Below are 111,298 nucleotides of genomic sequence, written 5' to 3'. Positions count from 1 at the left end.
GCGGTCGAAGAACAGCGGGTCGACCTCCTCGAGGTCCACGAAGCTCTCCACCTCGAGCGACCTCGACCGGCCCGGCGCGATCTCGTCGAGTTCCTCCTGCTCGACCAGCACGTACTCGTCGTCGCCGACCTCCCGGCCGCGGACGATGTCGTCGTAGGACACCTCGTCACCGGTCCGCTCGTTCACCCGCCGGTAGCGGATGCGGTCCTGAGTCCCGCGCTGGAACTGCGTGAAGTGCACGGCATGGTCCTCGACCGCTTTGTACATCCGCACCGGGACGTTCACCAGCCCGAACGACAGCGCACCCTGCCACACCGGACGCATCGGCGCTCCTTCCTCCCTGATGCCCGGCGGGTACCCAATCCGGGCGCGCGGCACACCGCGCCGGTGTGAGCGAAGGGGTTACGGGGTAGCTTTTGCTCCGATGCGCATAAAACCTCGCGGAAGCCAGTTCTTCCAGCTGCTCGCGGACGCGGCCGCGAACCTCGTCACCGCCACCGCGCTCCTGCGGGACCTCACCGAGGCGTCGCCGCCCGACCGGGAGGCGATCGCGGCCCGGCTGCACGAGGTCGAACACGCCGGCGACGACCTGACGCACACCATCATGGTCGAGCTGAACAGCACGTTCGTCACGCCGTTCGACCGCGAGGACATCCAGGCGCTGGCCGCCCGGATCGACGACGTGCTGGACTTTGTGGACACTGCCGCCGACCTCGCGGTCCTGTACCGGCTGGAGAAGTTCCCGCCGGGCACCGACGGGATGCTGCGCGTGCTGTGCCGCGCGGCGGAGCTGACCGCGGAATCCATGCCGGGGCTCTCCAAGGTCGGCGAGCTGTCGCCGTACTGGATCGAGATCAACGCGCTGGAGAACGAGGCGGACCACACCTACCGGCGGATGCTCGCCGACCTCTTCCAGCCGGGAGCCGACGCGCTCGAGGTGCTCAAGGCGAAGGAGGTCGTCGAGCAGTTCGAGCTGGCGGCCGACGGCTTCGAGCACGTCGCGGACGTGGTGCAGACCATCGCGGTCAAGGAGTCCTGAGTGGACAGCACCGCCGCGCTGGTCGCCGTCGTGGTGCTGACGGTCTTCTTCGACTACACCAACGGTTTCCACGACGCGGCCAACGCGATCGCCAGCGCGGTCTCGACCAGGGCGCTCCCGCTGCGCACCGCGCTCGTGCTGGCCGCGGTGATGAACCTGGCCGGAGCGCTGCTGTCGACCGGGATCGCCGCCACCGTCGCGAAGGGGATCATCGACGTCCCGCCCGGCCCGGGCGCGCTGACCGTGGTGCTCGCCGCGCTGGTCGGCGCGATCGCGTGGAACCTCGTGACCTGGTATTTCGGGCTGCCGTCCTCGTCGTCGCATTCGCTGATCGGCGGGATGGTCGGGGCCGCGCTGGCCGCGGCGAGCACCGTGCACTGGACCGGCATCGTGGAGAAAGTGCTGGTGCCGATGGTCGCGTCGCCGCTGCTCGGGCTGGTGCTCGGCTACGCGGCGATGGTGGCGGTGCTCTGGCTGCTGCGCCGGGCGAACCCGCACCGCAGCGGCCGGGTGTTCCGGCGGATGCAGATCGTGTCGGCCTCGGCGCTCGCGCTCGGACACGGGTTGCAGGACGCGCAAAAGGGCATGGGCGTGCTCGTCCTGGCGCTGATCGCGGCGGGCAAACAGGACACGTTCGCGGTGCCCTTGTGGGTGACGCTGGTGTGCGCCGGCGCGCTGTCGCTCGGCACCTGCTCGGGCGGCATGCGCATCATGCGGACGCTCGGCCGCCGCGTCTTCCCGCTCGACCCGCCGCACGGGTTCGTGGCGGAATCGGTCGGGGCTTCGGTGCTGTACCTGACCGCGTTCGCGGTGAAGGCGCCGATTTCGACCACGCACGTGATCACCGCGGCAGTGATGGGCGTCGGCGCGACGCGGCGGCTTTCGGCGGTGCGGTGGGGGATCGCGCGCGACATCGTGCTCGGCTGGGTGCTGACGTTCCCGGCGGCGGCGGGGGTCGCCGCGCTGATGTTCTGGCTGCTGTCCGCGTTCAACTGATCACGGGGGCACCAGGGCGAGGACTTCCTCATCGCTGGTGGGGCTGAAGTCCGCATAGAACTCGCCGACCGCGCGGAATTCCTCCGGCTCCCGCAGGCAGACCACCTCGTCCGCCTCGCGGGAGAGCTTGTCCAGCGCGGGCGGCGCGCCGACGGGAGCGGCGAAGACCAGCCGCAGCGGTGCGTGCGCCCGGAGGGCCCGCAGCGCGGCGATCGCGGTCCCGCCGGTGGCCACGCCGTCGTCGACCACCACGACGTCGTGCCCCGCCGGCGAGCGCGGGGCGCGGCTGCCCAGGTAGCGGCGGACTTGGTCGCGGGCCTCGGTACGGGCGTGGTCGACCTGGCGGGCGATGTCCTCCGGCGTGAGCCCGAGCGCCCGGAGCCCGGCGCGGTCGAAGAACGGCGGCCCGTCCGCCGCGACGGCGCCGAGGCCGAGTTCCGGTCGTCCCGGTGCGCTGATTTTGCGGGTGACGAGCAGTTCCAGCGGCGCGTCCAGTTCCTCGGCGACGGGCGCGGCGACCGGAAGCCCGCCGCGGGCGAGCCCGAAGACCACCGGGTCCGTCCATTCCCGGCAGGCCAGGGCGGCGGCGAGCCGGGCGCCCGCGTCCGCGCGGTCCCGGAACGGTCTCACCGGCGGCCCTTCTTCGCAGCGCGCCGGAGCGTTTGCCGGACAGCGGCCAGACCAGCGGCTACGCGGGCCGCGGGCCGATTTCGCTTCTGCGCGGTGCGGCGCAGCAGCTCCCCGGCACCGAGTACGGCGGCGGTCAGCCCGGCGGCGACCGCACCGTGATGGCGGCTCAGCACGGGCTGGACGTCTCGCGTCTTCGCCTGCTGGTCGAACTCCCCGTGCGCGCCGTAGTCGAACCCGCGCGGGCCGTCCGCGGGCTCCCACAGGTTCGCGGGCTGGCTCGGCCGTTGCGGCTGACCGGTTTGCTGCGCGCCGAAGCCGGTGCGGGCGAGGTACCGGTCGAGCAGGCCGGGCGCGACGGCGTTGGCCAGCAGCGTCGCGGCGGTGCTCGTGCCGACCCAGTACTCGCGGCGGCGCGGGTGATCGGCCGCGTGCAGCACCGCGCGGGCGGCGAGTTCGGGCTGGTAGATCGGCGGGACCGGCTGGGCGTGTTCGGGCAGCCGCGACAGCAGCCAGGTGAACTGCGGCGTGTTGACCGCGGGCAGTTGCACCATGGTCGTCCGGATTCCGCTGTGCTCGTGGAGAAGTTCGCAGCGCAGCGCCTCATTGAAGCCCTGAATGGCGTGCTTGGCCCCGCAATATGCGCTCTGCAGCGGGATCCCGCGATACGCGAGCGCCGAGCCGACCTGGACGATCGTGCCCGCGTCCCGCGGTTTCATCCGCGCGAGAGCGGCCATCGTGCCGTGCACGAAACCGAGATAGGTCACCTCGGTGACCCGGCGGTATTCGTCCGGTTTGACGTCGGCGAAGCGGGCGAACACCGAGCTGAACGCGACGTTGACCCAGACGTCGATCGGCCCGAACTCCTCCTCGGCGCGGGTGGCGGCGGCGTCGACCTGGGCGAAATCGGCGACGTCCGTCGGCAGTTCCAGCGGCGTGCCCCCGGCTTTCCGGACGTCCTCCGCCGCGGCGGCGAGCCCCTTCTCGCCCCGGGCCAGCAATGCGACCTTCGCGCCGCGGCTGCCATACGCTCGGGCGACGGCCCGGCCCACTCCGGCGCTGGCCCCGGTCACGACTACGACGGGCGGCATGGAAATCCTTTCCCCGGACCGGGAGTCCGGCGGCTCGGCGGACGCAGACACTCCTGGCGGGCGACGTGCCCGCACACCGCGATCGCCCCCAGCGCGAAGCCGAGCAGCGCGAGCGGCACCTCCGGCGGAAAGACGATCCCGCAGACGACCAGGGCGGCCGCGACCGCGGTCAGCGCCCAGCACGCCACCGGCCAAGCCCGGCGCAGCGGCCACGCCGCCTGCCCGAAGGCGCGCCGCATCCACAGCGCGTCGGTGGCGAGCAGCTCGCGTTCCATCGAACGCAGCGCCCGGTGGGGATCCGGCTGCCGGTGCGCGGCCATCGCCTGCTCCCTTCCGCCTGACCGACGGCTTACCCGTTCCCGGCCAGGCCAAACCGGAACGGCGGAGGCGTCCGGTTTGCCCCGGAAGACGCCGGGTAACCGGACGCTTTCGCCGGAGCACGTCGGAGGGAGCACGAGATGAGCAGGCTGCTGGTGGACCCGGAGAGCGCGACCGTCCCCTGTGGACAGTGCGGGCGCGAGGCGGTGCACGTGGGCAGGCTGGTGCAGGAGGACGGGACGCCGGTCAGCCACGCGGTGGTGTGCACGGTGTGCCGGGCCCATCGTCCGGGACCGGGGCTGGGGGAGACGCGACGTCCGCGGCTGGCCGTGCTTTCGCGGCCCGCCGACGGCTCGCCCTAGGCCGCCGCGTTCGGCAGAAGTCCGTGAAGGGCTCCTTACGGGAATCAGATTCCGGCAAGGAGCCCTTCACGTCCGCTCAGTCGATGCCGAGCACGGACTCGGCAGTGGTCCAGTTGGCGAGCATCGCGTGCTGCGCGTCGGCGAGGGTGGCTTTCCCGGCGCAGACCGCCTTCTTCACCGCGTTCTCGACGGAATCCTTGCTGTAGGAGTTCTGGTCGCCGTCGTGCGGCTCGGGCCAGAGGTTCTTCGGGTCCTTCGGCGCGCCGCCCAGTTCGAGCGGCAGGAAGTGGTCCTCCTCGTACGAGCTGAGCGAGGTGTCGGAGTAGCCGTAGTCGATGATGCCCTGCTTCTTGAGCTTGTTGGTGTAGGTCGTCGGCGGGCGGATGGTCGCGGTCCAGCCGGGGACGCAGATCGTGTCGCCGATGGTGTCCTGGGTGACGTCCGGGTTGGTCGCGCCGGGCGTGCAGGCCGGGTCGGGCAGCGGAAGATAGGACTGCGAGCAGGCTGCGGCGAGAGCGTGCGGAACGGCGGCGTGCGCGGCGGGCGCGACCAAAGCGAGCGAACCGGCCAGAATGACGGCAGGCGCGGCGAAACGGGCAAGTCGGGACATCGGAAATCTCCTCCCTGGAGCACGGTCGCGCCAGCGTCCGCCGATTCCGGGCAAGCGCACTACCTACCTTCGAAGGAATGCGTGAAGAATTAACCGGGTGCTCAACTTGCCGGACGGCAAAATGCGCAAGGTGGACGTGCGTTCTGGGCGTCTGAGGGGATGATCCGAAAACGCGGCGCAAGCCGGGCGAACGGGCCGGGGATGCTTGATCCGCCAGCATTCGGGCTTTCGGGGCGAGTCCGGACGGGCGGCTCCGGATGGCTGGAAAGGTTCTTCGGAACTGTTTCCGGTCGGTTTTTATGCGCCTTCCGGGCGAATCGGGGAAAAAATGCTGCAATCGATTTCCGCTGCGCCGTTCGGCTGAAGGTCGCGGCGTCCCGTATCCGTCGCCGGGTCTGGTGCGACCTTTTTCGTGAACCTCGCCGGAATTGATCTTTTCGGGCGGAATTCCCGGGAGTGAACGATGAGCGAACCGGAAGGGCCGCGGTCCGGGGCCGGACGCGCAGAGGGCGCGGAAAGCGGCCCGGCGGGCGAAAACGCGCCCGCCGAACCGGAAGCGGGGTACGAGATTCCGATCGGGATGCCGGTCCCGGCCGCCGAGATGGAACGGCTGAAGGCGGCCGCCGAGCGGCACCGCGATCGGGAGGAGGAGGCCGACGCCCCGGCACGGGCCGGCGACGAGGCCGCGGAGGAAGAGGGTGATCACCGTGATGCCTGAAGCACAGGTGCTCGAAGGCCAGGCAGGGGAAACGGCCGGGGGCGCGTCGCGGGAAATGGCGGATCTGACGGTCGGCGAACTGCTCGCCGAACCGTTGTCCCCGGAACGGTCGCCGTTGTTCGCGCAACGGTTCCCGGTTCCGGTCGAGGAGTACGACCGGCTGAAGACCGGCGCGCGCGAGCACGGCGCGGAGGCGCTGGCCCCGGGGGACGCGCTCGACGCGCAGCTGGACGAGGAAGCGGCGGCGGAACTGTCGGAGGAGAACCCGCCGGAGGACGAGATCGTCGAGGGGCTCGCGCCGGCGGCGTCGGCGAGTTTCGAGGGGATTTCGCAGACCGCGTTCCGGCCGCCGGACTGCACGGTCGCGGTCGGCCCGAAGCAGGTCATGGCCGCGGTCAACGTGGACCTGGTCGGCTACGACAAGACCGGGCTGCAACAGTTCCGGTGGGCCAATTTCACCGCGATGTTCAACCCGGTGCTGCCCGCCGGGGCGCAGCTGTTCGACCCGAAACTGGCCTACGACCACTACAGCGGCCGCTGGATCGTCTGCATCGCCGCCCGGCGCGCGAACCCGCAGGGATCGTGGATCATGCTCGGCGTCTCGCAGACGGCCGACCCCGCGGGCGCGTACTGGATCTGGAGCACCGACGCGACCGCGAACGGGGCCACCGCCACCGGCAACTGGTCGGACTACCCGATGCTGGGCTTCGACAGCCAGGCGATTTACGTGTCCACCAACCAATTCGCCTTCGGCGGCGGGTTCGCCTACGCGAAACTGCGGATCTTCAACAAGGCGGAGCTGTACGGCGGCGGGTCCGGCGGCGGCCACACGATCCGCTGGTGGGACTTCTGGGGCCTGAAGAACCCGGACGGGAGCGCTGCGTTCTCCGTCCAGCCGGCCTGCCATTTCCAAGGCGTGGGCGGGAATCCGCGCGCTTACCTGGTGAACTCGCTGTTCCCGTCGGGGTCGAGCCTGACTCTGTGGACGCTGTCGAACCCGCTGGGCCTGTGGTCGGGCGGCGCGCCGACGCTGGCCGCGACCGCCGTACCGTGCCGGAGCTACAACCTGCCGCCCGGCGCGGTGCAAAAGGACGGCGGGACAACGAGAATCGCCACGAACGACACCCGGCTGCTCAACGCGGTCTTCCAGGCGGCGGGCCGGACCCAGCGGTTGTGGACGACGCACACGTCCGCGTACAGCTGGCGGGGCGACACCGAAGCCCGGTCAGTGGTGCAGTGGTACGAGATCGACGTGCCCAGCCACGCGATCACGCAACAGGGCGCCTTCGGCGCGCCGGGCAGGCACTATTTCTTCCCGGTGATCCAGACCGACATTTCCCGCAACGCCCACGTGGCGTTCGGCCGGTCCGCCGCCGACGAGTACGGCCACTTCCGCCAGACCGGCCGCCTCGCCACCGATCCGCCGGGCACGTTGCAGGGCAGCGCTTCGGTGATCGCCGGGCAGAGCGCCTACACCGGCGGCAGATGGGGCGACTACTTCGGCATCGGCCGGGACCCGTCGGATTCCCGGACCGTGTGGAGCTACGGCGAATACGCCGGCGCGGGCAACACCTGGCGGACCCGTCTCAACGCGGCGAAGTACTGAGAGCAGGGAGGGTGTCATGAACACTGCACAGAAGTTCCGGATCGCGGCGGAGGCCGCGCTCGCGGTGCTCAGCGCGGTCGCGTTGGTGCTGACGCTCACGGTCCCGGACTGGATCGAACGCACGACCGGCGCGTCCCCGGACGGCGGAGGCGGGGAAACCGAGTGGCTGCTGACGGCGGTCGCCTGCGTGGCGACGGTGCTGTTCGCCGGCTTGGCCACGTGGGAGTGGCGGCGGTTGCGGACGGCGTGACCGGCACGAGCGGGCACCGGACTTCACGGCGGTGCCCGCTCTTTGCCGGGCTTTTCGGCGGAACGCCGGACGGGAATTCCGGGCCGCCCTAGGCTGATCCGGTGACTGCCTTCGAACCGTCGCCCGAGGTCCGCCGACCCGACCTTCCGATGTATCTGGTGGAAAACCCATACCTTCGGGCGCGCCCCGGTTCGCGGAACACCTTCGGCGGCAGGCCGATCCTGCCCGAGGACGAGGACTGGCCGGAGTGCTATTGCGGCGAGCGGATGACGTTGTTCTTCCAGCTGGACGTCCCGCCGGACATCCCGCGGTTCGGCGGCGACCACCTGCTCGTGTTCCAGTGGCCGGTGCACAACGACGCGGCCTGTCTGCCCGGAGAGCCGGAGCAGCTTCCGGAGCGCTACTGGGAAAATCCGCACGTGCTGGATCACCCCGGTGCGTTCTCCGGAGTACGAGATGGAAACCGTGTGGAGGCCTGTCCCGCGCGAAGGGTTCACCGAACGGAGCACCGGCCGGATGGAGTTCAAAGTCGGCGGGCTGCCGTGCTGGCTTCAGGATCCGCAACGGCACGTCTGCGCGTGCGGTGCCGAGATGGCGTTCTTGTGCGAGATTCCGGAGTGCACCGAATTCGCGAGGCGCCCGGCCGAGCGGACCAGCGCCACGATTCCTATGGAGAGTCCTATGTGCTGCTTCTCGGCAACGCGGTGCACCTGCTCGCGTGCCCGGAACACTGTCATCCCGCAGCGGTCTGGCCGGTGCCGCAGAACTGACCCTCATTCCTCGTAGGTGATCGAGTACCGAGCCGCCACCGGGTTGATCTTCACCGGGTCCACCGCGCCGTCCGTCAGCACCGCCGGACCGGCCTCGAAGAGATCCTCCAGATAGTGCTCCCACCCGCCCGGCGAGGAGATCTGCAGCAGCCGCGGCGCGGGATCCGAAACCGCCCGCAGCGCATGCGGAACCCCGTGCGGCAGCAGCACGAACATCCCCTTCGCCGCCACGTGGGTCTCGTCCGCGAAGTCGATGCCCAGTTCGCCTTCGAGCACGTAAATGCATTCGTCGGCCTCGTGGTGGACGTGGCGCGGGATGTCGCGCGCCAGCGTCACCTCCAGCAGCGAGAACCGGGTCTCGGTGTCGCCGGTCATCGCCTTCACCGCGAACGCGGGCGGCAGCGGCACCCGGCCCGGGCGTGCCTCGCCGGGCTGCAGCAGCAGGAAACGGTCCTTCGTCATGGGGTATCCTCGCAGACGAATCGGAAGCGGAGTCCGTTTCCAGATTAACCGGAGGAGGGCGTCGGTTGTCAACGGAGCGCAAGCCGAGGGCGGACGCGGAACGCAACCGGGCACGGGTCCTGGAGGCGGCCCGTGTGCTGCTCGCCGAGCAGGACGACGTCCAGTTGCCGGAGATCGCGCGGGTGGCCGGGGTGGGTGTCGGGACGGTGTACCGGAACTTCCCGGACCGGCGGGCGCTCGTGGAAGCGTTGGCGGAGCAGCGGTTCGCCGAGATCGCGGAGTACGCGCGGAAGCGGTGCGTCGACGGGAAATCCGGCGTCAAGCGCTATCTGCGGCACGTCGGCGAGGTGCTGTCGGGGGACCGGGCGCTGTCGGCCGCCATCGAGACGGCGCGCGGATCGGCGGGGAGCGAACCGCGTGGCGACGCCTTGGCCGAACTGGAAACGGTGGTGGCGCAGGCGATCGCGGCCGACCAGGCGGCGGGGGTGCTCCGCGCGGATTGCACGGTCGGCGACGTGTATCTGCTGGTCGGCTGTCTGTCGTCGGTGGTCCGCACGGGGAGCGGGGACTGGCGGCGGTTTCTGGAACTGGCGTTGGAAGGGCTGCTGCCCCGGGACTAGTCGTCCAAGCGCACCAGGTAAGAGTTCAGTTCGCCGATGTCGTGCATCGAGATCAGCACGGCGGTCATCTTCCGCACGCCGGGTTCGCGGACGATCAGCCCGTCTGGAACGGCGAAGTAGCTGCCGCCCGCGCATTCGCCGGTGCCTTCCCAGCGGCGCATGATCCGGTCCACCTCGTCGAGGGTGAACATCGTCGCGCTCCACCGGGAACCGTCGGGGTAGTGGACCTCGACGTCGACATTGTCCACCTCGTCCGGTTCCTCGCCGCCGCCGACGAGAAACTTCGCGTCGAAGGCCGAGGTCCGGACGACGTAGCACGGGGAGTCCCACCCGGCGGAGAGAACTTCGGTCGCCACGGAGGGAAAGCCTAACGGGCCGCCCCGGAAACCAGTCCGGAACGGCCCGTCGGCATCGAAATCAGGCGAGGTCCTCCAGCGGGACCTCGGGGTCGGCCAGCCGCGCTGGGTCCACCGCTTTGCCGGAGCGGATGAGCGCCTTGATCGGGTCCGTGACGTCCCAGACGTTGACGTTCATCCCGGCCAGGACGCGGTTCTCCTTGAGCCAGAAGGCGATGAACTCGCGCCCGGGCACGTCGCCGCGGAACACGACGCGGTCGTGGCCCTCGATGGTGCCCAGGTATTCCATGCCGAGGTCGTACTGGTCGGTGAAGAAGTACGGCAGCTCGTCGTACGACTCCTCCTTGCCGAGCATCCCCGCCGCGGCCACGGCGGGCTGGTTGAGCGCGTTCGCCCAGTGCTCGACGCGCAGGTGCTTGCCGAGGAACGGGTGGTAGGCGTTCGCGACGTCGCCCGCGGCGAAGATGTCCGGGTCGCTCGTGCGCAGGCTCGCGTCGGTGACCACGCCGTTGTCGACGTCGAGGCCGGCCGCCTCGGCCAGTTCGACGTTCGGCTTCGCGCCGATCCCGGCCAGGACGGCGTCCGCGTCGAGGACGCTGCCGTCGCCGAGGCGGATCCGCTTGCCCTGGCCGCCGTTGGTGATGTGCTCGACCTGGACGCCGAGCCGCAGGTCGACGCCGTGCGCGCGGTGCAGGTCGGCGAACACCGGGGCGACGTCGCGGCCGAGCGCGGTGATCAGCGGCAGTTCGAGCGCCTCGACCACGGTGACCTCCACCCCGGCCTGGCGCGCGGCGGCGGTCGCTTCGAGGCCGATCCAGCCGCCGCCGACGACCACCAGCTTCGAGGCGGTGCCGAACAGCTCCTTGAGCCGGTCGGCGTCCTCGATCCGGCGCAGGTAGTGGATCCCCGCGGTGTCCGGCAGCTCGCGCGGGCTCGCGCCGGTGGCCAGCAGGAGCTTGTCGTAGCCGAGGCTGGTGCCGTCGTCGAGCGCGACCTGCTTCCGGTCCCGGTCGATCGCCGTCGCCTTGACGCCCTGGCGCAGGTCGACCTTCTTCTCGGCGTACCACGCGGCGTCGTGCACCTGGAAGCTCTCGGCCTCCGCGTTGCCCGCGAGGTAGTCCTTCGACAGCGGCGGACGCTCGTAGGGCAGGTGCCGCTCGTCGCCGACGATGGTGATCTTCCCGTCGAATCCCTTGTCGCGCAACGCTTCCGCGGCCTTCGCTCCGGCCAGCCCGGCTCCGATGATGACGAACGACGAGGTCACTGACGAACTCCTTCGATGCGGGGACGACGGGAGTACTTATATCACTAGCGAAGTTTGGTCTTATTCGGCTGCCCGGTCAAGTTCCCCTGATCAGAGGTACCCAATTGAGACAGCACCTACCCGGAAGGGTGTTACTTCGCCGCTCAGTAGCTGCCGCCGCCGTACCCGCCCGCCGGGGCGGAGCTGGTCGTGGTGATCGCGGTGCCGTCGGAGGCGACCATCCACCAGAGCCCGCCGTTGAGGTTCAGGCCCTGGCCGTTGGTCTGCCCGGCGGACTTGTCGCCGATGTACCGGTACAGCGGGTGGCCGCCGAGCGTTTCCTGCTTGGATCCGTCTGGTCGGGTGATGGCACCGATGCTGCCCTGGGCCGGCCCGGTGAGCGGAGTGCCCGCGGCGACCGGGGGCCAGTAGCTCGCGCAGCTCGCGGCGCAGGCGGACTGGCCGTTGTGGTCCGCGGCGAACAGGTAGATCGTGTCGCCTTTGCTGTCGGTCAAATGCGTCGGCGCGGCGGGTGGTGCGGCGGTTGTCCCGCCGCTGTTGCCGCCGCCGCATGCCGCGGCGAACAGGCCTGCCGCGGCCAATGCGGTCAGCAGTCCGAAAGTTCTTGGGGTTGTGCCAGTCATCCCAGCCTCCAGTGGTGCGTGGGTGTCGCCCTTTCTCCGACACGCGGCTGGCTCCAGAACGGTTCAGCCGGGATTTATCGAGCGTCACAGCGTCTGGACGGGAGAGGCCTCGGTGCGTACGGTATGGCAAGCCTAACCTTAGTGACTCTCCGAGGAGGACCCATGCCAGAGCGTGCGCTCGACCGGGCCGTCCCGTTCGTGCTCGGCCTGTTCCGGATCGTCGTCGGGCTGCTGTTCGCGGCCCACGGCGCGGCGGCGCTATTCGGCGTCTTCGGCGGCGGCCCGAAAGGCGGAACCGTCGCGGCAGGCGCGTGGCCGTCCTGGTACGCGGCGGTGATCCAACTCGGCTGCGGCCTCCTGGTCGCGTTCGGCCTCGGCACCCGGATCGCGGCACTGCTCGCGTCCGGCTCGATGGCGTACGCCTACTTCGTCGTCCACCAGCCGGACGGCTTGCTGCCGCTGCAGAACCACGGGGAGCCCGCGGCGATGTTCTGCTGGGCGTTCCTGTTGCTGGCCTTCACCGGGCCGGGGGCGCTGGCGGTGGACGCGTTGTTCCGGAAGCGGCCGGACGACGCGCGGGGTGTGGTGAGTGGGGAATCGCGGGGTGCGCTGAGTGCGGTGCAGGTCAGTCCTGGCGGGGGCGAGTAGCCGGATTCGGGAGGCGGTCAGACGATGCTCGCCGCGCGTGACCATTGCGCGGCGAGCCAGGGCCGGGAAAAGACGTCCGGGGCGCTCCGCGGGGATTGGCCGCATCGCGTCGGGGGTTCGCGAAACCGTTGCTGTGTCGGCGATCGCGGCGTGGTGCTGGCCGTCGATCGATGAAGACTCCGCGCAGCGTCCCGGGCGCGGTCCAGGTCAACTCCGGCACGGGCGACCAGCCGGAGTTGGGAAATGCCGTCCGGGACGATCCGCGGAGTCTTCATCGCGTCGGGAGTTCGCGAAACCCCTTGCGGTGTCGGCAATCCCTGCGTGGTGCGGTCGTCCGTCGACGGAGGCTCGGCGGCGGGGCGTCTGGTCTGGAGGGTCAGACGATGCTCGCCGCACGCGACCACTGCGCAGCCAGTCGCGCAGCGTCCTCGGCGCGGTGCAGGTCAACCCCAGCACGGGCGACCAGCCGGAGTCGGGAGATGCCGTCCGGGACGCTTGGCGGGCGGAAGCAGCCGACGACGATATCCCGTTCGTACAGCTGATTCGCGGCAGCCACGGCCTGTTCCGGAGAGTCCGCGGGAATCGACTGCACCGCACCCGGCGCGCGCGAAACCCCTGCGGCGGCGGCGATCGTGGCGGCGGCGCGGTGCAGATCCTCGACCCGTGAAGGCTCGGCCGCGATGATCCGGCACGCTTCCGCCGCGCTCGCTGCCGCGGCGGGGGCGAGGCCGGTGTCGAAGATGAACGTCCGCGCTGTGTTGACCAGATGTTCGCGCAGCAGCGGTGATCCCAAAACCGCACCGCCCTGTGCGCCCAGGGCTTTCGACAGCGTGGCGGTGACCGCGACGTGCGGTGCGCCTGCGAGACCGGCTGCGTACACCGCGCCCCGGCCGTTGCCTGCGACACCGATGCCATGTGCTTCGTCGACCACCAGGAAAGCGTCGTGTTCAGCGCACAATGCCGCCGCGCGCACGAGGTCCGTGGCATCGCCGAGCACCGAATAGATCGACTCGACCACCACGATCGCCCGTTCCTGCGATCGGTCCCGCAGCAGGCGCGCGAGGGCGTCCAGGTCGTTGTGCGGGCAGATCGCGACGGGGGAGCGGGACAGCCGCGCGCCGTCGATCAGCGAGGCGTGGATGTGCGCGTCGGTGATCAGCAGCGTGTCCGGCGAGCCGAGTGCGGTGATCACACCGATGTTTGCCGTGTAGCCACTGGAAAAACCGAGCGCGGCCGGTTGCCCCGTGAGGCTGGCCAGTTCGCGTTCCAGTTCCGTGTGACACGGTGTGGTGCCGGTGACGACTCGGGACGCGCCGGCGCCGACGCCGTACTTCTCGACGGCTTGGACGGCGGCCGAGCGCAGTCGCGGATCGGTGCTGAGGCTCAGGTAATCGTTCGACGCGAGGTCCAATGTGGACTTTCGCGGATGCCGCCGATCGTCGGTCCGCCGGACGAGACCGGCGACGTGCCGGTCCCGTTCGGCGGCGGTGAGCCAGTCGTGCATCGACACCATGGCGGTCACGCGTTGGGTGCGGCGGCGGTGCCCGCCCCGCGTTCCCGGAGCGCCGGGGTCGCGTGCGCGGCCTGCTGCTGCTCGCCCGCGCCGAGGACCTCGAAGCCGGCGTCGGCGATCATCTCCAGGTCGGCCTTCGCGGCCTGGCCTTCGCTGGTGAGGTAGTCGCCGAGGAACAGCGAGTTGACCACGTGCAGCGCGAGCGGCTGCAGCGACCGCAGGTGCATCTCGCGGCCGCCGGCCATCCGGACTTCCGTTGCCGGGCAAGCGAACCGGGCCAGCGCGAGGATGCGCAGCGCGCGCAGCGGGCTCAGTTCCCACGTCCCGGCGAGCGGCGTGCCCTCGAACGGCATCAGGAAGTTGACCGGGATCGAATCGCTGCCGATGTCGCGCAGCGCGAAGATCGCGTCGATCAGTTCGTCGTCGGTCTCGCCCATGCCGACGATCAGGCCGGAACACGCGGAAAGCCCCGCGGACTTGGCCTTTTCGACGGTGTCGACGCGGTCGTCGTACCCGTGCGTCGTGCAGATCTCGGAGTACCGCGACTCGCTCGTGTTCAGGTTGTGGTTGTACGCGTCGACCCCGGCGTCGCGCAGCTTCTCGGCCTGCCCCTCCTTGAGCAGCCCGAGGCAGGCGCACACCTCCACGTCGGAATGCGCGGACTTCACCGCCTCGACCGCCTGGGCGACCCGGTCGACGTCGCGGTCGCTCGGCCCGCGCCCGCTCGCCACCAGGCACACCCGCGACGCGCCGCCCTGGATGCCCGCGCCGGCCTGGCGCGCCGTTTCCTCGGCGGACAGCCACGAGTACTTGAGGATCTGCGCGGACGACCCGAGCCGCTGCGAGCAGTACCCGCAGTCCTCGGGGCACAGGCCCGATTTCAGGTTGACGAGGTAGTTGACCTTGACCCGGTTGCCGAAGTGCGCGCGCCGCAGCCGCCCGGCCGCCGCGACCAGGCCGAGCACGTCCTCGTCCGGCGCTTCCAGCACCGCGCGGGCGTCAGTTCGGTCGAGTACGCCGCCGGCCAGCTGCCGGTCGGCCAGGTCGTCGAAGGTTTTGAACACCTATCAAATCCTAGGCGGCCGATCGGCCGGAAGCAAGCGGCGGGCAGAATGAGAGGGGTGAAGGTGACGCGAGACCAGATCGTCGACCGGGCGTACGAGCTGCTGCGGGAAGCGGGGCTGAGCAGCTTGTCGATGCGCCGGGTGGCCCTCGACCTGGGGGTCCAGCCGGGCGCGCTGTACTACCACGTCGCCAACAAACAGGAGCTGCTCGCCGTCGTCGCCGCGCGGATCCTGAAGGGGCTGCCCGAGGTGGCGAAGGACCCGCGCGAGGCGGCCGGGGACTTCCGCTCGGCGCTGCTGCAGGTGCGCGACGGGGCCGAGGTGGTGTCGTTCGTGCAGGCGTACCGGCCGGATCTGCTGGTGCCCACGCACGCGTTGCGCCGCCTGTTCACCGGGAAGTACGACGAGCGGCGCGCGGAGTGGGCGGCGCGCACCGTTGTCCACTATGTACTCGGGTTCGTCGCGGAGGAACAGAACCACGCCGAGCTGGTGCGGGCCGGGATCGTCGAGGAGGATCCGTCGCACAGCGGGGATTCGGACGAGGCGTTCGGGTTCGGCATCGACGCTATCCTCAGTGGACTGTCGTGAGTGTTCGCGCCGGTGAGAACCGGCGTAGACACTCACGACCCGTCTTCGTCTTCTTCGGCGGCTTCGAGGATGTGGCACAGCGGGTCGCGGATGACCAGCGGCGTGCCTTCGGCGACGCGGCCGGTCACGCGCAGCACCTGGCCGGGTTCGAGGTCGGGGTGCGCTTGGCTGAATTCCAGGACGACCGTCGCGGTGTCGTCGGTGAGCCGTGCGGTGAGCACCGGCCCTCGGGCGTCCTCTTCGGATAGTGCGAGTTCCTGGATCCGCCCGTCGACGCTCACGTCCGAGCCGGGACGCAGTTCCGCGAGAGCGCTGGGCGTCAGCTCTTTCTTCGCGCTGGTGCCGATCCGGGTCAGCAGCCGTTCGACCGCCGCGGTGGCGCGTTCTTCGGGCAGGTGCGGCATGAGCGTGCGGCTCCGGGTCTGCACGTCGTAGGGCACGATCGTCGCCGCGGCCTGCGGGATGCGGCTGACGACGCGGGCGATCCGGTCGGCGGTGCGGTCGTGCAGCAGCCGTCCGAGCAGGGGCGCGTAGCTCCGTCGCGGCAGGAGGACGGTGACGCTGGTCCGTTCGGCGTCCGTGATCGCGTTCTGCACCAGCGTGTACGCGGCGCGGGCGATCCGCCGGTCGGGTACGTCGATCAGCCGCAGCCCGGTTTTCATGCCGAGCTCTTCCCAGCGGGCGCGCAGGCGTTCGGCGGCTTGCGCGTCGATCACGAAGTGCACCGCGGTCACCTTGTCCGGCCGCAGGCTGTTGCCGTACCGGAGCGCTTCGAGGACGGCCAGATCGATCGTGTTGACCAGCACGAAAACCTGGTGGCGTGCGTAGCGCGTCGGGTTGGCGCGGGTGGCGGTGATGCGTTCGAGCACGGCGGCCTCGGCGCGGTACTCGCGGTTGAGCCGGATGAGGACGAACACGAGAACCGGGAACACCACGACGACCAGCCACGCGCCTTCGGTGAACTTGGCGATGGCGAAAATGCCGACGACCACAGTGGACAGGATCCCGGCGGCGAGGTTGACCGAGAGCTTGAACCGCCAGCCCTGCTCCCGTAGCCGCAGATGGTGCTTGGTCATGCCGTATCCGGCCATCGCGAAGCCGGTGAACACGCCGATCGCGTAGAACGGCACCAGCGCGGTCACTGTGCCGCCGGAGAAGAACAGCAGGGCGACGGCGAGCACGGTAAGCACGAGGATGCCGTTGGAGAACACCAGCCGGTGGCCGCGCGTCGTCAGCTGGCGGGGCAGGAAACGGTCGCTGGCCACGAAACTGGCGAGGAACGGGAAGCCGTTGAAGCTGGTGTTGGCCCCGGTGTAGAGGATGAGTGCGGTCGCGGCCTGGATCGCCGCGAACATCGCCTGCCCGAACCAGCCGTCGCCGAACACCGCGCGGGCTTCCTGGGAGACCACCGACGGGTACCCGCTGGCGTAGGGCGTCGCGTGCGTGAAGAAGGCGAGCAGGGAGACGCCGCCGACCAGGACGCCGAGGATGACGGCCATCGTGACCAGGACCTTGCGGGCATTGAGGCCGCGCGGGCTGCGGAAGGCCGACACCGTGTTGGAGATGGCTTCCACGCCGGTCAGCGAAGAACCGCCGTTGGCGAAAGCGCGCAGCAGCACCAAAACAGTCGCGCCGGCGACGAGCCCGTCCCCGTGCTGGACCGGAACCGCACCGGGCAGATGGGCCGCGTCGTAGGAAGGCAGCCCGACCGTCATCGCCTTGCCGAGGCCGACCACGATCATCACCAGCATCAACGCGGTGAAGAGGTACGTGGGAACGGCGAACGGACGACCGGCTTCACGCAGGCCGCGCAGGTTGGCGTAACAGAGCAGGACGACGATCGCGACGGTGATCTCCAGGCTGTACGGCCCTAGCGCGGGGATCGCGGAGACGACGGCGACGGTGCCTGCCGAGGTTTGCACGGCGACGGTCACGATGTAGTCGATCAGCAACGCGGCCGCGGCGACCTGCGCGACGCGCGGCCCGAAGTTCTCCCGCGCGACGACGTACGATCCGCCCGCGCGCGTGTAGGCCATCACGACCTGCCGGTACGACGCGGCGACGAGCACCAGGATGACCAGGATCACGCCGGTGATCGGCAGCACCAGGCTGAACGCGGCGAGACCGGCGTAGGGGAGCAGTTCGACCAGGATCTGCTCGGTGCCGTACGCCGACGACGAGATCGCGTCCGGGGAAAGCACGCCCAACGCGGTCGTGTTGGAAAGGCGTTCGTGCGTCAATTGCGCGTTGATGAGCGGTTTGCCGAGAAACAGCCGCTTCACCGCGTACCCGAACGCGCCCGGTTCCAGGCGGTGCTGAGGTTCTTCCGTTTCTGTCACGGGCTCAGCATGCACGCGCGGACGGTCTCGTACGCGCTGTGCGGCGAGATCAATCCCATTCTGAAATGCGTTAAGAAACGGCTTCTTCCCTTGCGTCAGGAGGGTATTAAAACGGGATTCGGCGGCGTTAGGATTTCGTCAAGAGGGTGGTTTTTCCTGCCGGGCCGGGTGCGTCGCTACGCTGGTCCGGTACCCGGCATTCACGGAGGAGCGCGCCCGTTGTCGCAGTCGTCAGGCCTGGTGTCGCGGATGGAACGGCACCAGGTCGTCATCTACCTCGGCGCGCTCGCCGTCGGCGCACTGGCCGGCTGGCTGGCCCCGTCCGCCGGGCCGGGACTGGAACCGGCGATCAACCCGGTGCTGGCGGCGCTGCTGTACGTCACATTTCTTCAGGTGCCCGCCGCCGAACTGGGCCGTTCCCTGCGTGACGGCCGGTTCCTCGGCGCCGCGCTGGCGGCGAACTTCGTCGTAGTGCCGCTGGTCGTCGCGGCGATGTCCGCCTTCTTCCCGGCTGGACAAGCGCTTCGGCTGGGCATGCTGCTCGTACTGCTGGCCCCGTGCGTGGACTACGTGATCGTCTTCAGCGGTCTTGCCGGCGGCAGCAGTCGCCGCCTGCTCGCGGCGACGCCGTTGCTGCTGCTGGCGCAGATGATCCTGCTGCCCGGATTCCTTTTTCTCTTCCTCGGCGCGGACTTGGCGCGGGTGGTGCGAGCCGGGCCGTTTCTCGAAGCGTTTCTTGTGCTGATCGCGATCCCGCTGGCGCTGGCCTGGCTTACCCAAGCCTGGGCGGCCCGGCACGCGACCGGCCGCCGGTTCGCCGACGCGGCCGGATCCGCCATGGTGCCGTTGATGGCTGCGACGCTGGCGACGGTGGTCGCGTCGCAAACCCCGAAGCTCCACGGCGGACTCGGCCCGGTCGCGTCGGTGGTGCCGTTCTACGTGGTTTTCCTGGCGGTGATGGCCTTCGCCGGATTGGGCGTCGCGCGGCTGTTCCGGTTGGACGTTCCTGGCGGGCGCGCGATCGTTTTCACCGGGGCCACGCGGAATTCGCTGGTGGTGCTTCCGCTGGCGCTGGCGTTGCCGGACGAGTTCGCGGTCGCGGCGGTCGTGGTGGTGACGCAGACGCTGGTCGAAGTGGTCGGCATGGTCTGTTACGTCCGCCTAGTGCCCCGTTTGCTGCCGTAGCCGGGGATAGAGGCGCGCCGGTTCGCCGCGGTCCAGTTGAGCGCGCAGGCGGGCGGCGCCGTCCGGGAGGAACGGGCTGAGTTCCGTTGCCAGTTCCCGGCAAGTGCTTACGACGGTCCCCAATGCCTCTTCCAGTTCGGTGCCGTGCAACGTCCAGGGCCGGGTCTGTTCGACGTACCGGTTCGCGTCGGTGATCACCTCGACCAACGCCCCGGTGGCTGCGCGGAAGTCGAAGTCGGCGAGTGCCGCGTCGATCCGGTCGGCGAGCGTGTGCACGGTCCTTAGTGGACTCGACGGGGCGATCCGGTCGGTGCGGCGGGCCAGGCTGAGCACGCGGTGCACGAGATTGCCGAGGCCATTGGCGAGTTCGTCGTCGGCGCGCGCGATCAGCCGTGCTTCGGTGAAGTCGGTGTCGCCGAGCGGGGCGACCTCGCGCAGCAGCCACCAGCGGACGGCGTCCGCGCCGTACTGGTCGATCAGGTCCGTCGGACGGACGGTGTTGCCCGCGCTCTTGGAGATCTTCGCGCCGTCGAGGGCCAGGTAGTCGTGCACGAAGATGGTGTCCGGCAGCCGTTCACCCGCGGAGAGCAGCAGCGCGGGCCAGTACACGGCGTGGAACCGCAGGATGCCTTTGCCGATCACGTGCACGCGTTCGGCTGCTTCGGCCCAGCGCGCCGGGTCGGCGGTGAGATAGTTGGCGAGCGCGTCCCACCAGACGTAAATCACCTGGTCCGGGTCGCCGGGCACCGGGATGCCCCAGCCGTCCGAGCGCGCGGCGGGCCGGGACACGCTGAGGTCGGACAACCCGGAGCGCACGAATCCCAGCACCTCGCGGAGCCGGGCGGCGGGCTCGATCCGGAGGCGGCCGGATTCCAGCAGGTCCCGAATTTCTTCGGAATAGCGGAAAAGCCGGAAGAACCAGTTCTGTTCGGTGACGATTTCCGGCGGGGTTTCGTGTTCCAGGCAGCGTTCGTCGTCCGCGTAGAACTGTTCGCAGCCCACGCAGTAGCGGCCGGTGTAGTCGCGAAGGTAGAAGTCGCCGCGTTGGGCGCTGGCTTGCCACAGGCACCGGACGCCGTCGAGGTGGCGGAGATCGGTGCTGGTGCGGAGGAAATCGTCGACGGCGAGCCCGAGTGGTTCCTGTAGCGCGGCGAATCGCGCGGCGCCTTGGTTCACGAACTCCTGCACCGGCACGCCTGCCGCTTTTGCCGCGGTGACGTTCTTGAGCGCGTTGTCGTCGGTGCCGGTGAGCAGGTGGACCTTGGCGCCGCGCAATCGCCGGTGCCGGGCAAGGACGTCGGCTTGCACGAGTTCGAGCGCGTGCCCCAAATGCGGTTCCGCGTTGACATAAGGGATCGCGGTGGTGATCAAGTCGGTCATGGACATCCCTCTCCGCCCTCGGACGACGGCGGAGAGACCCCGGCGACGGCCGGGGCTGGTCGTGTCAGCGCACGAGAACGGGCCCCAGGTCGGGGCTCGGCATGCGTGCGATGGTCATGCCTTCCATGATGGCCGGGCGCGCCGCTTCGGGGCCACTGGTTTTCAGCGTCCGGTCGTGCCGTCGATCAGCTCGCGCAGGATGTCGGCGTGCCCGGCGTGCCGTCCGGTTTCCTCGATCATGTGCGTCAGCGCCCAGCGGACGCTCGGGCCGTCGCGACCCGGCAGCGCCGCGGCGAGATCCGGGCAGCTGTCGAGAACTTCGTTGGCGAGCTTGACCGCTTCGCGATAGCGGGCGACGACCTCGGCGACGTTGTCCTTGGTGCGAAAGGTCGATGGCCAGCTCTTGACGGTTTCGCCGAGAAACAGCGACCGCTCCACGAAGGTCAGATGGTTGAGCAGGCCGGCCAGATTCGTCCCGGACGGCACCATGGCGGTGTGGGCTTCAGGTTCTGGCGCGCCGTCGACCTTGGCGGCGACGGAGGTGCGGAGATAGTCGAGAAATCCGCGCAGGACTTCGGTTTCGCTGCTTCCGGTGCGGGGCGGCGGGGTGTCGCGACGGCGGGCCACAGTGGTCTCCTCAGGGGTTCAGGCGGATCAGCAGGACGTGGTCGACGACCTCGGCGACCTGGCCGTTCGGTCCGGTCGCGAGGCGGGTGGGGGAGTCGGCTCGCTCGACGGCCCACCGCGCCGGGTCGAGGGCGAGGTCTTCGGCGATCTCGGCCGGGTTGGGGAAATGCGCGTCCGGGTCCTGGTTCCACGACCACGGCGCGATCGAGCCGTGGTCCACGACCAGCAACCAGCCGCCCGGCCGCAGTGCGTGCGCGGCGGTGCGCAGGACCGCCGACCGGTCCAGTTCGAAGGGGGTCTGCAGGTAGTGCGCCGTCACGAGGTCGAATTCGCCTGCCGGGAAGCTGACCCGCAGGTCGTGCCGCACCGCGGTGATCCTCGGGCCGGAGAGGCGGTTGACGGCGACGGCGGAGATGTCGGTGGCGGTCACGGTCCAGCCGCGGTCGGCGAGCCAGCGGGCGTCGCCGCCGTTGCCGCAGCCCAGGTCGAGCGCGGCGCCAGGAGGAAGGCCGGAGACGGTTTCCACGAGCCGGGCGTTCGGCTTCGAGTCCGCGGGCGGCCGGGCGGCGTGCACTTCGTCCCAGAACAGGGTCGCGTCGGTGGTCATCGGTCGGCTCCTCGGGTCGGGTGCGTCCAGCGTCGCCGCAGCCGGGCCCGGAGCGCACGCGATCTTGCCGGAACGGCAACTCCCCGCGTGGGGAGGGCAGGTGAGATGTGGACCGGCCCGCGGCCGGACTCGAGCCTGAGCAGGGTTTATCCGCTGTGGCACCGGGGCGGGGTTTCCCGCGACCACGTGCTCGGCTGCCGCGTCCCGCCCAGCAGGACGAGCACGTCCGGGCTCACGCCCGCGCGCACCCGGGACGCGAGCTCCGGCGACGTCTGCCCCAGTGCGGAGTAGACCGCGCGCACCAGGAACCTCGCCGCGAGCGGGGAACGCCTGGTGCGCAACGAGATCTCCATCAGGAGGGCCTCGCGGTCGCACGTGCGCCCGCGGCTCGCCGCGACGACGCCCAGCCGGGTTTGCTCGGCCAGCGGAAGGCAGCGCAGCAGGCTGTCGACGACGCAGTCGACCGCGAACCGGTTCCGTTCCGTGCGGGGCAGGCGAGGCCCGGGCAGAATTTCCTTCCGCACCACCATGGACCATCAACTCCTGGCCGCAGAGTAGCCGATCTGAAGCGCGCGGTGCCGTTCCTGTTCCGTGCGACGGAAAACGATCCGTCCGGGGCGGCACGAGTCCCTTGTGGACGGTGTCAGCCGGGTGAGCCGGACAAAACGGCGAGCAGGTCGAGGGACTCGCGGATGCGCGCCGGGACATCGTCGCGGCCGGGTCCGGCCGGGACCGACAGGTGCAGCGTCGCGTGGCTCGTGCCCGCCGCGCCGGGCGCGACCTGGAGCCAGCCGCCGTCCCATTCGAGCCGCAGCCGGTCACGGCGCCCGGCCAGGGGCGCGGCGACCGGCTCCGGCAGCCATTCGTCCTGGTGCGCGGCATCGGACGCGACGGCGTACACCCGTTCCGCGGGCGCGGGCATCCTTCGCTGCGCTTCGAACTCGCTCATGATCTTGGCTACCCGTCGCGCGGCGGCGCGAAACGGGGGAGTCCACAGTGGATGCTCACGGACGGTGCGCTGCCCGGTTCAGCCCGCGGCGCGCAGGATGGCGTCGAGTTCGGCGGGCGTGCCCAGCGTCCGGATTTCGGGCGGCGCGAGGCAGCCGATCCGGTGGTCGTCGTCGCGGACCGCGGCCGCGAACTCGGCGACGCGGGACGCGGGCGGCGCGACCGTGGGCCCGGCCAGGTAGCGGATGACGATGAGGTCCTCGCCGGAATGCGTTTCCACGGCGGCGGCCCAGCCGTGGATCTCGTCCCACAGCAGGGCGACGTCGCGGCCGGGGTAGGCGGGCAGGTGGCCGTCGAGCGCGACGTAGGCCGACACCGGGGTGTCGTGGTCGACGGTGCAGGACTCGAGGCCGATGCCCAGTGCGGCGGTGACGTCGGCGAGGTAGTTCCACAAGCGCACCGAAGCGGGGTGCGACGGGCCGGTCTGGGCGGTGTGCAGCGGCAGGGACACGGGGACAACGCCTTTCTCGCGCGAAGGACTGGCACGGACCAGGGGTGGCCTGCTCCGCGCCACGGGCCGCATCCGGCGGCGCGGCGGGGTTTTCCGGCTAGCGGCCGGAACGCGCCCTTGCGGGCGGTCCGGACGTGATTCCCGGTGAAGGGGCACGGGAAACCTGCGGAACGCGGGGAATCGGCCCGCGTGCTCGGCAGGACATCGGACTCACCTCCGCCGCTCGACAGGGGACGCTCTTTTCTTCTAGCATGTCATTGAAACGATGACAACTGCCAAGTCGTCGAGAGGATGACGCGATGGCGGAGGTGGACCCCGGCCTGCTGATCCAGGGCGTCCGCGACGCGGTGCTGGCCGCCCGGGACGGCGGAGCGGCGGCCGACCGGTCGATGGCCGCGCTTTCCGCGCTGCGGGCGCTGCGCGATCAGCTCGGCGCATGGGAACCGGAACTGATCGCGGCCGCGCGCGCGGCGGGCGCGAGCTGGGCGGCGCTGGCCCCGGCGCTGGGCGTGGCGAGCAGGCAGGCGGCCGAACGCCGGTACCTGCGGCTGCGGCCGTCGGCGACCGGAGAGGCCACCGGCGAAGCCCGTGTCGACGCCGAACGCGGCCGCCGCGCGGGAGACCGGGCAGTCGCGGACTGGGCCCGGCGCAACGCCGCGGTGCTGCGCCGGCTGGCCGCGGAGGCGAGTGCCGCGCCCGGCTTGGACCCCGCCGGACAGGCAAGCGCCGACCGGCTCAGCGTCGCGCTGGGCGACGACGACGTCACTAATCTGCTGCCGCCGCTGGCCGACGTGCGCGCGCATCTCGAACCGCGGCACGCGGCGCTGGCGGATCGCGTCGGGGAGATCGGCGAACACGCGAACCGGCTGCGCGAGAACGCGGCCGGGCAGCGGCGCGGTCGTGCGCGATGAGGGGGAGTGGTGTTCGGGTTGCGCTGAGCGCCGGTTCGCGTGGTCGGCGGGTGCTGTCTCCTCGCGCGAGGAGCGGGAGCCGTGTCCGGGTCGCGACGTTGCGCATCCGGTCCCGTGAACGGCGGCGGCCGATGGTGCCTCGGCGCGCGGTGAACGAGTGTGGGGTTCAGGCTGCGGGGTTGCGGAGTAGATCGCGCGGGCAGCGGCCGATGGTGGCTCGACGCGCGGTGAGCGGGCGTGGTGTTCGAGGCGTTCGGTGGCGGGCCGGTCCGCGCGGGCGGCGGCCAACAGCACATCCATGCGCATTCAGCCGCGAAAGGTCTCCCGCCGGAGGATCGGCGCGAACCGCCCGGACCGTGGCCTGCCGTCTCCCCGGGACGGGCAAGCCAGCACCCGAACAGCCCCGTCCGCGAAGCGCGAAAACCGCGCGCAATGAGCCGAACGTCTCTTCCCGGGGGCCCCGCGCTGCCGACGTTCCCGGGATCCGAGATCATTTCCCGCGGCGGCATTCGTGCGAGCCGCCGTCCGTAAGGCATGCTATTCGCGGTTGAGCAGCCAGCCGCGTACTTTTCCTGCCCGGACGCAGGCGTTCCGGGCTTCCTGAGGAGGGAAAGAGCGATGAGTGAGCTGACCGACCCGGTGATCGACCCGCCGGGTTCGCTGTCGATCGAACGGGCCGACCGCTCGCCCGCGGCGGTGCTGGCCCTGAACGGGGACCTGGACCTCGGGACCGCCCCGAAATTGACGGCCGCGGTCGCCGAGACCCTCACCGGGAAGCCCCCGGTGCTGGTACTGGACCTGACAGGGGTCGATTTCCTCGCCTCGGCGGGACTGACCGTCCTGCTGGCCGCGTGCCGGGAGGCGCCGGAGGGGACACAGGTGCGGATCGTCGCGTCCGGCCGGGCGACGTTGCGGCCGATCCAGCTCACCGGGCTGGAGCAGAGTCTCCCGCTGTACCGCACGCTCGACGAGGCGCTGGCCGCGGAGTGATCAGTGCGCCCCCGCAGTGCGCTGGAGCACCACGAGTGCGACGTCGTCCTGCGGGGGCCGCGATCCCACCATCGCGGCCATGATCCGGGCGCAGGCCAGTTCCGGGTCCTCCGGCCGGACCAGTTCGGCGAGCTGGTCCATGCCGGTGTCGACGAGCCGGTCGCGGCGCTCCACGAGACCGTCGGTGTAGAACGCGGCGACGGCTCCCGGCGGCAGTTCCACCGTGGTGGTGCGCCGTTCGACGGTGGCCCCGACGGTCAGGCCGACCGGCGGGTCCGGCGGGGCGGGCACGAGTCGCGCCGGTTCGCCCGGCACCGCCACGACCGGCGGCAGGTGCCCGGCGAGCGACAGCGCCATGCTGCCGTGGCCGGGCCGGAGGATGCCGTACGCGACCGTCGCCATCACTCCGTGTTCGAAGTGGTTCGCTTTGCGGTCGAGCTTGGCGAGGACGGTCGCGGGATCGTCGCAGTCGAGCGCGTAGGCCCGCAGCGCGCTGCGGAGCCGTCCCATGATGACCGCGGCTTCGAGGCCGTGCCCGGACACGTCGCCCATCACGATGCCGGTCTGGTCCCCGGGAAGCCGGAACACGTCGTACCAGTCGCCGCCGAGCCCGGCCTCCGCGCCCGGCACGTAGCGCGCGGCCAGGCGCAGGCCCTTGACGACCGGAAGCACGCCCGGCAGGAGGCTGCGCTGCAGCGCGATGGTCGCGGCCTGGTTCTGGTGCATGATCTCCGCCTGCAGCACGGCGGCCAGCCGGTCGGCCAGCAGCCGGAGGGTTTCGATGTCGGTGGTGGTGAACCGGCGGTCCCGGACGGCTCCGATGTGCAGCACGCCGACCAGTTCGGTCCCGGCCAGCATCGGGACGCCGAGCATGGTGTGCAGGCCGCGCTCGGCCAGCAGCGCGTTCAGCACCGTGGTCCGGTCGACCTGGTCGATGACGACCGGCTCCCGGCGCGCGGCGACGGCACCGGCGAACCCCGCGCCGACCGGCACCTGGACTCCCTGGTAGATCTCCTCCTCGAGTCCGGCGGCCGCGACGGCGACCAGGCGCTGCCACCGGGCATCGTGCCGCAGCACGGTGGCGGTGTCGACGTCGAGGACGGCGCAAGCCCGGGTGAGGATCTTGGTGAGCTCCTCGCCGAGCGCGGCGTTGCTCGCCCCGGGGCCGAGGATTTCGGCGAGGCGAGTCCGCGATTCGGGCTCCGGCGCGTGAGACGGCATGCAGCGACAGTAGCCGAACCGGCCACGGGGTCCAGAGATGCGCGCCAGCAGGTGTGAAGTCTGCCCCGTCCGGGTACGCCCGTTTGGGCACCGGCGAAGTCGAGCGCGAGAAAGGGACTTCCCCACGTGATGTCAAGCGGCTGCGGCGAGGGGCGGCGAAACGCTGCGGCGTTTTCCGGCGCGAGCCCGTACTCCGTCGCGCAGTCGGCGGGAGAGTGGTTGTGTTGTTCTGGCCGGACGAGGGACCGGCGGTGACCGGCCCGGACTCCGGGGAGGGCGACGCACCCTGGGCGCTGGACCTGCGGGGCACCGGGGTCGCGACGCTGCCGAGCCTGCGCGCCTGGGCGGGCAAGTCGCTGGGGCATCTGTCCCCGGACCATCTCGCGGACGTCCTGATGGTGGTCGAGGAACTCGCGTCGAACGCCTACGAGCACACCTCGGGCCCGTCGTATGCGCGGCTGACCGTGCTGTCGCGGCCCTGCGTCGTGGTGATCGAAGTGGCCGACCCCGAGCCCGGCCGCCCGGAGGTCCGCCCGCCGGACTTCGACCGGGCGCGCGGCCGGGGGATGCTGCTCGTCGACCGGCTCGCCGACGACTGGGGAGTGCACGAGCATTCCGGCGGCAAGACGGTCTGGGCCCGGCTCGGCTGCGGGGTGCCGGCGCGGGAAGCCTGCGAATCGTCCCGCTGAGGTTCACCGGCCCTGCTGCGGGTCGGAGTCGTCGTGCTCGTCGCCGGACGTGCCCTGTTCGCCGCGGATGGTCTCGCGTTCTTCTTCCGGGGTGTCGCCGTAGACGTCGTCGGATTCGCGCGGTTCGGTCATGGTTTCGCTCCTTCCGTTCCCGGTTCGGGTACCCGGTGGCGGCCCCGGCAACCCGGTTGCCCGCGGGGGCATCGGGTACCCGGCGGGCGAGCGGAAGGAGGCGCGGGATGGCCGAAGGGGACATTCACACCAGTCGCGAGGGCGGGCTGTGGAAGAACCGGATCGAGGGGATCCGGCGGGTGGCGAACACCGCGGCGCGCCGTGCGGACGCGGTGTCGGTGGGCCGGGAAATGGCGCGGGCGCGCGGGGTCGGCCATTACGTCCACGGCGAGCCCAAGGCCAACGGCGACGGGGAGATCGTCGAGCAGCGCTGCTACCGGCACGCGCCCGGGTGACCGGCGGTTTTCGGGGCGGTGCGGCGGAAATCGCGGTTTGGCCAGACCGGACGGGGGTATCCCGGCGGCCCGACCGAGATGGAGGACCGCCATGACGACGTCTGTGCGCACTGAAACGGAGGCCCGGCCGCTGGGCAGAGTATTCCGGCTGCCGGGGGTCTACCGTCCGCAAGAGGACACTGCCTTGCTTTCGAGCGTGTTGACGGCGGATACGCGCATCGGGTGCGGAATGCGGTGCGCGGACGTGGGAACCGGCAGCGGTGCACTGGCCATCGCCTTGGCCCGGACCGGAGCCGCGGTCGTCGCGGCGGACATCTCCATGCGGGCCTTGGCTTCCGCGTGGATGAACACCGTGCTGCGCGCGCTCCCGATCGGACTGCTCCGCGGCGGGCTTGAGGAAACCGTCGAAGCCGGACCGTACGACGTCGTGGTCGCCAATCCTCCGTACGTGCCTTCCCCGACGCCGACCGTCCGCTCGACTCGCGCGTGGGACGCGGGGCCGGACGGTCGCGCGATGCTCGACCCGTTGTGCGCTGCCGCTCCTTCGCTGCTGACCCGTACTGGTGCGCTGTACCTGGTGCAGTCGACGATGTCCGGTGTGGACAAAACCCGGTTCGCGCTGGCTGCCGGAGGGTTGCGCAGCGAGGTGCTGGCGCGTGCGGAAGTGCCGTTCGGACCGGTGGTCTCCGGACGCCTTGAGTTCTTGATCGAACGCGGTTTCATGCGGCCCGGCGACCGCACGGAGGAACTGGTGGTGCTCCGTGCCGCGCGATGAACGCCGGGTCCGGGTGGTGCCGGGCGGGCCGGTCCTGGTGGAGGGGCCGGTCGAGGTGTCCACTCCGGACGGGGACACGGCGCGGTCGGACCGGTTCGTCGTCGCGGTGTGCGCTTGCCGGCGCAGCAAGAGGTTTCCGTGGTGCGACGCGAGTCATCGCAAGCGGGTCCGCGGCACTGGCTGACCCCTGCGGCGGCCTGGTCGCGGGTGCGCGACCAGGCCGTTGCTCTCAGGGCAGCGGCTGGCGCAGCGAGGACAGCCCGTCCTGCCAGCAGCCGAGCAGGTGCTGGTCGAGTTGTGCTTCCAGGAACCCGGTCGCCTGGATCCCGAACACGACGTCCGCCGCCAGTTCCGGTTCCGCGGCGAGCAATCCGCCCACGACGTCGTGCCGCATGACCTGTTCGTGCACCGCGTCGGCCTCGATGTGTTCGGTGTAGAAGAACCGGCAGGCTTCGGGCGCGCCGAGGCGGCGCAGGATCCGGTCCATCCGCTGCGCGCCCGGGGCGGTGGTGATCTCCGCGGCGGCGAAGTGCCCGACCAGCGCCCCGCGCGACGCCCGGTGCAGGCCGAACATCGACATCATGTTGACCAGCGCGAGCATCGGCCCCGGAACGTGCTCCAGCAGCGCCAGGTACCCGTCGGGCAGGTCCGCCGCCGCGAGCAGGTCCGCGAACAGCTTCGCGTGCACCCGGTCGGCGCGGCCGCCGCCGAATTCGTCGAACTCCACCGCCACCAGCCCGGCCTTCGCCGGACCGGACAGCCGCGGGATGACCCACGCGTGCGGATCGGCTTCCTTGAGGTGGTAGATCGACCGGTGCGCGAACAGTTCCTTGACGTGCCACCATTCGCCCTCGGCCAGCAGGAAACCGACCGCTCCGTCGGCGTCGCGTTCGGTCAGCAGCTCGTCGAGTTCGGCGTCCACGCCGGAGCCGCCGGGAACCGCGTCGCGCAACGCGGAACGGAACGTGTTCTCCAGCTCTGCCCGGATTTTCAGCAGCGCGGTGTCCCACTCGCGGTCCGTGTCGACGCCGGGCAGCCCACGGTAGTGCAGTTCGTAGCAGAGATGCAGGGCGAGGTGGAGATCGTCGCCGAACGGGTCGGCGTCGCGGCGGTCGACCGCGGTCTGGACGGCCGGATCCCGCAGGATTTCCAGCAGTGCCGCGGAGACCGGTCCGCGCGCGGTCGGCAGTGCGGTGAGGGAGGTGGTCATTGTCCCCGGGTACCCGTCTGGAGCGAGGTCACGCGTGGGACGGTGCGCGCGGCGAGCATCGCGACGACTCCGTCCGGCCCGGCTTTCCGTTGCGCGGCCGAGCCGGTGCCGTCCCGCAGCACGGCTTGGACGAGCCGGTGGGCGAGGTCGTGGTCTCCGGCCGCTCGGAGGGCGGGTCCGGCATGGCGGAGCAGATCGGCGACGGCTTCGGCGGCGGGCAGCGGTCTCTCGCGGACCGGGTCGACGAGGGCGCCGGTGAGCCCGTGCCGCGTCGCCGCCCACACCGCCGCCGAACCGATCTGCGGGTCGAGCGGGGCTGCTTCGATGCCGCGTTCCAGGTCAGCGAGTGCGGTGGCGACCAGTCCCCGCGAGAGGACTGCCTGAACGAGCGCGCTGTCGACGGTCAGCGGCACGTCAGCGACCCGCAGCTCCACTGTCGGATAGCGCGGCGAAGGCCAGGCGAGCCAGAATGTCTGCTCGCGATCCACCAGCGCCCCGCACTCCACGAGCGAGTCGACGAGTCGCGAATGCTCGGCGTGGGACCTCGCGTGCGGGGTGAGGCCGGAGCCGGGAAAACGGGTCTGCAGCGCCATTCTCCAGCTGTGGAGCCCGGTGTCCCGGCCGCGGTCGAACGGTGAGTTGGCCGACAGCGCGAGCAGCGTCGGCAGCCATCGCGCGAGGTGATTCACGACCGCTACCGCGGTGTCCGGATCCGGGACTCCGACGTGCACGTGGCAGCCGCAGGCTTCGTAATCGGCGGCCAGATCGCCGTAGTGCGCGTCGATCCGCGCGTACCGGTCCGGCGGCAGCGGCTCGGCGGGGGAGCGGAGGGGGCCGACCGGGCTTCCGGTGGCCAGGATCGCGCAGCCGGCGTCGGTTGCAGCTCGGGACAACGCCAGCCGGCCGCGGCACAGCTGGTCGCGAAGCTGCGCCGCGGTCGTGCAGACGCCGGTGGCGTGTTCTACCTGGGTCGCGCGCAGTTCACGGTGGACGGCCGCACCGTCCGCGAGCCGCCCGACTTTCCCGAGAACCTCGTCCGCGACGGGCATCGGACGGCCGTCGTCCGGCGCGGCGAGCAGGAATTCCTCCTCGACGCCGAGTGTCGGTACGTCCATCGGCACCTCCCCGGGCCGGAGTACCCGCGCGGCGGCCCGGCAATCCTTTCGGGAGATTCCGGTCGAGACGAGATCAGGCGTGGAAGCGGGTGGTCTCGGCGAGCGGGGCGCGCCCGACGGCGAACCGGTTGACCGGCGCGGCGCGGTGGGCGTACCCGAAGGAGATCCCGAACAGCAGCTTCCCGCGGTCGAGGCCGAGCGTTTCCCGGACCGTGTCCGCGTAGAAGCTCAGCAATCCTTGCGGGCAGCTGGAAACTCCGTGCGCCTGCATGGCCAGCAGCAAGGTCTGTCCGTACATCCCGACGTCCGCCGCGAGCCGGGCTTCGGCGGTGTTCGGGGCGAACAGCAGCGCGACGTGCGGGGCACCGTAGAAGCGCAGGCTTTCGGCGTCGTAGGAGGCGCGCGCGTCGTGGTCGTCGAAACCGATCCGCAGCGCGCCATACAACGCGCCACCCGCCGCGGCTCGGCGCTTCTGGTGCACGGCTTCGTAAATGGCTTCGCTGTACGGAAAATCGACCGACCGGCGGCCCTCCTGGTGTGCGGCGACCAGCGCGTCGGCGAGTTCGTCCCGCTTGGCTCCGCTGACGACCTCGACCTGCCACGGCTGCGCATTGGAATTGGACGGTGCCGCGGCGGCGAGGTCGAAGATCTCGCGGAGGGTGCGGTCCGGAACGGGGTCGGGCCGGAACGACCGGGTCGCGCGCCGCCCGCGGATCAGGGTCGCGGCGGCGTCGGCGAGTTCGGTCATCGGGAGTGCCTCCTTAGGTAAACGTTCTCGTATACCTAAGCACGGTAGCAGGCTGCGGCGGCTTAAGTAAACGTTTCTGTACACTTGGCCGCATGGTCGAGGAGAAGGCCCGCCGGGCCGGTCGCGGCGGACGCGAACGCGTGCTGGCGGCCGCCGCGGACCTGTTCGCCCGCCAGGGCATCACCGGCACGACGATGGAGCAGGTCGCCGCCGCGGCCCCGGTGTCGAAGCGGACGCTGTACCTGCATTTCCCGGTCAAGGACGATCTGGTCGTCGCCTACTTGCGCGACCTCGTCCGCTCCGGCGACACCCTGCACGACGTGCTGACCCGAGCGGATCTCCCTGCGCGGCAACGGCTCCTGGCGATGTTCGACCTGCCGGACGCCGAACCGGTGCGCGGCTGCCTGTTCGTGGACGCGGCGGCGGAGTACCCGGACCCGGCCAGCGCGGTGCACGCGTACGCGCGGGAGCAGAAACTGCTGATGCTCCGGCTGGTCACCGACCTGGTTTCGGAGCTGGGGGCCGCCGATCCCGCCGCGCTCGCCGAGCAACTGGTGACACTGGCCGACGGAGCCGCGAGCCGAGCGATGGTTCTCGGCGATCCAGGCTACGGCCGTCATGCGCGTGCGGCGGCGGAGGTGTTGCTGGAGCGCGCGGTCGGCTGACCACCGGTGGCGGCCGAGGCGGACGGGAACAGCCGAGGGGAGTTGCGGCGGCGCGGCCGGGGGCGGTGTGGTGTCGCGGTGGTCGCGGGGCGTGGCGTGCGGATCGCGTGGACCGGGCGGCGCGGTGAGCGGACTCGCGGTGACCCGGGGCGGTGCGGAGCGGGCGGTATCGCGGTGCCCGTGCTGGTATGGCGAGCGAATCTCGGTCATCGAGGCGGTGCGGCGAGTGAAATCGCACCCGCCGCGAGCGGTGAAGAGCGGGCAAGGGCGGAGCCTGGGGTTGCGGCCGCCCTTGCCCGAACCGGCCGGGAGGGTCTGGCCCGGCCGGTTCGTCCCCCTTGGCCTCGGTCCCACCCTCCCGGCGGACGCGACGCACCGTGGAGGACGCTGCCGGGAAGGTATGGAACGGGTCTGGAGCGCCGCTGGAATCCGCAGGTCAGCGCGGTGCGGGGCGGTCGGTGAGCGGGACTTCGCGGACGAAGCACGCGGCCGTCAGGGAGAGCAGCGCGACGACGAGCGTCGCACCGGCGACCGCGTGCAGGCCGTCGGCGACCGCGGTCGGTGTGGTGGCTCGGGTCAGCGCGCCGACGTACAGCGAGCCGAACAGGGCCGCGCCGATGCCGCTGCCGAGCGTCCGGGTCAGGGAGCCCAGGCCGAGCGCCGCGCCGAGGTCTCGGGGTTCGACGCTCAGCCGGATGATCAGGATCGTGTTCTGGATCAGGCAGCCGAGCCCGGCCCCGAGCGGCAGTCCGGTCAGCGACGCGAGCAGCGGATCGGTGTCCGGTCCCAGGAAGCACACCCCGGCCATCCCGACGGCGACGCAGGCGCTGCCGATGATCGGCAGGATCCGGAAACGGCCGGTGCGGCGGAGATATCTCGAACTCGCGTTCATCACCACGACCATCCCGGCGGTCATCGGGATCAGCAGCAGCCCGCTGAGCGACGGCGGCACGTCGTGCGCGTTCTGGAAGTACAGCGGGAGAAAAGTGACTGTCGCGACCATGGTGACGTTGAAGGCGAAGCCGAGCACCTGCGCGAGCGCGAAATTGCGGGTGCGGAACATCCGGAACGGGACGAGCGGCTCGGGGCAGCGGCTTTCCACCAACACGAACGCGGTCAGCGCGGCGATCGCGGCCGCGCACAGGCCGAGGATCGTCGGCGAGTTCCAGGCGTAGCGGGTGCCGACCCAGCTGGTCGCCAGGGTGAGGCAGACGACCGCGGCGACCAGCAGAACCGTTCCGCCGTAATCGATGCGTGCTTTCCCGCTTTTCGCCGGCAGCTGGACCCCGACGACTGTCCCGATGAGACACAACAGTCCGAACGGGACGTTGACGTAGAAGATCCAGCGCCAGCTGAGCGCGTCGGTGAGGAATCCGCCGGCCAGCGGGCCGCCGACGAGGGAGAGGCCCAGGAGCAGGCCGGTCCAGCTGGAGATCCGCGTGGATTCCTTGGGCGGCACCAGAACCTGGACCATCGCCATCGCCCCGACGAGCAGCCCGCCGGCCCCGATGCCTTGCAGCGCACGGAAACCGATCAGCGCGCCCATCGTCGGGGCCAGCCCGCACAGCATGGATCCGGCCAGGAAGACGGCCACCGAAAGCAGGAACATCGCCTTGCGGTCGAACTGGTCGCTGAGCTTGCCCCACACCTGGGTCGACGCGGCGATCGCCAGCGCGTAGGCGGTGATGATCCAGGTCATCGACCCTGGTCCGCCGAGGTCCGCGGCGATGCTCGGCAGCGCGGTGGCGACGATGTAGCTGTCGAGCATGCCCAGCGCCATGCCGGACAACGCCCCGGCGATGCCGATCTTGACGCGCCGGGTGAACGGGCTCGTTTCTTCCGGCACGGCGGTTTTCGGCATGGCTGGACGTCCTTCCCCCGGGTGCTGTGCTCCCAAGGTAGCCATAAAAGTGCCCACTGGGCAACTTTGTCCGGTGGGCACTCGACCGTCCGGGCTAGGCGAGCTTCAGCAGCAGCTCGCTCAGCTCGACCGGCATCGTCACCATGCAGTCGTGTCCGGTCGGCAGCTCCCACACCTGCGCGGGCGTCCCGTTCGGCTGGATCGCGGGGACCGGGCGGCGGATGATGCCCTCCGGGGTCGTGCCGACGCAGTGGATGTGCGTGCGCGGGATCGCTCGCGCGGCCGGATTGTCGAGCCGCACCGGTTGCTGCAGGCAGCGGACCGGCTGGTCGGAGAGCATTCCGCGCACCCAGGCGACGTCGTCCGGGTCGGTGACTCCGAACAGCCCGAACGGCGCGGGCCGCTCCGGCAGCGGCGGGACGCGCCAGCCGTCGCCGTGCTGCTGGGCGAGTTCGATCAGGCGCTGGCTCACCGGCTGGACGTCGACCGCGGTTTCGCCGTCCTCGGGCACCATCGCGTCGAGGTAGACCAGCTCAGCGACCCGGTCCGGCATCTCGTTCGCGGCCGACGAGATGACCAGCCCGGCATAGCTGTGCCCGACCAGGACCACGTCCTCTTCGCCGCGGAGCAGGTCCACGATGTCCTGGACGTGGGTGTCGAGCCCGATTTCGGGGCTGAGCAGGTGCTTCTTGTCGCCGTATCCGGTCAGCGAGGGCGCGAGCACCCGGTGCCCGGCCGCTTCCAGGAGCGGGACGACCCGGTCCCAGGCGCGGCCGCTGTGCCACGCGCCGTGCACCAGCACAAACGTAGTCATAGTCAGGATTCCTCGGTTTTGCGGTTACCGGAAGTAACCCGGTACTGTTCGAGAACCATCGTGATCGTCCGCGGCGCGACGGGCAATAAGGCACTAATTAGTGCCCCGGTTCTCCGGAGGTAACCATGGCCGACGAGGTGTGCCGGACCCGAGTGGTCCTGGAGATCGTGGGCGACAAGTGGGCGCTGCTGATCGTCCGCATGCTGCGCGACGGGCCGAAGCGGTTCACTGAACTCAAAAGGGAAATCGAGGGGATCAGCCAGCGGATGCTCACCGTGACGCTGCGGGATCTGGAGCGCGACGGGATTCTCACCCGGACTGTCCACAATGTCATGCCGCCGCACGTTTCCTACGAGCTGACGGTCATGGGCCGGACGCTCCGCGAAGCGACCGCGCCATTGCTGGAATGGAGCGTCGAGCATTTGGCGAAGATCGAAAAAGCCCGTGCGGACTACGACGCTCGCTGAACGGAATGCGCCAGTTCGCTGAACCGGCGCAGCAGCGGATCGCTCGACCGGCGCGTCGGCCACAGCAGGCGCAGGGCCACGCGGGGCGCGTTCCGCAGCGGGAGGTGCGCGACGCGCGCGTGGGTGTGCGCTTCCGCGGCCGAGGTGGTGGTCGATCCGACAGCGCGGCCGGACGCGATGATCGTGAGCCATTCGTCGTAGCTGCCGCACTGGATCACCTGCGCGGGCCGGTTTTCCGGCGGCCAGTCGAGCGGGCTGGTCGCGCCGCTGACCGTGTTCACGACCACCGGATGCGCGGCCAGCTCGGTCCAGTCCAGCTCCGTGCGCGCCGCCAGTTCCGAACTCGCGGCGACCGCGGCGAGCCGATCCTCCTCGAACAACAAGGTTCCGCTGATCCCGGACGCGTCGATCTCGCCGCGCACCAGCGCCGCGTCGACGTCGCCGGAATGCAGGGCGGCCACGATGTCGTCGCGGCGCAGGAGGGTGGCGGTCGCGCAGGTCGCGGTTTCGAAGGCGGTCAGCAGATCGCTCGCCCACGGATCCGGCAGCGCCCACTGGAACCCGATCCGCAGCCCGGCGTTCCCGCCCGCCGCGGCTAGCGCGGTGTCGAGATCGCGCAGCACGACGCGCAGCCGCCCGAGCAACTCGCCGCCGGCCTCGGTCGGTTCGACGCCGTGCGGCGTGCGCTCCAGCAGACGCGTGCCGACCGACTCCTCGAGCTGCTGGATCGTGCGCGTGAGCGCCGGCTGGGTGATCAGCAGTTCGCGGCTCGCGGCCGTGAACGTGCCGCACGTCGCGACCGTCACGAACGCGCGCAGATGCCGCAGTTCGACCTCCATGCCGGGCAGCCTACCCAGCTATGCCCGCCGTGCATGGCGCCGTTGTGACAGGCATTTCCCTGCCAGGTTCCGGATTTCTAGCGTGGGAAGCATGGACCAGGAGATGACGGCCTTCCCCGGCTGGATCGCGCGCGACTCCGCCGGAGCGACGCTCGACCGCCTCGACCCGGCGATGCTGGACGACCTCGACACCACCGTTCGCGTGCGCTGCTCGAGCATCAACTACAAGGACGCGCTCGCGCTGCACGGCCGCCCCGGCGTCGTCCGGCGGCACCCGCTCGTCGTCGGGATCGACCTGACCGGCGAGGTGCTCGCGTCGCGGCATCCGCGCTGGCAGGCGGGCGACGTGGTCACGCTCAACGGCGCTGGCCTCGGCGAAGACCTGCACGGCGGGCTGGCTGGCCTCGCCGCGGTCAACGGCGACGACCTCGTCCGCGTCCCCGCGCAGCTCGGCCCGCTCCGCGCGGCGGCGATCGGCACCGCCGGATTCACCGCCGCGCTGAGCCTGCTCGCGCTGGAACGCCACGGCCTGGCCCCGGAAACCGGCCCGATCCTGGTCACCGGCGCGGGCGGCGGCGTCGGCTCGATCGCGATAGCGCTGCTCGCGGCTGCTCGGTACGAGGTCATCGCCGCCACTGGCCGTCCCGCTGAGCTGTCCTCGCAACTCACCGCACTGGGTGCCGCGCAGGTCCTCGACCGCGCCGAACTCGCCGCTTCTGGCAAGCCGTTGGGCAAACAACGCTGGGCAGGCGTGCTCGACGCGGTCGGCGGCTCCGTCCTCGCGGGTGCGCTTGCCGGGCTGCAACACTCCGGGGTCGCGACGACCTGCGGACTCGCCGGAGGCGCCGAGTACCCCGGCAATGTCCTGCCGTTCATCCTGCGCGGCGTCTCCCTGCTCGGGATCGACTCGGTCCGCACGCCTCCGCTCCGTCGCGAGGCCGCCTGGCAGCGCTTGGCGCAGTTGCTCGATCCGGCGCTCGTGGACTCCGTGACGCGGGTCGTCCCGCTCTCCGACGCAAAGGACGCCGCCGCTTCGCTCCTGGCCGGTTCCGGTACCGGCCGCATCGTGGTCGACGTCGCTTCGGCCTGAAAGGAAATGACAATGGATGCCTTCGACGAACTGATGACCTTGCGCGACGCCCCTCGTCCCGCCGCCGACGAGGTCACGATCACCGGCTCGGACCCGCTTTTCGCGTCGCCGTTCCGGATCGGCGAAACCCTCGCCGACGCACTCGCCGCCCGCGCCGTCGCCGCGAACGACCTGTGGGAGCTGCGGACCGGGCGTCGGCAGAAGATCGCGGTGGATGTCCGCGCCGCCGCGGCCACCGCTCTCGGCGGTGAAGACATGACGCTCATCCGTTCCGCTTCCGGCGAATATCGCCCTGCACCGCTTTCGCCCGCAGTCGAGCACATGGTCGCGCTCACCCAGCCTTGGCCGACCGCCGATGGACGGTGGTTTCTGCCGCATTTCAATCTGCCGCACTTGGAACGCCGGGTTTTGGATGTCCTCGATTGCGAGGCGGCGCCTTCCTCGGTTGCCGCTGCTGTCGCCAAGTGGAAGGCCGATGATCTGGAAGACGCTATCGCCGCCGCTGGCGCCTGCGGGGGAGTCGTGCGGACGCCGGAGGAATGGCTCGCGCATCCGCATGGCGCGTATCTGGCGTCCCGGCCGGTGGTCGAGATCAGCAAGATCGGGGAGAGTGCTCCTTCTCCGCTGCCCGCTGGGGGCGCTTCGCCGCTGTCGGACGTCCGGGTCTTGGACCTGACTCGCATTCTGGCTGGGCCCACTGCCGCGTTGAGCTTGGCGGAGCACGGGGCGAATGTGCTGATGGTGACGGCTCCGCATCTTCCTCAGGTGGCTCCGTTCGTCCGGGATACCAGTCATGGCAAGCGAAGCACTTATCTCGATTACTCCACAGTGGACGATGCTGCGCGGTTGCGTTCTTTGGCCAGTACCGCGGATGTGTTCGTCGAGGGTTATCGCCCGGGGCGGATGTCAGCTCATGGGTTCGGTCCGGAGGATCTCGCGGCGCTGCGTCCGGGGATCGTTTATGTGAGCGTGGACTGCTTCGGTTCCGGCGGTCCTTTCGGGATGCGTGCTGGATGGGATCAGGTCGCGCAAGCTGTGACTGGTGCTTGTGTGATTCAGGGAGGGGACCGTCCACAGTTGACACCGGTGTACTTGTGCGATTTCCTCACCGGTTTCCTGGGAAGTTACGGCGCGATGCTGGCTTTGGCGCGGCGGGCTCGGGAAGGTGGGTCTTATCACGTGCGGGTTTCGCTGTGCCAGTCGTCGATGTTGTTGCAGCGGCGGGGATTGCTGACCTCCTACGCGGATGCGCCCGGTCGTCTTTCGCGCGAGGAATTCGAGCGCTACGCAGTGGTGGACGACGGGACGATCTATGGCGATTTGAAGAGTCTCGGGCCAGTGATCCGGATGAGCGAGACCCCGCCGCGGTGGGAGGGGACTACGCCTGAGCTGGGGAGCTCCCGGCCGGAGTGGTGACCTGCGGTTTCCGGGAGGTGGCCGTTCGGTGGCGGCTTCGTGCGAATTTCTTGTTCCGCCGTAAATCTGCGTGTTTTGCCTATGCGGTTAGCGCCAGGGCGGCCGCGCGGGAGGTGCGGGATTTCCGTGCGGCCTACCCGCATTTCGGGCGGGCGCACAATCTCGGCCACGACGTGATGGCTGACCACCTGGCGGCGCATCGCGGGTTGCTGGCCGTCGCGTGGAGGCAGCGGCGGTGGGATCGGGTGGTCGCGCAGCTCTTTCTGATAGGTGGGGCTGCCCTGTTTGACCGGAATCCGCGGAACCCGTCCGGCGTCGCCTGAACCGCACTTAGTCCGAGGACGTACTATTATGGGCGATGCGGGGACAGGCTCCGGCGGACCGGACGGGCTGCTGGGGCGCGGGTGCGTAGTTAAGGTCGAGGGATGTCGACAGCAGTGGGTGGGTCAGCGAAAGGCGGCTCGCGGGCGGGGCGGCGGGTGAGCCTGGAGGCTCCGACGGATCTCGCTGCCGCGCCCGGGTACGGGGCTCGACGGCTGTACCAGGCGTATTTGGCGGCTTGGAATCGGCATGTCGACTCGGTGCTGACGGGGCCTCAGTTCGCGGTGCTGTCGGCGGTGCGGGCGTATCCCGGGTTCGATCAGACCGCGTTGGCCAAGGCGGTCGCGCTGGACACGTCGACGATGGCTGATGTGTGCCGGCGGTTGGAGAACCGGGGGCTCATTGCTCGGGGTCCGGCGCCGCATGATGCTCGGGCGAAGGTGCTGACGTTGACGGATGACGGGTTGGCTGCGTTCCGCGAGGTGACTCGGCGGACTCGGAAGCTGGATCAGGCGTTGCTTGAGGGGTGTCCGGAGGAGCGGCGGGGGGAGATCGCGGGGATGTTGAACGAACTGGGGGCGTTGTGGGAGGCGGTTGCTGAGCGGTCGGAGATTTGAGGGTTCTCCGGCGGCTCGTCGCCTGGCGGCGACCTTGCCGTGGGGGTTGCGTGGGGCACCCCGAAGCTTGATTGTGCTGACGGTTCGGGGGTGCTTGTCAAGGCGGGAAAGATGCCTTGACAAGCACCCCCGAACCGCAGGGGAGCTTCGTATCGGGGTTGGGGGAGGGCTGGGTGCCTCGCTCGTTGGGTGCGCTGGCTGCGGTTTGGTGGTGGGTGGCTGGTCGGGTGCGCGGGCTGCGGTTGGGGGTGCGCGTGGCTGGTTGGTTGCGCGCGTTGCGTTTGGGTTGTGCGTGGCTGGTTGGGTTCGCGGGTCGCGGTTGGGTTGCGCGTGGCTGGTTGGGTTCGCGCGTCGCGGTTGGGTGCGCGGGTGGCTTGGGTGGTTGGTCGCGTTGGGTGCGCGGGTGGCGCCTTCGCCCAATGAGGTTGCTCGGTAGCGCGGTGGGTGGGTACGCGCGTTGCGGTTGGAGATGCGCGTGGCCGGGTGGTTGGTCGCGTTGGGCTCGCAGCGTGGGTTGTGGCCCAATGAGGTCTTCTCGGTAGGGCGGCAGGCGGGGTGCTGCAACGGTGCTCGTCAGGGCGGGTGGTGCGCTGGCGGCGAGGCGGGCTTTGCGCCTCTGGAAGTCCGTGAAGGGCTCCTTGAGGGAATCAGATTCCCTCAAGGAGCCCTTCACGGACCGCGGCTTCGCGTGGCGGGGTTTCGTCGGTGGGGTGAGAGTCCTTGCCTGCTGCTGGAATCCCCAATGTGGCGGCGGGTGCGTCTGACGCACCGAATGCCACATTGGGTGCGCATTGTGGCGGCGGATCGGGGGAGGACCCCGGTGGGCGAGCCTGCGAATGGACCTCTTGCGGTCGGCAGAGGGTCGTGAAGGGTCCCTTCAGGCAAGCCGGGCCCGCGAAGGGTCCCCTCGCAGGCGGCAGTGGGTCGTGAGGGGCCCCCTGAGGGAATCAGCGGCTGTGAGGGTGGCCCTCACGTACCGCCGCCCCGCCCCGCCGCACTGCATCGCCCCGCTGCCCCGCCGCACCGCCCCGGGAACCGCGGCATCGCCTCGTTCGGTGACTGCGCCGCCACCCTGCGCGGCTGAAAGCGCCTCCCTGCCAGCAAATTCCCCGCAGACTATTGCGTGTTCGGATAATCCGTGTTCGGATTAACCGCGTCCGGGGCTAGGTGAGCCGGAGGCGGCTAGCGGGTAGGAGGTCGGCAGGTGGCGGCGAGTCAGTCTTTCGAGGTAGTGGTCGCCGGCGGCGGGTTGGGCGGACTGTGTGCTGCCTTGTCGTTGCGGCAGCGCGGGTTGCGGGTCACGGTGGTCGAAGCGGCGCCGCAGTTGGGGGAGATCGGGGCTGGGATCCAGACTGCGCCCAATGCCAGCCGGATCCTGATCGGGTTGGGGTTGCGGGCCGAGTTGCAGCGGGTTCGGTGCGAGCCGCAGGATCAGGTTCGGCGGCGGTGGGCCGACGGCAGCATTATCGCGCAGTTGCCGCTCGGGCAGCGGGTCGTGGACAAGTACGGGGCGCCTTATTGGCACTACCATCGGGCGGATCTGCACTCCGTTCTCCTGCGGGCGTGCATCGACCCGGACGGGGCGGGGCCGGTGGTGAAGGTGGCTACCGCGGCGAAGGTCGTGGATCTTGACCGGGGGAATCCGGAGCGGCCTGCGGTGATTACCGAGGACGGGCGGCGGTTTGAAGGGGACGTCGTCGTCGGGGCGGACGGGATTCGGTCTGCGGTAAGGGATCTCGCGGGGTTTGACGACACGCTCGCGTTTTCCGGCGAGATGGCGTACCGGGCGTTGATTCCCGGGGATTCGATCGCGGCGGATCCGGCTACCCGGTTCCTGGTCGATCGCTACCATTCTACGATTTGGTACGGGCCGGACAAGCATCTGGTGCATTACATGATCCGCGGCGGCGAGTATCTGAACGTGGTGGCGATTGTGCCGTGCACGGAGGAAGTCGAGAAGAACTGGAGTGCGCCGGCCAGTGCGGAGCAGCTCGCGGCCGAGTATTCCGATTGGGACGACCGGGTGCCGATGATGCTGTCGAAGGCCAAGGACGACGTCTCGGTCTGGGCGATGTACCGGCGGCGTCGCGATCCGGTGTGGGTGGACGGGCGCGTCGCGTTGCTCGGGGATGCTTGCCACGCAATGCTTCCGTACCAGGCGCAAGGGGCGTCGCAGGCGATGGAGGACGGGGCAGTCCTCGCGGAGGAACTCGGGCAGGCGACGCGCGACGGGATCGACACCGCGTTGACCCGGTATGTGCACCGGCGGGCCAAGCACGCCGGGATGGTGCAGGACGCATCGCTGCAGAATATGAGTTTTTACCACTTGCCGGACGGTCCGGCGCAACGCGAGCGCGACGAAAAACTGCGGAGTTTCGACGGCGAGTCCGATGTGTCCTACGACTGGCTGTGGAACGGAACTCCGCTCAACGACCCCGACAACGAATCGATTCACTACCAGTTCGCCCGATAGCACGAAAACGGCACACGCAGACTTCGCAAAGGAGCAAAGGCTATGCGTACCGGAGACCAGGTGGTCCAAGACTTGCCGTGGCGCTGGCGCGTCCAGGGCAAGATCTTCCTCATCGGCGGGCTCGGCTACATGTTCGACGCCTGGGACGTCGCGCTGAACGGATTCCTCACCCCGCTGGTGGGCACGGAATTCGGGCTGTCGGCGACCCAGCGGGGGTTTGTCGCCACCGCCAATCTGATCGGCATGGCGGTGGGGGCGGTCGCCTGGGGGACGGTCGCGGACCGGATCGGGCGGAAGCGGGCGTTCAGCATTACGTTGCTGTTGTTCGCGTTCTTCTCGGTGTTCGCGGCGTTGTCGCCGAACATCGAGGTGTTCCTGCTGCTGCGGTTCCTCGCCGGAGTCGGGCTGGGCGGCTGCATTCCGGTCGATTACGCCATTGTCAGCGAGTTTTCGCCGCGCAAGCAACGCGGCCGCGTGCTGTCCGCGATGGACGGATGGTGGCCGGTCGGCACGACGCTGGCGGGGGCGTCCGCGACGCTGCTGGTCCCGGTTTCCGGGAACTGGCGGTGGATGCTGGTGCTGATGATTCTCCCGGCGGTGCTGTTGTTCTGGGCGCGGCGCGGGGTGCCGGAATCGCCGTTGTACCTGGTGCGCAAGGGGCGCGAAGCGGAAGCCCGGCTGGTCATCGACGACCTGGTCGAGCGCACGGGCGCGCCGAAGGAGCCGTACCGGATTCCGCCGGCGGTTCAGGAAGACAAGCGCGGCGGCGGGGTGTTCGCGGCCGTCGACCAGCTGCGGCGGGTCTGGGCGTACAACCCGAAGGTCACCGGGGTCGCGTGGGCGCTGTTCATCACCGTGATGCTGGTGTACTACGCCGCGCTGAGCTGGATGCCGTCGATCCTCAAGGCGCAGGGCTTCGGGGAGATCGCCGCGTTCGCTTCGACCACTTTGATGAACGCGCTCGGTATCGTCGGCGTCGTGGTGGCGGTGTTGCTCGTGGACCGCATCGGCCGCAAGCGGGTCATCGCCGCGGCCGGGCCGCTCGCTGCGGTCACGCTGGTGATTTTCTCGCTGGTGCTCGGGTCGGCGGGAGCCGCGGTGGTGGCGATCGGCGCGTTCGGGCTGTTCTCGCTCATCGTCATCCCGGTGATGTACGCCTTCGTGTCCGAGCTGTACCCGACGGAGCTGCGCGCGTCGGGCTTCGGCTGGGCGTCGTCGTCCAGCCGGGCGGTCACCGGATTCGCGCCGCTGCTGTTCGGCAGCGTGCTGTGGCCGGTGCTCGGGCTGCCGCTGACGTTCACGCTGCTCGGCCTGCTCGTCGTCGGGGCCGTGGTGTTCATGGTCTTCTGCGCGCCGGAAACCCGGGGCCGGGAGCTGGACCGGATCGACGACGAGACCGCTCCGGAGCCGCACCAGTCCGAACTGGACGCAGTCTGATCCGCCGCAGCAGAAAGGGAATCGCATGAAGCCCGCCGCGTTCGCCTACCATCGGGCGCACGACGTCGCCGACGCCGTCGGCCTGCTTTCCGACCTCGCCGGGCAAGGGCGGGAGCCGAAAGCGATCGCGGGCGGGCAGAGCCTGATGCCGATGATGAGCTTCCGCCTGGCCCGCCCGAGCGACCTGGTCGACCTCGGGCGGCTGCGGGACCTGCCGGGGATGACCGACATCGTCCACGCGGGTTCGACGCTCCGCATCGGCGCGATGACGACGCACCGTCAGGTCGAGGTGGCCCAGCTCAGCCCGGGGTTCGCGGTGCTGGCGGAGGCGATGCGGTACGTCGGGCACCTGCCGATCCGGTCGCGCGGCACGGTCGGCGGCAGTCTCGTGCACGGCGACGCCACCGCGGAGTGGTGCATGCTCGCGCTGCTGCTGGACGCGGTGATCGTCGCCGAAGGACCGAACGGGCGCCGCGAAATCCCGGCCGGGGAGATGTTCTACGGCTTCTACGCGACCGCGGTGGAGGCGGACGAGGTCGTCACCGAGGTCCGGTTCACCCGGGCGGCTCCGAAGGCCGCTTTGACCGAGTTTTCCCGCCGTGCCGGGGATTTCGCGACAGTCGCGGCGGCGGTGACGCTCGAACCTCGCCAGGACGGTTCCTTGGCAGGCGGAAGGGTGGTGCTCGGCGGGGTCGCGCCCGCGCCGTTGCGGGTTCCGGAGGCGGAGGAAGTGCTGGCTGGTGGTGAGCCAGGGCCGGAGTTGTTCGCTGAGTGCGGCCGGGCGGCGGCGGAGGCGATCGATCCGCGGAGCGACGCGCAGGGCAGTGCGGATTACCGGCGGGCGCTGACGAGGACGTTGGTGGCGCGGAGTTTGGGCCAGGCATGGGAGAGGGGAGACCGGTGAGGACATCCGAAGAACCCCGCTTCGACGGCCGGGGCGGCAAGTGGATCGGCGCGTCCGTGCGCCGTCGCGAGGATCCGCGGCTGGTCACCGGCCGGGGGCGGTTCGTGGACGACATTCACCTCCACGGCATGCTGCACGCCGGGTTCGTGCGCGCGACCGTCGCACACGGCAAGATCACCGAACTCGACCTCGCCGCCACCCGCGAAGTGGACGGCGTCGTAGCCGCGTACTCGGCGGAAGACCTCCAGCTCGGCGACATGGTCGCGCTGCTGGATCGTCCGCCCGAGGAGTTCACGCCGACCACGATGCCGATCCTCGCGCGCGGCAAGGTGCGGTTCGTCGGCGAGCCGATCGCGCTGGTCATCGCGAAGGATCCGTACGCGGTCGAGGACGGCATCGAGGCCGCGCAGGTGAGTTACGAGGTCCTCGACGCCGTCGTTTCCGAGGAGACCGCGCTCGCCGAGGACGCGCCGCTGGTGCACGAGGACGCGCCGAGCAACGTGCTGCTCGACGTCACGGCGTTCGACACCCCGGGCGTCGACGAAGCGTTCGCGGACGGGTGCGTGATCGAGCTCGTCACCCGCAGCGGCCGGCAGAACGCGTTGCCGCTGGAGACGCGCGGCGCGGTGGCGTCCTGGGACGACCGCGACGAGCAGCTTCTCGTCCAGACCTGCAGCCAGGTGCCGCACCAGGTCCGGACCGTGCTGGCGCGTTCGCTGCGGATTCCGGAGCGTTCGGTGCGCGTCGTGGTCCCGGACATGGGCGGCGGCTTCGGGCAGAAATGCGTTGTGGGGCGCGAGGAAATCGCTGTCGCGGCGGCGGCGAAGCGCTTGCGGCGGCCGGTCAAGTGGATCGAGGACCGCAGCGAAGCGCTCGCTTCCGGGTTCCTCGCCCGCGAACAGCGATACCGCACGCGTGCGGCGTTCACTCCGGACGGCGAGTTGACCGCACTGGAATCCGACATCGTGTGCGACATGGGCGCGTACTCGTGTTATCCGTTCACCGTCGGCATCGAACCGTTGATGGCGGCGGCGGAAATGCCGTCGGTGTACCGGGTTCCGGCTTACCGCGTGCGGGCGAGGGCGATCACCAGCAACAAAGCGCCGACCGCGCCGTACCGCGGGGTCAGCCGTCCGCAGTACGTGATGGTGATGGAGCGGATCATGGACTTGGCGGCGCGCAAGCTCGGTCTCGACCCGGTGGAAATTCGCCGCCGCAACGTGATCACCGAGTTCCCGTACACCGGCATCAACAAGGTGACCTACGACCCCGGCAGCTACCTCGAATCGCTGGAGCTGGGCGAGAAGATCCTCCGCGACGAGGGCTGGTACGACCTGCGCGAGAAGAATCCGCACATCGGCATCGGCTACAGCTGCTTTTCCGAGCGCACAGGCTACGGCTCCGAGGCGTTCGCGAAGCGGAAGATGACCGTCGTGCCCGGGTTCGACGTGAGCGAGATCCGGATGGACCTCACCGGTTCGGTCGTCGTCACGAGCGGCACGATCAACCACGGGCAGTCCCACGAAACGACGTTCGCGCAGATCGTCGCGGAACGGCTCGGCGTCGACCTCGCCAAGGTCAAGCTGCGGCAAGGCGACACCGAACGGATTTCCTACGGCTGGGGCACTTTCGCGTCCCGATCGGTGACGATCGGCGGCTCGGCGGTGGCGACGGCGGCGACCCGGCTGGGCGAGCAGCTCTGCGTCATCGCGGCGCACCTGATGGACACCCGCGTCGAGAACGTCGGCCTCGACGGCGACGGGGGAGTCATCCAGCTCGACGACCCCGGCCAGCGGCTTTCGTTCGAGGAGATCGCCGACGTCGCGTACCTGCGCAGCCACCTGCTGCCCAAGGAAGCCGAGCCGACGCTCACCGCCACCGCGGCGTTCGACGTCCCCGGCGACGGCACGTTCTCGAACGCGACCCACGCGGTGGTGGTCGAGGCCGACCCGGGCACCGGACAGGTGAAAATCCTCCGTTACGCCTGTGTCGAGGACTGCGGCGTGGTGATCAACCCGAAGGTGGTCGACGGCCAGGCGCGCGGCGGGATCGCGCAAGGCATCGCCGGCGCGCTGTTCGAGGAGGTCACCTACGCCGAGAACGGCGAACCGTCGGCGGCAAGCTTCATCGACTATCTCGTCCCGACCGCCGCGGAGATTCCCGACATCACCGTCGACCACCTCGAAACCCCGTGCGCCTTCACCGAAAGCGGCGCGAAGGGGGCCGGGGAGGGCGGCACGATCGGCGCCCCCGCCGCCGTGCTGAACGCGGTCAACGACCTTCTCTGGCACACCGGGGTCCAGCTGGAGCAGACCCCGGTCCACCCCGAGGCCGTCCTCGCCGCGCTCGCCGCGGCCGACCGGGAGAAAGCGGGTACCGGCGCATGACCGACAAACAGCTGATCGTCCTGACCGTCAACGGCGAGGAGCACGAACTGCTCGTCGAACCGCGGTGGACGCTGCTCGACGTGCTCCGGCACAACGTGGGCCTCACCGGCACGCACGTCGGCTGCGAGCACGGCGTGTGCGGGGCGTGCACGATCCTGGTCGACGGCGAACCGGTGCGCGCCTGCCTGATGTACGCCGTGCAGGCGGAAGGCTGCGCGATCCGGACCGTCGAGGACCTCGGCACCCCGGAGGAGCCGAACGATCTGCAGCAGGCGTTTTCGGAGCACCACGGCCTGCAGTGCGGCTTCTGCACGCCCGGTTTCCTCATGCTCGCCGAGGGATTCCTCGCCCAGGAGCCGTCGCCGACGCGAGAGGAGATCCGGGAGACGGTGTCGTCGAACCTGTGCCGCTGCACCGGATACCAGACCATTGTGGACGCGATCGAGGCGACCGCCGCGCGGCGGTGCGCGGGATCCGGCAGGAAAGAGGACGCGGTCCGATGATTCTCGAGAACACCCTTGACCTTCCCGGCGATCCGGACACGGTGTTCGCGCTGCTCAACGACGTCGAGCGGGTCGCGGGCTGCCTGCCCAGCGCGGTACTGGAGGGCCGAGACGGCGAGTCCTACCTCGGCAAGGTCAAGTTCAAGGTCGGCCCGGTCAGCGCCGCGTACGCGGGCAAGGTCCGGTTCACCGAAATCGCCGAGGGCGAGCGTCGGCTGCGGCTGTCGGCCCGGGGCGCGGACAGCCACGGCAACGGCGACGCCGAAGCGGACGTCACGCTGACCCTGGTGCCGGGTCCGAAGGGTTCGGCGCTGAACCTGCACACGGATCTGGTGGTGCGAGGCAAAATCGCGCAGTTCGGCAAGGGCGCGATCAGCACGGTGTCAAACCGGATCCTGCAGCAGTTCGCGCAGAATCTCGGTGCGCTGCTGGAGAACGGCGGCACCGCACCGGCTCCGGCGGCACCAGCGGCCGCCGCCGCGCCCGCCTCGGATTCGCTCGACGGACTGGCGATGCTGTTGCCGCCCAACGCGAAGCGCTATCTCCCGATCGTCGCGGCTGGCGCGCTCGGGCTGTTCCAGGGCTGGCTGCTCGGCCGGGTCCGGGCGCAGCACAAACTGATCAAGGAGCTGCTGCGTGAACGCGCCTGAGAACGGACTGCACGGCACCGAGACCGACCAGACCTACGCCCGCGCGGGGTTCGGAGCCGCGGTGCCCAGGGGAACCGCGCCGGTGCTGGTCGTGGTCGACCTGACTCGCGGCTTCACCGAACCGGAATTCCCTTCCGGCGCAGACCTTTCCGCCGAAGTCGAAGCCGCTGACGCGCTGGTCCGGGCCGCCCACGAGAGCGGAGCGCCGGTCGTCTACACCGCGATCAGCTACACCCCCGCGGAGGCCGACGGCGACGCGATCGCGTGGCTGCGCAAGGCTCCCGGCATGCGGAGCCTGCGCGACGGAAGTGCCGAGGTCGCGCTCGATCCCCGGCTGGAACGGCACGACACTGACCACCTGATCGTCAAGAAGGGCGCGTCCGCGTTCCACGGAACGAGCCTCGCCGCGCTGCTCACCGGCCTCGGCGCGGACACCGTGCTCGTCTGCGGCGCGACGACCTCGGGGTGCGTCCGGGCCACGGCGGTCGACGCGGTCCAATCCGGCTTCAACACCCTCGTCGTCCGCGAAGCCTGCGGCGACCGCGCGCGGGGACCGCACGACGCCGCTCTCTTCGACCTGCAAGCCAAATACGCCGACGTGATCGGCCTGGGCGAGGGCGTCGAGCTGCTCGCCAAGGCCCGCTAGGAGTTCCCGCATGTCTTCTGTTTCCGACCGGGTGCTGACCCAGCCCGCGCTCGCCGACCTGGCGGACGTCCCGGCGGCGAGCGTCTGGGTGCGGTCCGGTTCCGTCCGGCTGCACGTCCTCGACTACGGCCCCGCCGACGGCGTCCCGCTCGTGGTGCTGCCCGGGATCACCAGCCCGGCGATCACCATGGACTTCGTCGCGCGCGAGCTGACCGACCTCGTCCGTCCGCTGGTGCTCGACGTCCGCGGCCGCGGCCTGTCCGACGACGGGTCGAGCTATGCCCTCGACGCGTACGCCGCCGACGTCGAAGCGGTCGTCGGCCAGCTGAACCTGTCCGCGCCGCTGCTGTTCGGCCACTCGATGGGCGCGCGGATCGCGGCGAAAGCCGCGCTGTCCGGCGGGATCGCGGGCACCGTCCTCGCCGACCCGCCGATGAGCGGTCCCGGCCGGCCGTACCCGACCTCGCTGGCGGTCTTCGAGTCCCAATTGGACCAGGCGCAGCGGGGGACCAGCGCGGACGAGGTCGCCGCCTCGTGGCCGCGGTGGCCGCGCCGGGAACAGGAACTGCGCGCCCGCTGGCTCGCGTCGTGCTCTCGGACGGCCATCGCGGCGACGCACGAGGGTTTCGAATCCGAGGAATTCCTTCCGCTGTGGGAAAATCTCCCGGGACCCGCCGTGCTGCTGTACGGCGCGGAAAGCCCGGTGGTGACCGCAGCGGACGTCGCGGTGCTGGAGAAATCGAAGCATCCGCTCGCCGGCGTCGAAAACGCCGGGCACATGATCTTCTGGGACGAACCGCGGCCCGCCCTGCAGGCGCTGCGTTCGGCGTTGAAAGACCTGCTCGCCCGCTGACCCCGGCGTGTTTTTCGCACTCGGATAATCCGTATTCGGACAATCAAGGAGGTCGCCATGGACCAGAACCTGTTCAACGACATCTGCTTGCGCCAGCTGACTTTTTCCGGCGTGCACGAGGGCGAGACGGTCGTCGTGCTGACCCGCGGCGCCGAGCGCGCCGAGTACGCGGACGCCTTCCTCTGGGCCGCCCAGCAGCTCGGGGCGGCGACCTATCACATGCGGCTGCCGTCGCCGGCGAACGCGTCCGGCGCGTGGGCGGTCGGGCAGTCCGGTCTTGACCAGCTGCCGCTCGCGGTGGACGCGCTCAAGGCCGCGGACATGGTCGTGGACTGCACGTTCCTGCTGTTCAGCGAGGAGCAGTTCGCGATCCAGGCCGCCGGGACCCGGATCCTCACCGCGGTCGAGCCGCCCGAGCTGCTGGCCCGGCTGATGCCGACGAAGGAACTGCGCGAGCGCGTCGAGATCGGCGCGGAACTGCTGGCCAAGGCGAAGACCATGCGGATCACCAGCCCGCACGGCACGGACGTCACCTACCAGCTCGGCGTGTACCCGACGATGAGCGAGTACGGCTACACCGACCAGCCCGGCCGCTGGGACCACTGGCCCGCGGCGTTCGTCTTCACCGGCGGTTCCGACGACGGCGTGGACGGCAAGATCGTGCTCGCGCCCGGCGACGTGCTGCTGCCGTTCAACACCTACGTGCAGACGCCGGTCGAGCTGACCATCGAAAAGGGCTTCATCCAGGACATCCGCGGCGGCGCGGGCTCGTCCGGCCTCGACGCCGACCTGCTGCGCAGCTACATCGAGTCCTTCCACGACCCGCGCGGCTACGGCATGTCGCACGTCGGCTGGGGCCTCGACGAGCGGGCGCACTGGCACGGCCTGACCCAGTTCCCCGGCGGCATGGGCATGGAGCTGCGCAGCTTCTACGGCAACGTGATGTTCTCGATCGGCCCGAACAACGAACTCGGCGGCCCGAACGACACGGCCTGCCACTTCGACATCCCGATGCGCGGCAACAGCCTGTACCTCGACGACGAGCTGATCGTCGACGCGGGCGAGCTGACCGTGAAGGACATGCGCCCGGCGGCGAAGCGATGACCGACCACCACATCGGGATGATCGTCCCGAGCTCCAACCTGACCATGGAAACCGAACTGCCGCGGATGCTGCGCGCCCGCGAGGAGCGGTACCCCGACGACCGGTTCGTCTTCCACTCCGCCCGCGCGCGGATGCAGCATGTGACGCCGGAGCAGTTGCGCGCGATGAACGCCCAAGCGGAGCGCGCGGCGACCGAACTGGCCGACGCGCGACCGGACGTCGTCGCGACTGCCTGCCTGGTCGCGATCATGGCGCAGGGGCCGGGTTATCACTGCACCGCTGAGGATTCGATCGCCTCGGCGTTGCGCGCGGAAGGCTCGGACGCGCCGGTGGTCTCGTCGGCGGGCGCGCTGCTGTCCGGGATCGCCGCGCTGGAGGCGAAGCGGGTCGCGATCGTGACGCCGTACCTGAAGCCGCTGACGCAGGCTGTTGTCGAGTACCTGGAGGACGCGGGCGTCGAGGTGGTCGACTCGCTCTCGCTGGAGGTGCCGGACAACCTGGCGGTGGCGCGGCTGGACCCGGCGGATCTGCTGGCGCACTACCGGAAACTGGACCTGTCCCGGGCGGACGCGCTGGTGCTGTCGGCGTGCGTGCAGATGCCTTCGCTGCCTTCGATCCAGCCGGTCCAGGACGCGGTGGGGATCCCGGTGCTGTCGGTGGCCACGGCCACGACGTTCCGGATCCTCAGCGAGCTGGGGGTGCGGCCGGAGGTGCCGGGGGCGGGGCATTTGCTGAGCGGGAAGGTGGCGGCGGTACCGGCCGCCTAGCGCGGCTGGCTCGGCAGTCCGCGACGGGACCCCTGAGGGAATCTGATTCCTTCAGGGGTCCTCGCGTACTGCCCGGTCGGCGGGGCAGTTCGGCTTCGGGTGGTTGCCGTGCGGCGCAACGGGTAACCGGTGGGTTCCCGACACCCGAGGAGGCAGCATGGCCGCACCCACCCGAACCGACCTGATCACCGTGATCACCGACGACCACCGCGACGTCGAGCGGGTGTTCGCCGAGCTCGAGAGCGAACCCGAGGCGGGGAACCGGAAAGACGTGGTCGACCACGTGATCGCCGAGCTGGTCCGGCATTCGGTCGCCGAAGAGCAGCTCATGTACCCGGCCGCGCGCAAGCACCTCGACAACGGCGACGAGATCGCCGACCACGAGATCGAGGAGCACGCCGAGGCCGAGAAGGTGATGAAGCGGCTCGAGCGCAAGAATCCCGGCGAACCGGAGTACGAGGAGCTGCTCGGCAAGCTCATCGCCGACGTCCGCCACCACATCAAGGACGAGGAGAACGACCTGCTCCCGCGGCTGCGCGAGGCGTGTTCGGCCGAGGAGCTGGACCAGCTGGGCGAGCGGGTGCTGGCGGCGAAGAAGATCGCGCCGACCAGGCCGCATCCGCACGCGCCGAGCAAGCCGCCGCCTGCGAACCTGGCCCTCGCGCCGGGAGCGGCGTTCGTCGACAAGATCCGCGACGCGCTGACGGGACGGAAGAGCTGAACCATGACTGACGACGTGTTCGTGCTCGGTCTTGACGAGGAGAACGAGCGCATCCTGAAAAGACTCCCGTCCGCGGCCGGGCTGCGGTTCCGCCCGTTGCTCAGCCCGGACGAGCTGCAGCACGGCGAGATCGACTTCCCGGACCTGATGAAGAAGGCCCGCCAGCAGCTGGACGATTTCGACGGCGAACCCGCCGCGATCGTGACTTATTGGGACTTCCCGGCCGCCACCATGGTGCCGCTGCTGTGCGAGGAGCGCGGCCTCCCGCACGTGCCGCTCCCCGCGGCGCTCAAATGCGAGCACAAGTACTGGAGCAGGCTCGAACAGCGGAAGGTGATCGACGAACTGCCGCCGTTCGGCATCGTCGACCTGGACGGGGAGCCGCGGCCGCCGGCTGGAGTGGACTTCCCGATGTGGCTGAAACCGGTCAAGGGATTCTCTTCGGAACTGGCGTTTCACGTGCGGGACATGCAGGGCTTCGCGGACGCTGTCGAGGAACTGCGGGAGGGTGTCGGACGGGTCGGGGACCCGTTCGAGGACGTGTTGCGCCAGGTCGATCTGCCGCCGGAAATCGCCGAGGTCGGCGGGGCCGCGTGCCTGGCCGAATCCGAACTGCACGGGGTGCAGGCGGCGGTCGAGGGGTACGTCTGGAAGGGCGAGGTGCGTCTCTACGCCGCGCTGGATTCGGTCGATTTCCCTGGCCGGTCTTCGTTTTTGCGACACCAGTACCCGTCGCAGCTGCCCGACGAGACCGTCCGGCGGATGTTCGACATCGCCGAGCGCGTGATGCGCCAGGTCGGTTTCGAGAACGGCACGTTCAGCATCGAGTTCTTCTGCGACCGGCAGTCCGGGCAGGTGTGCCTGCTGGAGATCAACCCGCGGCACTCGCAGTCGCACGCGGAGCTGTTCGAGCTGGTCGACGGCGTGGCCAACCACGAAATCATGCTCCGGCTGGGACTCGGCCAGGAACCGCAGTTCCCGCGCGGCCGCGGGCAGTACCACATCGCCGGGCGCTGCTACCTGCGCCGCTTCGACGGCGACGCGGTCGTCACGCGGATCCCGACGCAGGACGAGATCTCCGGGCTCTGCCAGGAACTCGGCGGCACGACGATCTCGATCACGCCGGAGGAAGGCCAGCGGCTGTCGGAACTGCCGGAGCAGGACAGCTACTCCTTCGAGTTGGCGGAACTGATCATCGGCGCGGACACCGAGGACGAACTCGAGGCGAAGTACGCGAAGTGCGAGGAACGGCTGCGCTTCGAGTTCGAGGACTGAACAGGAGGGCAGCGGGTGGACGGGGACGTCGAGACGCTGTACGAGAACTCGCTGTGGAAGAACCGCGTGGTGGGGCACGTGCGGGCGGCGAACACGTCGAAGTCCCGCGCGGAAGCGGTGAAGACGGGGCGGCATATGGCGAAGGCTCGGCGGTCTGTCCACATTGTCCGGGCGGAGGACGGGACGGTGGCAAGCCGCGACGACTACCGGACTAGTCGTCGCGGCGTGCCGCTGCCGCCGGAGTGAGGCTCGCGGTGGGGTGCCGGTGGGCCGGCTGAACAGGTCGAGTCCGGTGAGGTCCGCGCGGGCCGGTGCTGCGGCGGAATGACCCTAGCGGCGGAGGATGCGCTCGATGTGGTTGCGCGCCTGGCGCCCTTCGGGGATCTGCTGCATGAGCCAGTTGTGGAACATGCCGGGGTACTCGGCGTAGTCGACGTCGATCCCGGCATCGCGGGCGCGGGAAGCGAAGCGGCGGGCGTCCGGGAGGAGGACGTCGCGGGTGCCGATGAACAGGCTGAACGGGCCGAGTCCAGACAGATCCGCGTACAGCGGGCTGATTCGCGGATCGTGCGGGTCGGTGCCTTCGGCGTACATCTTGCCCGCCTCGCGCAGGCCGGTGATGCCGAGCATCGGGTCGTGTTCGTCCAGTACGACCGAAATCGGGTCTTCCAGGGTCACGTCGAGCCACGGCGAGATCAGGATCGTCTGTTTCGGCTGCGGGCGGCCCTCCTCCCGGAGCCGCTGCGCGACCGCCAGTGCGAGCGCGGCGCCGGCGGAATCGCCGGACAGGACGGTGTTTTCCGCCGGCTCCGCACCGAGCGTCTGCTCGAACGCGGCCTGCACCATGGGAATCGTCTCGGCGTTGCTGTGCCGCGGGACGAGCGGGTAGATCGGCAGCGTGACCGTGCAGCCGAGCCGGCGCACCAGGTCGGCGGCGAATTCCCAGTGGTGTGATTCGATTTCCTCGACGTAACCGCCGCCGTGCAGGTGGAAGACATGCAGCCCGGCCTTCGCGCGCGGCCGCACGGTCCAGCACGCGAAGCCGTGCACCTCGCGGTGTTCGAGGTCGTAGTGCTTGCGCAGCTTCCTCGGCGGCCGGGCTTGCGACGGCCGCTGGTGGCGGTGCAGGCGCTGGTGCAGCACGCGAGCGTTGTCGTAAAAGGCTTTCTGCCGCGTCGCGCGCAGATGCGCCTGATACAGCTGGGCTTTCATGCTGATCATGTGCACCGGGTACCCGTTTTCCTGCCGCGGGCAACTCCGTTTCGGGCGCGCGGGGCCGGGTACCCGGCAGGCATGATCACGCGCGCTCTTCCCTCGCTGCCGTACGAGATCATGGAGGACGAGGACGTCCGGATCCCGGTTTCGGACGGCACCCGGCTGGCGGCGCGGATCTGGCGGCCCGCCGGATCGGAATCGCTGCCTGTGCCGGGGATCGTCGAGTACATTCCGTACCGCAAGCGAGACCTGACCTCCGTCCGCGACTCGATCCACCACCCCTACCTGGCCGGGCACGGCTACGCCTGCGTGCGCGTCGACCTGCGCGGCTCCGGGGAATCGGAGGGCGTGCTCGCGGACGAATACCTGGAACAGGAACAACAGGACGCCGAGGACGTGCTCGCCTGGCTCGCCGACCGGCCGTGGTGCGACGGGCGCACCGGCATGATGGGCATTTCCTGGGGCGGGTTCGCCGCGCTGCAGGTCGCGGCGCGGAAACCGCCGAGCCTCGGCGCGATCGTCGTCTCCTCGTTCACCGACGACCGGTTCGCCGACGACATGCACTACATGGGCGGCTGCCTGCTGTCGGACAACATCGCCGAGTCCGGGACAATGTTCGGCGAGGCGACGATGCCGCCCGACCCGGCGCTGGTGGGGGACCGCTGGCGCGACATGTGGCGGGAACGGCTGGAAAACTGCAGCCTGTGGGCCGAACAGTGGCTGCGGCATCAGCGCCGCGACAGCTACTGGCGGCACGCTTCGGTTTCCGAGGACTACTCCGGGGTGCAGTGCCCGGTGCTCGCGTCCAGCGGCTGGGCCGACGGCTACTCCAACGCGGTCACCCGGCTGCTGTCGCATCTCGACGTGCCGTGCCGCGGGCTGATCGGGCCGTGGTCGCACAAGTACCCGCACCTCGGCGAGCCCGGCCCCGCGATCGGCTACCTGCAGGAAGTCGTGCGCTGGTGGGATCACTGGCTCAAGGACGTCGACAACGGGGTCATGGACGGCCCGGTCCTGCGCACGTGGATGCAGGAGAGCGTGCCGCCGTCGACGTCCTATGAGGACCGTCCCGGACGCTGGGTCGGGGAGGCGGAATGGCCTTCGCCGCACGTCCGGCCGACGGAGTACGCCCTCGCGCCGCACCGGCTCGCCCGGCCCGGCGAGCCGGTGGCCGAGGAGCCGCTGAGTGTCGCGTCGCCCTTGTCGGTGGGGCAGTTCGCCGGGAAATGGGCGTCGTACAGCGCGCCGCCGGACCTGCCGTACGACCAGCGCGAGGAGGACGGCGGTTCGCTCGTGTTCGACACGGACGTGCTCGCCGAGCGGTGCGAAATTCTTGGTGCGCCTCGGGTGCGGCTGCGGGTCTCGGCGGACCAGCCGGTGGCGATGGTGGCCGCGCGGCTGTCGGACGTCGCCCCGGACGGCCGGGCGACGCGGGTGACCTACGGCCTGCTGAACCTCACGCACCGGGACGGCCATGAGGAACCGGAACCGCTTGCGCTGGGCGAAGAGTACACAGTGGACTTTGAGTTGAACGGGGTGGCGCAAGCGTTTCCGGCCGGGCACCGGATCCGGCTCGCACTGTCCACTTCGTACTGGCCGCTCGCGTGGCCGCCGCCGAAACCGGTGACGCTCGCCGTGCGGACCGGGGCGAGCGCGCTGACCCTGCCGGTGCGGCCGACCGGCGAACCGGACGAGGTCGCCCCGGACGAGTTCGGCGAGCCGGAAGGGACGCCGCCGCTGCCGACCACGCAGGTGAGCCGTCCGGAGCAGAAGTGGACGGTGTCGCGGGACCTGGTCGACTACCACTCGGCGCTGGACGTGGTGAAGAACTCCGGCACGATCCGGTACGACGACATCGATCTGGAGATCACTCGTGATGTGCACGAGTGTTACTCGTGGGTGGCGGATGATTTCTGTTCTCCGGTGGCGGAGACGTCGTGGACGGTGACGTTCGAGCGGGGGGAGTGGCTGGTGCGGACGGAGACGTATACGCGGGTGAGTTGCACGCCGGAGGAGTTCGTGATCGACGCGCAGCTGGACGGGTACGAGGGGGATCGGCGGTTGGTGTCGCGGAATTGGCATCGCCGGGTGCCGCGGGATCTGCTGTGAGCGGCTAGTCGACGAGCTGTTCGGACACCGCCCGGTCGCCGAGCGCGATGGTTTCCCTCGGGGTCCCGTCGGAGATCTTGCGCAGCGCCGCGGCGGCTGTCTTGAACAGCGGCTGCTTCGACACCGGATCCCAGGCCGTGATGGTCAGTTCGTTGGCCGCACGGACGCCGTCCGCGCCGGTCGGGTCGGCGGTGTCCCAGTAGCCGTAATGGAAGGGCAGGAACAGCACTCCGTCGCGGATCCCGCACGGGCGCGCCTTGGCGCGGACGCGGCCGCGCGGGGTGCGGATCTCGAGCAGGTCGCCCTCGGTGATTCCGGCGCGTTCGGCGTCCTGGCGGGACAGTTCGGCCCAGACTTCCGGGGCGGCGGTTTCCAGCTGCGGTGCGCGGCCGGTCTTCGTGCGCGTGTGGAAGTGGTACAGCGTCCGCCCGGTGATCAGCGCGAACGGGTAGTCGGTGCTCGGCGGTTCCTCCGGTACCAGGTACTCGGCGGGTTTGAGCATGGCTTTGCCGTCCGGGTTGTACTCGCGGTATTCCTCCGGGCTGACTGGTTCGCCAGTGTGCAGGTCTTTTCCGTATTCCTCGCAGTAGTCGGGATCGGCGAAGAATTTGCCGTCGGCGTAAAGGCGTTCGGTGCCGTCCGGATGGGCTTCGTCGACCGGCCACTGGACGCCGCTGACCACGCGGAGCTTCTCATAGGACAGTCCACTGTAGTCACAGGGTCGTCCGGCGGACGCCTTTTGCCAAGCCGCGTAGGCAGATTCCGAGTCGTGCCAAGGCGGGAAGGCCGCGCCGTCGCGGTCGCGCAGGTTCATCTGGCGGGCGTAGTCGAGGAAGATGTCGAGATCTGGGCGCGCTTGCCCGGGCGGGTCGACCGCTTTCTCGGACAGATGCACGGTGCGGTCGGCGTTCGTGAAAGTCCCGGTTTTCTCGCCCCACATCGCCGCGGGCAGCACCACGTCGGCGAATTCCGTGGTTTCCGTGCGGAACGCGTCCTGCACGACGAGGAAAAGGCTGTCCTGGCCGAGGATCTTCCGGACCCGCGCGAGTTCGGGCAGCGACACCGCGGGGTTGGTCGCGGAGATCCACCAGAACCGCAGGTCGCCGCTCTCGGCGAGGTCGAGCATCTTCATCAGGTGGGTCGGCGGGCCGTCGTGCGGGATCTGCTCCATCGGCACATTCCACAGTTCGGCCAGCTGAGCGACGTGCGCGTCGTTGTTCCAGTTCCGGAACCCGGTGAGATCGCCGTTGGCACCGCATTCGCGGGTGTTCTCCGCGCTCGGCTGGCCGTTCATCTGCAAAACGCCGCAGCCTGGTTTGCCCAGCATTCCGCGCAGCAGCACCAGGTTGTTCACCTGCACCGCGGCAGCGGTCGCCTGGTTCGATTGGTAAAACCCTTGCAGCACAGTGCACAGCAACCGGTCAGTCGTCCCGACCAGTCTCGCCGCGGAACGGATTTCATCGGCCGGCACCCCGCAGATCGACGCGGCGCGCTCGGGCGGATAGTCGCGGACGACCTTGAGGAGATCGTCGTAACCCACGGTGTGCTCGTTGATCCACGCCTCGTCGCACCAGCCGTGCAGGATGACCTCGTGCAGGATTCCGTTCATCAGCGCGACATTCGTTCCGGGCAGCGGAGCCAGATGCAGTTCGGCGGCTTCTGCGACCGGAGTCTGCCGCGGATCGACGCACAGCAGGCGCGGCGGTTGCGGGCCGGCGAGCCGGTCGAGGATGCGGGACCACAGCACCGGTTGCGTCGCGGCGACGTTGTGTCCGAACAGGGCGATGACGTCGGCGTGGTCGATGTCGGTGTAGGAGGACGGCTGGCCGTCGCAGCCGAAGCTTTCCTTCAGCGATTCGCCCGCGGTCGCGGTGCACAACCGGGTGTTGCCGTCGAGGTGGTTCGTGCCGAGTGCGCCGCGGGCGATCGCGGCCAGCGTGTAGTACTCCTCGGCGAAAAGCTGTCCGCTGGTGTAGAAGCCGAGCGAGGTGGGGCCTTCGGTGTCGAGCAGTGCACGGCTGCGCTGGACGATCCGGTCCATCGCTTCGTCCCACGTGGACTCGCGGAGCACCCCGTTGTCGCGCACCAGCGGGGTGCGCAGCCGGTCCGGCGCGTTGTTGGCCTGCCAGCCGAAGAGGTCCTTGGGGTCGAGCCGGCCGTGGTTGACGCGATCGTCGGCCCGGCCGCGGACGCCGGCGATCCGGCCGTCCTTCACCGCGATGTCGAGACCGTCGCCGTTGGAATGCAGGACCGCGGCGGTGCGGACCCAGCGGTCGACGTCGCCCGGCTCAAGCCCGTCGGCGAGGTGGCAGTCGACCCGCACCGGCCAGTCCTCGCCCGGACCGTACGGCGTGCGCATGCCCCATGGTTCGGCGATTCCGTCCCGCACCCTGTCTCCCTCTCTCGCCCGACCCGCGCGGGTACCCCGGAAGGCGGCGGCCAAACCCCCGGGTTTCGCGCGCGTCCCGTCGGGTACGCGACCGGGAGGAGGCGCTGATGACTGAACGGATGCTCGTAGTCCTGGACGAAGCCGCGAAGGCCGAGGTCCCGCCCGGCTGGGGGCAGGCGGCACCGGACCACCGGATCGTGCCCTGTCCTCCCGGCCGGGCTTCCGTGCTGCTCAGAGAGGCCGCTTGCGCCAAACCGCTGGCCGATGTGCTGGCGGGCGGCCAGCTAGTGCCGGTCGCGTTGCGGCTGGCGGAACGGTACCCGGAGGCGGTGCGGTCGGTCCTGCTCGTCGGGCCGGACCCGGAGGGCGACGGCCGCGAGTCCCGCGACTGGTTCGCCGCGCACGGCACGCACGTCGCCTCGGCCCGCGAGGCCGGGGTCGAGGTCGAAGTGCTCCCACACGGCCCGGCCGGCGCTCCGCTGACCGAACCGCGGGTGGCCGCGGCGGTGACGGCGACGCTGGACCGGCTCCCCGCGGTGCGCCGCCCGGACTGGTGACCTGTGGGTGCCCGGCGACGCGCCGAGCCAGGCCTCGCGCAGCAAACCACGGACGGCTGGTGCAAGACAGTGCTGGAGGCGGCATGACTGACGAACGTCACCGGGAACAGGAACAAGAGGCGGCGAACCCGCGCCGCACCCAGGTCGACGAGGAGCAGGTGCCCCGGCGGCCGGAGCCGGAGAGCCCGCTGGAGGACGAGGAGGGCCGCTCGAAGCGCGGCCATCCCCAGCTGGGCGACAATTTCCGCGGCGAGAGCTGACCGGGGTACCCCGCGCATCCCCTCGTTTAACGTCGAATCCGCGCGGATAAGCCAGGGCGCATGAGGATCTTGCTCTGGCACGTCCACGGGTCGTGGACCGATGCGTTCGTCCGCGGGCGGCACGAGTACTTCGTCCCCGCGAGCCCCGAGGGCGCGCCGTGGGGGCTGGGTCTGGCGGGGCGGGACTGGCCGGGGGTGACCGAGGTCCCGGTCGACCGGCTCGCGGACGCCCGGCCGGACGTGGTCGTGCTCCAGCGGCCGGAGGAAGCCGCGTTCGTCCGGCCGCAGCTGGGCTCGCGGGTGCCGATGGTGTACGTCGAGCACAACGCGCCGCGGCACGGCGCGGCGGTGTCCCGGCATCCGATGGCGGGTCAGGACGAGGTGCCGATCGTGCATGTCACCTCGTACAACGCGCTCATGTGGGACAACGGGATCGCGCCGGTGGTCGTCATCCCGCACGGCATTCCGGACCCGGGCGAGCGCTACACCGGCGAGCTGCCCGCGGGCGCGGCGATGATCAACGAACCGCGCCGCCGCGCCCGGGTGACCGGGGCCGATCTGCTGCCCGCGTTCCGCGAAATCGCGCCGGTGAACGTGTTCGGCATGGGCACCGACGGGCTGCCCGGCGGACAGGGCGACGTGCGTCCGCCGAGGCTGCACGACGAGCTCGCCCGGCACCGCGTGTATCTGCACACCGCGCGCTGGACCTCGCTCGGCCTGTCGCTGCTGGAAGCGATGCACCTGGGCATGCCGATCGTCGCGGTCGCCTCCACCGAAGCCCCTGCGGCCGTGCCCCCGGACGCCGGGGTGTGCTCCGCCGACATCGAGGTGCTCGCGCGGAGGTTCCGCGAACTCGTGCACGAACCCGATTTTGCCGTGCTGGCCGGGAAAGCGGCCCGCGAGCACGCGCTGGCGCACTTCGGTCTCGACGCGTTCCTGGAGCGCTGGGACCGCCTGCTCACCGAAACCGCCCCCGCTGCGGAAGGAGTCTGATGAGGATCTCGATGGTGTCCGAACACGCCAGTCCGCTCGCCGCGCTGGGGGAGGCGGACGCGGGCGGGCAGAACGTCCACGTGGCCGGCCTTTCCGCGGCGCTCGTGCGCGGCGGCCACGAGGTGACGGTCTACACGCGACGCGACGACCCGGACGCGCCCGCCGCGGTGGAGACCCCGGCCGGTTACCGCGTGGTGCACGTTTCGGCCGGTCCCGCGCGCCGCCTGCCGAAAGACGAACTTTTGCCGTACATGGGGGAATTCGGCAGTTGGCTGCGCGACCGGTGGACGGAGGAGCCGCCGGACGTGGCGCACGCGCACTTCTGGATGTCCGGCGTGGCCACGGTGCTCGCCGCGCGCGAGGCCAAGGTGCCGACGGTGCAGACGTTTCACGCGCTGGGCGTGGTGAAGCGGCGGCACCAGGGGACGCCGACACGAGCCCGCCGGACCGGATGCGGCTGGAGCGGATGGTCGGCAAACAGGTCGACCGGATCGTCGCGACCTGCTCGGACGAGGTGTTCGAACTGGCTCGGCAAGGGGTGCCGCGGCAGCGGATTTCGGTGGTGCCGTGCGGGGTCGACCTGGACCGGTTCGGGGTCGGCGGGCCGGTGGTGCCGCGGACCGCGCCGAAGCGGCTGGTCTCGGTCGGGAGGCTGGTGCCGCGCAAGGGGTTCGACCTGGCGATCGCCGCGTTGCCGCGGGTGCCGGAGACCGAGCTGGTGATCGCGGGCGGGCCGGCGTCCGGGGCGCTTGCCCGCGACCCGGAGGCACGGCGGCTGCGGCGGCTGGCGGAGCGGCTCGGGGTGGCTGACCGGGTGCAGCTGGCAGGTCAGGTGAGCCGCGCTGAGATGCCAGCCCTGCTGCGTTCGGCGGACGCGGTGCTGTGCACGCCTTGGTACGAGCCGTTCGGGATCGTCCCGCTGGAAGCGATGGCGTGCGGGGTGCCGGTGGTGGCCGCCGCGGTCGGCGGTCTGACGGACACGGTGGTGGACGGGATCACCGGACGCTTGGTGCCGCCGCGCGACCCGGCCCGGCTGGCGGCTCGGTTGCGGGCATTGCTGGACGAGCCCGCTGAGCTGGAGGCGCTGGGCACCGCGGGACAGGAGCGGGTCCGGGCGCGGTATTCGTGGGACCGGATCGCCGCGGAAACCGTGCGTGCGTACGAAAAAGCCATGCCAGTCAGCGAGTCCGACTGGGCCGCCGTGCGTTGACCACTGTCCGTGAAGGACTCCTTGAGGGAACCTGATTCCCTCAAGGAGTCCTTCACGGACAGTTAACCGGTGTATCGGCGCGCGGCTGAGTTGCGTTGTGGCGCTTCCAGCAATCGCAAGCCGTGCTCGACTTCGGCCGGGACCACGGCGCGCTCGCGGAGCACCCAGGGGAGGCCGCGCAGGCACTCCGCCACCGCGGCGACCGTCGTCCGGTCCCGGGGCGCGGAAGCCAGCACCGCGGCTCCCCGGCGGAACACCGAACGCCACGGGCGGCGCAACATCAACGTCCACAAGGTGTTCCGGATCCCCAGCCCTCGCCGCCGGCGCGGATCGCGCAGCTTCGACGGGGCGTGGTGGATCACGACGTCCTCCCGCCAGCACATCCGCCAGCCGAGCGCGGCGAGGTCGAGCGCGAGCAGTTCCTCCTCGCCGCCGAGCCACATCCGCGGCGAGAAGCCGCCGACGTCGCGGAAGGCCCGCACCCGGAACATCGTCAGCCCGGCCATCACCCCGAGCAGCGCCGGACCGGGCAGCCACTCCGGGCCGGGCACCGGCGAAAACCGCAGTTCCGGCGTGATCGGGTCCTCCCGCAGGTCCGGTTCGACCAGGCAGCGCCCGGTCACCGAACCGAGCCCGGGATGCGCGTCCAGGACTTCGGCGGCGCGGGCGAGCGAGCCGGGCTGCCAGGTGGTGTCGTCGTCGCAGAACGCCACGTACGGCGTCGTCACCTCGCGGACGGCGATGTTGCGGCCGACCGCGCCGAGATTCCGGTCGAGCTTGATCAGCCGCAGTTCGGGGAAGTCGCGGGCGACGAGGTCGGCGGTGCCGTCGGTCGACGCGTTGTCCACCACGAGGATCGGTGGCCGCTCCGGCAGGGTGACCAGGTGCTGGAGGGTTTCGCGCAGTTGTGCGCGGCGGTTGTGCGTGATCACCACGACGGACGTGCGGTCCATGGTCATCCTTCCGTCAGCCGGGCTTGGCGTTCGATGGCGGCGGGCAGCACGCGGCGGCGGGCCAGCGCGGGCGGGAGCCGGACCGCCGCGGCGGCGAGTGCGGCGAGCAGAGCCGGTTCTCGCCGCGCGCGGGTGAGCAACCGCCGGAGTTGGGTTGCGCAGACGTGGGCCGGTCGTCGTTGCCAGCCGATGAGCAGTTGGTTTCGGGCCTCGGCACGCTGCCGCCAGCCCGGGGACGGGCGTGCTGGCGACGGATGGTGGTGCGCCACCACGTCTTCCGCGTAGCAGAGCTGCCAACCGGCCGCGGCGAGGTCATAGGACAGCAGCTGTTCCTCCGCGCCGAAATGCAGCATCGGGCTGAACCCGCCGACTTGCAGAAAAGCAGACCGCCGGACGATCGCGGAGCAGGCCAGGAACCCGAGCACGAGCGGGCCGGGTGCGTCCGGCGGAGTCCCTAGCGGGCTGTGCGCGAGGGCCGGGGTGATGGGGTCCTCGCGTTCTTCCGGGCCGACCAAGGTGCGTCCGGTGAGGAGGCCGAGCCGGGGATGGGCGGCGAAGAGCTTTTCGGCGCGGGGGAGTGCGTCGGGAGCCCACCAGGAGTCGTCGTCGCTGAAGGCGACATACGGCGTCCGGGCGGCGATGACGCCCTGGTTGCGTGCCGCGGCACCGTGATTGTGCGGGCTTCGGATCACCCGCACCTGCTCGAAGGAAGCGGCGACGTCAGCCGTGTGATCCGCCGACCCGTTGTCCAAGACGATCACCGGCGGCGGTGGGTCCAATGTGGACAGTTGGGCGAGGGTGCGCGCCAGCTCGTCGGCGCGGTTGCGGGTGGCCACGACGACGGTCGTCCGGCTCACGGTATTTCCTTGAGCTCGCCGACGAGTTCGGCCAGCGGTCCTGGGAACGGGTGTTCCGCGGCGGCGCGGGCGCGTGCTTCGGCGGAGCAGCACCACTCGAACCACTCGTCGAGGTCGGCGCGGGTGGCGTCCGCGGGCAGGACAGCGGGCCAACGCAGCGCGTGTGCTTGGGCAGTCACCTTGCCGCCGTGCGCGACGGGATCGACGGCGAGCACCGGGACACCGGCCTTCAAACCGAGGGCGAGGCCGTGCAGCCGGGTGCTGACGAGGACGTCCAATCGGGACACTGTGCTCACGAACTGGTCTGGCGTCGCGCAGTGCCGCCAGTCGTCGGTGGCGAGGCGGGTGTCGAGCGGGACGCGGCCGCAGTCGAGGTCGCGCAGCCATTCGGCGAGGATCGCGTGCACCGCGTCGTGCCGCCGGTCCGCGCCGTATTCGGGCTGGTCCGGTGCGAGCACCACGCCGACCACCGGCGGCGAGTCGAGCCGGGCGGCCAGCGAGAGGTCGGCGGCGCAGGCGTCGCCGTCGTCGCGGGCGAGGACCACGTCGAACCCGGCGACCGCGGGGTCCGCCGGATCGGGCACGGACACGCCGATCGCCAGCCGACGGCACCGCGGGTAACGGCGGTGGAGGTCCTGGAGTTGCGTGCCGCGCAACGGGCCGCAGGCGAAGACGACGTGGGTGAACGCGTCCGGCGCGGCGTCGGCCAGGTGCGGGCCCTCGGGGCGGAACGCGGGGCTCCACACGGTCAGGTGGTCGACCCCTGCTCGGGTCAGGACGTCGCTCACCGCCCGTAAGCTCAGCACGTCTCCCGCGGTGGCTTCACCGTGCCGGAAACTCGCCCAGCCGGTCAGGAGTACTCGCATGCCCGGCGGTTACCCGTGAGTCGCCGGGGTTAACGCGGCGCTGCGCGGGTATCCGGCGCGGCATGGCTTTCTCCCACGCGGTAGTCACCGGCGGAGCCGGATTCGTAGGCGCGCGGCTGTGCGCGAAACTGCTCGAAGAAGGCGCGAGAGTGACCGCGGTGGACAATCTCGCCACAGCCCGTCCCGGCGCGCTCGACGCGGTCGCCCGACATCCGCGGTTCCGGCTGCTGGAGCACGACGTGACCAGGCCGATCCCGGTTCCCGGGGCCGTCGACGTCGTGTTCCACCTGGCCTCCCCGGCGTCGCCCCGGGACTACCTGCGACTGCCGCTCGAGACGTTGCGCGCGGGTTCGGCAGGTACCGAGAACGCCCTCGCCGCGGCGCGCGGGGCGCGGTTCGTTCTCGCGTCGACCAGCGAGGTGTACGGCGATCCGCTGGAGCATCCGCAGCGCGAAACCTATTGGGGCAACGTGAATCCGATCGGGCCACGCAGCGTGTACGACGAAGCCAAGCGTTACGCCGAAGCGCTGACCAGCGCGATGCGGCGCACTGCCGATGCGAACACCGGGATCGCGCGCATCTTCAACACCTACGGCCCCGGCATGCGCGCGGACGACGGGCGGATGGTTCCGTCGTTCATCACCAAGGCGCTCGCGGGCGAACCGCTGACCGTCGAAGGCAGCGGACGGCAGACGCGGTCGTTGTGCTTTGTGGACGACACCGTCGACGGGCTGCTCGCGCTGGCCCGGTCGGATCATTCCGGACCGGTGAACATCGGCAACCCGCACGAGCTTTCGGTGCGGGAGATCGCGGAGCGGGTCCTTGCGATCACCCGCTCGTCTTCGCGGATCGTGCACGTCGACGCGGCGGTGGACGATCCGCGGCGGCGGTGCCCGGACATTTCGCTCGCGCGCCGGGTGCTCGGCTGGGAACCGCGAGTCGGGGCGGGGGAAGGGTTGCGGCGGACCGTCGAATGGTTCTCCCGGAGGCAAGCCGCCGCCGCGTAACCGGGTGCGTCGCTTCGCGGAGTAGCGACGTCCTGGGCTTTTCCGGCTGATTCGTTTATCCCCGACTTCGCCGGGTAGTGCTCCCGGGACGGCGGGCCACCGGGTCCGCCCCGCCGGAGAAGGGGTGAACGGGTGCGCTTCCTGGGAATCAACGCGGTGTTCCACGATCCCGCCGCCGCGCTCGTCGTCGACGGCCGGATCGTCGCGGCGGCCGAGGAGGAGCGGTTCAGCCGGCGCAAGCACGGCAAGCAGGCGGTGCCGTTCTCGGCGTGGGAACAGCCGGGGCAGGCTGCCCGGTGGTGCCTGGAGCGGGCCGGGCTCACCGCGGCGGATCTCGACGCGGTCGGGTTCTCGTATGACCCGGACCTGGTCGAATCCGGTCTCGCCGGACACGACGCCAGCGGCGAGGAACTGCGTACCGAATTCGCCCGCCGCGCCCCGAAATTCCTCGCCAGCGAACTGCCCGGACTGGACCAGAAGAAGGTCCGGTTCGTCCGGCACCACGTCGCGCACGCCGCTTCGGCGGCACTGGCCGGACCGCCGGGCGACTCGGCGGTCTTGGTCGCGGACGGACGCGGCGAAAGTACGTCATATCTGGCTGGCGAGTATCGCGACGGACGGTTCAAAGAGCTTGCCGCGCAAAAGCTTCCGCATTCGCTCGGTCTGTTCTACGAAGACCTCACCGAGCACTTGGGATTCGCGCGGTCGAGCGACGAATACAAAGTGATGGCACTGGCGTCCTATGGCGGACCGGTCCATCTTGACTATCTCCGCGAGCGCGTTTACGTAACCGGGGACGGGGGATTCCGCACGGAATTGATCGACTGGTCCGCCCTCGCGCCGCGCTGTTCTCCTGGCGACGAACTGACCCGTCGGCACGCGGATCTCGCGTCCAGCGTCCAGCAGGTACTGGAGGAAGTGCTGCTCGACCTCGCCCGCTGGCTGCACGACCGGACCGGGCAGCGGACGTTGACCCTGGCCGGTGGCATCGCGCTCAATTGCGTGGCCAACACCCGCCTGCACGCGGAAAGCCCCTTCGAGTCGATCTGGATCCAGCCCGCCGCCGGGGACGCGGGAACCGCGCTCGGCGCGGCACTCCAGCTGGCGGCCGACGCGGGGGAGCGGATCGAGCCGATGTCCGGCGCCGCGCTCGGTCGCGAATGGACGGACGACGAGATGGAAGCCATTCTGCAGAAGGCGAAACTGGATTACGAACGTCCGGACGACGTCTCGGACGCGGTGGCGGAGGCATTGGCGGACGACCAGATCGTGGCCTGGTTCCAAGGCCGCGCCGAATTCGGCCCGCGTGCGCTCGGGCGCCGGTCGCTGCTCGCGCACCCCGGCCGTGCCGGGAATCTGGAGCGGCTCAATGACGTGAAGGGCCGCGAGCAATTCCGTCCGGTCGCCCCGATGGTGCTCGCCGACCGCGCGGAGGAGATCTTCTCACGCGGCCCGTTCCCCAGTCCCTACATGCTTTTCGTGCACGACGTCGCCGAAGCGTGGCGCGAACGGCTGCCCGCGGTGACCCATGTGGACGGTACCGCCCGGGTGCAGACCGTCGACCCGGCCGACGATCCGCGCACCGCACGAATGCTTTCCGGATTCGCGGACCGGACCGGTCTTCCGGTCGTCGTCAATACGAGCCTGAACACCGCGGGGCGGCCGATGGTCGATTCCCCGCGCGACGCGTTGGAGTGTTTCGGTTCGGCTCCGGTGGATGTTCTGGCGTTGGGACCGTTCCTGGTCCGGCGTCACCGGAGCCGCTGACTTTTCGAGGAGACACCGTCATGGCAGACCACTTCGCCGACTTGTGTTCGGCCGCGCAACGATTGCGCTTCGCGACCCCGCGCATTGCCGAGTGGGGCGCTTACCTGGCCAGTGTTTTCGAGAACGGCGGGCGGTTGCTCGCGTGCGGCAACGGCGGGAGCGCCGCCGAAGCCCAGCACTTGACCGGCGAGCTGGTGGGCCGGTTTCGACGCGAGCGCCGTCCGCTGTCGGCGATCGCGCTGCACGCCGACACTTCGGCGCTGACCGCGATCGGCAACGACTACGACGAAGCCGAACTGTTCGCCCGCCAGGTCCGCGCACACGGACGGCCCGGTGACGTGCTCGTCTGCCTGTCGACCAGCGGCAGCAGCCAAAACGTCGTCGCGGCGGCGAAGGCGGCGCACGAGCTGGGCGTGACCACCTGGGCGTTCACCGGACCGGCTCCGAATCCGCTCGCCGCGCTGTGCGACGACGCGGTGGCGGTCGACGCGCCGAGCGTGGCCACCGTGCAGGAACTGCATCTGGCGCTGGTGCACGCGCTGTGCGAAGCCCTGGACGACGCGCTCGGGGTGCCCGCGTGAAGCCGCTGGTGGTGGTCGGCGACGTGTTCCTCGACGTCGATGCCGAGGGCGTCGCCGAGCGGCTGTGCCCGGACGCGCCGGTCCCGGTCGTCGACGTGACCAGCCGGTGGCTGCGCGCCGGCGGAGCGGGTCTCGCCGCGCTGCTGGCGGCCCGGTCGGCTGCCGAGGTGGTCCTCGTGACCGCGCTCGGCGACGATCGTTCCGCCCGGACGCTCGCCGGTCTGCTCGAACCGGAGGTGACGCTGGTGCCGGTCCCGCTGGAGGGCAGCACCGTGTCGAAGACCCGGATCCGCGCGGCGGGACAATCGTTGGTGCGCTTGGATTCCGGCGAAGGAACCGCGTCCGCCGACGTTCTGCCGGATCGGGCGGAGCGCGCGTTGCGCAGTGCCGGGGCGATCCTGGTGGCCGACTACGGCCGGGGCATCACGCGGAACCAGCGGCTGCGAGAGGTGCTGACCGAACTGGCATCGGAAATTCCGGTGGTGTGGGACCCGCATCCGCGCGGCGCGGAGCCGGTGCCGGGAACACGCTTGGTCACGCCGAACGCCAGCGAGGCCACCACGGTGGTGCCGGACGCGCTCGAGTTGCCGGGTCTGCTGCGGGAACGCTGGAACGCCGACGCGGTCGCGGTGACGATCGGTTCGCGGGGCGCGTTGGTGGACGACGGCAGGTCGGTACGGCGGATTTCGGTGCCGGACGGTGCGAAGGTCAGTGGCACCGCGACGGATACCTGCGGCGCGGGCGACCGGTTCGCTGCGGCTGTGGCGGCCGGACTGCTCGACGGTGCTTCGATTACGGAGGCTGTGCGCGTCGCGGTCGAGGCAGCAGCTCGGTTTGTCGCCGCGGGCGGGGCTAGCGCGCTGTCTGTCGAGGAAGGCCGGATGTCCATTGAGGACACTCCGGATTTCTCGGCGGGAAATGCCTTTGCGGTAGCGGAACGAGTCCGCGCGGCAGGCGGGCGGCTCGTCGCGACCGGCGGCTGTTTCGATCTCCTGCACCCCGGGCACGTCAGCCTGCTGCGCCAAGCGCGCGCTCTCGGTGACGCGCTCGTGGTGTGCGTGAACTCGGACAGTTCCGTGCGCCGGCTGAAAGGCCCGGGACGTCCGCTGCTGTCCGCGCAGGACCGGGCCCGGCTGCTGACCGCACTGTCCGTTGTGGACGCGGTGGCGGTCTTCGACGAATCGTCCCCGGTGGCGATCCTGGAACGGCTGCGGCCGGACGTCTGGGTGAAGGGCGGCGATTACGCCGAGGCGGAGCTGCCTGAACGGGCGGTGGTCGAGCGGTACGGCGGCGAGGTCGTGCTGGTGCCGACCCTGCCCGGCTATTCGACGACGAGGCTGGTCGCCGCCGCGGCCGGCCGGTGAATCTTCGAGGGAGTCTGATGCGTTCTCTTGGCAATGTCCTGATCACCGGCGGCGCGTCCGGTCTCGGCGCCGCGACGGTCGAAGCGGTCCGCGCGGAAGGCGGCACCCCGTGGGTGCTCGACCGCGCCCGGCCCGCCGACGGGGTGGAATACGTGCAGGTCGATCTCGCGGACTCCGCGGCGGCCGAGGAAGCCGTGCGCGAGGTGGCCGAACGGGCGGGCGGACTCGACGGGGTGGTGACCGCCGCGGGGATCGACGCGTGCGGTCCGCTCGGCGAGGTCCCGGCGAAGGACTGGGAGCGGGTCGTGCACGTGAACCTCCTCGGCACGGTCGCCGTGGTGCGGGCCGCGCTGCCGTACCTGGAGCAATCCCACGGCCGGATCGTCACCGTGTCCTCGACGCTCGGCATCAAGGCAGTCAGCGACGCGACCGCTTACTGCGCCTCGAAATTCGGCGTCGTCGGTTTCACCCGCGCGCTGGCCGCGGAGCTGGCGGGCCGGGTCGGCGTGACGCTGCTCGTGCCGGGCGGGATGTGGACCCGCTTCTTCGACGACCGGACGGAGCAGTACCGGCCGCCCGCGGACGCGAAGCTGAACCGGCCGGAACACGTCGCCGGGACGGTGGTGTTCGCCCTCGGCCAGCCGCCGGACGCGGAGGTGCGGGAGCTGGTCGTGTGCGCTTCCGAGGAAGGTTCCTGGCCATGAGCGTGCTGGCTCTGCGCGCCCTCGGCATCGGCGACCTGCTCACCGCGGTCCCGGCGCTGCGCGGGCTGCGCCAGGCGTACCCGGAAGACCGCCTCGTGCTGGCGGCGCCGGAATGGCTGCGCGACCTGGTCGCACTGGTCGACGCCGTGGACGAACTGCTCCCCACGCCCGGCCTCGGTGCCCTGCGCTGGCCGGGCCCGCCGCCGCGGCTGGCGGTGAATCTGCACGGCAACGGCCCGGAGAGCATCCGCGACCTGATGGCCGTGCTGCCGGACGCGCTGCTCACCCACCGGAACCCGGCGGTCCCGGAGATCCCGGGCCTGGACTGGACGCCGGGCATTCACGAGGTCGACCGCTGGTGCCGGCTGATCGAGTACGGCCAGTGCCCGGCCGACCGCCGGGACCTGCGGATTTCCCCGCCGCCCGGGCCGAGTCCCGCGCCGGGGGCGGTCGTCGTGCACCCGGGCGCGGCGTTTCCCGCCCGGCGCTGGCCGCCGGAGAGGTTCGCCGAGGTGGCGCGCGACCTGGCCGCGGCCGGGCACCGCGTGGTGCTCACCGGCGCGGCGGCCGAACGCGAGCTGGCGGAGGAAGTCGCCGCCCGAGCCGGACTGGGTCCGGAAGCGGTGCTCGCCGGATCGGCCGGGCTGGCCGAGCTGGCCGCGCTCGTGGCGGAAGCGGCGCTGGTGGTGTGCGGGGACACCGGCGTCGGCCACCTCGCGACCGCTTTCGGCACGCCGTCCGTCCTGCTCTTCGGCCCGACGCCGCCCCGGTGCTGGGGTCCGCCGCCGGACGCGCCGCAGCACGTCGTGCTGTGGGTGGGCGACGTCGGCGACCCGCACGGCACCGAACCGGACGCCGGATTGCTGCTGCTGAGCACGGACCGCGTGCTGGCGGCGGCTCAGTCGGTGCTGCGCCAAGGGGTGTCGCATGGCTGAGCGGATCGGCGTCCTCGGAGCGGGCTACGTCGGGCTGACGACGGCGGCCTGCTTCGCCGCGATGGGGCATCGAGTGTCCGCTGTGGACATTGATCAGACGAAGGTTTCCCGGCTGCGGGCCGGAGAAGTCGACCTCGCCGAACCGGGGCTGACCGAGCTGGTCGCCGAAGGACTGAGGGAAGGCACGCTCGCCTTCTCCGGAGATTTCACCGCGGTGGCTGGGTCGACGGTGGTGTTCCTGTGCCTGCCGACCCCGCCCGGCGATGACGGCACCCCGGATTTGCGTGCGCTCCGCAGCGCGCTCGGCGACCTCGGGCGAGTGCTCGCGCCGGGCACGATCGTGGTGACGAAATCGACCGTGCCGGTCGGGACCGCGCAGCTCGTCCCGGAGTATCTCGGCCGCGCTGACCTTCCGGTGGTCAGCAATCCCGAGTTCCTGCGCGAAGGCCATGTCGTGCACGACTTCCGGTGCCCGGACCGGGTGGTCGTCGGCGCCGATCCGCCGGATTCGCCTGCCGCGGAACGGGTTGCGCGGCTTTACGCGCCGACCGAAGCCAGAGTCGTGCGGACGAGCAGCGCGAGCGCCGAGCTGGCCAAGTACGCCAGCAACGGATTCCTCGCGGTGAAGGCGTCGTACGCGAACACGCTGGCCGAACTGTGCGAACAGTGCGGCGCGGACGTCCGCGACGTCGCCGCGGTGATGGGCCTCGACCCGCGGATCGGCCCGCATTTCCTGGCCCCCGGACCCGGCTGGGGCGGGTCGTGCCTGCCGAAGGACGCCAGCGCGCTGTTGCGGGCGGCGGACTCGGCAGGCGTCGAGTTCGGGCTGCTTCGCGACGCGGTGCGGGTGAACACCCGGCAGCGCACGCGCATGGTCCGCGCGATCCGGACGGCGGCGACCGGGCGTCCGGACGGTTCGCTGGACGGCGTCCGGATCGGCGTGCTGGGGCTGGCGTTCAAGGCGGGCACCGGCGACGTGCGCGATTCGCCGGCGGTCGCGGTCGCGGCCGAACTGGTCCGGCAAGGCGCCGAGGTCACCGCGTACGACCCGGCTGTCCAGTCCGAAATGGACGGAGGGACCGTCGTGGACGATCCCTATCTGGTCGCGAAAGACGCGGCCGCGCTGGCCGTTCTCACCGAATGGCCGGAGTTCCGCGACCTCGACTGGCCCCGGCTCGCCGAAGCGGCCGACCGGCCGGTCGTGGTCGACACCCGCAATGTGCTCGATCCCGACGTGCTCGCCGAGGCCGGGTTCGCCCGGATCGGCGTCGGCACCCCAGTGGAGGTTCCTGATGCGTGTTCTCGCCCTAGGCTGCACCCTCAAGCGCTCGCCGGACCGCTCCAGCAGCGACCTGATCGCCCGGCAGCTGCTCGACCTGTTCGCGGAGCGGGGAGTGACCGGCGAACTGGTCCGGGTGGCCGACCATGACGTGCGCCCCGGCATCGAGGCGGACATGGGCGACGGCGACGAATGGCCGGAAATCCGGCGCAAGGTCGCGGCCGCGGACATCGTGCTGATCTCGACGCCGACCTGGGTCGGGCACATGTCCAGCATCGCGCAGCGCGTGGTGGAACGGCTGAACGCCGAACAGTCCGAGACCGACGACGAGGGCAGGCCGGGGATGTTCGGCAAGGTCGGGGTCGTCGCGGTGGTCGGCAACGAGGACGGGGCGCACAAGATCACCGCGGATCTTTTCCAGTCGCTCAACGACATCGGCTTCACCATCCCGGCCCAGGGCGGCACGTACTGGAACGGGGAGGCGATGAAGGGCGGCGACTACCAGGACCTGGACGAGACGCCGGAAGCGGTCGCCTCGACGAACGCGACACTGGTCCGGAACGCGGTGCATTTGGCTGAGCTGCTGGGGAAGCAGCAGTATCCGGCTTCGTGACGCTGGAGGTACGTGAGGGGAACCCTGACGGAATCAGATTCCGTGAGGGCTCCCCTCACGTACGGGCGCCTGCGACTCAGGGCCGCTGTCCGACGCCCGTTGCGATCTCGTGCCCCCGATGCTCGTCCGGAGCCAGCGGCGGAGTACCCCCGCCCTGCCCGCGGCGTAACCCGTGCAGGAACTCGCTTACGGTCTCCTCGGCCGACCACTCCGGCTGCCATTCCAGTTCGGACCGCGCTCGCGACGTGTCCATCGCCGGCAGCCGGAGCACCGTGTCGAAGAGACCGGGCGTCGCGGGCACCAGATGCATCCGCCAAGCCGCCGCGAGCGCGGGCTTGACCAGCCCAGCCGGGACCGGCACCCGCCGCGCGCGGAGTAACCGGGCCAGCAGCCGCGGGTCGACCACCGGATCGGTCGCGATGTTGAACGAACCCGACACCGGCCGCAGCACACAGCGCCGGATGGCGTCGGCGAGGTCGTCCGCGTGCACGACCTGGAACCGCAGCCCAGGGATGTCCGGCACGATCGGCACCAGACCGGGCCGGAGCAGGCTGCCGGGCACGAACGGCCCGGCGAACAACCGCCGCTGCTCGGTCGACGCGGTGCGCTGGAAGACGAACCCGGGCCGGACGCGGACCACCCGGATCTCCGGATGTGCGCGTTCGAAGGAGTCCAGAAGCCTTTCCACGTACGCCTTTTCGCGCGGATAGGCCGCGCCCGGCCAGCCGTGCGTCGGGTAGTCCTCGCTGACCGGGCGGTCGTCGGCGGCGGGGGAGTAGGCCCCGACCGAGGACGCCACGAGCAGCGTCGACACCCCGGCTGCCGCGGCGGCCTCGATCAGCCGGAGCGAGCCGCGGACGTTCGTCTCCCACGTGAGGTCCGGGCGATGGGTCGGCTGGAAAAGCCATGCCAGGTGGACGACTGTGTCGGCGTCGCGCAGCACGGGAGCCAGCTCGTCGTGCGCCACGTCGACCCCGACGTACTCCGTCTTGGGCGGCGGAACGCCCGCCGGACGTCGTTCGAGGCCGGTGATCGCCTCGACGTCCGGGTCGGCCGCGAGCGCGCGCACTGTCGCGGTGCCGATATTGCCGGTCGCGCCGGTCACGGCGATCCGTCGGGAGCTCATCGGGGCCGGGTACCCGCAGCGGGCGGGGTCAATCAATGCTGGTCGAGCTGCCGCAGTAACCGGCGGACCGGCAGTGCCATCGCGCCCAGTCCGAGCGTCGCCGTCACGCCGTCGTCTGAGGAGACGAGGCGGTCCTCGACCTGGCAGACCAGCGACCGGCAGCGTTCCAGATCGGTCTTGCGTACCGCGGCGGCGAGTTCGAGCAGCAAATCGGCGAGCGCGTCGCGGGCTTTCGGCCACGGATAGACGAACGGTTCCCGTCGGGGAGGTCATCGGGCCGAGCCAATCAATGCTGGTCGAGCTGCCGCAACAACCGGCGGACCGGCAGTGCCATCGCGCCGAGCCCGAGCGTCGCTGTCACCCCGTCGTCCGAGGAGACCAGGCGGTCCTCGACTTGGCAGACCAGCGACCGGCAGCGTTCCAGATCGGTCTTGCGCCCGGGGACCGCGGTATCCCGCACCGCAGCGGCGAGTTCGAGCAGCAAATCGGCGAGCGCGTCGCGGGCTTTCGGCCACGGATAGACGAACGGCTCCCGCCCCTCCGCCGTCGTGCGCACCGCTTCGACCAACTGCTCCACCGGCGGCCACAACGCACCCAGCGTCCGCAGCGACGCCTCGTGCTGCGTTCCGGAATGCCGGCTTCGCTTGCGCAGGTTGAGGAACCGGCCTTCCCGGGTGAGCCCGGACGCGTCCTCGGCCGCCCGCGCCAGACTGCGTACGTCGCTGACTTGGCCGAGCCAGTTGTCCAAGTCCTCCGGCAGCTCGTCGGCCCGCACCAGTTCGGCGGTGTCTTCCAGCAGACCGGCGAGCGCGGAAGCGAGCCGGTCAGCGGCCGCGGCGACGCGTTCCCCGTACAGCGGCGGGAAAATCACCACGTTCACCACCAGCCCGATCGCGGCACCGAGGGCGGTCTCCAGCAACCGGTCGCCGAGCAGTTCCGAGCTTCGCGCGGTCCCGTAGGTGACCAGCAGCATCCCCGTCACCCCGACCCACACACCGGACGCGCCGAACCGCCGCCACGAACCCACCAGCAATCCGACGAAGACGACGATAGCCAGCGTCACCGTCTGTTGTGGCACCACTTGCGCGACCCCGGCGGCGAGCAGCACCCCGAGCGTCACCGAGCCGACTTGCTGTGCCCAGCCGAGCAGGCTCCGGTAAACGGTCGCTTCCACCAGGAAAATCGCCGCGTACGGCGCGAGGAACGGCTGCGAAAGGCCGATCACCTCCGTGGCCAGCAGCCAGGCAGCCACCGCGGCGACGGTCGCCTTGGCGGCCTGCAACGCGGTACGCCGCTCACTGCCGGGCACGCGGATCGCCCGGGCCGCCCAGCCCAGCGGCGTGCGGTCGAGTTTGGGCGTCACGCGCGTACGGGCGCGCCCAGGTGGACGAGCTTCGTCTGCGTCATCTCGTCAAGCAGTTCGGGCCCGTAGCCATAGCCGGAACCGCTGCCGCGACGCGGATGGGCCGCACCGCCGGGAGCACCGCCGAAAACGGCGTTGATCTTGACCGTTCCGACAGCCAGTTCCCGCCACGCGTGCTGCGCGTGTTCCATCGACGCGGTGAGCACGGTCGCGGCCAGCCCGTAATCGTCGTTCGCGGCCTCGGCCAGCCCGTGTTCGAAGGAATCCACCACGCACACCGGCGCGACCGGGCCGAAGGTTTCCTCCCGCAGCACCCGCATCTGGCTGGTGCACGCGGTGAGCACGGTTGCCGGGTAATGCGCGCCCGGTCCGGCCGGGACCTGGCCGCCGGTGCGGATTTCGGCGCCCAGCGATACGGCGTTCTCGACGTGAGAATGCACGTGATCGCGGTGCCGGGTGTCCACCAGCGGGGCGAGCGTCCGCCCGCGGGCGATCTCGACGAGCGCTTCGGTGAACTTCTCGGCTATCGCACGATGCACGTAAATCCGTTCCACCGCAACGCAAATCTGCCCGGAATTCGCGAACGCGCCGAGCGCGGCCTGCTCGGCGGCCCACTGCGGGTCGACGTCCTCGTCCACCACGAGCGGATCGTTGCCGCCGTTCTCCAGCAGCGCTTTCGCCCCGGTCGCGGCCGCGCTCGCCGCGATCGACCGGCCGGTGGCGGTGCTGCCGACGTGCGCGAGAACGTCCACATCGCTGCGCGCGGCCAGCACCGCGCCGATCCGGCCGTCGCCGTGGGCGGTCTGCAGCACGCCTTCGGGGAAGACCCCGGCAAGGACCTCGCCGAACAGCGCTCCGGTGTGCGGACACCGTTCGCTCGGCTTGTGCACCACAGTGTTCCCGGTGACCACGGCCGCCCCGATGAGCCCGCACGACACGGCGACCGGGTCGTTCCACGGGGTCAGCGCGACCACCACGCCGCGCGGTTCCGGCACCATCAGATCGGTGGCAGCGAAGTCTCCGAGCAGGCTGCGGCCGCGATGCACCGGACCCAGCTCGGCGTACTGGTCGAGGGTGCCCGCCCCGGCGAGCACCCCCTCCTTGGCTTCCTCGAGCGGACGGCCGGTTTCGCGCCGGTTGAGCTCGGCGAGGTCGTCGGCGTGCGCGCGCAGCCGTTCGGCGGCGGCACGCAGGGCAGCGCCGCGCTCGGCGGCCGGGGTCCGGTCCCAGCCCGGCTGCGCCCGGTGCGCGAGGCCGAGCGCGGCGTCGAGTTCGTCCGGGCTGGCCATCGGGACCGCGCCGACCGGGCTCCCGTCGGCCGGGTCGGTGATCGCGAGCGTGGCGGCCCGGTCGTCGAGCGTGGTCATCGCACCTCCTGAAAGTCGGTCGCGCTGCGGGTACCCCGGCGCACGCGCTGTCATACGTTCCGTTTGCCTGCGCGGAGGCGGGGTAAACCGCCGCGGGTGAACACTTTCCCGGACTGCGCCGTGGTGATCCCGACGACCGGCCGCCCCGCGCTGCGGACCCTGCTGGACACGCTCGGCGCCGCCGGAGGCCCCGGCCCGGCCGAGGTGATCGTGGTCGACGACCGTCCACAAGGGACCGATCTGGAGGTGCCCGAGGGCGTCCGGGTGCTGCGTTCGCACGGCCGCGGCCCGGCTGCCGCGCGGAACGCCGGCTGGCGCGCGGCGAAGTCGGACTGGATCGCCTTCGTGGACGACGACGTGGTCCTCGCCGCAGACTGGCCCGCCCAACTGGCCGCCGACCTCGCCCGGCTGCCGCCGGAAACCGCCGCGTCGCAGGCCAGGATCGTGGTGCCGCTGCCGGACGACCGGAAACCCACCGACGACGAACGCGGCACCGCCGGGCTGGAAACGGCGCGCTGGATCACCGCGGACATGGCTTACCGCCGGTCGGCGCTGATCGAGGCCGGCGGTTTCGACGAGCGGTTCCTGCGTGCGTTCCGGGAAGACTCCGACCTGGCCCTGCGCGTCGTGCTCAAGGGACACCGCATCGAGCGCGGCGAACGCGTCACGACCCATCCAGCGCGCCGTTCGGGATTCTTCGCCAGCGTGAAAGCCCAGCGAGGCAACGCGGACAACGCCAGAATGCGGTACAAACACGGCGTCCTGTGGCGGCAGCGAACCGGTGCCGGCAGCGGAATGCTGGGACGGCACGCGCTGACCGTCGCCACCGCCGTCGCCGCGCTCGCGCCCCGAAAGCGCCGCCTAGCCCTGACGGCCTGGGCCGGGCTGACCGGTGCGTTTGCCGCACAACGCATCCGTTCCGGGCCAGCCACGCCCGGCGAGATCGCGCGCATGCTCGTGACGAGCGTGCTCATCCCGCCCGCCGCCTGCTATCACCGGCTGCGCGGCGAAATCGCCGCCCGCCGTTCACTTTCGCCGCAGGCAGTGCTGTTCGACCGCGACGACACGTTGATCCACGACGTCCCGTATCTCTCCGATCCGGAGCAGGTCCGGCCGGTCGACGGCGCGGTGAGCCTCGTTCGGGAACTCCGGCGGAAAGGCGTCCGGGTCGGCGTGGTGAGCAATCAGGCCGGAGTCGCGAAAGGACTGATCGAACCGGTTCAGCTGACCGCGGTGAACGCCCGCGTGGACGAGTTGTTCGGCGAGTTCGGCACTTGGCAGGTCTGCCCGCACGACGCCGACGACGGTTGTGGCTGCCGCAAACCGTCCCCGGAACTCGTCCGGCGTGCGGCGAAGGAACTGTCGGTCGACCCGGCGCGGTGCGTCGTCATCGGCGACACCGGCGCGGACGTCGAAGCCGGGCTCGCCGCCGGAGCGCGCGCCGTGCTCGTTCCGACCGCCCGCACCCTGCCCGCCGAGATCGACCGCGCCCGGCAAGAAGCGCTGGTGGCGCGAGATCTCGCGGACGCGCTGCGGCAAGCCGGGGTCCTCGCGTGAAGCGCGTTTTGGTGGCCCGGCAGGACAATCTCGGCGACGTCCTGCTGGCCGGTCCGGCGATCCGGGCGATCGCCGCGCAGGCCGAGCACGTCACGCTGCTCGCCGGACTGCACGGTGCCGCGGCCGGGGAACTGCTGCCCGGCGTCGACGAGGTGCAGGTCTTCCGCGCGCCGTGGATCGACCCCGAACCGCCGCCGCTGACCCGCCCGTCCGTCGACGCCCTCGCCGAACAGTTGACCGGTTTCGACGCGGCGTTCGTGCTCACCTCGTTCCACCAGTCGCCGTTGCCGCTCGCGCTGGTGCTCCGCCTGGCCGGGGTGCCGTGGATCGGCGCGATCTGCGACGACTACCCGGGCAGCCTCCTCGACCTGCGCCACCGCGTACCGGGCGATCCGCCGGAAGCGCTGCGGATGCTGTCGCTCGCCCAAGCCGCCGGGTGCTCGCTGCCTCCTGGCGACGACGGACGGCTCGCGATCCGCGGTCCGCTGCCGGATGTTTCGGCGCTGACCGGGATCGGCGACTACGTCGTGGTGCACCCGACGGCCTCGGTCCCGGCGCGCAGCCCTTCTCCAGTCCATAGTGGACGGATCGTGGACGCGCTCGCCGAAGCGGGACATCGCGTTGTCGTCACTGGCGCAAAGCCGGAGGGAATGACCGCCGACGTCGACCTGAGCGGTCGCACGACTCTGCTCGAACTGGCCGCAGTACTCGCCGGAGCCGAGGCTGTCGTCGCACCGAACACCGGCCCGGCGCATCTGGCGGCGGCGGTCGGAACCCCGGTGGTGTCGCTGTTCGCGCCGGTAGTTCCCGCCGCGCGCTGGGCTCCGTTCGGGGTCCCGGCGGCGTTGCTCGGCGACCAGCACGCGCCGTGCCGGGGAAGCCGCGCCCGCATCTGCCCGGTCGCCGGGCACCCGTGCCTGGACGGCATCGACCCGGCGGAAGTCGTGGCCGCGGTGGAGGAATTGGCCAAGCGGCCGAGTCGCCGGGTAACCGCTTGAACCGCGAGGAAAGGAGAGAACATGGTGGCACCAGCACCGTTGCCCGAGGAGGCCGACGGACCGCGCACGGCGGTCGTGACCGGCGCGGATTCCGGCATCGGCCGGGCGGTGGCCGTCGCGCTCGCCGGCGGGGGAGTGGACGTCGGAATCACCTGGCACACCGACGAAACCGGGGCACAGGAGACCGCCGCCGAGGCGCGGGAGCAGGGCGTCGCCGCGCACGTGCGGCAGCTCGACCTCACCGACCTGCCGACCGCGGCGAGCGCCGTCGACGACCTCGCTGACGAACTCGGCGGTGTCGACGTGCTGGTCAACTGCTCCGGGACCGGCAGCAGCGAACTCGCGATGGACATGGATTTCGACACCTGGCGCGGCGTCGTGGACGTCGACCTGCACGGCGTTTTCGTGTGCTCGCAACGCTCCGCGCGGCACATGATCGACGCCGGGCGCGGCGGCCGGATCATCACGATCACCAGCGTCCACGAGCACGTGCCCCGCGTCGGCGCCGCACCGTATTGCGCGGCGAAAGCCGGTGCGGGCGCGCTGACCCAGGTGCTCGCGCTCGAACTCGCCGAGTACAGGATCACGGTCAATTCCGTTGCCCCCGGCGAAATCTCCACCCCGATGACCGGACAGACCGACGTCGACCCGCGCGATCAGGAGCGTCCGGGAATTCCCTTGGGCCGCCCCGGGCACGCCCGCGAAGTCGCCGCGGCGGTGGCTTTCCTGGCCACCCCCGCGGCGGGGTACATCACGGGCGCTTCATTGGTGGTCGACGGCGGGCTGATGCGCATGGGCGCGCAGGCCGGAACGGCGTTCCCGGACCACAGCTGGCGGCGCCCCTAAGCCCGTTCGCGGCTGCCGCTGAGCGCGACGGCCAAGGCGACGAGCGCGGTCAGCCCGTGCAGCCAGTTGTCCGCCCAGTTGAGATTCACCGGGTCGTCGCGTGCGGTGCTGAAGGCCGTCGCCAGTATCCCGTACGCGGTGAGCCCGGTGAACGCCACGAACAGCACCCAGCAGTACGCGACGGCTCCGGAAAGCTTGCGTGCGGCCAAAATTCCGAGCAAACCGAGTGCGGTGTGGACGATGTTCAGCACCGTGCTGGAACTGAACAGCCAGACCACGCGCGTGGTGTCGTGCCCGGCGTGCGCGGTTTCCGGTACGAAGAACCCGGCGATGCCGAGGACCAGGTATACCAGCCCGAGCACGGCGACGACCGGCCGCGCCCAGGAACGGGTGGTGACCGTCGGCATGGGGGACTCCTTTCCGCGGCCGGTCGCGCCCGGTCACTCCTCGCGGAGCGACTTCGCGACGGAACCGCCTGCCTCGTCCGCCTGTTCGGCCGGATCCGGATCCGCACGGCGCTGCGGGAGGTCCTCGTCCGGGGCCACGGCCCTGGCCGCTTCCGCACGGGCGAGCGTCTCGTCGTCGGGCGGGTTCGGCACCGGCTGGACGTCCGGGCGTTCTTCGGCGAGCCGGTTCCCGAGCGGTTCGCCTTCGCGCGCTTCGGCGGGCGTCGTGGCCTGCCGGGTCGCCGGGCTCCAGCGCTCCGGCGGTTCGACCCCGGCCTCCAGCGGGTCGACCCGCAGTTCGTCCTCGTCGAGGGACTCGGACTGGTCGAGCGTTTCGGGCTCGGCCGGATCGCTGTCGGGCATCATGCTCCCTTCTCGCTGCGGCGCTTTCCCACCGGGTACCCGCGCGGAACGGGGCAAAACGGCGTCAGGCGGCGGCGAGATCGCGGATCGCGGTCTGTGCTTTCTGGATTTCCTGCCCGACCAGGAGCGCGGTGAAGCGGGCGACCGCAATGCTGTGCGCCGCCGAGGCGACCGCGTCGCAGGCTTCTTGCGCGTCGTCCGAATGGTGCCGCACGCGCCCGGCGAGCAAGGATTCCTCGAGCTGGCCGCCCAGGTCGGGGAGGAGTTCGGAGAGGTCGTCGGCGAGCAGGCTCAGCAGGCCGAGCGTGCGGTACAGCTCCGCGGGGGATTCGTAGCCGCCGGCACCGGCTTCGCGACGGAGCCGGCGCAGCGCGGTCTGCGCCTGCTCGGCCGGTGCGGGAGACGTCGCTGAATGGTCCATGGACCGCTGATACCCGGTGGTCGCGCCGCTAACCGGACGATTGCGGGCGGCTGCCCCGGGTATCCGGGAACGATGAACGAGATCGTCGAACTCATCCGGAGGCGGGCCTGCCTCGCGGAGTCCCGCGACGCCGAACAGGTCGCGCACGCCGTGCTGCGGACGCTGTCCGAGCGGATCTCGCCGGAAGCGGCGGCGAGCCTGGCCGTGCAACTGCCGCCCGGACTGGCCGACGACCTGCGCCCGGGCGGCGGCTCCGGGGAACGCTACGAGCTGGAGGACTTCGTCGGACGGATCGCGCGCCGGGCGGACCTGACGGATCCGGAGGCCGTGCACCGGGCCGGCGTGGTGCTGGACGTGCTGGGTCGCGAGACGGTGCAGGTGGCGGACGAGGTCTGGGACGTGCTGCCGGAACCGTTGCGGCATTTGGTCGGCGCTCAGGCCGCGTGACTGGCTCAGGCGTTGCGCATCCGGGGCCGGTGCGGCTGGGCGTCGCTGCCGGGGATGTCGCGGTCCACGTGGTCGGCGTGGTGCAGCGCCTGCGCCAGCAACCCGCGCACGTGCTCGTCCGCGGCGGAGTAGTACACGAACGTTCCCTCGCGGCGGCCCTTCACCAGCCCCGCGAGCCGCAGCTTGGCCAGATGCTGGCTGACCGCGGTCGGCGCGGCCCCGGCCAGTTCGGCGAGGCAGGCCACCGACGATTCCCCCTGCAGCAGCGCCCACAGCACCTTGATCCGCGTCGGGTCGGAGAGCAGGCGGAAGCTTTCCGCGGCCAGGTGGACCTGCTCGTCGGAGGGCATGTCGAAGTCCGGCAGGGAGGAGTGCATGCCCCGATGCTACCGTTCCTTCTCGGTTACCTGCGCATCTGCGCAGGTATGCTGACAGTGGGCCAGGGCGTTCGCCCGGTCGTGGGACATTGCGGAGCATCCGGGAGCGGGCGATGGCAGAGCTGGGACACGGTTCCGAGACTGCGGCGGGCGGCGGCTACGCGCACGAGCCGGAATCCCGCCAGGACAGCCCTGGTCACGGGCATGGGCACGACCCCGCGCATGGCCATGGCGTTTCCGGCCCTGGTCACGAGCCCGCGCACGGTCACGAGCCCGCGCATGGCCACGAGCACGGCCACTCGCCTGTGCACGGCCACGGCGACGGCCCTGGTCACGAGCCCGAGCCCGAGCCCGCGCACGCGCACGGCCACGGCCACTCGCCTGCGCATGGCCACGGCCACGGGCATGGTCATCACGAGCCCGCGACCTGGCGGCACCGCGTCAAACACCTCCTCACCCCGCACAGCCACGACAGCGCCGACCGCCTCGACACCGCCCTCGAAACCAGCCAGCGCGGCATCCGGGCGCTGATCTGGTCGTTCGCCGCCCTGTTCGGCACCGCCGTCATCCAGCTGGCCCTGGTCGCGGTCACCGGTTCGGTAGCCCTCCTGGGCGACACCATCCACAACTTCGCCGACGCCCTCACCGCCCTGCCGCTGGGCATCGCCTTCGCACTGGGCCGCCGCGCCGCGACCCGCCGCTACACCTACGGCCTCGGCCGCGCGGAAGACCTCGCCGGAGTCGTCGTGGTGCTGATCATCGCCGGATCCGCCGCGCTGGCCGCCTACGAAGCGATCGACCGGCTCCTGCACCCGCATCCCGTGCAGCAGCTCTGGGTGCTCGCCGCCGCCGGAGTGGTGGGCTTCGCCGGGAACGAGCTCGTCGCCCGGTACCGCATCACCGTCGGCCGCGAAATCGGCTCCGCCGCCTTGGTCGCCGACGGCCTGCACGCCCGCACCGACGGCTTTACCTCGCTGGCCGTGGTGCTGGGCGCGGTCGGAGTGGCCCTCGGTTTCCCGGCGGCCGACCCGGTGATCGGGTTGCTGATCACCGTCGCGATCCTGTTCGTCCTGCGCGACGCGGCCAAGGAAGTCTTCCGGCGGCTGATGGACGCCGTCGACCCGGCGACCGTCGAACTGGCCGAAGAAACAGCCGCGGCGGTGCCCGGAGTGGAGGGCGTGCGGGAGGTCCGGATGCGCTGGATCGGCCACAGCCTGCGCGCCGAACTCGCCGTCCAGGTCGGCAACACCCTCACCGTCGAGCAGGCCCACGAACTGGCGCACAGCCTGGAACACCGCCTGATCGCCGCGGTGCCCCGCCTGACTGCCGCGGCGGTGCACGTCGAACCGGCGATCGGGGCGGAGTCCGTGCACCTCGGCTGATCGCGCATCGACCGATCGGCTGATCCGCCGCTCCGCCGGGACCGGCCGGAAAGTCTGGCCGCGCAGTCGATTCGCCGTACCGGTGCCACCCGGCACGGTGGACGCATGGCAATCATCGAGGTGGAAAGCCTCGTCAAGCGGTACGGCGGGCAGACCGTGGTCGACGGCGTCGGTTTCGCCGTCGAACCGGGCGAGATTTTCGGCATTCTCGGCCCGAACGGCGCGGGCAAGACCACGACCGTCGAGTGCGTCGAAGGGCTGCGCAGGCCGGACGGCGGGACGATCCGGGTCTGCGGCCTCGACCCGCAGCGCGACGACGTCGAACTGCGCCAGGTCCTCGGCGGGCAGCTCCAGGAAAGCGAACTGCCGGACAAACTGAAGGTCGGCGAGGCGCTCCAGCTCTACAGTTCGTTCTACCGCGACCCGGCCGACTGGCGGGAACTCGCCGGAATCCTCACCCTCGAGACCAAACTCGGCACCCAGTTCCGCCGCTTGTCCGGTGGCCAGAAACAACGGCTGTCGATCGCGCTCGCGCTGCTCGGCAATCCGAAGGTCGCGGTCCTGGACGAACTCACCACCGGCCTCGATCCGCAGGCCCGCCGCGACGTCTGGGGTCTGGTCGAAGGCATCCGCGCGCGTGGCGTGACGATCCTGCTGGTCACGCACTTCATGGAGGAGGCCGAGCGGCTGTGCGACCGGCTGGCGGTCATCGACGCTGGTCAGGTCGTCGCGGTCGACAGTCCAGCCGGGCTGGTGGCACGCGTCGACGACCAGCAGCGGCTCCGGTTTCGCGCTGCCGCACCGTTCGACGACGCCGTGCTCACCAGGCTGCCGGAAGTCACCGGCGTCGAGCGCGCCGGCAGCCAGGTCATCGTCACCGGACGGGGAAACCTGCTGCTCGCGGTGACGTCCGCGCTGGCCCGCCACCAGATCGCCGGCCTGCGCATGGACCAGACCACGCTGGACGACGCGTTCGTCGCGCTCACCGGCCGTTCCATCGAATCCTGAGGAGACCCCGGTGCCCGCCTTGTCCCGGCTCGCCGCCACCGAAACGAAACTGTTCTTCCGCGAGCCGATCGTCGTGTTCTTCGCGCTCGCGTTCTCGCCGGTCCTGTTCGGCGTTCTCGGCCTGATCCCGGCGTTGCGCGACCCCGGACCGGACGGAGTCCGGATGATCAGCCGGTACCTGCCGATCGTCGTCGCGATGGGGGTCGCGCTGTTCTCGCTCAGCGGCCTGTCCCAGCTGTTCGCCTCCTATCGCGAGAAGGGCGTGCTGCGGCGGATGCGGCTCACCCCGGTGAAACCGACTGTCCTGCTCGGTGCGCAACTGCTGATGGCTGTGGTGCTGTCGGCGGCATCCACGCTGGTCATCCTCTTAACTGGATGGCTGGCCTTCGGTATCGACCTCCCTCGGCAGCTGCCCGGGTACCTGCTCAGTTTCGCCCTGCTGGCACTGGCGCTGTTCGCGATCGGATTGCTGGTCGCGGCGCTCGCCCGGTCCGCGAAAAGCGCCAGCGCGGTCGGTTCCCTGGTGTTCTTCCCGCTCGTGTTCTTCGCCGGACTCTGGCTGCCGCGCGCCGACATGAACGACGTGCTGCGGACGATCAGCGACCTGACGCCGCTCGGCGCGGGCGTACAAGCGTTGCAGGACACGGCTTCCGGGAATTTGCCGCAGCTGCTGCACCTCGGCGTCATGCTAGGGTGGCTTGTCGTGGCCGGGGGCTTGGCCGCGCGCTATTTCCGCTGGGAGTGACTGGTGGGCATCGAGGGGGAGCTGCGCGAAGAGTTCGACCGCTGGGAACGCGCACAGACGGCGACCTTCACCGTGCTGCCGTACGTCCTTCTCGCGGTGAGCGTGAGCATTACTTTTCTACAGTTGCCCGTGGATCTTCCGGCGGTACTGGGTCTTTCCGCCGCTGCCGCCCTGTGGCTGCTGTGGTTCCACACTCTCCATCCACCCGCATTGCGAGCGGGATATTACGCGGGCCTGCTGGCGATCACGGCGGGCTTGGCAGCTCTCGCGCCGTGGTACGGGCTGTTCGCCTTTGTCGGCTACCCGCAAGCATTCCAGTATCTGACCGGACGCTGGCGATACGCCGGCGCCGCGGTCACCGCGGTGGTCTCGGCAATGGCCTTCTTGGGCGGAATCGCCAAGATCGGCGCGGAAAATCTCTGGTGGGTGTGGCTGGGCGTCAGCGTGCTTTCGATCGCGCTGGCGGGAGCGGTGTTTTATTTCGTGGACATGGCCTACCAGCGGAACGAGTTGCAGAAACAGGCGCTTGCAGAGCTGCACGAGGCAAACCGGAAACTGGAAGCAGCCTTGGCCGAGAACGCCGGACTGCACGCGCGATTGCTGGTCCAGGCTCGCGAGGCCGGAGTCCTGGACGAACGGCAGCGGATGGCGCGGGAAATCCACGACACCCTCGCCCAGGGCCTGGCCGGAATCCTGACGCAGCTGCAAGCCGCCGAACAAACTGCCGCCGAACCGGAAGCGCTGGGCCGCCACGTGGCGAACGCGACGAACCTGGCCCGGGAAAGCCTGGTCGAGGCACGCCGGACGGTGCACTCCGTCGAACCGTCGGTGCTCGCCGAAGCCCGGCTCCCGGAGGCGATCGGCGAGGTGACCAGGAACTGGTCGGCGGCCACCAGCGTCGACGCCGTGCTCACCACCACCGGCGACGCCCGCCCCATGCACACCGACGTCGAAGTGGCTTTGCTGCGGACAGCTCAGGAAGCACTGGCGAACGTCGCGAAGCACGCGCGGGCGAAGCGGGTCGGCCTGACCCTGTCGTACATGCCGGACCTGGTCACCCTCGACGTCCGCGACGACGGCGTCGGCTTCGAGCCGAATGCCAAGCGCGCCAACGGTTCCACGAACGGCGGCTTCGGCCTGTCCGGAATGCGGCAGCGGGTCCAGCGCCTCGCGGGACGCCTGGACATCGAATCGGAACCCGGCCGCGGCACGGCGATCTCGGCGACCGTGCCCGCCATTCCGGCTGGAGGTGCGCGGTGATTTCGCTGCTGATCGTCGACGATTACCCGGTGGTGCGCGACGGCCTGCGCGGTATGTTCGGCGCCGACTCGCGGTTCGAGGTCGTCGGCGAGGCCGCGGACGGAGCCACCGCGATCGCCGCCGGTGAGCAGCTTCGCCCGGACGTGATCCTGATGGACCTGCGAATGCCGGGAACCGACGGTGTCACCGCGATCAAGGAATTGGCGAAGCGCGGTGTCTCCGCACGAATCCTGGTGCTGACGACGTACGACACCGACGGCGACGTCCTCCCTGCGATCGAAGCGGGAGCCACCGGCTATCTGCTGAAGGAAGCGCCCCGGGAGGAGCTTTTCCGCGCGGTCGAGGCCGCGGCGCAGGGTCAGGCGGTGCTGTCGCCGACGGTCGCGACGCGCTTGATGGGGCAGCTGCGGCAACCGGTGCCGGATCTGTTGTCGGACCGCGAGATTGAGGTCTTGCAGCTGATCGCGAAGGGCGCGACGAACCGCCGGGCGGCCGAGCAGTTGTTCATCAGCCAGGCGACGGTGAAGACGCACCTGCTGCACGTCTACGCGAAACTCGGCGTGAACGACCGCGCGGCGGCGGTGGCTGCGGGGTTCGCACAAGGGTATTTGACGCTGTAAGGCTAGATCGGCGCGTGCAAGGTGAGTTCGAACGGGGCGAATCCGCGGCCGCGGTAGAAGCCGATGGCGGATTCGTTCGTCGCATAGGCGGTGACGCTGGCTTGATTCGCGCCGGATTTCCTGGCCCACGCGAAGAATTCTTCCGTCAATGCGGTGGCGACACCGGTTTCGCGATGTGCGGGGTCGACGCGCAGGCTCTCCAGCACGCCGACCACCGCGTCCGGCCGGAGCGGGTCGGGGCGGCGGATCCGGCCGATCAGGTGGCCGATCGCGGAGCCTGCGGCGGAGAATGCCAGCAGGCAAAGGGAATCGTCGCGGCGCACTAGGTCCGCGAAGTAGGCGGCGCCTTCGCGGCGCGGCCAGGCGACATCCAGGTACGGATCCCGCCGCCCGCCGTCCTCGGCGAACAGGCCGGTTGCCGAGGCGACGAGCTGCGGCACGGATTCGGGCGTGGCGCGGACGACGACAGCGTTCATGAAGAAAACGCTAACCGGTTCGATTAATCTTGCAAATATCGAATTTCCGGCGATAAATCAAGCCGACCAGACCCGCTCCCCGCCGACCCACGTTTCCCGTACCTGCACCCGGTCCAAGGCCTCCGGGTCGGCCGCGAACGGATCCTCGGCCAGCACCGCGAAATCGGCCAGGAACCCGGGCGCGAGCTGTCCCTTGGTCGCCTCCTCGCCGGACGCGTAAGCCGACCCGGTCGTGTAAATCCCGAGCGCGGCTTCCACGCTGATCCGCTGCGAAGGCCCGAACACCTCGCCGTTCGGGGCCAGCCGCGTGACGCAACTGCGCAATGCGTACAGCGGCGGGAACGGCCCGCACGGATGGTCGGACGAACCGGCCACGGCGACGCCGGCGTCGAGCATCGAGCGGTGGGCGAACATGCGCTCGACGCGCTCCGCCCCGTAGTACTTGGTCAGTTTGTCCCCGTGCGCGGCGGCGTAGTTCGCGAACGGCACCGCGACCATGCCGTGGTCGCGCATGCGCTTCAGGATCTCGTCGTCAATGATGGAACAGTGTTCGATGCGGTGCCGCGGATCCTCGCGCGGGTTTGCGGCTTGGGCCTGGTCCACGGCGTCGAGGACTCGGCGGATCGCGCGGTCGCCGTTGGCGTGTACGCAGACTCGCCAACCGGCGTCGTGCACGTGGCGCACGGTGTCGGCCAGTTCGGCGGCGCTGACGCGCTCCAATCCGTAGCTGTCGGTGCCTTCGATGGGCTGTTCGACCAGGCAGGTTCCGCCGTTGACAGCACCGTCGGCGAAGGTCTTGACACCGCCGAGGCGCAGCCGGGTTTCCGGGGTGAGCGGGGGGTCGGGGAGGGCGCGGAAGTAGTCGAAGTGGTCGTAGGCGGCCAGCGCGTTGACCCGCAGGGTGAGCTGGTCCTGGTCGGCCAGGTGGCGCAGGACCTGCCATTCGGTGCGGCCGACCAGCGCATCGCCGACCGAGGTGATGCCCGCGGCGTGCAGCGCGGCGGCGTGCCGGGTGAAGGCGGCGGCCAGGACCTCGGTGGACGGGTCCTGCACGATCGTGGGGCGCGGGGTGAAAGCGGGAAACGCCAGGTCGTAGAGGGCTTGGTCGTGGATGACACCGTCGAGGCGGCCGGCGGCGTCGCGGCCGAGGTGACCGCCGGGCGGGGGTTCGCTCGAGTCGGTGAGGCCGGCGAGGGCGAGGCCGGGGGAGTTGACGACGCCGGCGTGCAGCGTCACGTGCACGACCAGCACCGGGTGGTCCGGGCAGGCCTCGTCCAGCTCGGCGCGGGTGAGTTCGCGGCCGCCGTTGCTGCGGAAAGAGTCGTAGCCGCAGCCGATGACCCATTCGCCGGGCGGCGTCGCGGCGGCTTGTTCGCGCAGGGCCGCGGTGAGGTCGGCGGTCGAGCTGATCCGGGACGGCGACAGGTCGACCTGCAGGGACTGCGCGGCGACGACGGTCGGGTGCTGGTGGGCGTCGTTGAAGCCGGGGATGACGGTGGCGTCGCCGAAATCGTGCAGCTGCGCGCCCGGGAACTCGCCGCGCAGGTCGGCGACGGCGCCGTGCGCGACGATCCGTTCGCCGCGCATCGCGAAGGCAGGCGGTTCGGCGCCGGTCATGGTCACGATGCGCCGGGCGGTGACGATCTGCACGGATTCCGGTGCGGACACGAGGTTCCCTCCAGGGTCGACGGCTGACCGCGCGGCATCGTGTCCACAAAGGACGGTGTGGCCCCGGTGCCGCACCGCCGATTCTAGGGGCGCGGCGGGCCCGGGCGCATCGTCGAAGCTGGTTGCGGCATTCGGGTGATCTGGGTCCCACCCGGGCGAACTCCGGAATGAGAACCGGCTCCGCGGCGGTGTATACGCTGGAAGCACCGGGCGCCTGGCCCGGCTCCCGCGGCGGCAGGAGGCTCGCATGTCCGGCATCGGCGGTGCGCGGGCCGCGCTCAGTGCCGCGGCCGAGCCGTGGGAGATCCAGGTCGGCCGCGACCTCGCCGACCGGCTCGACACCAAACCGCCTTCCCGCTGGTCCCGGCCGGGCGCGGCGGCGGAGGACCTCGCGGACCTGGTCGGCCCGGGCGAGGTGGTCCTGGCCCCGTCGGCGACGCGGCCGTCGAGCGACGGCGTGGTGTGGACGCCGGAACAGGCGCTGGGCGCGGGCGCGCGCGGGGTGGCGCTGTGGGTCGACGACCTGCCGTACCCGCGCATCGTCGGCGCGATCCCGTACCCGGAGCTGATCGCGGTCGAGCACGCGATGGCGGGGAAGCACGCGTGCCTGGTGCTAACCGGTGTCCGTACGACACTGGTTTTCCGCTACCGCTCGTGGGCCTGGCCCGCGGTCGCCGACCTCCTGACCCACGTCCGCTCGCGCGCGCACCGCCCCGGCGCGCCGGAACCGGCGCACGCGGGCCCGCCCGCCCTCGGCTGGGAACGGCTCCCGGCGTCGCCGTTGGTGGCACTCGGACATCCCCGGCATACGCGCTACCTCGGCGCGGAACCGGAACTCCCGCAACGCTGGCTGTGGCAGCAATCCCGGCCCGCAGCGTTCGTTGTGCTGACCCGGCAGGAACTGGTGGTGGTCCGGCATGTGCTGGGCCGGCGGCCGCTGACGCACGGCGTCCAGTTGCTGGCGGTGGCGCGGAACCGGATCACCGGCCTCGGCACGCGGGGCGACCGGTTGCGGATCGCCGCGTCGGGGAGCCGGTACGAGGCGGACCTCGGCGCCGAACTGGCGGAGGAAGCCCGGTCGCGGTTCGAGCCCATGCTGCACGCGGACGGTCAGCGGCGCGTGGTGCGGAGGGCGTCGAAAGCTCCGCAGGCCTGATCGCCGCGGAACCGGATCCTGGGCGAGAGCACCTTTTTCCGGCGGGTTGTCACAAACCGGGCGGTCGTCCGGTCTTAGCCGACGATCTGGCTGTGCGACTCCCGAGGAGAACCCATGAGCTTGGCCCCTTCCGCCCGTCTCGACGAGGCGGTCCCTTCGCGGTACGCGCTGAAGGTCGGCGACATCGAAGTGCTGGTGATCAGCGACGGCGTGCTGCCGATCACCGCCGAAACGCTGGCCACCAACGCCGACCGTGCCGATCTGGCCGCGTGGCTGCGCGAGATGTTCCTGCCGCCGGAGATGATCGACTGGCCGCTGAACGTCGCCGTCGTGCGCAGCGGCGGCCGGACGGTGCTGATCGATTCAGGCCTCGGCACCGAATTCCCGGGCTTCCCGCGCGCCGGGCAGCTGGCGATGCGGCTCGTCGCGGCCGGGATCGACCCGTCGTCGGTGACCGACGTCGTGCTCACCCACCTGCACATGGACCACATCGGCGGGCTGCTCGTCGAGGGCCTGCGCGGCCGGCTGCGCGAGGATCTGCAGGTCCACCTCGCGTCGGCGGAGGCGGAATTCTGGCAGGCGCCCGATTTCTCGCGGACGGTCATGCCGGAGCCGATCCCGGAGGTGCTGCGCACGACGGCCACGCGGTTCCTCGACGTGTACCGCGGCCAGCTGCGGCCGTTCGAAACCGAGCACGAGGTGGCGCCGGGCGTGCGGATCTGCCGCACCGGCGGGCACACCCCCGGCCACAGCATCGTCCGGCTGGAATCCCGCGGCGAACGGCTGACGTTCGCCGGTGACGCGGTCTTCCAGCCCGGGTTCGACAATCCGGACTGGTACAACGGGTTCGAGCACGACCCCGAGGAATCGGCCCGGGTCCGGGTCCGGCTTTTGACGGAGCTGGCCGCCAGCGGGGAGCAGCTGGTGGCGACGCACCTGCCGTTCCCGTCCGTCTGCCACGTGGCGGTCGCGGGCAACGCGTTCCGTTTCGTGCCGGCGGTGTGGGACTACTGAGCCGGTCTTCCCCGGGTACGGTTTCGCTCCGCATCCGGGGACTTCGGCGCGATCTTGTGGTAAGCAATCCGGCTATGCGCGGAAAGATGATGCGCGGCCTGGCAGTCGCCGCGATGAGCCTGCTGACCTGTCTCGTCGCCGCACCGCCGGCGCCGGCCGCACCGGAGCCCAAGGCACCGCACGAATTCGTCGCCCTGCGCGACGTCGATCCGACCATCGTGCAGGAGATCCGGTACATCACGCCGCACAACTTCACCGGCGCGCCGGTCGACGGATACCGGCAGCCGATGTGCATCCTGACCCGGGACGCCGCCGTCGCGCTGCACAAGGCGCAGCTGTCGTTCCTGCGCCAGGGCTACACGCTCAAGGTCTACGACTGCTACCGCCCGCAGCGCGCGGTCGACAACTTCGTGCGCTGGGCCGAGGACCTGTCCGACCTGCGGATGAAGGACGAGTTCTACCCGCGCGTGGAGAAGGACCGGCTCTTCGCGGACGGCTACATCGCGGCGAAATCCGGCCACAGCCGGGGAAGCACGGTCGACCTGACGCTCGTCCGGCTCCCCGCGTTCCCGACCCGGCCGTACCGCCCCGGCGAGCCGCTGACCCCGTGCTATGGCCCGAAAGCCGAGCGATTCCCGGACAACTCGATCGACATGGGCACCGGTTTCGACTGCTTCGACACCCTCGCGCACACGCTCGACCCGCGGATCGTCGGGAAACAACGGGAAAACCGGATGCTCCTGCTGCACGGCCTGGAGCGGGCCGGGTTCAAGAACCTGCCCGAGGAATGGTGGCACTACACGTTCCAGCCGGAGACGTTCCCGGACACCTACTTCGACTTCCCGATCTCGCGGCGTTCGCTGAGCGGCCGTCCGTTCTAGGGCAGGCGGGTCGCGACGACCGCGGCGACGGATTTCGCTGTGTCGCAGATGGCGGTGAGGTTTCCTTTGCGGGCTTCGTCGGTCATCTCGACGAGTACGACTTCGTCTCGTTGTTCCGGGGTGCCTTCGAGTGGCGGAAGCGTCGGCGAGTAGGTGCGGTGGACGAGGGTGACGTCGCAGGTGTCGCCTTCGCTCTCGTGCGGATCGACGTACGCGAGGTGTCCGCCGACGGTCGTGCGCGTCTGGCCGTCCGGCGGATCCTCGGCCAGCGGCCACTGGCGGTCGTAGTACAGGTCGACCGACTTCGCGTCGTGTCCCCACGAGCAGGCCCAGTTCGCGAAATGCCGGTCGACCGGGTAGTCCGGTCCGGCGGTCCGGCGGAGCGTGGCGTCGTCCACCAGCGTGCAGGCGTCGGTCCGCGCCAGCGAACCCGGCTGGAACGGCTGGGCCCGGCGGGCGATCGGGCCGCGGGCGACGCGGGCGTAGGCGTCCCCGACGACGGCGTCCGCCATCGCGCACAGTTGCGGTGCGGCCGCGCCGTCGGAGCGGACCGAACTCACCGTGACGACCGAGAGGTCCGGCAGTGTGAAGGAGCGACGGCATTTCCCGGCGTCGGGATTCGGCCGCCGGATCTCGCCGAGCTTCCCCCGGACCGGCGGCACCTGCGGGTACTGCTCCGGTTCGGACAGTTCCAGGCTGGTCACGATCGTGCCGCTGCGGTCGGGCAGGGACGTGTTCAGGTCGCAGCGCGCGAACGTGCCGAGGTTCGGTTCGAGGAAGACTTTGCCGTACTGGCTCAGGGAATTCACCGACAGCAGCGAGCACGGATCCGCGGTGCGCGGGTCGCCTAACAGGTCTTGCGCCGGCGGCGCGGCGGTCGCGTTCGCGGGCGGGGTGTCGTCGCGGGTGAAGATCAGAAACCCGGCCGCCAGAAGGACAACCGCGCCGAGCGCCGCGCCGATGATCACGGGACGCCGGGGTTTCTTCGCCGCTCGCGGCACTGGCGCACCGCGCAGGAAGGTCTCGACCTCGACCGCGGTCGGGCGTTTTTCCGGCTGACGGCTGAGCATCGCCTGCAACGCGGGCCCGAGCGCACGAGCGTTGCGCGGCGGCTCAGGAGTTCCTTCCGCGGCTCGGCGCAGTTGCGCGAACGGTCCGTTTTCCCCGCTGCCCCAAGGAGAAGCGCCCTCGACAGCTGCGAACAGCGTCGCCCCGAGCGAGAAGACGTCCGACGCGGCGGTGGCCGCTTCGCCGTTCGCGACCTCCGGCGCGAGGTACCCGGCGGTGCCGCCGACGCGGGCGCTGTCGGTGAGCGTGACCTCGTGCCCGCGGGAGATGCCGAGGTCGGCGAGTTTGGCGGTGCCGTCGTCGGCGACCAGGACGTTGCCCGGGGTGAGGTCGCGATGCACCATGCCGCGGGAGTGCATCGCGGCGAGCGCGGACGCGATCTGCACGCCGATCGCCGCGGCCCGTTCGGGAGCGAAGACGCCGTCGGTGTGCACGATTTCGGCCAAGCTGCGCGCCGGGAGGTACTCCATGACGAGCCAGCGGTCGGTGCCGTCGGAAACGGAGTCGTACACCGCGACGATGTTCGGATGCTGCAGCGCCGCGCCGAGCCGGGCCTCGCGGCGGATCTGCGGTTCGTCGCCGTCGAGCGAACGCTTGAGCGCGACCGTACGGCGCAGTTCGAGGTCGCTCGCCCGCCAGACGACACCCATCCCGCCGGCCCCGAGGCGTTCCTCGAGCCGGTAACGTCCGGCGATCACCTGCGGCGCAGTCACCGCGACAGCCTAAGCCGCGCGTTCCCGGGTTGTCCTCCGGCCGCCCGGAGTCCTCAGTTCTCCTTCGCGGCGCTCTTGCGCAGTTGCCTGCGCACCAGCGGCCAGAACGCGGCGATCACGGCCAGCGACACGATGCTGGTCCACACCTGGGTGCGGGCGGAGTCGTCGGTCAGCAGCATGACCACGATGATCGCCACGACGCCGACGACGGTCAGGATGCCGAGCCACGGGTGCAGCCACATCTTGAGCTTCAGCCCGGCGCGTTCCTCCGGCGTCATGTTGTGCCGCATCCGCATCTGGGTGAACGCGATGAACGAGTACACGAACAGCGCGACCAGTCCGGCGGAGTTCATGATGAAGTCGAAGATGCCCGAGTCGGGCGCGACGAAGTTGACGAAGACCGCGATGTAGCCGCCGATCGTGCAAGCCGCCACCGCGACGACCGGCACGCCGGATTTGCTCTTCTTCGCCACCGCGCGCGGGGCCAGCCGTTTCTCGGCGAGCGCGGAGAACATGCGTCCGGCGGAATAGAGCCCGGAATTGAGCACCGAACACGCGGCGGTGAGCACGACCGCGTTCATCACCAGACCCGCGCCGGGCAGCCCGAACAGCGTGAAGGCGTGCGCGAACGGCCCCTCCTGTTTGGGATTCGGCAGCTGGTTCCACGGGACGATGGTGACGATCAGCAGCACGCCGCCGACGAAGAACAGCAGGATCCGCCAGATCACCGTGACGACCGCCTGCCGCACGCCCTTGGCCGGATCCTCGGACTCGGCCGCCGCCATCACCGCGATCTCGGTGCCGAAGTAGGAGAAAATCACGATCGCGACGCCGCTGAGCACCGGCCACCAGCCGTTCGGCGCGAAGCCGCCGTGCTGCCAGAGGTTCGGGATCGAGAAGCTCGCCTTCGGCCAGAGCCCGAACGCGAACAGCGCGCCGACCGCGAGGAACACGATGATCGCCGCGACCTTGATGCTCGCCAGCCAGTACTCGACCTCGCCGAACGACCGCGCGGACACCAGGTTCGTGGTGGTGAAGAACAGCAGCAGCACCACCGAGAACACCCACTGCGGCACGTCCGGGAACCACCCGCCGAGCACGGACCCGCCGACGACCGCCTCGAACGCGATCACGCCGATCCAGTAGTACCAGTAGAGCCACCCGACGAGATATCCCGCCCACTCGCCGAGCCCCACCCGGGCGTACTCCATGAACGACCCGATCGCGGGCCGCGCGGCGGCCATCTCGCCGAGCATCCGCATCGCGAGGAAGACGAGCAGCCCGCCGATCAGATAGGAGACGACGGCGGCGGGCCCGACGGCGCGGACCACGTTGCCGGAGCCGACGAACAGGCTGGCCCCGATGATCCCGCCGAGGGCGATCATGGTGATGTGCCGGGAGCGCAGCTTTTTGGGGTCGCTGGCGGAGGTTGCTGCTGTGCCAGGGGTGGTGTGGTGCGGGGTTGCTTCGGGGGTGTTCGCGGGCGGTTCGGCTGTGGCTGAGGTTTCGCGGGCTGTGTGCGCTGGTGCGGCTGCTTCGCCTGAGATTGCCTCGCCTGCGGCCGCCTTGCCTGGTGCGGCTTCGGCTGGGGTCGCGGTGCGGGCGGTTGCTTCGCCCGGCGTCGGCGCCTGTGCGGTCGCGCCTCCTGCGCTCGACTCGGCCTGGGTCGCCGTGCGGTTGGTTGCCTCGGCCGGCGTTGCCGCGCGTGTGGTCGCGCCTCCTGCGCCCGACTCGGCCGGGGACGTCGTGCGCGAGGTGGCTTCGGCTGGGGTCGCCGTGCGGTCGGTTGCCTCGCCCGGCGCCGCCGCGTGTGCGGTCGCGTCTGCGCCCGATCCGGCCGGGGACGTTGTGCGTGAGGTGGCTTCGGACGGGGTCGCGGTGCGCTCGGCAGCCTCCGCCGGGACAGCATTCCCTGCCGCTGCCTCGCCCGAGGCCGCCTCGCGGGGGCTCTCCGGGCTGCCTTGGCCCTCTTCGGTGATCCGATCAGCCATCGATCGATCTTCCTCTCGTCCAGCCGTGCCGTCCCGCGGCGCCGCCCCGCCGACAACGATGTCGGAACCGGCCGCGGAGCCGGGCCTCGCTGACGCGGGACAGTCTGCGGCCGCCGGGTCCGTCGAGGCTAGGTGCGACAGGGGGCGGATGCTGGGCGAGAAAGTTGTCGATCATCCGAATGGAGCAACAGTGTGTGCCGGATTTGTCGGATATCGGCAAGCTGGGGTGCGGAATCAGGCCCGCTGGAAGTCCGCCAGCGTCGCCGTGATCTGGTATTTCGTGCTCGCGGCCACGCGGGGATTCGTTGCCGCATAAGCGGTGTACGCGTTGAGTCCGGTGCTCAACGCGTATCCGTGCCCGCGCGTCCAGCTGTCCTCGTCGAGGCCCGACTCCGCGCGAAAGATCTCCCGAGCCGAAGGCGGGAGGAGCGTCCATGCGATCAGCGCGTCGCAAGCCGGATCGCCGACGCCTAGTCCGCCGAAGTCGAGGACGGCGCTGATCTGTCCGTCCGCCAGCAGGAGATTGCCCGGGTGCAGGTCGCCGTGCACCCACACCGGCGGGTGCCGCCACGGCGGTGCGGCGAGCGCGGCGTCCCAGACCGCGGTCAGTGCGGCGCTGTCGAAGACGTCGGCGGTCTCGGCGATCGCGGCGCGCGTTTCGGCGTCCCGGCGGGCGAGCGGTGCGCCGATGAACCCGTTGTGCGGTCCGGCGGCGAGCGAGGGATCGGCGGGGATCCGGTGGAGCGCCGCGACGAACCGCGCCAGTTCGGCCGCGATCCGGTCCGGGCAGGCGAGCCCGCCGATGTCCGGGGGCGAGCCCGGCAGCCACCGGGACACCGACCAGTGCCACGGATAGCCTTCGCCCGGCGTCCCGAGCGCGATCGGCTCGGGAATCGCAAGCGGCAGGTGCGGCGCGAGCCGGGGGAGCCACCGGGATTCCTTCTCCGGCTGCCCCGCCGCCCACTCGCCGCGCGGCAGGCGCACGGACAACTCGTCCCCGAGCCGGTAGAGGACGTTGTCCGAACCGGCCGGTTCGAGCCGCGACAGCGGGAGGGCGGCCAGTTCGGGCAGTTGCGCAATCAGGAGGCGCTTGACCAAGGTTTCGTCGGCGGAGTGCGTTGCGGGCAAAGGCAAGTCTCTCGGTCAGGTGCCCCGCACGCCCGGGACGTTCGCCTCGATCAGACCACGCCGTCCGGTGTCCGTCCACTGGATTTCGCACCCGAGGCATCGGGAAAGGCTTGCCCCTCAAGGGTTTCCCTGGGCACACGCGGAGCCGCATCGCGCGCCCGAGCCAACCGGTTGACTCACGGGTCCGCCCGGCCCGGAAGCCCCGGCCGGAGCGCCGACGGCTGACGGCAGGCGTTCACGAAAGCGGCCACCGCCGGTGCCGGTTCGGTGCTGCGGTGCAACAAGTGGAAGTCGGTCGCGCGGCCGGGTTCGGCCAACGGCCGGTACACGACTTCCGGAACCGCGGCCCGTTCCACGCCCGCCGGGACCACCGCGATGCCCACCTTCGCGGCGATCAGTGCCAGCACGCTCAGCGTGCTGTCGGCGCGAAAACGGGACGGCGGGTCCGCCTCGCGCCGACGCGGCCACGGCGGCGCGAGGTCGCCGTCGCCGATGATGTACTCGATGTGTTCCTCCCCGGCGAGCTGCTCGACGGTCAGCGTCCGGTGCCGGGCGAGGCGGTGCCCGGCGGGCAGCGCGACCAGAAACGACACCGAGCTGGCCGGAGCCGAGGCCAGCCGCGGTTCGCCGGGCGGAGCCGGGAGCGCGCTGAACCCGACGTCCAGTTCGCCGGCGAGGATCGCGGTGCGCTGAACCTGCGGCCCCGCCTCCCGCAGCTCGATCCGGACCAGCGGGCGTGCCTCGTGGAACTCGCGGATCAGACCGGCCAGGAGGCCGCCGAACACCACGGCGCCCGCCACGCCGATCCGGACGCTCCCGGTCTCGCCGCGCAGGGCGGACCGCGCGGCGTCCTGTGCGCGTCCGGCCTGGGCGAGCACTTGCCGCGCTTCGATCAGGAACGCCTGGCCGGCCGGGGTGAGCCGGGGCCGCCGTCCGGTGCGCTCGAACAACGGCCCGCCGAGTTCGTGCTCCAGGTCCCGGATCTGCATGCTCAGCGTGGGCTGGACGACGTGCAGCGTGCGCGCGGCCGCGCTGAACCCGCCCTCCTCGGCCACCGCGACGAAATAGCGCAGGTGCCGCAGCTCCATCCCGTCTCCTATCAGCAGGACTGATCAGTGAATCAGAAACAAGTGTTTGAGCTTATCGCTCGCTCGGGGCCATCGTGGAGGGACAGACCGACGAACAGGGGCAGCGATGCGGATTGTCACGCTCGAAGAACACTGGACCGACCCGGCGGTGACCGCCGCCGGCATGCCGAATCTGCTGAACCACGTGCCCGGCTACGCCGCGGCGTTCGACCCGGACACCGGGATGCCGTACCCGCGGTATCCCGAACTCCTGGCGGACCTGGGCGCCGCCCGGATCGCCGACATGGACCGGCACGGCATCACCACGCAGGTTCTCTCGCTGGTCAACACTTTCCTTCCGGCGGACGTCGCACCGGAATTGACCGCCGCGGCCAACGACACCATGGCCGAAGCGGTCGCGGCGTTTCCCGGCCGGTTCGCCGCGTTCGCCACCCTGCCGACGGCCGTCCCCGCCGCCGCGGCGGACGAATTGCGCCGGTGCGTCGGCGAACTGGGCTTCGTCGGCACGATGATCATGGGGCGCACCGACGACGAATTCCTGGACGAGCCGCGCTTCGATCCCATTCTGCGCGCCGCCAGCGACCTGTCCGTGCCGATCTACCTGCACCCGGCCCCGCCGCCGGTGGCGGTCAGCGAAGCCGATTACGCCGGAGGGCTCTCGCCCGCGGTGTCGGCGGCGCTCCGGCTCCCCGCGTGGGGATGGCATCAGGAAACCGCCGTGCACTTCCTGCACCTGGTGCTCACCGGGGTTCTCGACCGTTATCCGGGGCTGCAGTTCATCCTCGGCCACTGGGGCGAATTCATCCCGTTCTACCTCGACCGGCTGGACGAGAGCATGCCCCGGCGGATGACCAAGCTCGACCGGACCTTCCGCGAGTACTTCCGGGACAACGTGTTCATCACCCCGAGCGGCATGTTCAGCCAGGCCCAGCTCCGATACTGCGCGGACACGGTCGGCGCCGACCGGATCCTCCATTCCGTCGATTTCCCGATGCTCGGCAACGAGGGCGCCGTGTCGTTCCTGACCGAATCGCATCTTTCCCATGAGGATCAGGAAAAGATCGCCCACGGAAATGCCGACGCGCTGCTCGGTCTCGGCTGATTCCTTTCGCGGCCGAGGGTCAGTGCGGCTGGGAGAGGTCTCCCGGACGGAAGGCCTCCGCGGTAGTGCTCACCGGCGCGTCGAGTTCGGCTTTGTGCTCGCGCGGATAGACCCAGCGCAGTGTCGCCGTCGACCCGGGGCCGGAGAAACCTATCTCGTAGAAGATCATTCCGTCGCTTTGATAGCCGGAAATCGAGTAGTGGTCGCCTTCGTCCTTGCGGTAGGTCACCCGGCCGGACTGTGCTTCCGTCTCGGCGGCCGCGTCGGCCAGTGCGGCGGCGACGGTGCGGCCGCCTGAGTTGGTGCCCCAGACGGTCATGGTCGCGTGGAGTGGCTTGTTGGCGAACGTCATTCCGTCGCCGTTTTCCGGGCTGTACGGTGCCGCGGTATATCCCTGGGGAACGCGTGTGGTGAAGCCGAACCGGGGGTTGGTGTAGGTGGTGCTGGCCGCCGGAGCAGACGAAGACGGCGTCGAGGGCGCCGGGGAAGTCGCTCCGACGCCCAGCATTGTCAGGAATTTCGGTTGCAGCAGGTCGCTGATCTCGGAATAGGGGAGGACGACCGTTTCTTTTCCGGCCGCCATGATGCATCCCAGTTCGTACCACACCATTTCGAACTGGACCCCGGTCTTGGTGAATCCGATCGGCGGCGCGGGCACGTGCCCGCGGCCGGGAACCCGGTCCGCCGCGTCGACGGTGGTTTTCCGGCCGGTGTCGTAGCCGACGGTCGGCTCCCGGCAGAAACCGGCCTGGGTGTGCGGGTCGATGCGGTCGGTCAGCGTTTTCATCCCGGCCGCGGTCAGCGCTTCGGGCCGGAACATGTCCTGGGGGCCGAGCGGGTTCCCGGTGGCGAGGTCGACGTTCACGGTTTCCGGGAAACGCCAGGTCGTGTGGGAGAGGACATTCGAATCGAGACCGTGGTCGTAGCGAACGGAAAGCAGGCTCGGCGTCTGCAGCAGGATCTGCGCGGTCGTGTGCGCCGCGGGCGTGTCCCCGGTGTCGGTGAACTGCTGCCGCCAGTCCGGATTGGCGCGTGCGTCGCGGATGGCCTTCAGCCGTTTGTCGATCGGGGCGCGCAAAGCGTCGTTGACGCGTTTCCGCACCGCGGCGTCCGGTCCGCCGGACACTTGCGGATACTGGAGGTCGTAGGTGATCGGGAGGGCTTGGTCGCGGCCGGAATCGGTCTGCATCGCGACGGTGAGCGCCGCGGGCGCGGGCGGGTCGTCCTGGCGGTTGAAGACCAGGATTCCGCCGGTGACCAGTGCGCTGACGACCACCAGCACCGCGACGACCTTGCCGACGATCACCGCGGTCGCCCCGGCTCCGGTGCCCGTGGCGGTCGGCACCCCGGCTCCGGCCGCGACCGCGCCGGCGCCCGCTCCGATCGGCGCGGCGGCGGTGCCCGCGGTGGCCAGGAGGGCCAGCGGAGTGAGCGCGGTCAGGGCGGCGGACGCGGCGGCCAGGCGCTTCCAGCCGCGCTTCTCCCAGTTCTTTCCGTAGGCCTTGCGGGCGACGGTTTCCAATTCGGACACGAAAGCGTCCGCTGTGGACGGTCGCCACGCCGGGTCCTTGGCCATGCCGCGCGCGATCAGCGGCCGGAGTTTCTCGGGTACCGCGTCCAGCGGCACCGGCGCCATCTGGTGCAGCGAGCGCAGTTCGTCCGTGGTGGTCGCCTCGAACGGCTGGTGTCCGGTGATGCATTGGTAGAACACGCAAGTGGCGGCGTACACGTCGGTGGCGGGCTGGCCCGGTTGTCCGGCCCACTGCTCGGGTGCCATGTACGACGGCGACCCGGCGGTAAGTCCATTGTGGCCGTCCAAAGTGGCCAGTCCAAAGTCGACCAGTTTCGACTGGCCTTCTTGCGACACCAGCACGTTTCCCGGTTTGTAGTCGCGGTGGACGACCCCGGCGGCGTGCGCGTCGGCGAGTCCGAGCAGCGAGCCCTTGAGGATGGCCAGCGCGGATTCCGGTTCGAGGACGTTCTCCGTCGCCAGAAGCGCGCGCAGGGACACGCCGGGCACGGCCTCCATCACCAGCGCGGCGCCCTGCGGTGTTTCGACGAAGTCGAACAACCGCACGACGTGCGGGCTGCGGACGCCGGACAGCAGCCACGCCTCGCGCCGGAACCCCGCCGCGATGTCCGGGTCGGCGAGGTACTCCGCGAGGAGGTACTTGATCGCCACCATCCGGCCGGATTCCTGGTGCTTGGCCAGCACGACGCGGCCGAAGCCGCCCACGCCGAGCACGTCGACCTCAGTGAACCCGGGCACCCGCCAGTCGCTCATCCCCGCCGCTTCCCCTCTCCGCGAGGCTGGTCGCGGTCGGCGAGATCGTACTCCGGAGATGTGGCATCCGGAGTGGAGTTGTCACATTTGTGCCTCGGTCGTGGGATCCGAAACTGGACGCGCCTCGGGGTGCTGATGTGTCGGCGAACCGGGGCTCAGGAGGCGGATTCCTTGCTCGGTGGTGCGGTAGCGGACCGTGCGACCGGACCGCTGCCCGGTGACCAGGCCGTTGTCGCGCAGGACCCGGAGGTGCTGCGAAACCGCGCTCGGCGACACGTGCAAGGCTTCGGCGAGGTCGGTGGTCGTGGCGGGGGAGCGCAGGGCCTCCAGCAGTTCGGCGCGACGCCGGCCCAGAAGGCGGACCGCGTGCCCGGCAGGACGGCGCTCGTCGGCTGTCCACAGTGCACCGCTGCCTCGCGCCGGGTAGCGGATCGTGGTCTGGGTGGTGGTGTGCAGTTTGATCATCACCCACGGCGGCCCGAGCACGACGGGGGAGAGGACCAGCCCGCCGACGGGGCGTCCGGGCGAAGGACGGTTGTCGCCGTCGAGGACGAGGCGGCCGTCGTGCCAGTTCAGCCTGGCGTGCAGGTCGGTGAACAGACGGCCCGCGCCGCCGTCGGCCCATTGTTTGGCGCGGTAGGCGATGTCGGCGTCGAGGACCGCGCGCAGCCGGGCCCAGTGCGGTGCGATCAGGCGGTCGTGCGCCTGGCGCAATTCGGCAGCGATGGCGCGCAACCCGGCCGCAGGGTCGTCGGCGAGCGCCTGGGCCGGGCCTGGCAGGCGATCGCCGAAGACGCCGTGCAGACTTCGCCGGACCTCGCCCGGGGTGGTCCGGCACATCGCGGCGAGCGCCTCGTCGATCGTGCTAGCCGCGCGCGCCGGGGCGGGCAGGAGGAACTGCGGCCAACTGGCCCGGCCGGTGACCAGCAACGGCCAGGTCAGCCGGAGGTCCAGCGGCTGCGCGGCGAGTTGTGCGGCGGCCCAGCGGGTCCAGCGTTCGTGCCGCGCCCGGCCCCAGCACCCGGCGAGGGCCTGCAGGCCGGAGACAGTTTCGGACAGCGGCGAGACAGCGAGCCTGGTGCCCGCGAGGTCGCCGGTGCTCAGATCGAGGGTGAGCGGCACGTCGCGATTATGCGGCAGAAGGCGGCTTGTTCGGGGAACCGGCGGGCGGGGTTTGGCCTTCGCTGGTCGAGGGGCCGCGCTTGAGGGCGGGCGGGTGAGGTCTTGTCTTCGCTGGTCCGGGGTGGTTTTTCTGTGGGTGCGGTGGTTGTGGTCTTGCCTTCGCCGGTCCAGGCGTGGTCTTTCATCCTGCGAGGCTGTGGCCTTGCCTTCCCCGGTCAGGGGTGGCTTCTCAGCGGGTGCGGCGGTTAAGGACTCGCCTTTGCCGGTCCCGGGTGGCTTTCAGCGGCCAGGTCGTAGAGGTCTCGCCTTCGCCGGTCTGGGCTGCCGGTCTTTCAGCGGGCGGGGTGGTCGAGGACCTTGCTGCTTCTCGTCGGTTTATGCGGCAGTGCGGTCGCCAAGGGACGAACTAGCCGAACCAGCGGGGCGGGAAGCCCGGTTCCAGCTGGTTCGGCGACGCCCTCGTTATGCAGCACTCCGGCCGAACCACCGGGCGAGCTGGTGGTTCAGCTCCTGCTGGTCCTCGCCGATCCAGGCGATATAACCATCGGGGCGGAGCAGGACGGCCGGGGCGTCCAGGGCGGCGGCGGGGTCGGCGAGGAGGTCGACCCGGTCTGTCCAGCCGTCGACGGTCAGTCGTTCGGTGCGGTCCAGCACCAGTGCGCGGCCCTGGTGGAGGCGGTCGTAGAGGCGGCCTTGCTTGAGGTCGAGGTCGGGGAGACGGTGGCCGAGCAGGTCGGGGCCTTTGCCGAAGTCGTAGCGGAGGTCGATCGCGGTGATTTTCCCGATCAGGCGGCGGTTGACCTCATCGATGTCCATCAGTTCGGCGAGCAGCTTGCGCACGGCCCGCGGTCCTGCTTCGGCGGACGACAGTTCCATCTGGGCGCGGGTGTTGTCGAGGACGTCTGCGGCGACCGGATGGCGTTCGGCCTGGTAGGTGTCGAGCAGGGAGTCGGGGGCCGAGCCGCGGATCTGCGCGGCGAGCTTCCAGCCGAGGTTGAACGCGTCCTGCACGCCCAGGTTGAGGCCTTGTCCGCCGGTGGGCGGGTGGATGTGCGCGGCGTCGCCTGCCAGCAGCACCCGGCCGACGCGGTATCGGTCGGCCAGCCGGGTGGCGTCACCGAAGCGGGACAGCCAGCGCGGGGAGTGCACGCCGAAATCGGTGCCGGCGAGGGCGCGCAGTTGTTCTTGGAAGTCTTCGAGAACGGGCGGTTCGGAGCTGAGCCCGGCGGCAGGTACCACGACGCGGTAGACGCCTTCCTCGACCGGCCCCAGCATGAACCGCTTGTTGGCCTGCCGGACCTCGGCCACCTTGGCGGCGATCTCCTCCGGCGGCGCGGACGCGGGCATCTCGCCCATCAGGGTTTCGGTCCGCGAGGGTTCGCCCGGGAAGCCGACGCCGAGCAGTTTGCGCACGGTGCTGCGCGCGCCGTCGCAGCCGACGAGGTACTTCGCTCGCAGCTGTTCGCCGTCAGCCAGTTCGACGGTCACTCCGTCCTCGTCCTGCTCGAACCCGGCGATCGCGCAGCCGTGCCGGACCTCCGCGCCCAGTTCGATGGCGTGTTCCTCGAGCTCCCGGACGACGACCGGTTGGGGGATGCCCAGCAGATACGCGGTGTCGAGGTCCGCGGGCGGGGGTGCGGGGATGCCAGCGAAAATGCCGCCGACCGGACGTTGCCGTCCGTGCGGCAGGAGCCGCTCCAGCAGCCCGCGCATCGCGAGTTGCTCGAGGCTGCGGATGTGCAGGCTGACGATCCGGGCCAGCGGGACCGGCTCGGTTTCCTTCTCCAGCACGAGAACCCGCACGCCGTGCAACCGCAGCTCGGCGGCGAGCGTCGCGCCGGTGGGACCGCAGCCGGCGATGATTGCGTCGATCATGAAGCATCCGTTCGTTCAGGTGACGTGCGGTTCGGTGCGATGGGAACAGTCGCCGGTCGGTCAGTTGCGCGGCGCTCTGCTGATGCCCGTTGAGCTGGGATGCACGCGGCCGTGGCCCGCTTGGCCCGTGGCCGCGTAGCCGCAGTTCGCTCAGCGGGGCCTTGGCTGGCGCGCGCCTTGCCGCAGTTTGCGCGGTTGGCAGCGGCGCGTCTGATGGGAGAGAGCCTGGCTGGGGTCCGCTCGATCAGTGCGTGGCTGACTGCGGTGCGTCCAACCGCCGCCCGTTCAACCGCGGCGATCGCGACAACCGCGCATCCCGGCATCGCGACCCCACGACGGCAGGCACGCCCAGGTAAGGACGCGTCGGGCTGAGTCGGGATTCGCGCAGGACTTGGCATCGGCCGCGCCAGTCTGCGGCACCCCGGATCTTGCGGCAAGCGAAATACGAAGAGGTTCCAGCCATCGTCGATGTAGCTCCAGTCTACATGATGGCGAACACATGTTCGACTCAGGAACCCTCCCGAACATGAAGCACAGCGACCCCAAAGCCAAGCTCCCCGCCGCGTACTGGCGGTTGTGGTGGGCCTCTGCGGTGGACAACGTGGGGGACGGGATCTTCTCCGCGGCGGTCCCGCTGCTGACGGTCACGCTCACGCGCGATCCGGTGCAGGTCTCGGTCGTCTCGGCCGCGACCTACCTTCCCTGGCTGCTGCTCTCCTTGCCCGCGGGGGCGCTCGTGGATCGGCGCGACCGAGTCAGTCTCCTCTGGCGGTCGCAGGCGCTTCAAGCGGTGATCGTCGCGGTGGTCGCCGTGCTGATCGGGCTGGGGCGGATCGACATCGCGGGGCTCGCGGCCATGGGGTTCGGGCTCAGTGCGTGCGAGGTCGTGTTCGCCAACGCGTCGCTCGCGGTGCTGCCGGACCTGGTGTCCGAGGCGCAGTTGCACCGGGCGAACGGCAGTCAGTACGCGGTCGCCAACGCGGGGCAGTTGTTCGTCGGGCCGCCGATCGGGAGTCTGCTGTTCGCGGGGGCGGCGGCGTTGCCGTTCGGGGTGGACGCGGTGTCGTTCGTGGCGTCCGCCGCGTTGCTGGCGACCTTGCCTCGCCGTCCGGCGCCGCGCGGGGTGCAGCCGCCGGTCCGGGTCGCGGTGGTGGAGGGGGTGCGGTGGCTCGGGCGGCACCGGTTGCTGCGGACGTTGGCCGGGCTGCTGGCGGTGAACACGTTCTGCTACCAGCTTGGCAATGTGACAGTCGTGCTGCTCGCGACGCAGACCTTGCACGTCGGCGAGCGCGGTTACGGCGTGCTGCTCGCGGGGGCCGCGGCGGGCAGTGTGCTCGGCGGGATGGTCAACGCGCGCGTCGTGGCGAAAATTGGGGCGCTGCAGGCGTTGTTGACCGCGTTGATCGCCAACATCGTGATCTTCGTGCTCATCGGCGCCAGTCCGAATGCGGCCGTTCTCGGGGCTTTGCTGGGTTTCAACGGGTTTGCGACGACGCTCTGGAGCGTGGTCACGGTCAGCCTGCGCCAGCAGGCGGTGCCGCAGGAACTGCGCGGGCGCGTGCACAGCGTCTACCGGATGCTGGGCTGGGGTTTGATGCCGCTGGGATCGCTGGCCGGCGGGCTGGTCGCGGACGTGCTCGGCATCCGGGCGGCGTATCCGGTGGCCGGTGCCGTGCGGGGGATCGCGCTGGTCGTGGCGCTGCCGGTGCTGCTTTCGGCGATGCGCGGCGGGAAGCCCGCGGAGTGAGGCTCGTCTGTCCTGAGTGGACAGTGGGCGATAGTCAATTCGTGGGCAATCGGCCCGATGGTTCCCTTTTACCGATCTGTGCGGTCGGAAATGCTGCGGAATATGCATCTTATTGACAGCTTGCCGACAGTTGGAAGCGGGGTTCCGCTGTTCGGTTATTGGTCTCGGAGAAGGTGCAACGTTTCCGGTGGCGGGGGCGACTGTGCGGGCGGAGGTGCTCATGCCGGAATCGACTGTGGCGGTCTCGTGGCGGAACGACGGGAAGTGCGGCGAGTTACCCGGGGGTAAGGGCTACTGCCGTCGCGCGCCATTCGTGTGGTCGTGCGGGGAGGGCGGCGAATTCCGCGCGGAGGGGAGTCGGCGGAATTTTCCGGTGATCGGGTGAGGTTTAGCGGAGCGAATCGCCGATTCTTCCTGATCGACTTGTCCCGCTAGCTGTCCGGAAGCGGTTAAGGGAAGGCGGAAGGTGATCGTTTTCCGGGAAACGACGGAACTTCCGCTCGCGGCGGTGATGTTGCTGCGGTCGGGGCAACGGCAGCGTCCGTTGGCACTACTTCGGCGGTTTCGATCATTGTCGAGGCGGCCGGGATAATGACGGGTTTACGCTGGTCGGAGCAGTCGGAAACGGTTCCGGGCGCGGCCGGGAGGTCGGCCGAATGCGAAGGCGGACTGTCCGCTTATCTGTGTGTCGCCCTGAGGTGTGAGTCCGTTGTTCATATTTTAGAATGCTCTCGGCAATGTGTGACGCTGGGTGCGAACCGGCGTATGCCGCAGTCCTTCGTTTGGCGGTTGCTGGAGCGCAACCGCGCTAGGCAGGGTATGGATTCCGGCGCGGGTCCGGTCTTGAGGACGGCCGCGCTCTGCTGGGGCTAGTGCCGCGCGGGCGGGGGCAATTCCCCGGGCGGCTCCTACGAGTATTCGAAAGGCTTGGTCATGCACTCCCGGAAAGAAAGATTCGCTGTCCCGAGACCGCGGCCGGTGCCCGGCGCCGGCGATGCGGGCCGGCTGGCCGCAGTGCTCCCGCGGCTGGCCGCCCGGCATCGGGTGCCGGGAGCGCAGGTCGCGGTGTGGTCCGGCGGCGAGACGGTCATGGTCCAGACCGGTTCGGCGGGCGGCGGCAGGCCGATGCGGGCGGACTCGCGGGTGCCGATCGGCTCGATCACCAAGGTGGCGACCGCGACCCTGGCGATGATGCTCGTCTCCGACGGCGATCTCGAGCTGGACCAGCCGGTCGGCGGCATTCTCGGCGACCCCTCGCTGTCCGCCGAGCTGACCTTGCGCAGGCTGCTGAGCCACACCAGCGGGCTGCCCTCGGACCCGGCCGACGCGGACGGGTCCTGCCGGAAAGAGGTGCGGGCCGCGGAGTTCGTCTGCGAGCCGGGCGCCGCGTTCTCCTATTCCAACCTCGGCTACGCGCTCGTCGGCCTGCTGATCGAAGAGGTCACCGGGATGAGCTGGCGCGAGGCGGTCGAGTCGATTCTGTTGCGGCCGTTGGAGATCGAGCCGGTCTACGTCGACAGCCCGGCCGTCGCGACCGGGCACGCGCGCGACGGCGAGCGCCCGCTCGAGCAGGTGCTGCCGCCGATGCTGGACCCGGCGGGCGCGCTCGCGCTGAGCGCCCGCGACCTGGTCGCGCTCGGGCGGGTCCACCTCGGCAAACCGGGCTTGCTCGACGTCGTCACCGCGAGCGACCTGCACCGGCCGGTGCCCGTCGCGGAACCGTTCGGCCTCGCCGACGGCTGGGGACTGGGGCTGGCCTGTTTCGGCGACGAGGAGTTCCGCTGGCTCGGCCACGACGGCACGGCCGACGGCACCTCGTGCCACCTGCGGATCGACCAGGCCGGGGCCTGCGTGCTCGCGCTGACTGCCAACGGCGCGGGCGGCACCGACCTCTGGCACGACCTGGCCGGGGAACTGCCGGAACTCGGCCTTCCGCCGTATCGCCTCCAGAGCGCGGAATCCTGCCCGATTCCGCTGCCGGACGGCGATTTCGGCACTTATCGCAACGGAGCCCTCGGATACACGATCCGGCCGACCGCCGACGGCGGCGCGTGCCTCGACGTGGACGGCGACGTCTTCCCCGAACTGACCCGGTACGCAGACGGCAGCTTCACCGTCCGCGACCCGGCGACCGGCCGCGCCACCCCGTGCGGACGGTTCCGCGGCGACCCCGGCGCGGCAACCGCCGTCGAAATCGGCGGCCGGCTCGCGCGGCGGTGCTGAGGCCGCCCTCCTGACTCCTCGTCCCCCACCCGCGCCAGGCGGGATCCCTTGGTGTGCCCGGAAGGTAGCGAACGACGATGACCGCCCAAGACAAATCGGCCGAACCGGATCCGGCTGCTGCTCTGCCCGCGTTGTTCGTCGAACAGGTGCGGCGGGCTCCGGATGGGGTTGCTGTGGGGGGTGGGGAGGCTCGGTTGGCTGACGCCGAGCCGGACTCGGCTGCCACGGTGCCTGGGTTGTTCGCCGCTGAGGGGCGGCGGGTTTCGGATGGGGTTGCTGTGGGGGGTGGGGAGGCTCGGTTGGCTGACGCCGAGCCGGACTCGGCCGCTACCGTGCCTGGGCTGTTCGCTCCTCAGGTGCGGCGGGATCCGGACGGGGTTGCGGTGGAGGCTCGGTTGGCAGATGCCGAACCGGACCCGGCTGCCACCGTGCCCGGGCTGTTCGCCGGTCAGGTGCGGCGGGCTCCGGATGCGCTCGCCGTCGAGGGTGCGGAGGCCAGGTCGACTGACGACGAACAGGCAGCCAAGCGAGCCGCTCTGCCCGCGCCGTTCGCCGCTCAGGTGCGGGAGGCTCCGGATGCGCTTGCTGTGGAGGGTGGCGAGACCCGGTTCGCTGACGCCGAACCGGACTCGGCTGCCGCCCTGCCTGGGCCGTTCGCTGCTCAGGTGCGGCGGGCTCCGGACGGGGTTGCTGTGGAGGCTCGGTTGGCAGATGCCGAGCCGGATCCGGCCGCCACGGTGCCTGGGCCGTTCACTGCTCAGGTGCGGGAGGCTCCGGATGCGCTAGCTGTGGAGGGTACGGAGGCTCGGTTGGCTGACGCCGAACCGGACTCGGCTGCCACGGTGCTCGGGTTGTTCGCCGCTCAGGAGCGGCAAGAGCCGGACGCGGTCGCTGCGGAGGCACGGCTGGCTGACGCTGAACCGGATCCGGCTGCCACTCTGCCCGCGTTGTTCGCTGCGAAGGTGCGGCAACATCCGGACGCACTCGCTGTCGAGAGTGCGGAGACCCGCCTGACCTACGCCGAACTGGCCGGTGAGGCAGGCAAGCTCGCCGCCTATCTGCTGCGGCTCGGGTTGCGTACGGAGGACCGGGTCGGGGTGCTGGCGGAGCGGTCGGCCGGGGTGGTCGTCGCGGAGTTGGCGGTGGTCATCGCGGGTGGGGCGTATGTGCCGCTCGATCGGCGTGCGCCGGACACCCGGTTGCGGACGCTGCTGGGCGAGGTCGGGGTCACGGTGCTGCTGACTGGCGACCCGGTCCGGGCGGCGGAGGTCCACAGTGGACGGATCGTCGTGCTCGGGCGGGCGTTGCCGGAGGCGGAATTCTCCTCCGTGGCACTGCATCCGGACAATCTGGCGTATCTGATGCATACTTCCGGCTCGACTGGAACGCCCAAGGGGGTCGCGGTCCGGCATCGGGATGTTGCGGCGCTCGCGGCGGACCGGAGATTCGCTGGGGACGCGCATCGGCGGGTGTTGCTGCACTCGCCTGCGGCCTTCGACGCCTCCACGTATGAGATGTGGGTGCCGCTCCTGACCGGTGGGACCGTGGTGGTCGCGCCGCCTGGTGACCTCGACGTCGAGAGCCTCCGCGAAGTTCTGTCCCGGTTCGAGGTCGGTGCGATCTGGTTGACCGCGGGCCTTTTCCGGGTCGTCGCGCAGGAAGCGCCGGACTGTTTCCAGCGTGTGCGAGAGGTCTGGACCGGCGGCGACGTCGTCCCGCCCGGAGCGGTGCGGCGGGTGTTGCGGGCCTGCCCCGGCGTCACGGTCGTCGACGGGTACGGTCCGACCGAGACCACCACCTTCATGACGGCCCACGCGGTCGAGTCGGCGGACGTCACGGCGATTCCGATCGGCCGCCCGCTGGACGGCGTGCGCGCGTATGTCCTGGACGACGCGTTGAATCCGGTCCCGACCGGCGAGTTGTACCTGGCCGGCGCGGGGCTGGCGCGCGGCTACTGGGCGCGTCCCGGCGCGACGGCGGAGAAGTTCGTCGCCGATCCCGTCGTGCCGGGCGAGCGGATGTACCGCACCGGCGACGTGGTCCGCTGGAACGACCGGGGCGAGCTGGAATTCCTCGGCCGCACCGACGACCAGGTCAAGATCCGCGGGTTCCGGGTGGAACTCGGCGAGATCGAATCCACGCTGGCGGCGGACGACACGGTCGCGGAGGCCGTGGTCGTCGCGCGGCAGGACGGGCCGGGCATGAAGCGGCTGGTCGGCTACGTCGTGTTGGTGCCGGGCGCGCTGCGGAAGGACTTGAAAGCCGTTGTCGCGGCGGTGTTGCCGAGTTATCAGGTGCCGTCGGCGATTGTCGTGTTGGACGAGCTTCCGTTGAGTGCCAATGGAAAGGTCGATCGGAGAGCGTTGCCTGCGCCGTCGGCGGAACCGGAAGGTGCCGAGCCAGGGACGGATACTGAACGCGTCGTTGCCGAGGTCGTCACGGAAGTGTTGGGCGTGGACCGGATCGGTGTCGAGGACGATTTCTTCGCCAGGGGCGGCGACTCCATTCTGGCTGTACAGGCATTGTCCCGCTTGCGCCGGAGGTTCGGTGCGGATCTGTCGGCGCGGGCGCTCTTCGACGCACCCACGGTGGCACAGCTTGCCCGACTGCTGGAAAGCGGTCCGCGAGCCGAGCAGGCGATCCCGCTGGCGTCGGAGCGGGAACTGCTTCCGCTGTCTCCGGCGCAGCGGCGGTTGTGGCTCCTCGACGAGATGACCGG

General features: G+C 70.5%; 112 protein-coding genes and 1 pseudogene (2 of these 113 cut by a window edge). 65 read left to right on the top strand and 48 right to left on the bottom strand.

From position 1 onward, the window contains the following. Positions 1-324 carry the 5' end (the start) of a non-homologous end joining protein Ku gene (ku, locus tag DMP23_RS46105; protein WP_337825029.1) on the bottom strand. 576 nt of this gene lie to the left of the window's left edge, so only the first 324 of its 900 coding nucleotides appear in the window; the start codon lies at positions 322-324; its stop codon lies off the left edge, out of view. Positions 325-424: 100 nt separating this feature from the next. Here ku and DMP23_RS46100 point away from each other — a divergent pair, with 100 nt between their 5' ends. Together DMP23_RS46100 and DMP23_RS46095 are read left to right on the top strand one after the other, a co-directional pair. Beyond that, on the top strand, positions 425-1,039 hold the full coding sequence (locus DMP23_RS46100; RefSeq protein ID WP_134734498.1) for a DUF47 domain-containing protein: 615 nt from the start codon (positions 425-427) through the stop codon (positions 1,037-1,039). Beyond that, complete coding sequence (locus tag DMP23_RS46095) at positions 1,040-2,035, top strand: inorganic phosphate transporter (protein WP_134662378.1); 996 nt, start codon at positions 1,040-1,042, stop codon at positions 2,033-2,035. Here the strand turns inward: DMP23_RS46095 and DMP23_RS46090 are convergent, their stop codons facing one another. From DMP23_RS46090 to DMP23_RS46080, 3 genes are read right to left on the bottom strand one after another with little or no spacing between them, the layout of a single operon-like run. Next, positions 2,036-2,665 carry a phosphoribosyltransferase gene (locus tag DMP23_RS46090; protein WP_337825028.1) on the bottom strand — a complete coding sequence of 210 codons (630 nt, stop codon included), beginning with the start codon at positions 2,663-2,665 and terminating at the stop codon, positions 2,036-2,038. Further along, positions 2,662-3,753: an SDR family oxidoreductase gene (locus DMP23_RS46085; protein WP_337825027.1), complete on the bottom strand. Its 1,092-nt coding sequence runs from the start codon at positions 3,751-3,753 to the stop codon at positions 2,662-2,664. The genes DMP23_RS46090 and DMP23_RS46085 overlap by 4 nt, the downstream gene beginning before the upstream one ends. Then, complete coding sequence (locus DMP23_RS46080; protein ID WP_238606998.1) at positions 3,738-4,073, bottom strand: DUF3040 domain-containing protein; 336 nt, start codon at positions 4,071-4,073, stop codon at positions 3,738-3,740. The genes DMP23_RS46085 and DMP23_RS46080 overlap by 16 nt, the downstream gene beginning before the upstream one ends. Positions 4,074-4,211: 138 nt before the next feature. On the opposite strand from DMP23_RS46080, the gene DMP23_RS46075 reads away from it, so the two are divergent. After that, positions 4,212-4,433 (top strand): hypothetical protein, encoded by a 222-nt coding sequence (locus DMP23_RS46075; protein ID WP_037813255.1) that lies wholly within the window; start codon positions 4,212-4,214, stop codon positions 4,431-4,433. 76 nt (positions 4,434-4,509) lie between these two features. Here DMP23_RS46075 and DMP23_RS46070 read toward each other — a convergent pair whose 3' ends face one another. Then, complete coding sequence (locus tag DMP23_RS46070; protein WP_337825026.1) at positions 4,510-5,043, bottom strand: hypothetical protein; 534 nt, start codon at positions 5,041-5,043, stop codon at positions 4,510-4,512. Between the two features lie 463 nt (positions 5,044-5,506). Between DMP23_RS46070 and DMP23_RS46065 the strand changes: the two genes are divergently transcribed. The 4 genes from DMP23_RS46065 (at position 5,507) to DMP23_RS46050 (ending at position 8,387) form a co-directional block, all read left to right on the top strand. After that, positions 5,507-5,761: a hypothetical protein gene (locus DMP23_RS46065; RefSeq protein WP_337825025.1), complete on the top strand. Its 255-nt coding sequence runs from the start codon at positions 5,507-5,509 to the stop codon at positions 5,759-5,761. Next, positions 5,754-7,367 carry a hypothetical protein gene (locus DMP23_RS46060; protein ID WP_238606997.1) on the top strand — a complete coding sequence of 538 codons (1,614 nt, stop codon included), beginning with the start codon at positions 5,754-5,756 and terminating at the stop codon, positions 7,365-7,367. Before DMP23_RS46065 ends, DMP23_RS46060 begins: the two co-directional genes overlap by 8 nt. A gap of 16 nt (positions 7,368-7,383) precedes the next feature. Continuing rightward, positions 7,384-7,617, top strand: a complete 234-nt coding sequence (locus DMP23_RS46055; protein WP_238606996.1) for a hypothetical protein — start codon at positions 7,384-7,386, stop codon at positions 7,615-7,617. A gap of 101 nt (positions 7,618-7,718) precedes the next feature. Next, positions 7,719-8,387, top strand: a complete 669-nt coding sequence (locus tag DMP23_RS46050; protein WP_337825024.1) for a hypothetical protein — start codon at positions 7,719-7,721, stop codon at positions 8,385-8,387. A 3-nt stretch (positions 8,388-8,390) separates the two neighbouring features. Here the strand turns inward: DMP23_RS46050 and DMP23_RS46045 are convergent, their stop codons facing one another. Beyond that, positions 8,391-8,849, bottom strand: coding sequence for a cupin domain-containing protein (locus tag DMP23_RS46045; protein ID WP_037813245.1), 459 nt, complete (start codon positions 8,847-8,849; stop codon positions 8,391-8,393). A gap of 65 nt (positions 8,850-8,914) precedes the next feature. Between DMP23_RS46045 and DMP23_RS46040 the strand changes: the two genes are divergently transcribed. Then, positions 8,915-9,469: a TetR family transcriptional regulator gene (locus tag DMP23_RS46040; protein WP_037813243.1), complete on the top strand. Its 555-nt coding sequence runs from the start codon at positions 8,915-8,917 to the stop codon at positions 9,467-9,469. On the opposite strand, the gene DMP23_RS46035 is transcribed toward DMP23_RS46040, so the two are convergent. From DMP23_RS46035 to DMP23_RS46025, 3 genes are all read right to left on the bottom strand, one after another. After that, a complete protein-coding gene (locus DMP23_RS46035; RefSeq protein ID WP_337825023.1) occupies positions 9,466-9,825 on the bottom strand; it encodes a hypothetical protein in 360 nt (119 codons plus the stop codon). The genes DMP23_RS46040 and DMP23_RS46035 overlap by 4 nt on opposite strands. Positions 9,826-9,886: 61 nt before the next feature. Then, positions 9,887-11,089, bottom strand: coding sequence for an NAD(P)/FAD-dependent oxidoreductase (locus DMP23_RS46030; RefSeq protein WP_337825022.1), 1,203 nt, complete (start codon positions 11,087-11,089; stop codon positions 9,887-9,889). A 143-nt stretch (positions 11,090-11,232) separates the two neighbouring features. Next, positions 11,233-11,712 (bottom strand): COG4315 family predicted lipoprotein, encoded by a 480-nt coding sequence (locus DMP23_RS46025; protein ID WP_337825021.1) that lies wholly within the window; start codon positions 11,710-11,712, stop codon positions 11,233-11,235. A 162-nt stretch (positions 11,713-11,874) separates the two neighbouring features. Between DMP23_RS46025 and DMP23_RS46020 the strand changes: the two genes are divergently transcribed. Beyond that, positions 11,875-12,360 (top strand): DoxX family protein, encoded by a 486-nt coding sequence (locus DMP23_RS46020; protein ID WP_337825020.1) that lies wholly within the window; start codon positions 11,875-11,877, stop codon positions 12,358-12,360. Positions 12,361-12,736: 376 nt separating this feature from the next. On the opposite strand, the gene DMP23_RS46015 is transcribed toward DMP23_RS46020, so the two are convergent. Both DMP23_RS46015 and bioB read right to left on the bottom strand, forming a co-directional pair. Then, the gene (locus DMP23_RS46015; RefSeq protein WP_337825139.1) at positions 12,737-13,873 is read right to left on the bottom strand and encodes an 8-amino-7-oxononanoate synthase; all 1,137 of its coding nucleotides are present in this window, start codon (positions 13,871-13,873) and stop codon (positions 12,737-12,739) included. Positions 13,874-13,878: 5 nt separating this feature from the next. After that, the gene (gene bioB, locus DMP23_RS46010) at positions 13,879-14,937 is read right to left on the bottom strand and encodes a biotin synthase BioB (protein ID WP_037813235.1); all 1,059 of its coding nucleotides are present in this window, start codon (positions 14,935-14,937) and stop codon (positions 13,879-13,881) included. A 48-nt stretch (positions 14,938-14,985) separates the two neighbouring features. Between bioB and DMP23_RS46005 the strand changes: the two genes are divergently transcribed. Continuing rightward, positions 14,986-15,525 carry a TetR family transcriptional regulator gene (locus DMP23_RS46005; RefSeq protein WP_337825019.1) on the top strand — a complete coding sequence of 180 codons (540 nt, stop codon included), beginning with the start codon at positions 14,986-14,988 and terminating at the stop codon, positions 15,523-15,525. Between the two features lie 32 nt (positions 15,526-15,557). Here the strand turns inward: DMP23_RS46005 and DMP23_RS46000 are convergent, their stop codons facing one another. Continuing rightward, a complete protein-coding gene (locus tag DMP23_RS46000; RefSeq protein ID WP_337825018.1) occupies positions 15,558-17,864 on the bottom strand; it encodes an APC family permease in 2,307 nt (768 codons plus the stop codon). A gap of 249 nt (positions 17,865-18,113) precedes the next feature. On the opposite strand from DMP23_RS46000, the gene DMP23_RS45995 reads away from it, so the two are divergent. Beyond that, on the top strand, positions 18,114-19,049 hold the full coding sequence (locus DMP23_RS45995; RefSeq protein WP_337825138.1) for an arsenic resistance protein: 936 nt from the start codon (positions 18,114-18,116) through the stop codon (positions 19,047-19,049). Here the strand turns inward: DMP23_RS45995 and DMP23_RS45990 are convergent. The 6 genes from DMP23_RS45990 to DMP23_RS45965 form a co-directional block, all read right to left on the bottom strand. Continuing rightward, entirely contained in the window at positions 19,026-20,429 is a 1,404-nt protein-coding gene (locus DMP23_RS45990) for a methionine--tRNA ligase (RefSeq protein ID WP_337825017.1), read from the bottom strand. The genes DMP23_RS45995 and DMP23_RS45990 overlap by 24 nt on opposite strands. A gap of 162 nt (positions 20,430-20,591) precedes the next feature. Continuing rightward, positions 20,592-21,056: a DinB family protein gene (locus DMP23_RS45985; protein ID WP_337825016.1), complete on the bottom strand. Its 465-nt coding sequence runs from the start codon at positions 21,054-21,056 to the stop codon at positions 20,592-20,594. A gap of 10 nt (positions 21,057-21,066) precedes the next feature. Further along, positions 21,067-21,663 (bottom strand): class I SAM-dependent methyltransferase, encoded by a 597-nt coding sequence (locus DMP23_RS45980; protein ID WP_337825015.1) that lies wholly within the window; start codon positions 21,661-21,663, stop codon positions 21,067-21,069. 146 nt (positions 21,664-21,809) lie between these two features. After that, positions 21,810-22,193 carry a DUF2267 domain-containing protein gene (locus DMP23_RS45975; RefSeq protein ID WP_037813225.1) on the bottom strand — a complete coding sequence of 128 codons (384 nt, stop codon included), beginning with the start codon at positions 22,191-22,193 and terminating at the stop codon, positions 21,810-21,812. Between the two features lie 113 nt (positions 22,194-22,306). Beyond that, on the bottom strand, positions 22,307-22,612 hold the full coding sequence (locus DMP23_RS45970; protein ID WP_337825014.1) for an SRPBCC family protein: 306 nt from the start codon (positions 22,610-22,612) through the stop codon (positions 22,307-22,309). A 78-nt stretch (positions 22,613-22,690) separates the two neighbouring features. Further along, the gene (locus DMP23_RS45965) at positions 22,691-23,116 is read right to left on the bottom strand and encodes a DUF6292 family protein (protein WP_037813486.1); all 426 of its coding nucleotides are present in this window, start codon (positions 23,114-23,116) and stop codon (positions 22,691-22,693) included. Positions 23,117-23,421: 305 nt separating this feature from the next. Between DMP23_RS45965 and DMP23_RS45960 the strand changes: the two genes are divergently transcribed. Beyond that, positions 23,422-24,033: an HSP18 transcriptional regulator gene (locus DMP23_RS45960; RefSeq protein ID WP_337825013.1), complete on the top strand. Its 612-nt coding sequence runs from the start codon at positions 23,422-23,424 to the stop codon at positions 24,031-24,033. Positions 24,034-24,651: 618 nt separating this feature from the next. After that, a complete protein-coding gene (locus DMP23_RS45955) occupies positions 24,652-25,023 on the top strand; it encodes an STAS domain-containing protein (RefSeq protein ID WP_051728972.1) in 372 nt (123 codons plus the stop codon). On the opposite strand, the gene DMP23_RS45950 is transcribed toward DMP23_RS45955, so the two are convergent. Further along, entirely contained in the window at positions 25,024-26,244 is a 1,221-nt protein-coding gene (locus tag DMP23_RS45950) for a PP2C family protein-serine/threonine phosphatase (protein WP_337825012.1), read from the bottom strand. A gap of 221 nt (positions 26,245-26,465) precedes the next feature. Between DMP23_RS45950 and DMP23_RS45945 the strand changes: the two genes are divergently transcribed. Next, complete coding sequence (locus DMP23_RS45945; RefSeq protein WP_337825011.1) at positions 26,466-26,933, top strand: ATP-binding protein; 468 nt, start codon at positions 26,466-26,468, stop codon at positions 26,931-26,933. A 3-nt stretch (positions 26,934-26,936) separates the two neighbouring features. On the opposite strand, the gene DMP23_RS45940 is transcribed toward DMP23_RS45945, so the two are convergent. Further along, positions 26,937-27,065, bottom strand: coding sequence for a hypothetical protein (locus DMP23_RS45940; protein WP_268744698.1), 129 nt, complete (start codon positions 27,063-27,065; stop codon positions 26,937-26,939). A 107-nt stretch (positions 27,066-27,172) separates the two neighbouring features. Between DMP23_RS45940 and DMP23_RS45935 the strand changes: the two genes are divergently transcribed. The 3 genes from DMP23_RS45935 (at position 27,173) to DMP23_RS45925 (ending at position 28,359) form a co-directional block, all read left to right on the top strand. Continuing rightward, positions 27,173-27,400: a DUF2188 domain-containing protein gene (locus DMP23_RS45935; RefSeq protein ID WP_275294484.1), complete on the top strand. Its 228-nt coding sequence runs from the start codon at positions 27,173-27,175 to the stop codon at positions 27,398-27,400. Between the two features lie 91 nt (positions 27,401-27,491). Beyond that, positions 27,492-28,175 carry a methyltransferase gene (locus tag DMP23_RS45930; protein ID WP_337825010.1) on the top strand — a complete coding sequence of 228 codons (684 nt, stop codon included), beginning with the start codon at positions 27,492-27,494 and terminating at the stop codon, positions 28,173-28,175. Continuing rightward, positions 28,162-28,359: a CDGSH iron-sulfur domain-containing protein gene (locus DMP23_RS45925; protein WP_134734556.1), complete on the top strand. Its 198-nt coding sequence runs from the start codon at positions 28,162-28,164 to the stop codon at positions 28,357-28,359. The genes DMP23_RS45930 and DMP23_RS45925 overlap by 14 nt, the downstream gene beginning before the upstream one ends. 45 nt (positions 28,360-28,404) lie before the next feature. Here DMP23_RS45925 and DMP23_RS45920 read toward each other — a convergent pair whose 3' ends face one another. From DMP23_RS45920 to DMP23_RS45910, 3 genes are all read right to left on the bottom strand, one after another. Beyond that, the gene (locus tag DMP23_RS45920; protein WP_337825009.1) at positions 28,405-29,385 is read right to left on the bottom strand and encodes an iron-containing redox enzyme family protein; all 981 of its coding nucleotides are present in this window, start codon (positions 29,383-29,385) and stop codon (positions 28,405-28,407) included. Further along, positions 29,382-30,500 carry a carboxylate-amine ligase gene (locus DMP23_RS45915; protein ID WP_337825008.1) on the bottom strand — a complete coding sequence of 373 codons (1,119 nt, stop codon included), beginning with the start codon at positions 30,498-30,500 and terminating at the stop codon, positions 29,382-29,384. The genes DMP23_RS45920 and DMP23_RS45915 overlap by 4 nt, the downstream gene beginning before the upstream one ends. Positions 30,501-30,573: 73 nt before the next feature. Continuing rightward, the gene (locus tag DMP23_RS45910) at positions 30,574-31,248 is read right to left on the bottom strand and encodes a nitroreductase (RefSeq protein ID WP_337825007.1); all 675 of its coding nucleotides are present in this window, start codon (positions 31,246-31,248) and stop codon (positions 30,574-30,576) included. 92 nt (positions 31,249-31,340) lie between these two features. On the opposite strand from DMP23_RS45910, the gene DMP23_RS45905 reads away from it, so the two are divergent. Continuing rightward, entirely contained in the window at positions 31,341-31,913 is a 573-nt protein-coding gene (locus DMP23_RS45905) for a TetR family transcriptional regulator (protein ID WP_037813197.1), read from the top strand. Positions 31,914-32,349: 436 nt separating this feature from the next. Here DMP23_RS45905 and DMP23_RS45900 read toward each other — a convergent pair whose 3' ends face one another. Next, positions 32,350-33,774 (bottom strand): MFS transporter, encoded by a 1,425-nt coding sequence (locus DMP23_RS45900; protein WP_337825006.1) that lies wholly within the window; start codon positions 33,772-33,774, stop codon positions 32,350-32,352. A 94-nt stretch (positions 33,775-33,868) separates the two neighbouring features. After that, positions 33,869-34,588 carry an alpha/beta fold hydrolase gene (locus DMP23_RS45895; RefSeq protein WP_043833983.1) on the bottom strand — a complete coding sequence of 240 codons (720 nt, stop codon included), beginning with the start codon at positions 34,586-34,588 and terminating at the stop codon, positions 33,869-33,871. A 125-nt stretch (positions 34,589-34,713) separates the two neighbouring features. On the opposite strand from DMP23_RS45895, the gene DMP23_RS45890 reads away from it, so the two are divergent. After that, the gene (locus tag DMP23_RS45890) at positions 34,714-35,055 is read left to right on the top strand and encodes a winged helix-turn-helix transcriptional regulator (RefSeq protein ID WP_037813190.1); all 342 of its coding nucleotides are present in this window, start codon (positions 34,714-34,716) and stop codon (positions 35,053-35,055) included. Here DMP23_RS45890 and DMP23_RS45885 read toward each other — a convergent pair. Then, on the bottom strand, positions 35,040-35,894 hold the full coding sequence (locus DMP23_RS45885; RefSeq protein ID WP_337825005.1) for a LysR family transcriptional regulator: 855 nt from the start codon (positions 35,892-35,894) through the stop codon (positions 35,040-35,042). The two genes, DMP23_RS45890 and DMP23_RS45885, sit on opposite strands and share 16 nt — an antisense overlap. A gap of 91 nt (positions 35,895-35,985) precedes the next feature. Here DMP23_RS45885 and DMP23_RS45880 point away from each other — a divergent pair, with 91 nt between their 5' ends. The 17 genes from DMP23_RS45880 to DMP23_RS45805 all read left to right on the top strand — a co-directional run bounded on the left by DMP23_RS45880 (position 35,986) and on the right by DMP23_RS45805 (position 53,304). Continuing rightward, positions 35,986-36,984, top strand: coding sequence for an acrylyl-CoA reductase family protein (locus tag DMP23_RS45880; RefSeq protein WP_337825004.1), 999 nt, complete (start codon positions 35,986-35,988; stop codon positions 36,982-36,984). Between the two features lie 12 nt (positions 36,985-36,996). Continuing rightward, positions 36,997-38,400, top strand: a complete 1,404-nt coding sequence (locus DMP23_RS45875; protein ID WP_337825003.1) for a CoA transferase — start codon at positions 36,997-36,999, stop codon at positions 38,398-38,400. Further along, the gene (locus DMP23_RS48205; RefSeq protein WP_443111379.1) at positions 38,394-38,723 is read left to right on the top strand and encodes a DUF3703 domain-containing protein; all 330 of its coding nucleotides are present in this window, start codon (positions 38,394-38,396) and stop codon (positions 38,721-38,723) included. The genes DMP23_RS45875 and DMP23_RS48205 overlap by 7 nt, the downstream gene beginning before the upstream one ends. Before the next feature lie 114 nt (positions 38,724-38,837). Next, the gene (locus DMP23_RS45870) at positions 38,838-39,338 is read left to right on the top strand and encodes a MarR family winged helix-turn-helix transcriptional regulator (RefSeq protein WP_043833973.1); all 501 of its coding nucleotides are present in this window, start codon (positions 38,838-38,840) and stop codon (positions 39,336-39,338) included. A 1,204-nt stretch (positions 39,339-40,542) separates the two neighbouring features. Then, the gene (locus DMP23_RS45865; protein WP_275292818.1) at positions 40,543-41,811 is read left to right on the top strand and encodes an FAD-dependent monooxygenase; all 1,269 of its coding nucleotides are present in this window, start codon (positions 40,543-40,545) and stop codon (positions 41,809-41,811) included. A 42-nt stretch (positions 41,812-41,853) separates the two neighbouring features. Next, positions 41,854-43,248, top strand: coding sequence for an MFS transporter (locus DMP23_RS45860; RefSeq protein ID WP_037813179.1), 1,395 nt, complete (start codon positions 41,854-41,856; stop codon positions 43,246-43,248). Between the two features lie 25 nt (positions 43,249-43,273). Beyond that, complete coding sequence (locus DMP23_RS45855) at positions 43,274-44,152, top strand: FAD binding domain-containing protein (RefSeq protein WP_337825002.1); 879 nt, start codon at positions 43,274-43,276, stop codon at positions 44,150-44,152. Beyond that, positions 44,149-46,539: a xanthine dehydrogenase family protein molybdopterin-binding subunit gene (locus DMP23_RS45850; RefSeq protein WP_337825001.1), complete on the top strand. Its 2,391-nt coding sequence runs from the start codon at positions 44,149-44,151 to the stop codon at positions 46,537-46,539. Before DMP23_RS45855 ends, DMP23_RS45850 begins: the two co-directional genes overlap by 4 nt. Continuing rightward, entirely contained in the window at positions 46,536-47,042 is a 507-nt protein-coding gene (locus DMP23_RS45845; RefSeq protein WP_336159574.1) for a (2Fe-2S)-binding protein, read from the top strand. The genes DMP23_RS45850 and DMP23_RS45845 overlap by 4 nt, the downstream gene beginning before the upstream one ends. Then, the gene (locus DMP23_RS45840) at positions 47,039-47,692 is read left to right on the top strand and encodes an SRPBCC family protein (RefSeq protein ID WP_337825000.1); all 654 of its coding nucleotides are present in this window, start codon (positions 47,039-47,041) and stop codon (positions 47,690-47,692) included. Before DMP23_RS45845 ends, DMP23_RS45840 begins: the two co-directional genes overlap by 4 nt. Further along, positions 47,679-48,338 (top strand): isochorismatase family protein, encoded by a 660-nt coding sequence (locus DMP23_RS45835; RefSeq protein ID WP_336159572.1) that lies wholly within the window; start codon positions 47,679-47,681, stop codon positions 48,336-48,338. The genes DMP23_RS45840 and DMP23_RS45835 overlap by 14 nt, the downstream gene beginning before the upstream one ends. 10 nt (positions 48,339-48,348) lie before the next feature. Further along, complete coding sequence (locus DMP23_RS45830; protein ID WP_337824999.1) at positions 48,349-49,191, top strand: alpha/beta fold hydrolase; 843 nt, start codon at positions 48,349-48,351, stop codon at positions 49,189-49,191. Positions 49,192-49,248: 57 nt separating this feature from the next. Continuing rightward, positions 49,249-50,295 carry a leucyl aminopeptidase gene (locus tag DMP23_RS45825; RefSeq protein WP_037813170.1) on the top strand — a complete coding sequence of 349 codons (1,047 nt, stop codon included), beginning with the start codon at positions 49,249-49,251 and terminating at the stop codon, positions 50,293-50,295. Further along, the gene (locus DMP23_RS45820; protein WP_337824998.1) at positions 50,292-51,062 is read left to right on the top strand and encodes a maleate cis-trans isomerase family protein; all 771 of its coding nucleotides are present in this window, start codon (positions 50,292-50,294) and stop codon (positions 51,060-51,062) included. The genes DMP23_RS45825 and DMP23_RS45820 overlap by 4 nt, the downstream gene beginning before the upstream one ends. A 157-nt stretch (positions 51,063-51,219) precedes the next feature. Next, a complete protein-coding gene (locus DMP23_RS45815; RefSeq protein ID WP_337824997.1) occupies positions 51,220-51,783 on the top strand; it encodes a hemerythrin domain-containing protein in 564 nt (187 codons plus the stop codon). Between the two features lie 3 nt (positions 51,784-51,786). Then, complete coding sequence (locus tag DMP23_RS45810) at positions 51,787-53,058, top strand: ATP-grasp domain-containing protein (RefSeq protein WP_337824996.1); 1,272 nt, start codon at positions 51,787-51,789, stop codon at positions 53,056-53,058. Positions 53,059-53,073: 15 nt separating this feature from the next. Continuing rightward, complete coding sequence (locus tag DMP23_RS45805; RefSeq protein ID WP_336159567.1) at positions 53,074-53,304, top strand: DUF2188 domain-containing protein; 231 nt, start codon at positions 53,074-53,076, stop codon at positions 53,302-53,304. An 84-nt stretch (positions 53,305-53,388) separates the two neighbouring features. Here the strand turns inward: DMP23_RS45805 and DMP23_RS45800 are convergent, their stop codons facing one another. Beyond that, positions 53,389-54,279, bottom strand: coding sequence for an alpha/beta hydrolase (locus tag DMP23_RS45800; RefSeq protein WP_336159566.1), 891 nt, complete (start codon positions 54,277-54,279; stop codon positions 53,389-53,391). A gap of 72 nt (positions 54,280-54,351) precedes the next feature. Here DMP23_RS45800 and DMP23_RS45795 point away from each other — a divergent pair, with 72 nt between their 5' ends. Further along, positions 54,352-56,382 (top strand): CocE/NonD family hydrolase, encoded by a 2,031-nt coding sequence (locus DMP23_RS45795; protein WP_336159565.1) that lies wholly within the window; start codon positions 54,352-54,354, stop codon positions 56,380-56,382. A gap of 4 nt (positions 56,383-56,386) precedes the next feature. Here the strand turns inward: DMP23_RS45795 and DMP23_RS45790 are convergent, their stop codons facing one another. Beyond that, positions 56,387-58,771 (bottom strand): molybdopterin oxidoreductase family protein, encoded by a 2,385-nt coding sequence (locus DMP23_RS45790; RefSeq protein ID WP_337824995.1) that lies wholly within the window; start codon positions 58,769-58,771, stop codon positions 56,387-56,389. 107 nt (positions 58,772-58,878) lie between these two features. On the opposite strand from DMP23_RS45790, the gene DMP23_RS45785 reads away from it, so the two are divergent. The 4 genes and pseudogenes from DMP23_RS45785 to DMP23_RS45770 all read left to right on the top strand — a co-directional run bounded on the left by DMP23_RS45785 (position 58,879) and on the right by DMP23_RS45770 (position 61,791). Then, on the top strand, positions 58,879-59,328 hold the full coding sequence (locus tag DMP23_RS45785; RefSeq protein ID WP_337824994.1) for a hypothetical protein: 450 nt from the start codon (positions 58,879-58,881) through the stop codon (positions 59,326-59,328). 83 nt (positions 59,329-59,411) lie between these two features. After that, positions 59,412-59,588 carry a hypothetical protein gene (locus DMP23_RS45780; protein ID WP_337824993.1) on the top strand — a complete coding sequence of 59 codons (177 nt, stop codon included), beginning with the start codon at positions 59,412-59,414 and terminating at the stop codon, positions 59,586-59,588. Between the two features lie 60 nt (positions 59,589-59,648). Next, the gene (locus DMP23_RS45775; RefSeq protein ID WP_337824992.1) at positions 59,649-60,581 is read left to right on the top strand and encodes a glycosyltransferase; all 933 of its coding nucleotides are present in this window, start codon (positions 59,649-59,651) and stop codon (positions 60,579-60,581) included. Between the two features lie 80 nt (positions 60,582-60,661). Further along, positions 60,662-61,791 (top strand): annotated as a pseudogene (locus DMP23_RS45770) (glycosyltransferase). A 62-nt stretch (positions 61,792-61,853) separates the two neighbouring features. On the opposite strand, the gene DMP23_RS45765 reads toward DMP23_RS45770, so the two are convergent. Genes DMP23_RS45765 through DMP23_RS45755 form a run of 3 tightly spaced genes read right to left on the bottom strand, consistent with a single transcriptional unit; the run spans position 61,854 to position 64,467 of the window. Further along, the gene (locus DMP23_RS45765) at positions 61,854-62,744 is read right to left on the bottom strand and encodes a glycosyltransferase family 2 protein (RefSeq protein ID WP_337824991.1); all 891 of its coding nucleotides are present in this window, start codon (positions 62,742-62,744) and stop codon (positions 61,854-61,856) included. Between the two features lie 2 nt (positions 62,745-62,746). Further along, positions 62,747-63,601 (bottom strand): glycosyltransferase family 2 protein, encoded by an 855-nt coding sequence (locus DMP23_RS45760; RefSeq protein WP_337824990.1) that lies wholly within the window; start codon positions 63,599-63,601, stop codon positions 62,747-62,749. After that, on the bottom strand, positions 63,598-64,467 hold the full coding sequence (locus tag DMP23_RS45755) for a polysaccharide pyruvyl transferase family protein (RefSeq protein ID WP_134662334.1): 870 nt from the start codon (positions 64,465-64,467) through the stop codon (positions 63,598-63,600). Before DMP23_RS45755 ends, DMP23_RS45760 begins: the two co-directional genes overlap by 4 nt. A gap of 62 nt (positions 64,468-64,529) precedes the next feature. On the opposite strand from DMP23_RS45755, the gene DMP23_RS45750 reads away from it, so the two are divergent. From DMP23_RS45750 to DMP23_RS45715, 8 genes are all read left to right on the top strand, one after another. After that, positions 64,530-65,474, top strand: a complete 945-nt coding sequence (locus DMP23_RS45750) for an NAD-dependent epimerase/dehydratase family protein (protein WP_337824989.1) — start codon at positions 64,530-64,532, stop codon at positions 65,472-65,474. A gap of 132 nt (positions 65,475-65,606) precedes the next feature. Further along, positions 65,607-67,241 (top strand): carbamoyltransferase family protein, encoded by a 1,635-nt coding sequence (locus tag DMP23_RS45745; protein ID WP_337824988.1) that lies wholly within the window; start codon positions 65,607-65,609, stop codon positions 67,239-67,241. A gap of 20 nt (positions 67,242-67,261) precedes the next feature. Next, complete coding sequence (locus DMP23_RS45740; RefSeq protein WP_134662331.1) at positions 67,262-67,822, top strand: D-sedoheptulose-7-phosphate isomerase; 561 nt, start codon at positions 67,262-67,264, stop codon at positions 67,820-67,822. Next, positions 67,819-69,186: a D-glycero-beta-D-manno-heptose 1-phosphate adenylyltransferase gene (rfaE2, locus tag DMP23_RS45735; RefSeq protein ID WP_337824987.1), complete on the top strand. Its 1,368-nt coding sequence runs from the start codon at positions 67,819-67,821 to the stop codon at positions 69,184-69,186. The genes DMP23_RS45740 and rfaE2 overlap by 4 nt, the downstream gene beginning before the upstream one ends. Positions 69,187-69,203: 17 nt before the next feature. Beyond that, positions 69,204-69,890, top strand: coding sequence for an SDR family oxidoreductase (locus tag DMP23_RS45730; RefSeq protein WP_336159555.1), 687 nt, complete (start codon positions 69,204-69,206; stop codon positions 69,888-69,890). Continuing rightward, on the top strand, positions 69,887-70,825 hold the full coding sequence (locus DMP23_RS45725; RefSeq protein ID WP_337824986.1) for a glycosyltransferase family 9 protein: 939 nt from the start codon (positions 69,887-69,889) through the stop codon (positions 70,823-70,825). The genes DMP23_RS45730 and DMP23_RS45725 overlap by 4 nt, the downstream gene beginning before the upstream one ends. After that, positions 70,818-72,254, top strand: coding sequence for a UDP-glucose dehydrogenase family protein (locus tag DMP23_RS45720; protein ID WP_337824985.1), 1,437 nt, complete (start codon positions 70,818-70,820; stop codon positions 72,252-72,254). Before DMP23_RS45725 ends, DMP23_RS45720 begins: the two co-directional genes overlap by 8 nt. After that, positions 72,178-72,717, top strand: coding sequence for a flavodoxin family protein (locus tag DMP23_RS45715; protein WP_240690575.1), 540 nt, complete (start codon positions 72,178-72,180; stop codon positions 72,715-72,717). The genes DMP23_RS45720 and DMP23_RS45715 overlap by 77 nt, the downstream gene beginning before the upstream one ends. 76 nt (positions 72,718-72,793) lie before the next feature. Here DMP23_RS45715 and DMP23_RS45710 read toward each other — a convergent pair whose 3' ends face one another. The 4 genes from DMP23_RS45710 to DMP23_RS45695 all read right to left on the bottom strand — a co-directional run bounded on the left by DMP23_RS45710 (position 72,794) and on the right by DMP23_RS45695 (position 76,573). Then, the gene (locus tag DMP23_RS45710) at positions 72,794-73,843 is read right to left on the bottom strand and encodes an NAD-dependent epimerase/dehydratase family protein (protein WP_337824984.1); all 1,050 of its coding nucleotides are present in this window, start codon (positions 73,841-73,843) and stop codon (positions 72,794-72,796) included. A 32-nt stretch (positions 73,844-73,875) separates the two neighbouring features. Continuing rightward, the gene (locus DMP23_RS45705; protein WP_337824983.1) at positions 73,876-74,052 is read right to left on the bottom strand and encodes a hypothetical protein; all 177 of its coding nucleotides are present in this window, start codon (positions 74,050-74,052) and stop codon (positions 73,876-73,878) included. Positions 74,053-74,129: 77 nt separating this feature from the next. Then, on the bottom strand, positions 74,130-75,206 hold the full coding sequence (locus tag DMP23_RS45700) for an FUSC family protein (protein WP_337824982.1): 1,077 nt from the start codon (positions 75,204-75,206) through the stop codon (positions 74,130-74,132). Continuing rightward, complete coding sequence (locus tag DMP23_RS45695; RefSeq protein ID WP_337824981.1) at positions 75,203-76,573, bottom strand: aldehyde dehydrogenase family protein; 1,371 nt, start codon at positions 76,571-76,573, stop codon at positions 75,203-75,205. Before DMP23_RS45695 ends, DMP23_RS45700 begins: the two co-directional genes overlap by 4 nt. A 96-nt stretch (positions 76,574-76,669) precedes the next feature. On the opposite strand from DMP23_RS45695, the gene DMP23_RS45690 reads away from it, so the two are divergent. Genes DMP23_RS45690 through DMP23_RS45680 form a run of 3 tightly spaced genes read left to right on the top strand, consistent with a single transcriptional unit; the run spans position 76,670 to position 79,974 of the window. After that, a complete protein-coding gene (locus tag DMP23_RS45690; RefSeq protein ID WP_337824980.1) occupies positions 76,670-78,130 on the top strand; it encodes an HAD-IIIA family hydrolase in 1,461 nt (486 codons plus the stop codon). Further along, positions 78,127-79,128, top strand: coding sequence for a glycosyltransferase family 9 protein (locus DMP23_RS45685; RefSeq protein WP_337824979.1), 1,002 nt, complete (start codon positions 78,127-78,129; stop codon positions 79,126-79,128). The genes DMP23_RS45690 and DMP23_RS45685 overlap by 4 nt, the downstream gene beginning before the upstream one ends. 21 nt (positions 79,129-79,149) lie before the next feature. After that, positions 79,150-79,974 (top strand): SDR family oxidoreductase, encoded by an 825-nt coding sequence (locus DMP23_RS45680; protein ID WP_337824978.1) that lies wholly within the window; start codon positions 79,150-79,152, stop codon positions 79,972-79,974. On the opposite strand, the gene DMP23_RS45675 is transcribed toward DMP23_RS45680, so the two are convergent. The 3 genes from DMP23_RS45675 to DMP23_RS45665 all read right to left on the bottom strand — a co-directional run bounded on the left by DMP23_RS45675 (position 79,971) and on the right by DMP23_RS45665 (position 81,204). Then, positions 79,971-80,381 (bottom strand): DUF4383 domain-containing protein, encoded by a 411-nt coding sequence (locus tag DMP23_RS45675; protein ID WP_337824977.1) that lies wholly within the window; start codon positions 80,379-80,381, stop codon positions 79,971-79,973. The genes DMP23_RS45680 and DMP23_RS45675 overlap by 4 nt on opposite strands. A gap of 33 nt (positions 80,382-80,414) precedes the next feature. Further along, positions 80,415-80,786, bottom strand: coding sequence for a hypothetical protein (locus DMP23_RS45670; RefSeq protein WP_337824976.1), 372 nt, complete (start codon positions 80,784-80,786; stop codon positions 80,415-80,417). A gap of 61 nt (positions 80,787-80,847) precedes the next feature. After that, positions 80,848-81,204: a hypothetical protein gene (locus DMP23_RS45665; protein ID WP_275292827.1), complete on the bottom strand. Its 357-nt coding sequence runs from the start codon at positions 81,202-81,204 to the stop codon at positions 80,848-80,850. Positions 81,205-81,276: 72 nt separating this feature from the next. On the opposite strand from DMP23_RS45665, the gene DMP23_RS45660 reads away from it, so the two are divergent. Beyond that, positions 81,277-81,651: a DUF2267 domain-containing protein gene (locus DMP23_RS45660; RefSeq protein ID WP_337824975.1), complete on the top strand. Its 375-nt coding sequence runs from the start codon at positions 81,277-81,279 to the stop codon at positions 81,649-81,651. 5 nt (positions 81,652-81,656) lie between these two features. On the opposite strand, the gene DMP23_RS45655 is transcribed toward DMP23_RS45660, so the two are convergent. Next, positions 81,657-82,028, bottom strand: a complete 372-nt coding sequence (locus tag DMP23_RS45655) for a metalloregulator ArsR/SmtB family transcription factor (RefSeq protein ID WP_043839706.1) — start codon at positions 82,026-82,028, stop codon at positions 81,657-81,659. Between the two features lie 305 nt (positions 82,029-82,333). Between DMP23_RS45655 and DMP23_RS45650 the strand changes: the two genes are divergently transcribed. The 5 genes from DMP23_RS45650 to DMP23_RS45630 all read left to right on the top strand — a co-directional run bounded on the left by DMP23_RS45650 (position 82,334) and on the right by DMP23_RS45630 (position 87,043). Next, complete coding sequence (locus DMP23_RS45650; RefSeq protein ID WP_337825137.1) at positions 82,334-83,410, top strand: cation diffusion facilitator family transporter; 1,077 nt, start codon at positions 82,334-82,336, stop codon at positions 83,408-83,410. 105 nt (positions 83,411-83,515) lie between these two features. Then, on the top strand, positions 83,516-84,418 hold the full coding sequence (locus tag DMP23_RS45645) for an ABC transporter ATP-binding protein (protein ID WP_337824974.1): 903 nt from the start codon (positions 83,516-83,518) through the stop codon (positions 84,416-84,418). Positions 84,419-84,428: 10 nt separating this feature from the next. Next, positions 84,429-85,163: an ABC transporter permease gene (locus DMP23_RS45640; protein ID WP_134662319.1), complete on the top strand. Its 735-nt coding sequence runs from the start codon at positions 84,429-84,431 to the stop codon at positions 85,161-85,163. A 3-nt stretch (positions 85,164-85,166) separates the two neighbouring features. After that, positions 85,167-86,423 (top strand): sensor histidine kinase, encoded by a 1,257-nt coding sequence (locus DMP23_RS45635; RefSeq protein WP_337824973.1) that lies wholly within the window; start codon positions 85,167-85,169, stop codon positions 86,421-86,423. Beyond that, positions 86,420-87,043, top strand: coding sequence for a response regulator transcription factor (locus DMP23_RS45630; protein ID WP_337824972.1), 624 nt, complete (start codon positions 86,420-86,422; stop codon positions 87,041-87,043). The genes DMP23_RS45635 and DMP23_RS45630 overlap by 4 nt, the downstream gene beginning before the upstream one ends. Before the next feature lie 2 nt (positions 87,044-87,045). Here DMP23_RS45630 and DMP23_RS45625 read toward each other — a convergent pair whose 3' ends face one another. Then, a complete protein-coding gene (locus tag DMP23_RS45625) occupies positions 87,046-87,519 on the bottom strand; it encodes a GNAT family N-acetyltransferase (protein ID WP_337824971.1) in 474 nt (157 codons plus the stop codon). Positions 87,520-87,576: 57 nt separating this feature from the next. Next, complete coding sequence (locus DMP23_RS45620; protein ID WP_337824970.1) at positions 87,577-89,187, bottom strand: amidohydrolase; 1,611 nt, start codon at positions 89,185-89,187, stop codon at positions 87,577-87,579. A 247-nt stretch (positions 89,188-89,434) separates the two neighbouring features. On the opposite strand from DMP23_RS45620, the gene DMP23_RS45615 reads away from it, so the two are divergent. The 3 genes from DMP23_RS45615 to DMP23_RS45605 all read left to right on the top strand — a co-directional run bounded on the left by DMP23_RS45615 (position 89,435) and on the right by DMP23_RS45605 (position 92,238). After that, on the top strand, positions 89,435-90,343 hold the full coding sequence (locus DMP23_RS45615) for a hypothetical protein (RefSeq protein ID WP_337824969.1): 909 nt from the start codon (positions 89,435-89,437) through the stop codon (positions 90,341-90,343). 114 nt (positions 90,344-90,457) lie between these two features. Continuing rightward, positions 90,458-91,357, top strand: a complete 900-nt coding sequence (locus DMP23_RS45610) for an MBL fold metallo-hydrolase (RefSeq protein WP_037813090.1) — start codon at positions 90,458-90,460, stop codon at positions 91,355-91,357. Between the two features lie 74 nt (positions 91,358-91,431). After that, complete coding sequence (locus tag DMP23_RS45605) at positions 91,432-92,238, top strand: M15 family metallopeptidase (RefSeq protein ID WP_337824968.1); 807 nt, start codon at positions 91,432-91,434, stop codon at positions 92,236-92,238. Here the strand turns inward: DMP23_RS45605 and DMP23_RS45600 are convergent. The 4 genes from DMP23_RS45600 to DMP23_RS45585 form a co-directional block, all read right to left on the bottom strand. Continuing rightward, complete coding sequence (locus DMP23_RS45600; protein ID WP_337824967.1) at positions 92,235-94,019, bottom strand: serine/threonine-protein kinase; 1,785 nt, start codon at positions 94,017-94,019, stop codon at positions 92,235-92,237. The two genes, DMP23_RS45605 and DMP23_RS45600, sit on opposite strands and share 4 nt — an antisense overlap. Before the next feature lie 53 nt (positions 94,020-94,072). Then, positions 94,073-95,425: an amino acid permease gene (locus DMP23_RS45595; protein ID WP_051728983.1), complete on the bottom strand. Its 1,353-nt coding sequence runs from the start codon at positions 95,423-95,425 to the stop codon at positions 94,073-94,075. 819 nt (positions 95,426-96,244) lie between these two features. Next, a complete protein-coding gene (locus DMP23_RS45590; RefSeq protein WP_337824966.1) occupies positions 96,245-97,144 on the bottom strand; it encodes an aminoglycoside phosphotransferase family protein in 900 nt (299 codons plus the stop codon). Positions 97,145-97,314: 170 nt separating this feature from the next. Further along, on the bottom strand, positions 97,315-98,226 hold the full coding sequence (locus tag DMP23_RS45585) for a LysR family transcriptional regulator (protein ID WP_275292838.1): 912 nt from the start codon (positions 98,224-98,226) through the stop codon (positions 97,315-97,317). A gap of 106 nt (positions 98,227-98,332) precedes the next feature. On the opposite strand from DMP23_RS45585, the gene DMP23_RS45580 reads away from it, so the two are divergent. Further along, on the top strand, positions 98,333-99,328 hold the full coding sequence (locus DMP23_RS45580) for an amidohydrolase family protein (protein ID WP_337824965.1): 996 nt from the start codon (positions 98,333-98,335) through the stop codon (positions 99,326-99,328). A 19-nt stretch (positions 99,329-99,347) separates the two neighbouring features. Here the strand turns inward: DMP23_RS45580 and DMP23_RS45575 are convergent, their stop codons facing one another. The 3 genes from DMP23_RS45575 to DMP23_RS45565 all read right to left on the bottom strand — a co-directional run bounded on the left by DMP23_RS45575 (position 99,348) and on the right by DMP23_RS45565 (position 104,609). After that, positions 99,348-101,612, bottom strand: coding sequence for a protein kinase domain-containing protein (locus DMP23_RS45575; protein WP_337824964.1), 2,265 nt, complete (start codon positions 101,610-101,612; stop codon positions 99,348-99,350). Positions 101,613-101,693: 81 nt separating this feature from the next. Next, positions 101,694-102,734, bottom strand: a complete 1,041-nt coding sequence (locus DMP23_RS45570) for an ArsR/SmtB family transcription factor (protein ID WP_337824963.1) — start codon at positions 102,732-102,734, stop codon at positions 101,694-101,696. A 462-nt stretch (positions 102,735-103,196) separates the two neighbouring features. Beyond that, complete coding sequence (locus tag DMP23_RS45565) at positions 103,197-104,609, bottom strand: FAD-dependent monooxygenase (RefSeq protein ID WP_134731018.1); 1,413 nt, start codon at positions 104,607-104,609, stop codon at positions 103,197-103,199. 526 nt (positions 104,610-105,135) lie between these two features. On the opposite strand from DMP23_RS45565, the gene DMP23_RS45560 reads away from it, so the two are divergent. The 3 genes from DMP23_RS45560 to DMP23_RS45550 form a co-directional block, all read left to right on the top strand. Then, positions 105,136-106,356 carry an MFS transporter gene (locus DMP23_RS45560; RefSeq protein ID WP_337824962.1) on the top strand — a complete coding sequence of 407 codons (1,221 nt, stop codon included), beginning with the start codon at positions 105,136-105,138 and terminating at the stop codon, positions 106,354-106,356. A 978-nt stretch (positions 106,357-107,334) separates the two neighbouring features. Then, a complete protein-coding gene (locus DMP23_RS45555; RefSeq protein ID WP_337824961.1) occupies positions 107,335-108,579 on the top strand; it encodes a serine hydrolase domain-containing protein in 1,245 nt (414 codons plus the stop codon). Positions 108,580-108,878: 299 nt separating this feature from the next. After that, on the top strand, positions 108,879-111,298 hold the 5' portion of the coding sequence (locus DMP23_RS45550; RefSeq protein WP_337824960.1) for a non-ribosomal peptide synthase/polyketide synthase. The gene runs 15,718 nt beyond the window's last position; only the first 2,420 of its 18,138 coding nucleotides appear in the window; it begins with the start codon at positions 108,879-108,881; its stop codon lies off the right edge, out of view.

It is taken from the genome of Amycolatopsis sp. A1MSW2902, from assembly GCF_017312175.1.
GTDB classification, from domain to species: domain Bacteria; phylum Actinomycetota; class Actinomycetes; order Mycobacteriales; family Pseudonocardiaceae; genus Amycolatopsis; species Amycolatopsis nivea.
The sequence above is the reverse complement of the archived record's forward strand: the minus strand, read 5'-3'. Positions and strand labels throughout refer to the sequence as shown.

Bases quoted from the DNA above. Each gene is read 5' to 3' on its own strand.
- DMP23_RS45775 (WP_337824992.1), top strand. From the start codon at position 59,649: ATGAGGATCTTGCTCTGGCACGTCCACGGGTCGTGGACCGATGCGTTC.
- DMP23_RS45880 (WP_337825004.1), top strand. From the start codon at position 35,986: ATGGACCAGGAGATGACGGCCTTCCCCGGCTGGATCGCGCGCGACTCC.
- DMP23_RS45970 (WP_337825014.1), bottom strand. From the start codon at position 22,612: ATGAGCGAGTTCGAAGCGCAGCGAAGGATGCCCGCGCCCGCGGAACGG.
- DMP23_RS45840 (WP_337825000.1), top strand. From the start codon at position 47,039: ATGATTCTCGAGAACACCCTTGACCTTCCCGGCGATCCGGACACGGTG.
- DMP23_RS46045 (WP_037813245.1), bottom strand. From the start codon at position 8,849: ATGACGAAGGACCGTTTCCTGCTGCTGCAGCCCGGCGAGGCACGCCCG.
- DMP23_RS45670 (WP_337824976.1), bottom strand. From the start codon at position 80,786: ATGATGCCCGACAGCGATCCGGCCGAGCCCGAAACGCTCGACCAGTCC.
- DMP23_RS46015 (WP_337825139.1), bottom strand. From the start codon at position 13,873: ATGGTGTCGATGCACGACTGGCTCACCGCCGCCGAACGGGACCGGCAC.
- DMP23_RS45695 (WP_337824981.1), bottom strand. From the start codon at position 76,573: ATGACCACGCTCGACGACCGGGCCGCCACGCTCGCGATCACCGACCCG.
- DMP23_RS45755 (WP_134662334.1), bottom strand. From the start codon at position 64,467: ATGCGAGTACTCCTGACCGGCTGGGCGAGTTTCCGGCACGGTGAAGCC.
- DMP23_RS45785 (WP_337824994.1), top strand. From the start codon at position 58,879: ATGACTGAACGGATGCTCGTAGTCCTGGACGAAGCCGCGAAGGCCGAG.
- DMP23_RS45860 (WP_037813179.1), top strand. From the start codon at position 41,854: ATGCGTACCGGAGACCAGGTGGTCCAAGACTTGCCGTGGCGCTGGCGC.
- DMP23_RS45905 (WP_037813197.1), top strand. From the start codon at position 31,341: ATGGTCGAGGAGAAGGCCCGCCGGGCCGGTCGCGGCGGACGCGAACGC.
- DMP23_RS45560 (WP_337824962.1), top strand. From the start codon at position 105,136: ATGAAGCACAGCGACCCCAAAGCCAAGCTCCCCGCCGCGTACTGGCGG.
- DMP23_RS45915 (WP_337825008.1), bottom strand. From the start codon at position 30,500: ATGGACGTACCGACACTCGGCGTCGAGGAGGAATTCCTGCTCGCCGCG.
- DMP23_RS45660 (WP_337824975.1), top strand. From the start codon at position 81,277: ATGAACGAGATCGTCGAACTCATCCGGAGGCGGGCCTGCCTCGCGGAG.
- DMP23_RS45720 (WP_337824985.1), top strand. From the start codon at position 70,818: ATGGCTGAGCGGATCGGCGTCCTCGGAGCGGGCTACGTCGGGCTGACG.
- DMP23_RS45960 (WP_337825013.1), top strand. From the start codon at position 23,422: ATGGCGGAGGTGGACCCCGGCCTGCTGATCCAGGGCGTCCGCGACGCG.
- DMP23_RS45825 (WP_037813170.1), top strand. From the start codon at position 49,249: ATGGACCAGAACCTGTTCAACGACATCTGCTTGCGCCAGCTGACTTTT.
- DMP23_RS45710 (WP_337824984.1), bottom strand. From the start codon at position 73,843: ATGAGCTCCCGACGGATCGCCGTGACCGGCGCGACCGGCAATATCGGC.
- DMP23_RS45565 (WP_134731018.1), bottom strand. From the start codon at position 104,609: ATGATCGACGCAATCATCGCCGGCTGCGGTCCCACCGGCGCGACGCTC.
- DMP23_RS45795 (WP_336159565.1), top strand. From the start codon at position 54,352: ATGATCACGCGCGCTCTTCCCTCGCTGCCGTACGAGATCATGGAGGAC.
- DMP23_RS45995 (WP_337825138.1), top strand. From the start codon at position 18,114: ATGGAACGGCACCAGGTCGTCATCTACCTCGGCGCGCTCGCCGTCGGC.
- DMP23_RS45625 (WP_337824971.1), bottom strand. From the start codon at position 87,519: ATGAACGCTGTCGTCGTCCGCGCCACGCCCGAATCCGTGCCGCAGCTC.
- DMP23_RS45935 (WP_275294484.1), top strand. From the start codon at position 27,173: ATGGCCGAAGGGGACATTCACACCAGTCGCGAGGGCGGGCTGTGGAAG.
- DMP23_RS46085 (WP_337825027.1), bottom strand. From the start codon at position 3,753: ATGCCGCCCGTCGTAGTCGTGACCGGGGCCAGCGCCGGAGTGGGCCGG.
- DMP23_RS45610 (WP_037813090.1), top strand. From the start codon at position 90,458: ATGAGCTTGGCCCCTTCCGCCCGTCTCGACGAGGCGGTCCCTTCGCGG.
- DMP23_RS45930 (WP_337825010.1), top strand. From the start codon at position 27,492: ATGACGACGTCTGTGCGCACTGAAACGGAGGCCCGGCCGCTGGGCAGA.
- DMP23_RS45765 (WP_337824991.1), bottom strand. From the start codon at position 62,744: ATGGACCGCACGTCCGTCGTGGTGATCACGCACAACCGCCGCGCACAA.
- DMP23_RS45810 (WP_337824996.1), top strand. From the start codon at position 51,787: ATGACTGACGACGTGTTCGTGCTCGGTCTTGACGAGGAGAACGAGCGC.
- DMP23_RS45645 (WP_337824974.1), top strand. From the start codon at position 83,516: ATGGCAATCATCGAGGTGGAAAGCCTCGTCAAGCGGTACGGCGGGCAG.
- DMP23_RS46025 (WP_337825021.1), bottom strand. From the start codon at position 11,712: ATGACTGGCACAACCCCAAGAACTTTCGGACTGCTGACCGCATTGGCC.
- DMP23_RS46055 (WP_238606996.1), top strand. From the start codon at position 7,384: ATGAACACTGCACAGAAGTTCCGGATCGCGGCGGAGGCCGCGCTCGCG.
- DMP23_RS45910 (WP_337825007.1), bottom strand. From the start codon at position 31,248: ATGACCGAACTCGCCGACGCCGCCGCGACCCTGATCCGCGGGCGGCGC.
- DMP23_RS45955 (WP_051728972.1), top strand. From the start codon at position 24,652: ATGAGTGAGCTGACCGACCCGGTGATCGACCCGCCGGGTTCGCTGTCG.
- DMP23_RS46070 (WP_337825026.1), bottom strand. From the start codon at position 5,043: ATGTCCCGACTTGCCCGTTTCGCCGCGCCTGCCGTCATTCTGGCCGGT.
- DMP23_RS45980 (WP_337825015.1), bottom strand. From the start codon at position 21,663: ATGACCACCGACGCGACCCTGTTCTGGGACGAAGTGCACGCCGCCCGG.
- DMP23_RS45885 (WP_337825005.1), bottom strand. From the start codon at position 35,894: ATGGAGGTCGAACTGCGGCATCTGCGCGCGTTCGTGACGGTCGCGACG.
- DMP23_RS45680 (WP_337824978.1), top strand. From the start codon at position 79,150: ATGGTGGCACCAGCACCGTTGCCCGAGGAGGCCGACGGACCGCGCACG.
- DMP23_RS45900 (WP_337825006.1), bottom strand. From the start codon at position 33,774: ATGCCGAAAACCGCCGTGCCGGAAGAAACGAGCCCGTTCACCCGGCGC.
- DMP23_RS45665 (WP_275292827.1), bottom strand. From the start codon at position 81,204: ATGGACCATTCAGCGACGTCTCCCGCACCGGCCGAGCAGGCGCAGACC.
- DMP23_RS45725 (WP_337824986.1), top strand. From the start codon at position 69,887: ATGAGCGTGCTGGCTCTGCGCGCCCTCGGCATCGGCGACCTGCTCACC.
- DMP23_RS45580 (WP_337824965.1), top strand. From the start codon at position 98,333: ATGCGGATTGTCACGCTCGAAGAACACTGGACCGACCCGGCGGTGACC.
- DMP23_RS45830 (WP_337824999.1), top strand. From the start codon at position 48,349: ATGTCTTCTGTTTCCGACCGGGTGCTGACCCAGCCCGCGCTCGCCGAC.
- DMP23_RS45890 (WP_037813190.1), top strand. From the start codon at position 34,714: ATGGCCGACGAGGTGTGCCGGACCCGAGTGGTCCTGGAGATCGTGGGC.
- DMP23_RS45605 (WP_337824968.1), top strand. From the start codon at position 91,432: ATGCGCGGAAAGATGATGCGCGGCCTGGCAGTCGCCGCGATGAGCCTG.
- DMP23_RS45875 (WP_337825003.1), top strand. From the start codon at position 36,997: ATGGATGCCTTCGACGAACTGATGACCTTGCGCGACGCCCCTCGTCCC.
- DMP23_RS45585 (WP_275292838.1), bottom strand. From the start codon at position 98,226: ATGGAGCTGCGGCACCTGCGCTATTTCGTCGCGGTGGCCGAGGAGGGC.
- DMP23_RS45740 (WP_134662331.1), top strand. From the start codon at position 67,262: ATGGCAGACCACTTCGCCGACTTGTGTTCGGCCGCGCAACGATTGCGC.
- DMP23_RS45950 (WP_337825012.1), bottom strand. From the start codon at position 26,244: ATGCCGTCTCACGCGCCGGAGCCCGAATCGCGGACTCGCCTCGCCGAA.
- DMP23_RS46065 (WP_337825025.1), top strand. From the start codon at position 5,507: ATGAGCGAACCGGAAGGGCCGCGGTCCGGGGCCGGACGCGCAGAGGGC.
- DMP23_RS45975 (WP_037813225.1), bottom strand. From the start codon at position 22,193: ATGGTGGTGCGGAAGGAAATTCTGCCCGGGCCTCGCCTGCCCCGCACG.
- DMP23_RS45730 (WP_336159555.1), top strand. From the start codon at position 69,204: ATGCGTTCTCTTGGCAATGTCCTGATCACCGGCGGCGCGTCCGGTCTC.
- DMP23_RS46080 (WP_238606998.1), bottom strand. From the start codon at position 4,073: ATGGCCGCGCACCGGCAGCCGGATCCCCACCGGGCGCTGCGTTCGATG.
- DMP23_RS45855 (WP_337825002.1), top strand. From the start codon at position 43,274: ATGAAGCCCGCCGCGTTCGCCTACCATCGGGCGCACGACGTCGCCGAC.
- DMP23_RS45990 (WP_337825017.1), bottom strand. From the start codon at position 20,429: ATGACCGACTTGATCACCACCGCGATCCCTTATGTCAACGCGGAACCG.
- DMP23_RS46100 (WP_134734498.1), top strand. From the start codon at position 425: ATGCGCATAAAACCTCGCGGAAGCCAGTTCTTCCAGCTGCTCGCGGAC.
- DMP23_RS46005 (WP_337825019.1), top strand. From the start codon at position 14,986: ATGAGAGGGGTGAAGGTGACGCGAGACCAGATCGTCGACCGGGCGTAC.
- DMP23_RS45800 (WP_336159566.1), bottom strand. From the start codon at position 54,279: ATGATCAGCATGAAAGCCCAGCTGTATCAGGCGCATCTGCGCGCGACG.
- DMP23_RS45675 (WP_337824977.1), bottom strand. From the start codon at position 80,381: ATGCCGACGGTCACCACCCGTTCCTGGGCGCGGCCGGTCGTCGCCGTG.
- DMP23_RS46020 (WP_337825020.1), top strand. From the start codon at position 11,875: ATGCCAGAGCGTGCGCTCGACCGGGCCGTCCCGTTCGTGCTCGGCCTG.
- DMP23_RS46060 (WP_238606997.1), top strand. From the start codon at position 5,754: ATGCCTGAAGCACAGGTGCTCGAAGGCCAGGCAGGGGAAACGGCCGGG.
- DMP23_RS45655 (WP_043839706.1), bottom strand. From the start codon at position 82,028: ATGCACTCCTCCCTGCCGGACTTCGACATGCCCTCCGACGAGCAGGTC.
- DMP23_RS45895 (WP_043833983.1), bottom strand. From the start codon at position 34,588: ATGACTACGTTTGTGCTGGTGCACGGCGCGTGGCACAGCGGCCGCGCC.
- DMP23_RS45920 (WP_337825009.1), bottom strand. From the start codon at position 29,385: ATGACCACCTCCCTCACCGCACTGCCGACCGCGCGCGGACCGGTCTCC.
- DMP23_RS45845 (WP_336159574.1), top strand. From the start codon at position 46,536: ATGACCGACAAACAGCTGATCGTCCTGACCGTCAACGGCGAGGAGCAC.
- DMP23_RS45780 (WP_337824993.1), top strand. From the start codon at position 59,412: ATGACTGACGAACGTCACCGGGAACAGGAACAAGAGGCGGCGAACCCG.
- DMP23_RS45750 (WP_337824989.1), top strand. From the start codon at position 64,530: ATGGCTTTCTCCCACGCGGTAGTCACCGGCGGAGCCGGATTCGTAGGC.
- DMP23_RS45615 (WP_337824969.1), top strand. From the start codon at position 89,435: ATGTCCGGCATCGGCGGTGCGCGGGCCGCGCTCAGTGCCGCGGCCGAG.
- DMP23_RS45815 (WP_337824997.1), top strand. From the start codon at position 51,220: ATGGCCGCACCCACCCGAACCGACCTGATCACCGTGATCACCGACGAC.
- DMP23_RS45820 (WP_337824998.1), top strand. From the start codon at position 50,292: ATGACCGACCACCACATCGGGATGATCGTCCCGAGCTCCAACCTGACC.
- DMP23_RS46075 (WP_037813255.1), top strand. From the start codon at position 4,212: ATGAGCAGGCTGCTGGTGGACCCGGAGAGCGCGACCGTCCCCTGTGGA.
- DMP23_RS45575 (WP_337824964.1), bottom strand. From the start codon at position 101,612: ATGAGCGACTGGCGGGTGCCCGGGTTCACTGAGGTCGACGTGCTCGGC.
- DMP23_RS45940 (WP_268744698.1), bottom strand. From the start codon at position 27,065: ATGACCGAACCGCGCGAATCCGACGACGTCTACGGCGACACCCCGGAA.